Here is a 93,120-nt window from a genome sequence, read left to right as displayed (position 1 = left end):
TTACTCAAAAAGCGGATTACACGGATTTAAAAATTCAACCCCGACCCATCGGGGCCGGATTCAAGGTTAAAAAGTTGAAAGTTGGGAAAACACGGATTGCACAGATTACTCAAAAAGCGGATTACACGGATTTAAAAATTCAACCCCGACCCATCGGGGCCGGATTCAAGGTTAAAAAGTTGAAAGTTGGAAAGTTGGAAAGTTGGAAAATTGCAAAGTTGCAAAGTTGGAAAGTTCAAGGTGAATTTCATAGTTTTAAGAAAAACACCAAACACTAAACACTAAACACTAAACACTAAACGCTGAAAGCTAAACGCTGAACGCTATACGCTAAACGCTGAACGCTATACGCTGAACGCTATACGCTGAACGCTATACGCTGAACGCTATACGCTGAACGCTATACGCTGAACGCTATACGCTGAACGCTATACGCTGAACGCTATACGCTGAACGCTAAACGCTAAACACTAAACGCTAAACGGAAAACGGAAAACGGAAAACGAGAAATTGGCTAAATAATTTTGGGATAGATGCGCTAAGTTTTTTTATCTTAGAATCATGAAAAATATCGACAGTTTTATCCGTGAAATAACTGATTTTCCTAAACCCGGAATCAATTATAAAGACATTACCCCACTGCTTCAGGATCCTGCAGCGCTTCGGGAAACCGTAGCCAGGTTGATGGATTTAATTGGAGATCTTAAAATTGATAAAGTGGTTGGTATTGAATCCCGCGGATTTCTTTTAGGACCTATTTTAGCCGAAAAACTCAACGCTGGTTTTGTTCCTGTGAGAAAATCGGGGAAACTTCCTTATAAAACCTATGCCGAGGTTTATGATTTGGAATATGGAAAGGATATTCTTGAAATTCATCAGGATGCTATCAAAAAGGGGGATTCTGTCTTATTGCACGATGATGTGCTGGCCACCGGGGGAACTGCCAGAACTGCCTGCAACCTTATCGAAAAAATGGGAGGTAAGATCGTGCAGTGTAATTTCCTTATCGAACTTACTTATTTAAATGGAGAATTGAAATTACGGGATTACGATGTTAGATCACTTATAGGTTATTAACGAGGCGAAAGAATGTAGATGTTAGAGAAGAAAATAAAGAATAGAAAAAAGAAAAGAGACAAAATTATTCTTTACGAGCTAAGACCTCTCATATCTCAATACTCACATCTCAATACTTCATATCTCAATACTTTTTAAAGAATTTAAGATTGATTTAAGGCCTTTTTTGTCACCCAAAGCTTCCAGCCGATAATAGCTTTTTGAAGATTTGTGGCTTTTTGAAGATCCAGTTGCTGTTTTGAATAACTGGGAAGCACTTTTTTGTTGACTTTTGAAATGAATTTAAAAATTTTCTTTTGCATAATTTGGCCGGTTTCTATCAAAGATATTGAAAAATGCCTTGGCAGGATATAACTTTTACCGATCCAAATGAAACCAAGCAAAAAGGCCGCTTTTTTACAGCGTTTTTTCGAAAATGCCAGGAACTCTAAAAAGTGAAGGAGAACCAATTTTAGATCAAATACGAAGGTTAAGGACTTGGCAAAAATATTGGTCAATTTGAAAAGAAGAATATTTTTTCTCCACTCCCTGGTAATTCAAAAAAAACCCAATTTAAGGTTCTTATTATTTTATATATAAAAGCAATATCCTACACGCTGTTGTTTTCTAGTACACGAGATATTACGCCCCTTCAGGGCTTTGATATCAAGCTTGTTTTCTTTTATCCCGCTTCACGGGATGTTGATATATTACGCCCTGTCAGGGCTTTGACGTTGTAACTGTGCTATTTCATCCCGATTAACGGGATGTTAGCAAAGTATTTTATTTTAGGTCAAGCCTTCTCCGTATGGCAGTATTATCGAAGGATGCGGCTCAATGTTGAAATATCTTGATGTCTTGGACGGGTAATAATTAAGCCCCAAAGGGGGCGGAATATAGCAACGATGGGTGCAGCCCATCGTTAAAAAAGCGAACCTATATAATTAGCCATGAAGGGGCGTAATATACCTATCCTGGGACAATCACTGGTTAAAAATCATATACACCTCGTTTTTAGCACAAAACAACTTCAAACATTCATAATCCAGCCATGGAAGGTGAACCCTGTTGAGGACTTAAAATTTTAATTCCTCTACAACTTTTGAGAATGACCCCCAATTTTTTCAATCGGTTCTCTTAAAATTTGGGTTATTCAGCATTTTTTCCAGGAAGCTGTTATTTTAAAGGACTTGAAGTAACTATAACTCCTCCGTCCTTTTTCTCGCCAACGTAAATTGTGGGAACCCCATCTTCTACCTTGTAACTGGCGGAAGCTTTTTGGCCTTTCCCATTTAGCGATACATCAATAGCACTTATTAGTCCGGCGCTGTTTCTTTTTATGTTTTTAAAGTTAAGTTTAAAATTGGTTTGTTGTTTTGCAGCCTCTTTAAGTGAGTCCAGCTGCGCATCGCTGAAAGAGGATTTTATCTCAAATATTTTGGAACTGTTTTCAAAATCTACCTTTTTGGTGGTTAGCTCAATCACTCCATTTTCGGCATCTTTCCCATATTTTTTTACCGCATTTTCCCCTTTTAAAACAGTCACGGAAGCTATTTCATCAGTTTTTATAGAATTCAGTTCGAATTCTGCCTCCTTTATTTCTCCGTCAACTACCAAAAGAGGTTTTCCCTCCTGTAGATAAAAATTCATGCTCGCCGGATTGCTTTTTGTGCTATTTTGATATGCATAAATATCATCACTATCTCTCGCCAATATTGTTCCTATTCCTGGTTTGTCTGCTTCAAAACGAGCTCCAGTGCCAATCACCATCTTTATTCCATTCTTATTCGTATTCAAGGTGTCCTTTTTATCTTCCTTTTCCTGTTTTTCATCCTTTTCTGAACTTTTATTCTTGTTCGTTTGGGATTTTTCGAGATTTTTTTGGTTTTTCTTTACGGTTATAAAGGTGGGTTTATTTCCTTCATCAATTTGAAGATAATTTAAAGTGGTTTTCTTATTTTCATGATCTAGCTTTTTCATTTCTTCAGAAAAATCAGCGATGATTTCACCTTCGGCAACAAGGATAATTCCATCCTGCGCTTTAGTTCCATATTTCTTGATCTCTTCAGCTTCATTCGGCGAGATAAAAACAAACCCGCTTTTTAAGTGGATGGATTTCCCGTAAAGTTGCGCTGCCTGATATTCCTTTTTATTAATAATGAAAAGGGGATTTAATCCAATTTCAGCTAAAACCTTGTCTGTGGAGGTTTTTATTTCATTTGAAAAAACCGGTGCATCTGCAACTCCTGTTTCTCCGTTCTTATTCACAAAAATCACAAAAGAGCCTATTCCATCAGGATCATTTTTGCTGACGCTCCCCGAGTTATTATTGATTTTATTGAGAAAGTTGACGGTAATGGAGGTTAAAAGCCCTTCCGGAGTCCTACTTATATCTTCATATTCCAGCACAAGGTTTTGTTTCAGCATAAAATTCTTTGCAAAATCGAGATCTTCCGGACTGCTGTTCTCTGAGATGGAGGCCGAAAATTTTTCAGTCCTTGTGAGCTCAGTTTTTGCTTCGGAAGGTATGACCTGAGCCACGGTTTTTACATTAAAAACAAGCAGAAAAGCGAGCACGAGCGGAAGGACCGCAGTCATCTTCCATAAATTATTCGATGTAGATTTTTTGTGAAGCATAAGGATTCGTTTTTTGATAAATGATTGATAAAATGAATTGGAAAGTGCCGGCTGTCAATTCGCCAGGCATACTTTAAGAAGTGTTTCCTGATACCGTTTCCGGGAGATGTTTTTTGCAATTGTTTCTTTATCGGCTATAAACTCAAGATTCTGAAGGATGTTTTTCCTATAAAACCAAACCAACGGATTAAACCAAAGCACTGCAGTGGTTAGATTTGCTAAAAGCACATCGGCAGAATGATTTTGTGCAGCGTGAATTTTTTCGTGCTGCAGGATTATTTCCAATTCTTGCGGGCTATGCAATTTAGGGTTGAGAATGATGTATTTGAAAAATGAAAATGGCGGAATAGCCTCTTCGGTATGGAGGATGGTAATTCCCGCTTCCTTTAATTTTGGTTGGTTCCTAATGATATTTAAAAGTGAAATAAGCTGAAACCCAAACCGGATTAGAAAAAAGCTTAAACCTAAAAAATAAATAAATCCTGCGATTTGCCATCCGTTTAAAGGCTCTTCCTGAGGAAGGATGGAAATTTCCCCTGTAAAACCTTCGGTTATAATGAAATTTTCTGCTGCAAGCTCCTGGCTTTCTACCCGTATAGTTTTTGTGAATACTGCCGCAGGTACTATAAAAGCAGCAATAATTCCAAGGATCAGGAATTTTCGGTTTAACTGAAAGGAAGTATCATTTTTAAGCAACAGGATATAAACCAAATAGAAAAGGCTTAATAATCCAGCACTTTTTAGAATGTAGATCGAGATAGCTTCCATGTTATTTCTTTTTTTCGATGATGTCCAGAATTTCCCTCAACTCTGCAGCGCTAATCTTTTCTTCTTTGGCAAAAAAGGAGACCATGCTTTTATAAGAGTTGTCGAAGAATTTTTTTGTGGCGGTATTCATGAATTGTTTCCGGTAGACCTCTTTGGAAACCACCGGGAAATATTGATGGGTTTTACCATAAGCTTTATGAGACACATAACCTTTTTCCTCCATATTTCTAATAATAGTGGATACGGTGTTATAATGAAGATTTTCTTCAGTGATCTCTGCCAGCACTTCTTTTACAAAAGCTTTCTCCAGCTTCCATAAGATGTGCATGATCTCTTCTTCTTTATTGGTGAGTTTTTCCATGATTTATTTTTTTAAACGCAGTACTAGAAACATAGTTTTCAAATATAACGATAAAAATAGTTCATAACCTAATTTTGTAGTTTGAAATAGGAAGATGGATATTCATGTTTAGTTTCTTTATCTTCGCCAAAAAAAAATAATGAGCATTTTGTTTATACTTATTGGTCTGGCTTTGCTGGTAGTGGGAGGAGAGTTCCTTGTACGGGCGGCGGTTGCTTTATCTTTTAAATTCAACATTTCTAAAATGGTGATTGGGTTAACGGTTGTCTCTTTTGCAACCTCTGCCCCGGAATTACTGGTAAGTTTACAGGCTGCTCTTGGCGGTTTTTCTGATATTTCCCTTGGGAATGTTATAGGCTCCAATATTGCCAATTTAGGATTGGTGCTTGGAATAACAGCTATTATCTCCCCACTTACTATCGATCGCGATTTTTACAGGTTTAACTGGCCTGTAATGATGGTGTTCTCCATTGCTCTATTCTTTTTTTTAAGCAGTGGCGGACATTTATCAAGACTGGAAGGCGGAGTGTTCCTTGTGGCCATACTTTTATACTTGTTCCTTTTAATTCGAAGAGCGCGAAAAATTCATGTAGAAGTTGAAGGAATAGATGAATCCCTGAAAGTAACTTCTGGTTTTAAAACCATCATTTGGCTTGTAATAGGCGGGGTTGCCCTTTGGGGAGGATCGGAATTGCTGGTTAATGGGGCCGTAGATTTGGCCGGAATGCTAGGAGTAAGCGAGCGGGTAATTTCTGTAACCATTATCGCGATAGGGACCAGTGTTCCGGAACTGGCAGCTTCGGTTATTGCCGCGCTAAAACAGGAGAAAGCGCTTTCCCTTGGGAATTTAATAGGCTCGAATATCTTTAATATCGCTTCGGTTTTAGGAATAACTGCTTTAATTCAACCCATCTATTTACAATCTGAACAAATCCTTACAAGCGATATCTTCTGGATGCTGGGATTTGCTTTTATCTTGATCCCACTGGCATTTCTTCCGAGGAAATTTATCTTCGGAAGGTATAAAGGCTTAATCCTTTTTGTGAGTTATGTTATTTTTATTGGAATGGCCTTTATAGACTAATTTTAGGGGGTTTCGAAATTAAATAGCATAAATTTAAAAATTTAACCCTAAAATTTATAGGGTATGTTGCATAAATATGTATTTTTGTCGGCGTTAACCCTTAAAAATATACCTTTATATGTCTACCTTAAGATTTCAAGCTTTAAAAGAAACCTTTAACCGGAAACCGGTAAAGATAAAAGAGACCAAAAGGCGATCGGAACTTTTTGGCAACAATGTTTTCAATGAGACCGTTATGCGTCAGTTTCTTACAAAAGAGGCTTACCAAAATATTATTGATGCAAATAAATCTGGTTTAAAGATAAGCCGGGTTGTAGCCGACCACATTTCCACGGGGATGAAAGAATGGGCAATTTCTAAAGGAGTTACTCATTACACGCATTGGTTTCAGCCTTTAACAGGTTCTACCGCTGAAAAACATGATGCTTTTTTTGAAACTATAGGAGATGGACTTGCCATAGAGAAATTTGGCGGAACTCAACTTGTACAGCAGGAACCAGATGCTTCCAGTTTTCCTCACGGGGGAATACGCAATACCTTTGAAGCCAGAGGTTATACCGCATGGGATCCAACTTCTCCGGCCTTTATTTATGGAACGACTTTGTGTATTCCAACGGTTTATGTTTCTTATACAGGAGAAGCCCTGGATTATAAAACTCCCTTACTTCGTGCGTTGCAATCTGTTGATCAAGCTGCAACTGCCGTTGCAAAATATTTTGATAAAAATGTAAATAAGGTAAATGTAACCCTTGGATGGGAACAGGAATATTTCCTTATAGATTCCGCTTTGTATTTATCAAGGCCGGATCTTCAACTTTCCGGACGTACTCTTTTAGGTCATTCCCCCGCAAAAGGACAACAACTGGACGATCATTATTTTGGTTCCATTCCATCCCGAGCTTTAGCTTATATGAGAGATCTGGAAATTGAATGTATGTTGTTGGGAATTCCGGTAAAAACCCGTCATAACGAGGTGGCACCAAACCAATTTGAACTGGCTCCTATTTTTGAAGAATGCAATCTTGCGGTAGATCATAACTCGCTGCTGATGGATTTAATGGATAAGGTGGCAGAACGCCATAACTTTAAGGTCTTGTTCCACGAAAAACCTTTCGCCGGAATTAATGGAAGCGGAAAACACAACAACTGGTCATTGAGTACCAATACTGGAATAAATCTTTTAAGTCCCGGTACCACCCCAATGAAGAATTTGCAATTTCTTACCTTCTTTATAAATACAATAAAAGCCTTGCATGATAACGAGGAACTTGTTCGTGCAACCATTGCAAGCGCCTCGAACGACCATAGATTGGGTGCAAATGAAGCGCCACCGGCCATTATTTCAGCCTTTATAGGAAGTCAGTTAACAGAAGTCTTAAATGAACTGGAAAAAGTAACCGACGGGAAATTATCACCTCAGGAAAAAACCGACCTCAAATTGAACGTGGTAGGTAAAATACCAGAGATCTTATTGGATAATACAGACAGGAACCGTACTTCTCCATTTGCTTTTACCGGTAATAAATTTGAATTCAGGGCGGTAGGTTCTACTGCAAACTGTGCCGATCCGATGATGGTTTTAAATACCATAGTAGCCAAGCAACTTACCGATTTCAAAAAGAGCGTTGATGCATTGGTGAAAGACAAGAACATGAAAAAGGATGATGCCATTTTCAATATTTTGAGGGACTACATCAAAAAATCCAAAAAAATCAGGTTTGAAGGGGATGGTTATTCCGATGCATGGCAGGATGAAGCAAAAAAACGCGGCTTGAGTAATAATAAAACTACCCCGGGAGCTTTAAAAGCCCAGGTTTCTAAAAAAACCATCGCACTTTATGAAGAAATGGGTGTGATGAATAAAAGGGAAATTGAAGCACGTCATGAAATAGAACTGGAGGATTACTCTATGAGGATACAGATTGAAGGACGTGTTTTGGGGGATATTGCGCGTAACCACGTTATCCCAACCGCAATACGTTATCAAAATATCCTGATTGAGAATGTGCGGGGCTTAAAAGAAATTTTTACCACAGATTTTGAAAATCATTCCAAGGAACAATTGAAGATCATTAAAGAGATTTCTGAACATATCGAGCATATTCATTTTGATATCAATGCGATGATCGAAGAGCGCAAAAAAGCAAATATAATAGAGGATTCTGAAAAACGGGCTTTTGCTTATTGTGAGAAGGTGAAACCTTATTTTGAGACCATCAGATATCATTGCGATAAACTGGAGTTAGTAGTAGATGATGAGCTTTGGCCATTGACCAAATACAGGGAATTATTGTTTACGCGATAATATTCATTTAATATCAATCAACCAGACCTCACAGTTTTAAAACCTGTGAGGTCTTTTTTTTGCGCGAAATTAAGTTGCCTCTTTTTGCTTTTACACCCTTGATGAAAAATCTAAACCATGTATCTTTGAGATCTCATAAAAGAAAGCATTCCATGAGTCAGGAAATAAGTAAACGATATGCCGGAAGAGGGGTATCTGCAGGAAAAGAAGATGTACACAAGGCGATAAAAAATGTGGATAAAGGGCTTTTTCCGAAGGCTTTTTGCAAAATTGTTCCCGATCATCTCACGGGAGATGAGGATTATTGCCTGATCATGCATGCCGATGGTGCTGGTACAAAATCATCGCTGGCATATATGTACTGGAAGGAAACCGGAGACGTTTCGGTTTGGAAAGGTATCGCTCAGGATGCGCTTATTATGAATATAGACGACCTGCTTTGTGTAGGCGCTACAGATAACATTCTTCTTTCTTCTACCATAGGCCGTAATAAGAACCTTATTACCGGAGAAGTTATCTCCCAGATCATCAATGGCACCGAGGAACTTTTGAAGGATCTCAAGGAACACGGAGTGGTAATTCATTCCACCGGAGGAGAAACGGCAGATGTTGGCGATCTTGTGAGAACCATCATTGTAGATTCTACAGTTACCGCCAGGATGAAAAAAAGTGATGTTATCGATAATTCCAATATAAAACCCGGAAATGTGATTGTAGGATTAGCTTCGTTTGGAAAAGCTACCTATGAAAAGGAATATAACGGCGGAATGGGGAGCAATGGCCTGACGTCAGCCCGTCACGATGTGTTTTCTAAAGTTTTAGCCGAAAAATATCCGGAAAGTTTTGATAACAGCATTCCCGAAGATTTGATTTATTCCGGCAGTAAAAAACTCACCGATAAAGTTGAAAATTCCCCTTTGAATGCTGGTAAACTTGTGCTTTCTCCAACCAGAACCTATGCTCCAATTATCAAAAAAATCCTGAAGAGATTCAGCAATAAAGAGATTAGCGGAATGGTGCATTGCAGCGGGGGAGCGCAAACAAAGATCCTTCATTTTATAGATAACCTCCATATTATTAAAGATGATCTTTTTGAGGTGCCACCGCTCTTTAAATTAATTCAGGAAGAAAGTAAAACCGACTGGAAAGAAATGTACCAGGTATTCAATATGGGACACCGGATGGAACTGTATGTGGATGAAAATATCGCCGATGAAATTATAAATATTTCAAAATCCTTTGAAGTAGATGCCAAAATAATAGGCCGCGTGGAAGCTTCAGAAACTAAAAAACTCACCATTAAAAGCGAGTTCGGGGAATTTGAGTATTCATAATCAAGATTTGAAATCTGAGTAATGAGTATTGAGAAAAAAAATTCGTGTATTCGTGGCTAAAAACCATGGAAGATTGATTTCTGCGAAAATCTGCGAGATCAGCGGGAGAAATGAGTATTGAGTATTGAGAAATGAGTAAAGAAACTTGAACCCTGAAACAAGCCCTTTTTAGTACGAGCTTAGAATTAAAAATCATGAATGATCTATCTTACCTCTCATATCTCACATCTCAATACTTTTTTACCAAATTCCGGTAATTCTAAATCCAAGGAATTATTGTAAATTTGTTCCGAAAAATTTTGTGAAAATTTATGATTGAGAAGCTGAATATAGTGAAGCAACGCTTTGATGAGGTGAATGATCTTATCATTCAACCGGATGTGATTTCCGATCAGAAGCGGTACATAGAACTTAATAAAGAATACAAGGATCTTAAAGCGCTCATGGATGTGCGCGAGCGATATATAGAACTTACAGATAATATTGAGGAAGCCCAGGAAATGATCTCCGATGGCAGTGATCCTGAAATGACTGAAATGGCAAAACATCAGTTAGAGGATTCCAAGAATGAACTTGCCAAACTGGAGGATAAAATAAGGATCATGTTGGTTCCCAAGGATCCTGAAGATGCAAAGAATGTTGTCATGGAGATTCGTGCAGGTACTGGTGGGGATGAAGCCAGTATTTTTGCGGGAGATCTTTATAAAATGTACACCAAATATGTGGAGAGCAAAGGCTGGAAGGCCACCATTGTAGATTATAATGAGGGTACAAGTGGCGGTTTCAAGGAAATGATCTTTGAAGTTACCGGAGAAGATGTGTACGGGACTCTTAAATTTGAAGCCGGTGTTCACCGGGTACAACGGGTGCCGCAAACAGAAACCCAGGGAAGAGTACATACCTCTGCCGCAACGGTGATGGTACTTCCTGAAGCGGAGGAATTTGATGTTGAAATAAACCCCAAAGACGTGAGGATAGATTATTTCTGTTCTTCAGGTCCCGGAGGACAATCGGTAAACACCACCTATTCAGCAGTGCGGTTAACGCACGTTCCAACAGGATTGGTCGCTCAATGTCAGGATCAGAAATCCCAGCATAAAAACAAGGAAAAAGCTTTTAGGGTTTTGAGATCCAGGTTGTATGAGCAGGAACTTGCCAAGCAAATGGAACTGGATTCTGCAAAGCGGAACTCTATGGTTTCCAGCGGAGATCGAAGCGCAAAGATACGCACCTACAATTATTCCCAGGGCAGGGTTACAGATCACCGTATTAATCTTACGCTCTATGATTTGTCCAACATTATCAATGGGGATATTCAAAGAATTATAGATGAGTTGGCATTGGTTGAAAACACACGGAAACTCAGAGAAAACAGCGATGTGTTTTAAAATTGTGTTTCAGTTTCATTCATTTTCCCTATAATAAATCCCCCAAAACATGACCACACAAGCGCTTCTTGAACAAATACACAGGAAAAAATCATTTTTATGTATTGGTCTGGATACCGATCTTGATAAAATGCCAACGTATCTACTTTCTGAGGAGGACCCTATGTTTGCCTTTAATAAGGATATCATAGATGCTACACATCAATTTGCGGTGGCATACAAGATCAATACGGCATTTTATGAGGCACAGGGTAAAAAAGGATGGAAAGCCCTTAATAAAACCATTGAATATCTAAACAGTGAATATCCAGACCTTTTCACTATTGCCGATGCAAAAAGAGGGGATATCGGCAATACTTCTGCTATGTATGCAAAGGCTTTTCTTCAGGAAATGGCTTTTGATTCTGTAACGGTTGCACCTTATATGGGAAAGGATTCTGTGGAACCTTTTCTTGCAATCCGCGATAAACACACCATATTACTCGCACTCACATCAAATGAAGGAGCTTTTGATTTCCAAACCCTGAAAACAGATGGGGTAGAATTATATAAAAAAGTGATCGAAACTTCCAAAACCTGGGAAAATTCAGAAAGCTTGATGTATGTGGTGGGAGCCACTAAAGCCGAACACCTGGCAGAGATCAGGAAGTTGATTCCGGATAGTTTCCTGCTGGTTCCCGGAGTGGGAGCTCAGGGAGGATCGCTTGAGGATGTTTGTAAATACGGGATGAGCAAAAATGTAGGACTTCTGGTAAATTCTTCCCGCGGAATTATATATGCTTCTGAATCTTCAAATTTTGCTGAAATTGCCGCCGCTAAAGCAGAAGTTATGCAACGGGAAATGGCAGCGCAACTTTCGAAATTACACCTGTAATTTTTATGGGTTTAATCGGACTTATTCTTTTAGTGAAGTCCCTAAGAATTTAATATTTATTTTTTTCACCATAGTTTATAAAAGAAACCAGCTAAAAAATAGCTGCATTAATAATATGAAATGAGCATATCGAAAACATGATGCAAAAATCGACCTAGATATGCGAATTGCTCCCGAAAGCTATCGGGAGACCAATAAAAAAGAATAAATATCCCAATATGAAAGACCAGTTAAACAGGGAGATCCATCTGGAAAAGGTGCCTCAAAAAATAGTTTCTTTAGTTCCCAGTCAAACGGAATTGCTCTCTTACCTTGGTCTTGAGGACAAAATTGCAGGTGTGACTAAATTTTGTGTGTATCCTGCCCGTATTCGGAAAGAAAAGAAAGTGGTTGGCGGAACAAAAACGGTTCAATTTGATACGATACGGAATTTAAACCCCGATATTATTCTGTGTAATAAGGAGGAGAATACCCAGGAAATGGTTCGGGAATTGAAAAAAATTGCCCCTGTACATATTTCTGAAATAAACAATTTTGAAGATTCCCTGGAGCTTATCGCGATGTATGGGGAACTTTTTCAATGTGCTGAAAAAGCAGAAGAATTGATTGAAGATTTGAAAAATGAAAAGGAAAAATTTCAGGCTCAAATTCCTGAAAAAGGACTCAAAGTAGCTTATTTGATATGGAAAAACCCATGGATGGCAGCCGGCGGTAATACCTTTATCAATTCCATGTTGAAGTTAAACGGATTAAAGAATGTATTTGAAACCAATCCTGAACGTTATCCGCAAACAACACTTAGGAAGTTAAAGCTTTTAAAGCCTGATCTTATTTTCCTGTCTTCTGAGCCTTACCCGTTTAAGCGAGCTCATATTAAGGAAATTCAGGAGGTTTGTGATGTGCCGATAATATTGGTAAATGGTGAATTCTTTAGCTGGTATGGCTCGAGATCACTGCCTGCATTTCATTATTTTGAAGATTTTCAGAAACAGGTGTCTAAATCTTTATAATTTAGGGCTCTTAATTCTTCCAGAACCTCCTTTGCACGTGCATTAAGTTCGTCACTTCTGTCTTTATTTGTAAGGGCAGCTTGAAATGCACGATTCATTAGGCTGGAATATTTCTGACATAATCGTTCTTCTTTACTCTTAAAAAAAATATTTCCCAACATATTTATTGCTAATTTCTTGTAAAATTAAATATTCTTGGATTTAAATTGTATTAAGCTGAGGTTAAAATAATTGTAAAGTTCTGTTTATTTTAATCCTGTAAGGCAAAAACCCTTTTCAATATTTGGGTTGTTCTGGCAGCGAGATTTGTCCTTATTTCCTGTTCCTCAATGGCAATCATTGTATAAACTCCATCCAAAGCTTCCCGGGTTACATAATCCGGTAAATCCGGATTGACTTTGGCTGTTAATGGCAGGGCGTTGTACCGGTCAATTATATTGGTCCACACTTGTGTTGCTCCCACACGATCCAGTGAGTTGGTGATTACCGGATTGAATTTTGAATATAGTTGCTGCTCTGTTTTTTGATTTAAATAGGTTGTGGCGGCAGTATTGTTTCCCAATAGAATATTTCTTGCATCGGTAAATGTGATTTCCTTTACTGCATTTACGAAAATTGGCGTAGCTTCCTTTACAGCATCTTCAGCAGCACGGTTTAAAACTTTAAGACCTTCATCTGCAAGGGAGCTAAGTCCAACATCTCTAAGGGTTTTGTCTACCTTTTGCAATTCCGGAGGTAAATTTATCCTTACCAGCTCATTTTTGAAGAAACCATCTTCCTGAGTTAATTTTGTAACCTGTTTGTCAATTCCCTGATCAAGCGCCTGTTGCAAACCGGCAGCAATTTCAGTATTTGAGATTCCGTATCCGCCATTAGGCATCTGGTTGGCAATATCCTGAAGTTCAGCACAACCGGTCATTAAAGGAATAAGTACGAGAAGTAATAATTTTTTCATCTGAAATAATTTTTGTTTTGTTTTTGTTTTAGGGAATTGTAGAAAGCTGCTTTTTTTAACCACAAAGGGCGCAAAGTTTTCACAAAGGTCACAAAGTCTTGCTATTTCAAACGACAAGGCTGTTTCAAAAGTATTAATAAAAAACGTGCCAGCTTATAGAATTTCCTGTTATAGTTATATTAAAATAGTAATGTCCGGTAAAGAGTCAAGATCGTTGCTGAAACATAAGATTTGAGATGTGAGTCTTGAGAAAAGAAACATGAACTTAGAAAAAAATAATAGAGAATAGAAAAAATAATAGAAAAATTAATCTTGTATTTATTGCGAAATGAAGATTGATCTCTGCGAAAATCAGCGGGATCAGCGGGATATAGAAAATAAGTAACATTGAAAATTAATGTTTAAAACCGGTCTACACTAATCAGGGAAGTTCACACATCTCATATCTCACATCTCATATCTCAATACTATTTTGAAGAATCCTTAAAAATTCTTCAGACATGAGAAATTCCTTGTATAATTCGTAAATTGCGGCAATCAAAAATTTCGTGGATTTAAACCCGCAAAGAGGAATTAAAAAAATTGAATAAAAATGGAAGTACAAGCCCCTTATAAACCCATAAATAAAGTAAGAATAGTAACCGCAGCCTCTCTTTTTGACGGGCACGATGCCGCAATAAATATTATGCGCCGCATTATCCAGTCAACCGGGGTGGAGGTAATTCATCTTGGCCATGACCGAAGTGTGGAAGAAGTTGTGAATTGTGCGATTCAGGAAGATGCCAATGCAATAGCTATGACTTCGTACCAGGGAGGGCATAACGAGTATTTTAAATATATGTATGACCTGCTTCAGGAAAAAGGCGCAGGTCATATCAAAATTTTTGGTGGCGGCGGCGGAGTGATACTGCCGGAGGAGATCAAAGAATTGATGGATTATGGGATTACCCGTATCTATGCGCCAGATGATGGCAGAGAAATGGGATTGCAGGGAATGATCAATGATCTTGTGAAAATTGCCGATACGCCAACCCCACCTTTAAAAAATGAAAATGAGGTTGAAAAGCTCCTTAAAAATAAAGATGTAAATACCATAGCAAGACTTATTTCCCTGGCCGAAAACAGGAATGAAGATTTCCAGAGAGTTTTTAAGACTGATAAATCTAACTCCTCTTCTTCAGGGCGGTCGGGAGGGGTTTCCACTCCTGTTTTAGGTATTACAGGTACTGGCGGATCGGGGAAATCTTCATTGGTAGATGAGCTGGTAAGAAGATTTTTGGTTGATTTTCCTGAAAAAACCATCGGAATAATTTCTGTAGATCCTTCAAAAAGAAAAACCGGAGGTGCCCTTTTGGGAGACCGGATTCGAATGAACGCGATCAATGATTCCCGGGTATATATGCGCTCTCTGGCAACCCGCCAGTCTAACCTTGCCTTGTCCAAATATGTTGCTGAAGCCGTGGAAGTTTTAAAAGCCGCAGGTTACGATTTAATTCTTTTGGAAACCTCCGGAATTGGCCAGTCTGATACCGAGATCATAGAACATTCTGATGCTTCCTTATATGTGATGACGCCCGAATTTGGTGCTGCCACGCAATTGGAGAAGATCGATATGCTGGATTTTGCAGATGTGGTCGCGATCAATAAATTTGACAAACGCGGGGCCCTGGATGCCTTGCGGGATGTGAAAAAACAATATCAGCGTAACCATGGATTATGGCATGACGATCCGGAAAGCCTTCCGGTTTATGGAACCATTGCCTCTCAGTTTAACGACCCAGGAATGAATACACTGTACCGGAAACTGATTAATAAAATCGATGAGCGAACAAATTCTGCATTGAATTCCACGTTTCTCACCAATGAAGATACAAGCGAAAAGATCTATATAATTCCACCCAGTCGGGTTCGGTATTTATCTGAAATTTCTGAAAATAACAGGAGTTATGATGAAAAAGCTGTTACCCAGGCTGAAGTTGCCCAAAAGCTATATGGGGTTTATAAAACAATGGAATCTGTTACCAACGTTAAACTGAGCCTTTCGAAGTTTGGCATTGATGATGATTTCATGAATGAGGTGGTTGAAGAGCAAAAACAATTCAGCAAATTGCTGTTAGCTGAATTTGACCGTGTGAAGATGGATCTTGATCCTTACAACTGGGAAGTTATAACCGGATGGAAAGATACCGTCAATAAATATAAAGAGCCTGTTTATACTTTTAAAGTCAGGGATAAGGAGATCAAGGTTGAAACCCATACAGAGTCTTTGTCACATTCACAGATCCCGAAAATAGCCTTGCCAAAATATGAAGCCTGGGGCGATATTTTGCGTTGGTGTTTACAGGAAAATGTTCCGGGGGAATTTCCATATACCGCCGGATTATATCCATTTAAAAGAGCCGGAGAAGATCCAACAAGAATGTTCGCCGGAGAAGGCGGACCGGAACGTACCAACCGAAGGTTTCATTATGTGAGTATGGGACTTCCCGCAAAAAGACTTTCCACGGCTTTTGATTCTGTTACCTTATACGGAAATGATCCCGATCACAGACCCGATATTTACGGAAAAATAGGGAATGCCGGGGTTTCTATTTGCTGCCTGGATGATGCTAAAAAACTGTATTCCGGTTTCGATCTTGCCGATGCTATGACTTCGGTAAGTATGACCATCAATGGTCCGGCCCCGATGCTGCTTGGGTTCTTTATGAATGCAGCCATCGATCAGCAATGTGAAAAGTACATCGCTGAAAACGGGCTGGAGAAGGAAGTTGAAGATAAGATCAAAAAAATATATAAGGACAAAAAGGTTGACCGCCCGGAATACCAGGGAGAACTTCCTGAAGGGAATAATGGGCTAGGCCTTATGCTTTTGGGTGTTACAGGAGATATGGTTTTACCGGCAGATGTTTATGCTTCGATCAAAAAAAATACCCTGAATGTTGTGAGGGGTACTGTTCAGGCAGATATATTAAAAGAAGATCAGGCGCAAAACACCTGTATTTTCTCTACAGAATTTGCCCTGCGTTTGATGGGAGATGTTCAGGAATATTTTATCGAAGAACAGGTAAGGAACTTTTATTCGGTATCGATTTCCGGATATCATATCGCTGAAGCAGGAGCTAATCCTGTAACCCAACTGGCACTTACCCTGGCCAATGGATTCACTTATGTGGAATATTACCTTAGCCGTGGAATGGATATCGATAAATTTGGTCCAAACCTTTCTTTCTTTTTCTCCAACGGAGTAGATCCGGAATACGCAGTGATAGGAAGAGTAGCCAGAAAAATATGGGCAAAAGCATTGAAATATAAATATGGTGCAAATCCAAGGGCTCAAATGTTGAAATATCACATCCAGACCTCCGGACGTTCCCTGCATGCGCAGGAAATAGATTTTAATGATATCAGAACTACCTTGCAGGCGCTATATGCTATTTATGACAACTGTAATTCCCTTCATACAAACGCATACGATGAGGCGATTACAACACCCACAGAAGCTTCTGTGAGAAGAGCGATGGCAATCCAGCTAATAATCAACAAGGAATTAGGACTTACCAAAAACGAAAATCCAATCCAGGGTGCGTTTATCATTGAGGAATTAACCGATCTTGTTGAAGAAGCAGTGTTGCTGGAATTTGACCGGATCACCGAAAGAGGAGGAGTTCTGGGAGCCATGGAAACCATGTATCAGCGAAGTAAAATTCAGGAAGAAAGCCTTTATTATGAAACCTTAAAGCATAATGGGGAATTCCCAATTATAGGAGTAAATACCTTCCTTAGTTCCACAGGTTCCCCTACGGTAACTCCGGGAGAAGTGATACGAGCTACAGAAGAAGAAAAACAATATCAAATCACCACCTTAAAAAACCTTCATAAAGCTAAGGAGGATAGTGCGGAAACCGCGCTTGAAAAGATCAGAAAAGCGGCTATTGAAAACGAAAATCTTTTTGAGGTTCTTATGGAAGCCACGAAGGTTTGCTCCCTCGGCCAGATCACCAATGCGATGTTTGAGGTCGGCGGGCAGTATAGGAGGAATATGTAAGCAGACTCTTGCCCTCGCGCAGCGAGGGCTTAGAGGTCGCTTATCCCGTGGAACGCAGCGAACACGGGATCTCTTTTAAGAAGGCTCTTTTAATGGAGAGATATCTCTGAGAATAAGGAAAATATTTACAGACTCTTGCCCTCGCGCAGCGAGGGCTTAGAGGTCGCTTATCCCGTGGAGCGCAGCGAACACGGGATCTCTTTTAAGAAGGCTCTTTTAATGGAGGGATATCTCTGAGAATAAGGAAAATATTTACAGACTCTTGTCCTCGCGCAGCGAGGGCTTAGAGGTTGCTTATCCCGTGGAGCTCAGCGAGGAGGGATTATATTAGCCTGATATTACATGCTTATATATTTTGCCCCTTCAGGGCTAATATTTATGTTCGCTTTTTATACGATGGGCTGCACCCATCGTTGTTTTATTTCGCCCCTTTAGGGCTTAACTGCCGTCCGGAAAAAATCAAAATTTCAAAGCCCTGAAGTGGCGTAATACACTAACATCCCGTGAAGCGGGATGAAGGAGCACAACCACGATATCAAAGTCCCGAAGGGGCGAAATATCTCATCATTAATATGTTGAGCAAAAACAATAGCGCGTGCTTTTTTATATGAATTTTGAGAGCGTTAAAATAGGGGGCTTTTTTGAGAGGAATCTCTATTGATACAAGGTATGTTGCGATAATTATCGGGAGGAAAATTCTTTTAAAAACAAGACAATCCCACCTGAATGATTCGGGCAGGCCTGGTATGATTTAATCCTAAAACAGTGTCAAACTTGCTATGAATTAAAACAAGATAATATCCAAAAATATTTTCCGGGGAATAAAATTAAAACTATATCTTCGCGGCTTGTAAAAAATCAGTTTCAATGGAAAATTTATGGTTGTTTGCCATAGGTACATTTACCGCTTTCTTCGCGATTAACAGTCCGCCGGGGAACATACCTATATTTCTAAGCCTCACCAAGGCTGCAGACGCAAAAACCAAGAAAAAAATTTCCAGAAAAGCCACTTTTACCGCTTTTATAATCGTTTCCGGGTTTATTATAATTGGGAAGTATGTTTTCGATCTTTTTGGAATTACCATTCCAGCTTTTAAGATTACCGGAGGGATACTGATATTTTTTGTAGGATTTGAAATGATTCGGGCACAGGAATCCAGTATTGATAATCAATCGGAGATTAACTTTAATGAAGGGATTTCGATTTCACCATTGGCAATCCCAATTCTGGCAGGTCCCGGAACCATAGTTACAGCAATGAACTATACCACAAATGCAGGATATGCAGAGCTTCTTATCATCATAGTGATGTTCGCACTTATTATGTATTTAAACCACCTGGCATTTATTTCCAGTGATTATTTGGTGCGCTATATTGGGAAAAATAAAATCGTGGTAATCGAGAAAATAATGGGACTTATTATTGCAATTATTGGGACTAATATGTTTATTGAAGGTGTGAATCTTGCATTTTTAACCCCAACTTTGATCTCTAATTAACTTTTTTATCCATAGGAAGACTATAGATCCACTCTGCGAAAATTCTATTAAATTGTTGTATTTCTGATTTAAGCAGCGATAAAAATTCCTTTTCTTTTACTCCGTTGAATTCCAGTTTTCTGCATTTCAGTAAGATGCCGCTGGCAGATTTCTGTATTTCTCTGGCTCTTTTTAGTCGAAGGGAATGGCTGGAGGTGTTTTGCACAACTGCCAGTTCCGGGACAAGTGCCAGCGCATCGGTTACGAGCTCTCCGGCGAACCTGTGATTGAGTTCTTCTGAAATCTCCATTTCCAAAATATTTCTGTTATCGCTAATACTGCACGCGATCGCCCTGGAAACTCTAAAAATTTCAAGTGCTTTTTTATAAACAGGAAGGTTTGAAAATTCAATAGGTTGCATAATCTTTTTATAAATTCTTTTCTTCAGGGAATGTAAATTTACACTGAATTCAGCAAAGTAATCTTTCATTTTTAAGGTCGAATCATAGATTTACTTTAAATTTATACATTATAATTTACTTAAAGATTAAATATGCCTTTAGATCGATTAAACTGGTTAATATTGGAATCCCTTCAGAAGAATGCCCGGCAATCATTTTCAGAAATAGGTCGTAACGTAGGACTTACCTCCCCTGCTGTTGCCGACAGGGTGAAGAAGATGGAAGACAGTGGAGTTATTAAAGGCTATAAAGCGGAGGTTTCCTACCATAAAACCGGCCATCAGCTTAAAGCTGTGATCACGCTTAGGGCATTTATGGGAAGATTAAAACCTTTTCTGGAAAAAGTAAAGGAGTTTAAGGAAGTGATCAACTGTTACCGGATCACGGGAAATGAAAATATTATCATGGAGGTGGTGCTTTATGATCAATCCCATCTGGAGGAATTTATCGATAAACTAATCACCTACGGGGAAACCAAAACCCACATAATCCTCTCCAGTGTAGTGGAGCACGGTCCTATAAAAAGAAGGGGGTAAGATGTGAGATTTGAGTATTGAGAAAACATTTAGCATGGACATCTTTTCAACCTTGAACCTTGAACTTTTTAACTTTGAACTTTCCAACTTAAATGAAAGATTAGCTCCCAATCTGATCATCGTCACTTTTTTTTATTGGTTGTGTGCTTATCTTTGCCCGGAATAAAAATTCGATGAGCGAAATTTCAAGCTGTTTTCATTGCGGAGATCCCTGTGAAGCTGAAACAATTGTTTTTGATGAAAAAAACTTTTGTTGCAACGGCTGTAAAGTCGTCTATGAAATTTTTTCTGAAAATGATCTTACCGGATACTACGATCTTCAACATGCACCCGGAGCCAGTCCTAATGAAACAGAGGGGAAATACGATTTTCTTGACAACACTTCTATCGCTGAAAAACTTTTGGAATTCAATGATGAGGGTACCCAAATAATCACGCTTTACATTCCTCATATTCATTGCAGTTCCTGCATCTGGATTTTAGAGAACCTGAATAAACTCAACAAAAACATTAAAGCCTCACAGGTTGATTTTCCGAAGAAAACCGTGCGTGTTACTTTTAATTCTGAAAGAATCTCTTTAAAGGAACTGGCGGTTTTGCTGGGCAGAATAGGCTATGCACCTTATATAAGCCTGGATGATTATGAAACCGAAAAGAAACACAAAGATCGCTCGATAATTTACAAACTGGGTATTGCTGGCTTTGCATTTGGCAATGTGATGTTCCTTTCTTTTCCTGAATATTTCGATGTTGGGGAATTCTGGCTGGAACAGTATAAAAGCACTTTTAGGTGGCTGATGTTTGCTTTTTCACTTCCGGTTTTTTTCTATTCGGCCTCGGGATATTTTATCTCAGCATACAAAGGGCTAAGAGCAAAAGTGCTGAATATTGATGTTCCGCTGGCTTTGGGAATCCTTGTTTTATTTGTGCGCAGTACCATCGAAATAAGTTTTGATCTTGGAAGCGGTTTTTTTGACAGTTTAACCGGACTGGTATTTTTCCTGTTGCTTGGGAAATTCTTTCAGCAAAAAACATACAGCTTTCTTTCATTTGAACGGGATTATAAATCCTATTTTCCCATTGCTGTTACCAGGATAAATTCGAACGGTTCAGAAGAAAATGTTCAGGTAAACAAGATAGCAAAAGGGGACAGGGTTTTAATACGCAACGATGAATTGATTCCTGTGGATGCTATTTTAATGAAAGGAAAAGCGCTTATAGATTACAGTTTTGTAACCGGGGAAATCGAGCCTGTTGAAAAAGAATTGGGAAATAAGATCTATGCCGGCGGGAAACAGGTTTCCGGAAGCATAGAAATTGAAACCCTAAAACCCGTTTCCCAAAGTTATCTTACACAGCTTTGGAGCAACCAGGTTTTTGATTCTGAAAAAGAGAATTCCTTTAGCTCGCTTACCAATACCATCAGTAAATATTTCACCATAACTATCCTTATTATCGCTTTTGTTTCAACCTCTTATTGGCTTATGGTGGAGCCAAGCCTGGCGATGAATGTTTTTACCGCAATCCTTATTATAGCATGCCCCTGTGCCCTGGCGATGAGCGCTCCATTTGCGTTGGGGAATATGCTCAGGATCTTTGGAAAACTTAAGTTTTATCTTAAAAATGCCCCGGCCATAGAACGCCTGGCAAAAATAGAAACCGTGATTTTCGATAAAACCGGCACTATCACAACCAATACCAAGAATTTAATAACCTATACAGGAACTTCTTTAAGTATTCCTGAAGAATCGATGCTGAAATCGGCATTGCGATCTTCCGGACATCCGTTGAGCCGATCCTTATACAAACATTTAAATGGCCGGGAACTGGTAAAAGTGCGGGAATTTGAGGAGATCACAGGTCAGGGAATGCAGGCGAATTTTGAAGCTAATCATATAAAAATAGGAAGTGCATCTTTTGTAAGTGCAGGAGAAATGCATAACGGTTTGCAAACGGCTGTGCACGTTAAACTGAACGAAGAATATAAAGGCAGCTTTTTATTTCAGAATGAATACCGGCCCGGACTTTCGGCATTGTTTAAAAATTTTGCTTCGGAATATGACCTGGTGATACTTTCCGGAGATAATAACGGCGAAGCTGCTGTGTTGAAGGAGATACTTCCTTCAAAAACCAAATTTTTCTTCAACCAAAAACCTGAAGAGAAATTGAATTACATCCGAAGCCAACAGGATTTAGGGCATAAAGTTATGATGGTGGGTGATGGATTGAATGATGCCGGAGCTTTAAGGCAAAGCGATGTGGGTATAGCGATCTCAGAAAATGTAAATGTGTTTTCTCCTGCCTGTGATGCCATTCTGGATGCCTCAAAATTTAAGGAATTGTATTCCTATATCCGGGCGGCAAAGGGAACCCGCGACATCATAAAAATGAGTATTGGGCTTTCATTTTTGTATAATATCGTTGGCTTGTATTTCGCAATTACCGGACAGTTATTGCCTGTAGTTGCGGCAATTCTTATGCCTTTGAGCTCTATAAGCGTGGTGGTATTTACCACCTTAATGACAAATATTTTGTCACGGAAATTAAAATAACCATTGTCCCAAATATGATGAAGGTCATTTTTTGAAAACACTTGCTAATTTACTTTTGACCGATAAACCAGACTATTATGAGTGTAATTTATATACTGCTGATTATAAGTATTGTAGTGGCAGTTTTATTCTTCATCCTTTTTATTCTTTCTGTTAGGAGCGGACAGTTTGATGATACCTATACGCCATCTGTAAGGATGCTGTTTGAAGATGAAATGGTGAAAGAAGACCCCTCTGTAAAAAAATCAACCACTAAAAATAAAGAAGATTAAGTATGGAAATTGAGCAGTTTTATTACGATAATAAGATCGTAAAGAAGTTTACGTACGCCACCATTTTCTGGGGTATTGTTGGGATGTCGGTAGGCCTGCTGCTTGCCTTTTTGTTTTTGTTTCCAAATCTAACCGATGGTGTTTCCTGGTTGAGTTTTGGTAGATTAAGGCCTTTGCATACCAATGCAGTGATTTTTGCTTTTGTAGGAAATGCGATTTTTGCCGGGATCTATTACTCCCTGCAACGATTGCTGAAAGCCAGGATGTTTTCAGATGCATTGAGCAATATCAATTTCTGGGGCTGGCAGTTGATTATTGTGGCTGCAGCAATAAGCCTTCCGCTGGGATACACATCTTCTAAGGAATATGCAGAGCTTGAATGGCCAATCGATATTGCAATTGCCTTGGTCTGGATCGCATTCGGTGTAAATATGATAGGTACCATTATAAAAAGAAGGCAACGGCATCTTTATGTGGCCATCTGGTTTTACCTTGCAACTTTTGTTACGGTTGCGGTACTTCATATATTCAACAGTTTAGCGCTTCCGGTTGGTTTTCTAAAGAGTTATTCGGTTTATGCCGGAGTCCAGGATGCCTTGGTGCAATGGTGGTACGGCCATAATGCAGTTGCATTCTTCCTTACCACTCCTTTTTTAGGATTGATGTATTATTTCATTCCTAAAATGGCTAACAGGCCGGTTTATTCCTATAAACTATCTATTATTCACTTTTGGTCCCTCATTTTCATCTATATATGGGCCGGACCACATCACTTATTATATTCCTCATTACCGGATTGGGCCCAAAACCTTGGGGTAGCTTTTTCAATTATGTTATTATTTCCATCCTGGGGTGGAATGATCAACGGACTATTGACCTTGCGTGGCGCCTGGGATAAAGTGCGTACAGATCCCACCTTGAAATTTATGGTGGTGGCCCTAACCGGCTATGGAATGGCAACTTTTGAAGGCCCTATGTTATCGCTTAAAAACGTGAATGCAATTGGTCACTTTACCGACTGGATTATTGCGCACGTTCACGTAGGTGCGCTTGCCTGGAATGGATTCCTTGCTTTCGGTATGATTTACTGGATGCTTCCAAGATTATTTAAAACAAAATTATTCTCTATTGGTCTGGCAAATTTCCACTTCTGGATAGGAACCCTGGGAATAATTCTTTATGCGCTGCCAATGTATGTTGCCGGTTTTGTTCAGGCTTCCATGTGGAAACAGTTCAATCCGGATGGAACCCTGGTTTATGGAAACTTTCTGGAAACGGTTTCTGAAATTATCCCTATGTACTGGATGCGGGCAATAGGAGGTTCCCTTTATATTGTTGGTGCATTTGTGATGTTGTATAACCTTATTCAAACCATACGATCCGGAAGCGCAGTTACCGATGAACTTGCTGAATCTGCTCCGCTTGAAAAAGTGCCAAAAAGAAGACTTGCGGGAGAAGCATTCCATAACTGGTTGGAGCGAAGACCGGTTCAGCTTACCCTGCTTGCAACTGTTGCAATTTTAATTGGGGGGATTGTCCAGATAGTGCCAACTATTATGGTGAAATCCAATATCCCAACCATTTCCAGTGTAATGCCTTATACTCCTCTGGAACTGGAAGGTCGTGATATTTATATACGGGAGGGTTGTGTTGGCTGTCATTCACAAATGATCCGTCCTTTTAGGAGTGAGGTAGAACGTTACGGGGAATATTCAAAAGCCGGGGAATATGTTTATGATCATCCGTTCCTATGGGGAAGTAAACGCACCGGACCCGATTTAATGCGGATTGGCGGTAAATATTCCGACAGCTGGCACCTTAACCACTTTTATGATCCCCAAAGTACTTCATCAGGATCCATCATGCCTAACTATAAATGGATAATTCAGGATGAATTGGATAAATCGGATACCGAAACAAAAATGGAAGTAATGGTTCAATTAGGGGTTCCTTATTCTCCTGAGGATATCAAGAATGCACAAGCCTGGATGCTGGAACAAGGAATTGCAATAGAGGAAAACCTTTACAGCGATCCCGATTTCGCCAAATCCTATGATGCTGATAAAGCCTATGCCAGGGAGAACGGAAACGACTTTGTTGAGATGAGAAACCGGGAAGTTATAGCGCTTATCGCTTACATTCAAAGACTTGGAACCGATATTAAAATCACCACTAACGAACAATAAAAACAGTCTGTTATGCTAAAATTTGTAAAAGGCCATATGGAGAGTATTGAAGGAATAGAGATCTATCCTATTATTTCACTTCTTATATTTTTCATTTTCTTCGTGGTTTTATTTTTATGGGTATTCACAGCCAAAAAGGACTACATAGAAAATGTAAGTCAAATTCCATTAGATAACTCAAACGATTCTGAATTATGAAATTATTGATATCTGTCTTAAGAGTAACTGCGCTGGTGGTTATAGCGTTCCTGCTTATAGAATATTTGCTTCCTGTAGAAGATGGTTTAGCGGTGATGAAATACCCTGTTTTACTGGGTATCCTTGCAGTGGTGCTTATCGCAGCGCTGGCTATTGAGATCGCGATAGCTGCTTTGGGAAATGTTCTTTTTAAATCGCTTAAAGAAGATGCACGGGAAAAGTACCTGCAGGAGGAACTGTTAAAAAAAGAGAAGTTTAGGAACTGGTTTAAAAAGCTTAGATCTAATTTAACAAAAACAAAACCTATAGAAGAGGAGGGTACGATAATCATGGATCACGATTATGATGGGATTAGGGAGCTGGATAACAAGTTGCCGCCCTGGTGGTTATATGGGTTTTATGCAACTATCATCTACGCTTTTGGTTATATGGCCTATTATCACATATTTGACGGTGCTACCCAGGCAGAGGAATATCAGGCTGAAGTTGCCCAGGCAAGAGTTGAAATTGAAGAATACAAGAAAAATGCACCAGATCTAATAGATGCAAGCACCGTCGCCCTTTTAACAGATGAAGCCGATCTAAGCGCCGGAAGCAAAATCTATAATGTGAATTGTGTCGCCTGTCACCGTGCCGATGGGGGTGGAGGAATAGGACCAAATTTAACCGATGATTATTGGATTATTGATGGTGATATTGCAGGGGTTTATACCGTGATTTCTGAAGGAGGAAGGCCCGGAAAAGGTATGATTTCCTGGAAACAGGATCTTAAACCATTGGAAATGGCCCAGGTAGCGAGTTATATTTTGAGTTTGCACGGTTCAAACCCGCCCGATCCAAAAGAGGCTGAAGGGGAATTATTTGTAGTTGGGCAGGAATAGATTTTAAATGATATTTTAAGAAGAGTACATGCAGGCCAACGAGAATTTTAGAGATACAATAGGAACACTGGATGATGAAGGAAAGCGCAAATGGGTATTTCCTAAAAAACCTAGTGGCACGCTTTATAAATACCGAAAATGGGTAAGCTATTTCCTTCTTGTTTTCTTGTTCGCGGCTCCTTTTATAAAGGTAAATGGTAATCAGTTTTTGTTATTTGACGTTCTGGAACGCAAATTTAATATTTTTGGATTTCCGTTCTGGCCTCAGGATTTTTATCTTTTTGTGATCTCCATGATCATTGGTGTGGTATTTATCACCCTTTTTACTGTGGCCTTCGGAAGGATATTCTGCGGTTGGATTTGCCCGCAAACCATCTTTATGGAAATGGTTTTTAGAAGAATAGAATATGCCATTGAAGGAGACAGGGGAAAACAGATAAGACTCGAGAAAATGCCCTGGAACAAAGAGAAGATCACTAAACGCGGTTTAAAGTGGTCTATATTTTTTATTATTTCCTTTCTTATTGCCAATGTTTTTTTAGCCTATTTCATAGGAGGTGATGAACTGCTGAAATTTATTGCAGAAGGCCCGTTCGAAAATGTAAGCACCCTTATTTCTCTTCTGATATTTACCGGAGTATTCTATTTTATTTTTGCCTGGTTCCGGGAACAGGTTTGTATTATTGCCTGTCCTTATGGAAGGCTTCAGGGGGTTTTGCTGGATAATAAATCTATTGTAGTAGCCTACGATCATAAAAGAGGAGAAGCTGAACATGGCAGAAAATTATTCAGAAAAGGAGAAGATCGTAAAGAAAAAGGATACGGAGACTGTATTGATTGTTTTCAATGCGTGAATGTGTGTCCTACAGGAATTGATATAAGGAATGGAACTCAATTGGAGTGCGTTAACTGTACAGCTTGTATCGACGAATGCGATTCCATCATGGAAAAAGTAGACTTGCCCAAGGGCCTCATTCGTTTTGCCAGTGAAGATGAAATCGTCAAAAAAGAAAAGTTCAAATTCACACCCAGGTTAAAGGGCTATGCGGCGGTGCTTTTCATACTTATGGGAGTATTGACAGGGATGCTTTTTCTTCGGAATGATGTTCAGGCCAATGTGTTAAGGCTTCCGGGGCAATTATATGACACCACACAAAATGACCTGATAAGCAATGTATACACCTATAAAATAATAAATAAGACTTCAATAGATATAGACTCAGTGCAATTTAAACTATTATCTCATACAGGGAGCATAGCTCTGGTAGGTCATCAGGATTTATCGATCCCGGCACAAGGTCTTTCTAAGGGAACTTTATTTATAGAGATAAACCCTTCGGCGCTGGAAGGTGAAAAAGAGAGAGTGAAAATTGGGATTTACAGTAATAATGAACTTATTGAAACTACCACCACCACTTTTTTGGGGCCAAGAAGTTATAATTAAAAAAATAAAGATGAAATGAGCATAACGGAAATTCGATGCAAACACCGATGAAAATATGCGAATTACATATGTCTGATGAAAAACAATAAGAATCTACATATGAAATGAGCATAACGGAAATTCGATACAAACACCTATTAAGGTATGCGAATTACTCCCGATAGCTATCGGGAAACCATTAAAAAAAACACATATGAAAATTAATTGGGGAGTTGGAGTTGTTATTGCTTTTGTTGCATTTATCACATTTATTTTAAGTTTTGTGTATTTGATGTTTACAGATGAGAAATACGAATACGATTTGGTTGTTGAAGAATACTATAAACAGGAAGTGGGTTTCCAGGATGAGTTAAATGCTGAAAAAGACGCAAATGCACTTGCTGAAAATGTGGTAATTACCTCAACCAAGGATGGCGTGCTTATTCATTTCCCTGTGGAAGAAGGAACATTAAAAATCGGTGGACTTGTAACGTTCTACAGACCATCAGGCAAAGGCCTGGATTTCACCAGAAAAATTCTTATAAATGACAGGGAGATGTTTATTTCTAAGGAGTTTTTAGTTCAGGGCAGGTGGGATGTTAGTGTACGGTGGGAATACGATGGAAAAAACTATATCACCAAAAAGAAAATCACTTTTTAAAAGTATTTTCCAATTAATACTGTGGGCTTGCCCGGAGGTTTTTGATTCTTAAAACCATTAGATATATGCTTTTTTCAGCTTTAATATTGGGACTTTTAGGTAGCCTGCATTGTATTGGAATGTGTGGTCCCATTGCATTTATGTTGCCGGTGGACAGGAGTAATAACTTTAAAAAAGCCCTTCAAATAAGCAGTTATCATTTTGGCAGGATTTTTACTTATGGGATCATTGGAATGGTATTCGGTTTTATGGGGAAAGGTTTTTCCCTCTTCGGATTACAGCAACAACTCTCAATAGCAGTTGGCGTTCTTATGATTCTATTAATCCTGCTTCCCACAAAGACTTTTCAGAAATACAATTTATCCAAATATTTTTATTCAGCTGTAGGGAAGGTGAAAAGTGCACTCGGAAAATCGCTGAAAAAGAAATCGGCCGATACTTTTTTTACCATTGGGTTTCTCAATGGATTTTTACCCTGCGGACTTATATATATAGCTGTTTTTGCTGCCGTGGCATCTGGAGGAATTTTGGAGAGCAGTTTGTATATGATGGTTTTTGGATTAGGGACTGTTCCTTTAATGACCACAAGTATTTACTTTATGTCCTTCATAAAAGATAAAGCCCGCCAAAAAGTTAGAAAGCTAATTCCTGTTTTTGTGGTGATTACAGGGCTTTTGTTTATTGTCCGCGGGCTTGGTCTCGGGATTCCGTATATTTCACCAAAACCAGCTGTGGAACTGGTTTCTTCCAATATAGAATGTCATTAAGAATCAAGATTGTTCCGTTTTTGGCGTAACTGTAAGAATCAAGACCAAGACTTAATTTTAATTAACTGAAACATTTAGTTATAATTCCTATTTTTTTAGAACACCTTAATCTCTCATTGAGGCTTGCCCCAAATTTTTAAAAGTATTTTCTAATTCTTACCTCGTGGGCCTACGCCGGGTTTTTTTAATTATCAGGATAATTAAAAGATTTATAAAAGCAAGATCTGTATCTAAAAATCATATTGGAATGCCCAATGAAGATGTGGTTATAGCTTTAATAAAAATGTTTACCGGACAACAATGATGCTAAAAAAGGATAAAAACCCCTGAATTATCACTTAATCCCACTTACAAGATACATCATAGAACCACCACCTGCGTGGTACTGTTCCCTTTGTAATGCACCCATTACATGTTCGTCCCTTCGGGCATATTTTCCCTGATACTCAAAGTAAAAAGGCATATATTTTTCTCCTGCTGCGCTGAAGTAATCAATGTCTTTACGATTTCCCGAAGTCCAGGAGCTGCCTTTCATCCATTGTTCTATAGTCGCCATTTGTTCCTCATTATCGTAAGGAGGGTACATCGCTATCGCTTTGTCTGAGAGTCGTACTTCGATACTTTTAAAGTCCTCCATAGCGAACATTCCGGGTAAAAGATCTCCAATGGAATTATCTCCCTGACCTAAATTTCGCTTCCCTTTTTCAATAATAAGCCGGTATTTTATATGATCCAGCGTCTCCTCGATGGAATCATTTTTGGTGAGTGAAGTTTTGGTGAGGCTTTGAACTATATTGTTGGGTTCCACACAAAGCAGTGTGCCTCCGGGTTTCAGGACCCGTTTCATTTCTTCCAGGGCTTTCTGGGGATCGGAAACGTGGATCAATACTGTTTGGCAAGTCACAAAATCGAAGCTGTTATCCTGAAAAGGGAGGTCCTGTGCATCTGCTTTTTTTAAGCTGAATGGCATTCCCACATTCCTGAAATAATTTTCGAGTTCCGGGTTTTCAGAATACCACCGCGGATCGCTGTCTACCGCGGTGATTTCTGAATTTTTATTTAAATATGGAGCAAGAATGCGGGTCCAGTGTCCCTGGCCACAACCTACATCCAGCATCGAGGTATATTTTTGAAGCTCGAGCCGCTTAGCCGTGAGATCCAGGAAGGCTTTATTCCACCAGAAATCACGGTAATCGCCAAAATAATTTACAGAATGTCCCTTATTTGTTTCCTGATCGCCCAAAATTACTACGGTTTGATGTTTTTCCGGTATTTGATCTTGAGGTGTTGGATTTTTTAGAAGGGTTTCTGGCCGGTCTTCTGCCCTGAGGTTTTTTCTCCGGAATTTCAAAATATTGCATAGGATATTCATGTCCATCAACAACAGGTATTTTTTGATCCATCAGTTTCTGAATGTCCTTTATATATGCTTTTTCCTCGAAATCACTGAAGGAGATGGCTTTTCCGCTGGCTCCTGCACGACCTGTACGTCCAATCCGGTGAATATAGGTTTCAGCAATGTTGGGAACCTCAAAATTGATAACCAATGCAAGATCGTCGATATCTATTCCACGGGCGGCAATATCAGTTGCAACCAGGACACGGGTGGTTTTATCTTTAAAATTCTTTAAGGCCTTTTGTCGGGCATTCTGGGTTTTGTTTCCGTGAATAGCTTCCGATTTAATTCCGGCGCTAATAAGGTCTTTCACCACTTTATTCGCTCCGTGTTTGGTCCTTGTAAATACCAAAACTCTGTCGGCATCGGAATCTTTCAGCAAGTCGATCAATAATTTCTTTTTATTGGTCTTGTCTATAAGATATAATTCCTGCTGAATCAATTCTGCCGTAGATGCCACCGGAGTAACTTCTACTTTTAAAGGATTGGTAAGTATGCTGTTGGCCAAATCCATAATCGCATCCGGCATGGTTGCCGAGAAAAATAAGGTTTGTCTTTTTACCGGGATCTTTTTGATCACTTTTTTAACATCGTGCACAAATCCCATATCCAGCATCCTGTCGGCCTCATCTAAAGTGAAAATTTCCAATTGGGACAGGGAGATATAGCCTTGATCCATAAGGTCCAAAAGTCTTCCCGGAGTTGCAACCAAAATATCCACACCGTTTTTTAATGCCTGGACCTGTGAATGTTGAGAAACTCCGCCAAAAATCACCAGGTGCTTGAGCTGGCTAAAATGGCCGTAATCTGAAAGGCTTTCACCTATTTGAATAGCCAGTTCCCGGGTAGGAGTAAGGATCAAACTCTTAATGTTTACCTTTCTTCCGTTTTTGCTTAAATTACTTCTATTCAATAATTGAATGGTGGGAATGGAGAAAGCTGCTGTTTTTCCTGTTCCTGTTTGTGCGCAACCTAAAATATCCCGGCCGCTTAATATGGCGGGAATAGATCGTTGTTGTATGGGGGTAGGGCTTGTATATCCTACTTTTTGAACCGCTTTTTGCAATGGTTCAGTTAATTCTAAATCGTTAAATGTCATGTATTAAATGTAAATGCTGCGCCGTTTTGAATATTTCACGGGCAGGCTAAGTGTAAAATTGTTGCCTTGTTGGAGAAGATGGCAACCGGCTGCAAAGATAGTGCTTTATTATTTAACCTTAAATACGGGTTTATTCTCCCGGCATTTCATTTAAATTTTGTTGTTTTTTCTTTAAAGTACCCCCTGAAATTACTGGGGGTAATCGATTATTTATTTTTAAAAAATAAAATTTTAGTTAAATTTTAATCAATTGTAATTTGTTTAGTAATTGTACGACTAGTATGTAACTATCTTTGACAAAAAATAAAATTACGATGAAAAAATATATGTTAGTTTTCCTAATAATGACAGTGGTGACGGGAATATTAGGCTTTGCAGGAATGACTTATTATGGGATTACAGCAGTAAGAGTGCTATTCCTGATATTTGCAGATTTACTTATAGTCTCCCTAATCTCTAAATTCTTTTTCCCTGGTCTGGATAAAATGAGGTTGATAAAAGTTAAAAAATAGCCCAACATCTATATTTATTGAAACGATCAAGACCTCTATCTATATAGGGGTCTTTTTTATTTAAGGCTAATAACCTAACTTTATATGGTTATTTAAACTTTTAAAAATGCTGAGATATATTTCTTTTTTACTGCTATTTTTCACCTTGAATGGTGCTGCTCAGGAACTCACTTTAAAAAAAGGAATAGTGGTAGACAGCCTGAAAGTGAACGATAGTATTTCTGAAACTTTTTCTCTCTTTCTGCCAAAATCTTATTCCAACGATACTATCTGGCCGGTTGTATTTGTTTTTGAGCCGCAGGGTAGAGGAAAGTCTGCAGCACAACTTTTCAGCCATGGTGCCGAAGAGCAGGGATATATAATAATAGCATCCAATAATATTGTAGCGAAGGATTCCCTTCTGAAAAATCTGGAAGTGGCTAATAGAATGATGATTACTGCATTCAATTTTTTTCCTTTAGATCAAAATAGAATTTATACCGCTGGTTATGCTGAAGGTGCTGAAGTCGCAAGCGCGATCCCGGCAGTTGTATCAAATGTTCAGGGCGTAATGGCAGCAGGGGGGTCCTGGTTGAATCGCGATTTGTTAAAAAAAGTTAACCGGTTTTCCTTTATTGGGATTTCCGGATATAATGATTTTCGTATTTATAATTTAGAAGAAGCAGTTGAATTTTTCAGAAGAAATAATCATCCTGCTTCCTTATATACATTTAACGGATTTCACGAATGGCCCGGTACTCAATTGATATCAAGAGCCCTGGGGAGTTTCACGCTTCAGGCAATAGAAAGGGGATTTAAACCGGGAAATCCTGAGTTGGTGGAATCATTATACCAGGCTGAACTTGAAGAAGCCGAACGCTTACGTAGAACTATGCAGTTTTATAAGTCGTACGAGATGCTGGAGTTTATGGAAGATAAATATGCACTTTATAACAAAAAGGATGAGTTAAAAAGTTTGCAAAAGGAACTTCGCAGGAATACCCTTTACCGCCAGCAAAAAAAGGAATATAATAATGCTTTGGTTTTAGAGAATTGGAAAAAAGAAGAATATTCCTATTATTTTGAAGAAGATGTAGCTTTAGCAAATTTCGAAAACATTCCCTGGTGGAGTCAGCAACTGGTTGAATTAAAAAAATACCAGGATGGTAAAAATATGGCCGAAGCTGAAATGGCTTACCGCCTGCAGGGTTTTCTTGCATCCCTTACCAGTAGTTATTATGCTTCCTTATCACAGGCTGGAGCATCCATAGATCCATTGATCTTTACCGCTGTTTTACAAACTATTTTTGATAAACAAAATCCCGAAGGATATAAAAATATCATATCATTAAGTGCCCGGGATGGGGATTATGAAATGGCGATGCTATACCTTGAAGATTTGTTGAAAACCGGGTATAAGGAAATGGAAGCATTATATGATATTCCCGGAACCTTAGATCTTAAGTTAAGCCCCGAATATAATTCCCTTATTAAAAAATATCTTGGGGAATCTAAATTCTATGATCTTTAAGCGTAGGTGCTTAAGGCCTTTTCCTTCTTTTTATATAGGTTTGAAATATTCTATGGATCTTATAAAAATCAGTAATTTACGGTAAAGAGCCAAGATCGTTCAGCCTTCGGTGTAACTGCAAGAACCAAGAAAAAAGACTCGATTTTAATTAGCTGATAAACATTGAGTTATATTTTTTGTTTATCAAAACACTTTAATTTTCTATATAAAAGAAAAATTCAAAAAAGTAAGGTTTGTTTATTGTATATCCTTTAAGAGACCCAAAAGGCAAAATTGAACTAAAAGTGTCACGTCTAAAGGAGCGGAGTCGAGACGTTTTGTATGACCCTTCGACAAAGACTGTCTAGATTTCTAAACGGATAAGCATTTTGTTTATTGCAAATACCAATGGAATGCCCAATGAATAAGTTCTTTCAGCTTTCACATAAATGTTTTCCGGACAACAATGTAAAAAAATTAAAGCTAGCCAAAATCAGATGAATTTTGGCTAGCTTTAATTTTGAGATGAAATTCACAAAATTTCTTAAGGGTTAAATCCCGCTGTGGTTTTTTTTCCTTTTCATACCGAAATTAGAAAGCATAAACTGCAGCCAGAATAAATGAAGAAAGCTTGTTTGTTGGCAGCAGATTGGTGTTTACAAAAACATCTTCAGAAACGCTGTCCAGTCTTAGTTCCGGTTTTATGCTAAGACTGCCAACCGTGTAATTTCCTGTAAGGGTGAAGTCATAGGTTTTTACACCTGCACCGTAAACCGGACCACCATCTTTCATTTCCTCAAAATATTCAGCTCTAAGTCCAAGAGCAAAATTTTCAGAGGTTTTAAACTGTGGATATAATGCCGCGCCGTAAAAACCTTCGCCATTGGAAGAATAAGTTGTATTCAGGCCAAGGTAAAATACAGTTGTTATATCCCATCCCGTAGTAAGATCTATTTGAAATGTGGCAGAAGTATTGGGAGCCTGTTCCCCGTAAAGTACATTTAAAAATGCGCTTCCGGAATCCGTTGAATACCCTAGTTGTCCACCAAAAGAGTATAGTCCAAAAGGATCAAATTCTGTCCAGTCTGTGGGGTTCATAATCGCCAGCATTCCGCTCCAGTTATCAGAGAATGAAAAATCGGCTTTCAAACCCGTATGTGAGAAAGGGCCGTAAGAGAACATATAGGAAGTGGAATAATTGAAATTTCCAACAGGGGAGATAACTTCATATCCAAGAAAAGTATTAAAATTTCCCAGGGTCAGGGTTAGTTTTTCACTTACATTATAGTATACATAAAGTTGGTTTACCAGGTTTGTGGAAGGTCCTGAAAGAAAAACGGCGTCTTCACCTCGTGGCCCTATAACCAGATCGGCTACAAAACCAACTTTTTCCCCTTCATAGCCTAAGATCACATTAGCCATTCCCAGGGCAAATCCGGGATCATTCGCAAAAGAGGTGGCAGGAGCCTGTGGTGAACCTATGATGTTTTCATTCTCATCATATTCAAATTTATTGAGGCCGTTGAAATTTGTTCTAAAATAGGTGTCTACAGAGCCCTGAATACTGAATTTCGAAATAAATCCTGCTATTCCTTCAGATTCTTGTGCCAATAGAGGATTAATTGAAAATCCGAGGCACAGAATAATTAAAATTTTTCGGATATTTGTAGTGGTGATTTTAATCATGATAAAAGCTGTGTTTAATTAATTGAAAAGAGTTGAACTGGTCTTTGATTGATAAGAATTACTTTATAGGAGCGCTCCGCCAAGCGCTCCTTTTTTATTCCTTTGAATGCATTCGTAAATTACTTTTCCTGGATTACCCCAAATTCTGCATAGGCATCCATTCCATGTTCATGAAGATCCAGGCCTTCGGTTTCGCTTAGGCCATCCATTCTCAGGCCTAAAGTTGACTTGATCGTATAAAAAATAAGAAGGGCTGAAATACAACAGAAAGCACCAATTACTCCAACGCCCGCCAGCTGCTTGAAAAATTGATCCCATCCTGCCAGGTTACCAAAAATCCCTACTGCCAGGGTTCCCCAGATTCCGCATATAAGGTGTACCGGAACAGCTCCCACAGGATCGTCCAGTTTTAACTTATCTATAAGCGCAACCCCCAGAACGATTATTACCCCTGACACCAAGCCTATCAATACCGCATCGGTTGGTGACATTTGATCGGCTCCTGCGGTAATACCTACCAGTCCTCCTAAAATTCCATTTAAAAACATGGTAAGATCATAATTTTTATATCGGAAGGTAGAGAACAGGAATGCCGAAATTCCACCAGCTGCTGCTGCAAGACAGGTTGTAACCAGCGTGATAGAGGTTAAGGATGGATCGGCAGAGAGGACAGAACCTCCATTAAATCCAAACCAACCAAGCCATAGAATAAATACACCGGCAGTTGCAAGGGGAATGTTGTGACCTGGAATTGCCTGAGAAATCCCATTTTTGTCAAATTTGCCAAGCCGTGCTCCCAACAGATAAATTCCTATCAGGGCTGCCCAACCACCTACAGAGTGAACAAGTGTTGAGCCTGCGAAATCATAAAATCCTAATTCATCTAAAAAGCCACCTCCCCATTTCCAGGATCCGGCAATAGGATAAACGATAGCAAGGTATACCATCGCAAAAATCATAAAACTGCTAAGTTTAATTCTTTCCGCCACCGCTCCGGAAACTATAGTAGCCGCCGTTGCAGCAAACATTCCCTGGAAAAGAAAATCGGTATAAAAGGTGTAGCCTTCATTATAGGTGAGATCCAAAAACCCCTCTACCATAGGAGCCTGTATGCCAAAAAGGCCTAAAAAATAATCGGGGATAATCCCATAAAGAAAAGATGCAGGGTACATGAGGTTAAACCCTATCAAACTGTAGATCAAAAGACCGCTACAGATTATAAATACATTTTTGAACAGGATGTTTATCGCATTTTTTTGACGTGTGAGGCCAACTTCCAAAAGAGAAAATCCAAGGTGCATAAAGAATACCAATGCAGTGCATAACATCATCCACACATTGTTAATTGTAAGTACTTCCATTTTAATTGGTTTTAGTTGAGTTTAATAATTTTAGTTTAAGGAGTCTGTTCCACCTTCCTGGGTTCGTATCCTGTAGGCTTCTTCTATGGTTGAAATAAATATCTTGCCATCTCCCACCGCTCCTGTGTAAGCGGTTTTAAAAATTACCTGCAGTGTTTTATCCAGAAAATCGTCAGATATAACTATGGAGACCAATCTTCGTTGTATATCGGTTGTGCTGTAGGAAACTCCACGATATACATGTCCCTGTTTTTCATTACCAACTCCGGTAACATCCCAGTAGCTGAAAAAATTGACACCAATGTCATGGAGCCCCTTTTTTACTTCTTCAAATTTTGACTTTCTGATAATAGCCTCAATTTTTTTCATAATATTTTGAGTTTTCGATTTTGGTAAATATATAAAATTATCATTACAGGGGTATAAAAATAGGGGGTAAGTAGTGAAATATATCAATTTTAAAAAATTAACCCCTAATTTTTTAGGGGTTGATTTTTGAAAACGATGTATTTTTATTATAATGTAAAAAATTAGCTGATTTTTTAATTCCTGAAAATTGAAATGAGGGATATTGCAGCCAATTTTTATTGAAACTGGTTGAAAAAAAGCTGGAAAAAGAAATTAAGGAGGTTTTTCAGAAAAAAAAGGCTGGGTTTTCAGGTTGAAAAAAGCAGTTGTTTTCCTTCGGAAAGAGATGAAAAAAGGATAGTGGAATATTTAAATTTACGAAGTGAGATTAAAAAAAATTAAACCAATTTAGAGAAATATAGTCCGACGAAAATAGCCGAAAAACCCAGGATAAGTGTTCCTAAAGTATAAATGGCAAAATGAAGATAATCGCCAGATTTAAGCAATTCCTGATTTTCAAAAGCAAAAGCAGAAAAAGTAGTGAAGCCTCCGCAAAAACCGGTTGCAAGAAAAAGTAAAGCATTGCCGGAAAGCGAATTATTTTTAAGTGCAAGGCCAAGGATAAGACCCAGCAGCAAACTTCCCACGAAGTTCACGGTAAATGTTCCAAGTGGAATTGCAATAGAACTGGAATAGGAGGCCTCATTCAAATATTTTGAAATCAGGTATCTCAAGCTGCTTCCAAGTCCCCCTCCCAAAAAAACCATCAATAAAACTTTCATAATCTAATTCTGTTCCATTTCCCCGGCTAAAGGGATGTAGATCTCGGTTATCCAGTTCGCAGGGTTTGGATTGTCCTCAGGTCCTATTTTATAAAATTCAAAGGCCTGTCCGGTTTCCGAGGCTTGTAAATTGTTTTCTGCAATATAATTACCTGCACGATCCCAGGCTCCCCTTAGATACTTATAATCTCCAATCAATGTGGTTTTTACAACTTTTTGAACCGGCATCATCCCATTAAGAACACTGCTGTCATTGGGAGTGATCACCAGGCTGGGTGTAAAAACCCCTACCGAATAGATCGCAGAATTATTTGCTTCATCCCATTGATTGTAAAGAACAAAGGGTTTTCCTAAAATACTGATGTTATTGGATTCCATATAATTGCGAACCTGGATATACATTTTTTGCATTTTCTCCGGAATCTGATCGATTTTTGAAGCTGTGGTAGTATACATATAAAAACCACCGCCATGTGTTGTAATTCCATCTACATTGATAGAGTAAACATCCAATTTATTTTTCACCTCTCTTTTCAGGTTTTCAAGACCTTCCTGAAACATTGGCCGCATTAATTCTGAAAAAGATTGATCCATAAAGTTAAATGCGAGTTTTTCCATAAAACTTTGCTCTCCCTGCATTCCCCAGGTAACTTTTGTCCCTTCCTCCAATTCTTCGAATTCCCAGTTAATCTTACTATGAGTTTCTCCGTATTTCGAAATAAAGGTGAGATCCTGTTCTAAAGCGGAATTTGGAGTTATCGCTGTTGTTTTTATTTCCCCATCTCCCTCTTTCTCACTTTTCCAGGAATAGGCAGCGTCTTTTCCTCTGGTAATATCGGAATAGGTGAGGATCATATCATCGGTATCATCTGCCCAGGGACCCCAGTTTTCCCAGTTTTGAAAATTATTTACCTCTTCAAAAACAACCGGTACCGGCGCTTCAATAATAATGCTTTCTTCAATTTGATACTTTCCGTCCTTGGTGGCAATATAAATGGCACCTGCAATAATTACAATTAAAATTAGAAAGAATAAATATTTTAAAATTTTCATCAAAACGGGGGTTTTAAGATTCCTTTGGCTAATATAGGTATTTTACAGGATGCTAATTAGTACATTTGCGGTAAAATAAATATACCGAATATGAAACTCAATTCATTATGGATGCTGCTATTGGCATCAACCCTTCTGTTTTCATGCAAGGATGAAAATAAAGACACATCTGCTGAAGAAGCTGTTGTTGAATCGGAATTCAACTACAATGTGGAAGAATTTGCAGATATCAAGATCCTGCGATACCAAATTCCGGGTTGGGAAGATCTTACCTTAAAAGAACAAAAACTTGTTTATTACCTGGTACAGGCCGGACTTGCCGGACGTGATATTATGTGGGACCAGAATTACAGGCATAACCTTGCCATAAGGGGTGCTTTGGAAAATATCTATCAGAATTATGAAGGCGATAAAAATTCTGAAGACTGGAAAAATTTTGAGATCTATTTAAAAAGAGTATGGTTCTCTAATGGAATTCATCATCATTATTCGAATGCCAAATTAAAACCAGAATTCAGCAAAGAGTATTTTGAAACGCTTTTATCTGAAACAGGGACTGAACTTTCCGGAGAAGCTTTTGAGGTTATCTTTAATGATAAAGATGCCAAAAAGGTAAATCTGGATGAATCTTTAGGACTTCTTGAAGGATCGGCCATCAATTTTTACGGAGAAGATGTTACGGCTGCTGAAGCTGCAGCATTCTATAAAACGAAAACTTCCCCGGATCCGCTAAAACCACTTTCTTTCGGACTTAATTCCAAGTTGGTAAAAGAAAATGGCAAGTTGGTGGAAAAAGTATGGAAAAGTGGCGGAATGTACGGTGCTGCAATAGATGAGATCATCAAATGGCTTGAAAAAGCTGAAACGGTGACTGAAAATGAGCAACAAGGAAAAGCGCTGGGCCTGCTTATTGAATATTATAAAACCGGAGATCTTAAAACCTGGGATGATTATAACGTGGCCTGGGTAGAAGCAACCGAAGGCAATATAGATTACATAAACAGTTTTATTGAAGTCTACAATGATCCTTTAGGATACAGAGGTTCCTATGAAAATATAGTGCAGATAAAGGATTTTGAAATGTCTGAAAAAATGAGCGTTCTGGAAGACAATGTTCAGTGGTTTGAAGACAATGCTCCTTTGATGGAAGAACACAAAAAGGATTCGGTTGTAGGGGTAACCTATAAAACCGTGATCGTTGCCGGGGAAGCCGGAGATGCATCTCCAAGTACTCCAATTGGGGTGAACCTTCCTAACTCAAACTGGATACGCCAGGCTCATGGAAGTAAATCTGTTTCCCTTGGAAATATCATTGAAGCTTATGATAATGCAGGGAGCAGCGGAGTCCTGGAAGAATTTGCGCACGATGAAGAGGAAATTAAATTAGAGAAGGAATATGGAAAGGAAGGCGATAAACTTCATACAGCACTTCACGAAGTGGTTGGCCATGCTTCCGGAAAAATCAATCCCGGTGTTGGAGAGACCAAAGAAACCTTAAAAAGTTATGCTTCTACCATGGAAGAAGGAAGAGCCGATCTTGTTGGACTTTATTACCTGATGGATCCAAAAATTCAGGAATTAGGATTGACCGATGATTGGAAGAAAACCGGAATGGCCGCTTATGACGGGTATATTAGAAACGGGTTGATGACCCAGCTAAGAAGACTGGAATTGGGTGATAATGTTGAAGAATCTCATATGCGAAACCGCCAGTGGGTTAGTGCCTGGGTTTTTGAAATAGGAACTGAGGAAGGGGTTATCAAAAAGGTTTCCAGAGATGGAAAAACCTATTACGACATTAAAAACTATGACAGGTTACGTGAATTGTTCGGGGAATTGTTGAAAGAAACTCAGCGAATAAAATCTGAAGGGGATTATGATGCTGCACAAAACCTGGTAGAGAATTACGGGGTGAAAGTAGATCAGGCGATTCACAAGGAAGTTCTGGAAAGAAATGCACAATTTAAATCACCGCCTTACAGCGGTTTTGTAAATCCGGAATTGGTTCCTGAAATGGATGATCAGGGAGAGATTATTTCCATCAACATTGAACATCCAAAGGATTTTGCAACTCAAATGCTGCAATATACTAATCGGTTTAACTTTTTACTTATAGAAGAACCGGCAATGTCCAATAACTAGACGGAGCTGTTATTTATTTAAAAAGCCTTATCGATTCGATAAGGTTTTTTTTATGCCGACTTAAAACTTGGTATCGCAATCTATACCAGTTGGCAAATCACTTATAAAACTGAGTAATTATTCCTTCAGATAAGCTTTTATTACAAACAGCAGCGCTATAAAAACAAGGAATCCTGCCAGCACAAATAAACTGCCTTTGTAATATTTTTTATGAAGTGCGAGATCCTTTCGGTAACTAAATATTATTACGATTACAAAAGTCAGGAAAAATAATGCGGCAAAGATTAATTGTCCGGTGCTAAACATTTTAAATATTTTCTTGCAAAGTTATACTTTTCCGAAGCATTTAACCGAAAGAAATACGAATATAGAACCGGAAAGAATGCAAATTGGGTTGGATTAAAATTTCTCGAGTGCAGCCACTATGCTTTGATGAATTTTCTCCAATTCCTTATTGGAAATTACGAAAGGCGCTAAAATATAAATCGTGTTTCCCAAAGGCCGCAAAAATACTCCGGAATCCATAAAATGTTTAAATAGCTGATTGCGAACTTCGCCATAACGCTCCATTTCCACATCGAGTTCGAACGCAAGGATCACTCCCAGCTGACGAATATTTTTCACTTTAGGATGCGTTTCAAGCTTGTTTTTGAATTCCTGATGTGATTTGGTCACCCGCCTGATATTCTGTTGAATTTCTTCAGAAATCAATAATTCTATTCCCGCCAAAGCAGCAACGCAAGCAAGCGGATTGGCAGAATAGGTATGCCCATGAAAAAGTCCTTTTGCGATCTCATCAGAATAAAAAGCATCGTAGACTTGCTGTGAACAGGTAGTGATTGCCATTGCCAATAATCCGGCAGTTAAAGCTTTAGAGAGGCAAATAATATCTGGCGGGGTTTTTAAATAATCGGAAGCAAAATGCTTACCTGTCTTTCCAAATCCTGTCATCACTTCGTCTGCCACACAAATAATATCATTTGCTTTGCAAACTTTCAGCAGTTCATTTAAACCATTGGCATCGTGCATTTTCATTCCGGCAGCTCCCTGCACCAAAGGTTCATAGATAAATCCGGCGATGTTGTGTTTTAAGATTAGATCCTTGAGAATACTTACAACTTCAGAAGTGTTTTCTTCCTTTGGAACCGGGATTCTTACCACTTCGATAAAATGCTCTTCAAAAGCACCATTATAAACCGATAATCCTGAAACCGACATCGCCCCAAAAGTATCTCCATGAAAACCTTCCTCAAAAGCCAGCATTACCTTCCGGTCGTTTCCAAGATTATGATGGTATTGCAAGGCCATCTTGATCCCTATTTCGGTTGCGGTGGAGCCATTGTCGCTAAAAAACAGTTTTTGCTGATTGGAAGGAAGAATTTTAATTAAAGCTTCCGATAATTCTATTGCAGGTTTGTGGGTAAAGCCGCTAAAAACAACCTGATCGAGCTGCAGCATTTGTTCTGCCACCTTTGCCGTGATATGCGTATTGCAATGCCCATACATACTGGTATACCAGGAAGCGATCCCGTCTATATATTCCTTTCCGTCTTCATCATATAAAACACTTCCTTTTGCCTTTACAATAGCAAGCATCTCACCGGATAATTTATGCTGGGTAAGTGGGTGCCAAAGGTGTTTCTGGTCACGTTGAGACAGGGTTTTTCCTTCGTTATCTCCTTCATTTGAATGTTTTACAGACTTTTTTGTATTCTTATTTATTTCTGACATAGTTGTTTTTCAGTAACTCTCAAATCCCAAATTTGATTCAGGATTAAAGAAGTTCTTTAAATTTCATTTTAAACTCTTCGGCGTATTCTTTTATGACATTTCTATCAAAATATGGCTCATCCTCAATCCTTCCTAAACAATGCACCCCCGTCATTTTCATAATTATATCTTCTGAAGTTTCATTTTTTTGGCCGTTAAAAATAATTCCGAAGCATAGCAATCCGCGTGATTCCAGGGCTTCAATACTCAGTAAAGTATGATTGATACTTCCCAGGTAATGCCTGGAAACGAGGATCACCTTATCCACCGGGCGAATGAGATCTATGATGGTCTCTTTGTTGTTTAATGGAACCAGCAGTCCGCCGGCACCTTCAATTACCAGATTATTGGTGGTTTTTGGAGGTTTAATTTTTGCTGAAGTAATCTTGATCTCATCAATTTCGGCAGCTGCGTGCGGGCTCATAGGTGTTTTTAAAGCAAAGCTGTTGGGGTGAAAAACCGTTTTTTTGTTAGTGATTAGTCGTTCAACTTTGTGAGTGTCGGAATTTTCCAGATCTCCCGCCTGAATTGGTTTCCAGTAATCGGCTTCCAGGGCTTCGGTGATGATAGCGGAAACGATGGTTTTACCAACATCGGTTCCTATCCCGGTAATAAAATAGGTGTTCTTCATTCCAAATCGAATTTTTGTTTACAGGTATTGCAGCGGTATTCGTGGCGGGTATTAATTGGAGGGGAATTACTTAAAAATGAGAAAATGTAAGCCAGAAAAGATTTCACATCCTTTACAGTTGTAGCAAGCTCCACTTTTGTGCTTCCACAAATGGGACATTCAATTTCCTGTCCGTCATCATCGAGTGAATATTCACTGATGGATTTGAGAATATGTAAGGCCTTTGCTTCATCCTCTGCCCACACTTTTAGCTTAATTCCACCAATAGCATTGCTTACCAAAGGATCTGTATCTATCGTGAACTGATCAAATAAAAAAACCTCAACCCCTTCTGCCTCCAATCGGGATTTAATTATTTGTGCTTCCGAAGAATATTGAAATACAGCGATTTTGGAAAAAGTTTCTTGCATAAATACCTGTTTTCTATACCGGTCAGAGTCTTTGTTGGTGATTAGGTCGATTTTTCATCTTCCTCATTTCATTTTATAAAAGTAGCCAATAGTTTTACAAGATTTTGAATATCCTCCTTCGTATTAAAACTGTGCAAACAAATCCTTAACCGCTCTTTTCCTTTGGGAACTGTAGGCGAGCGTATAGGTTTTACATCGAAACCTTCAATCTGAATTTTATGCGCCAGCTTTTTCACGGTATCATTTCCCGGGATTATGCAGCAATGTATGGCAGAATCACTTTTTATGAAATAAGGTTTCAACCCCTTTTTAAGGATTTCCTTCTGAAAGGAGCGAATATTCTGCTGAAGTTTTACCACTTCTGAATTTGTGCTTTCTGAAGTTTCAAGAGAGTTATATGCTTCCAGAATACAGGCAACCGAATGTGGCGGCAATGCGGTAGTATAAATAAAGCTACGTGAGAAATTGATCAAGTATTCCTTTAATTCCCTGCTTCCCAAAATTGCGGCGCCATGGCAGCCAAGGGCTTTGCCAAAAGTAACGATACGCGCAAATATCCTATCCTGAATTTCCAGTTCCTGAACAAGTCCCTGGCCTTTTTCACCAAAAACCCCGCTGGCGTGTGCTTCATCTACGATAAGGAAGCAATTATATTCTTCGGCTAAATTTGATAATGCAACCAGGTCCGGGAAATCGCCGTCCATGGAAAATACAGACTCTGTAACGATGTAAATTGCTGCAGCATTGAAGTCTTCCCTTTTTCGAAGTATTTTATTTCGCAGATCTTCCAAATCGTTATGAAGGAATTTATAAGCCTTTGCATTGCTCATTTTTATTCCGTCACGTATGGAAGCATGCGCAAGTTCATCATATAAAATGAGATCCTCTTTTTGGGGGACGCAGGAAAAAAAGCCAATATTGGCATCGTATCCGGAGTTAAAGATTAGTGCTGCTTCGGTTTGGTGAAATCCGGCTATCAAGGCTTCAGCTGGTTTAAATAATTCGTGGTTTCCGGAAAGCAACCTAGAACCGGTAGCGCCGTTTTTAAGTAATTTTTTTTCGGATAAAGTCTGATAGCTTTTGCTGAAAAGCGCTTCAGAAGAAGCAAACCCAAGATAATCATTGGAAGAAAAATCGGTTAATTTTAGCGTATTTCCTAAATCCCGAAAGCTATTCTCCTGGATTCGTTGCTCAATTCTTTTTACTAAATTTATGGGTAGCTTTTGCATAATGCTAAAATACAATTTATAGAAATGCGATAATTATGGATTTGACAGATTTTAGTTTAAGGATAAGCCTTGCCGCCTTAGCGGGGATTTTCATAGGCCTGGAGCGGGAATTTAGGGGCAAAGATGCAGGATTAAAGACAAATGCCCTTGTGGCTCTTGGAGCTTGTGTTTTTGTATTGATATCTCTTGAATTCAGGGGGGAAGAATTTGTGGATACTACAAGGGTAATAGGTCAGGTGGTTGCAGGAATTGGGTTTATTGGAGCAGGTACCATTTTGCAACAGAGGGGAAAAATTGAAGGTTTAACCAGTGCGGCAACCATTTGGTGTAGTGCAGCTGCAGGGTGCCTTGCTGCTATGGCGATGTTCTGGGAACTTGGGATAATAAGCTTACTGGTGCTTTTTATCAACTTCATTTTCACAATAATTGAAAATAAACTGATACGGAACAGGAAACAAAAAAATGAAAAAAGAAACCAAGACTAGTTTTCCGGCTTGTTTTTTATTTCCTCTTCTTGCTCTCCACTGTTAAGAGTATTAGTAGAACTATTATATTTTCCTTCCAGATCGTCCATAACAGAATCCTTCCAAAGTTTTACTCCGGAGAAATAGGAAGTACGGCCAATTAAATGGGCGCTAACAGGTGCTGTAAGCAATATAAAAAGAATAATAACAAGCACCTTGGCAGTTATTGCTATATCGTAGGAATGGATTGCGGCAGCTAATAAAAGCAGTCCTATTCCCAGGGTTGCAGCCTTGGTGGTTACAGAAATTCTCAAATAAGTATCTGGCATGCGAATCATCCCCACTGCTGCAAAAAGAACGAACAAGGTTCCCAAAAATGCTAAAATTCCAACAATTACTTCTGTGATCATTTATTTATCTTTTTTTTGCTGAATATAATAGGTAAATGCTACAGTTCCCAAAAAGGCAATCAGCGCCATGATCATTGCCACGTCCAGAAAAGCCGGTTGATTAAAAAGGATGCTGTATGCTGCAATAAAACCAATTCCCGCAGTAACAATTAAATCCAATGCGATTATACGGTCTACCATATGAGGGCCAATAACGAACCTTATAAAGATCAATATAACCGAGATTGATAATAACGGAAGTACGAAATAATATATAAAATCGAGTAATGTCATCTTAAAATTTCCAATAAGCGTTTTTCAAAACCATTTTTAATCCCTGCAATAAAACTGTCTCTATCCTGGATATACATGGAATGAACGTATAATACCTTTTTATCTGTTGAAACATCCAGGCTTAAAGTACCTGGTGTAAGCGAAATAAGATTGGCAAGGAAAGATATCTCTATATCTGTGGATGCATCCAAAGGTACTTTTACAATGCCGGGTGTCATATGATGTTTAGGCGTCATAACCTCATAAGCTACCTGCAAATTTGATTTCAACAATTCATATAAAAAGAAAAATATGAAACCAATTACCTTAGGAACGATCCTGAAATATTTGGCATCTTTTCTGCCGCTTGTAATAATTCGCAGGATAAAAAAACCAACAGCGAAGCCAAAAATGTAATTTGGCAATTGAAAATTACCTGTAAGAGCTACCCATAGAAAGGTTAAAAGTATATTTGATAGGAACCTGTTTTTCATCTGTAGATATCTATTGTTTTTTTAATGGACATATGTTATTCGCATATCTTCATGGGTGTTTGTATCGTGTTTCCGTTATGCTCATTTCATGGTTTCAAATTTTGGCCGGTTTTAAAAACCGCATCTATATACTGCTGATTGTCCATCAATTCACCAGCAACTCTTGTTGATAATTGTTGCACATGTTCTGCTCCAAAACCAATATATAATGAAATAATAGATAGGAAAACAATTGGTGCTACCAATTGGATTTTCCTGGTTTTATTTAAATTTTCGAAATATCTAAAGTTAAGTCTTTTTGGCAATTCAACTTTATCTTTCCAAATTACATTTGACCAAACCTTTGCTATAATTACTAAAGTGATTAAACTGGCAAAAAGGATTGCTCCAATAGCCCACCAGCTTTGATCGTTAAAGCCTGCAGTTAGGAGTGATAATTTTGGCCAGAATCCTGAAAGCGGAGGGATCCCTACCAGGGAAAATAAAGGAATTGCGAAAAGTAAACTCAACCTGGGGTATTCTGCGTAAAGTCCGCCTAAAGATTTTATATTATTCGTCCCTTTTATTCTGTAGATTAAACCACCTACCATAAACAAGTTTGTTTTTACCACAATGTCGTGTATAAGATAAAAGATAGTTCCGGCTATTGCAACTTCCGTATACATTCCCAAACCTATGATCATATAACCTATATGACAAATAATTAAATAGGAGAAAACTTTACGCAGGTTGGTTTGAATAAGCGCTCCCAATCCGCCACTTATAAGAGTTAGAATAGCCATTATGAGGATGGTATCCTGCATAAAGACATCGCCCACAAAAATAAGGGTGAAAACTCTTATTAAAGCATACACCCCAACCTTGGTCAATAAACCTCCGAATATGGCAGAAACAGCCGATGGTGGTGTATGATAGGACGCTGGCAGCCAAAAATACAAAGGAAAAACAGCAGCCTTTATTCCAAAAGCCACTAAAAAGAGAATAGCAGTAATTTCAACCAATCCTCGATTTTCGATGGCAGCCACTTTAATAGATAGATCTGCCATATTGAGGGAGCCTGTTAATCCATACAATACAGCTATTGCCGTAAGAAAGATCATAGAAGCCAGAATGTTTAAGGTGAAATATTTCACAGCTCCTTCCAATTGGGCTTTCTCTCCTCCCAAAGTTATAAGCACAAAAGAACTTATAATAATAATTTCAAACCAAACATAAAGGTTAAAGATATCACCTGTTAAAAAAGCACCTATAAGGCCCAGTAACAAGAAATGGAAAATAGGAAAATAGCCAAATTTTAATCGGGCGGGAATAATAGAGGAAGCAGAAAAAGCTGAGACAGCCACCCCGGAAATCGAGGTCAGCAACACCAGGGTAACCGCTAAAGTATCGGCAACAAAAGTAATTCCGAATGGGGCTTCCCAGTTACCCGCCTGTACGGTTTGAGTTCCGTTTTCCCAAATATATGCAAACAGCCAGATGGAAACACCTAAATTTAGAATTCCACCCAAAATACTTATCACCCTTTGCCAGCTAATCCTCTTCCAGGAAAACATTAAAATAATGCTCAAAAACAATTGAAGCAACAGGGGGTATAGAACTAATTGTTGTGTCATGAATCTTGGTCTATTGCGTTCATTTCATCTAAATCGTCTGTTTTCACTACTTTGTATGCTCGTTTAATTAAAATTATAGCAAAAGATTGCAGGCCAAAACTTATAACGATTGCAGTTAATATCAATGCCTGTGGAATTGGATCGGCATAAGCCGCTTGAAAGACTTTAAGGTCTCCCGGAATAATAGGAGGACTGCCTTTAGTAATTCTTCCCAGTAAAAAGATCAGAAGATTTGCTCCATTCCCAAGAATAATGATTCCCAGAATAAGCTTTACAAGGCTGCGCCTCAGGATCATGTAGATCCCCGCAGCATAAAGTATCCCTATCATTACCGCCAATACTATCTCCATAACTTAAATGGTATCTGCAATTGTGAAAATTATTGTTAAGGTTACCCCAATTACCACCAGGTAAACCCCAATATCAAAAAAGAGTGCGGAACCTAAAGACCCAATTACGGGTATCGCCTCAGGATACCAAAGTCCGGTCATAAATGGCAAATTAAAAATGAGCGGCGCCATACCGCTCAAAAATGCTAAAGCAAGTCCAACAGGCATTAAAAAGCCAGGATGAAATCTTATTAAAGTCTTTGTATTCGATAAGCCATTTGCAAATGCATGGAGCACAAATGCAATTGAAGCCATTAAGCCACCTACAAAGCCACCTCCGGGAAGGTAATGTCCTCGTAAAAGTATGAATACTGAAAATAACAACAATACCGGTAAAAGATAAGAGGAAGCTGTTTTTAATATTATTGTTCTCATTGTTCGTCTATTAACGTTGATCTGTTTTTTTAAGCCTTAATTTTAATAAGCCGAAAACTCCAATGGCCGCAATTGCCAGAACCGAAATTTCCATGAAAGTATCAGATCCTCTGAAATCTACCAGAATAACATTTACAACATTTTTACCATGCGCAAGCAAATAGGCATTTTGGGCATAGTATTCACTAATTTCCATATGTACCGGTTGTGCAAGTACTTCCAGGATCAATATTGTGATAATAGATCCAAATGCAATTGCAAGGACCCCGTCTTTTATTCGGGTTTTATAATCTGAAAGCTTCAAATATCGAGGTAATTTATATAACACCAATACAAAAAGGATCACGGTAAGCGTATCTATTGAGAATTGCGTCATTGCAAGATCCGGGGCACTATAGAAAACAAATACCAAACAAATGGCCAGTCCCATTACGCCCATGGAAGCTACCGCAGCAAGTCTGGACCTGGTAAACACCGTAAAAAACACTGCTATTAATAAAATGGCCACGACCGCAATCTCATAGACTGTTATTCCTGATAAACTCGAAAGATCGATTGAAAAAGTTGCAGTATTATATAATGTATATCCAGATAAACCTATTAGGAACACCATGATCGTTGAAACATAATTCCGAAGATATCCATTTTGAAAAATCCTGGTCCATAAGGAGGAAAACTTATTGAACAGGCTCCAAAATCCTGAAATAATAGATTCCGGAGAAATGTATTCAACCCGTTCAGCCATGTTTACCAATTTTTGGGAAGGCTTAACTGTAAAATACAAAACGGTACCAATTACAATAGTAGCAACACTTAGCCACAATACCGTATTAAATCCATGCCAAAGCTGAAGGTGCTGATCTCCCGCATCCTGCCCCATAGCGGCTACAACCGGCTTTATGAGTGATCCTTCAATTATACCCGGAAAAACTCCAAATACGATTCCGGCAACCGAAAGAATAATTGGTGGTACCCATAACAGGAACCCGGGTTTTCTTGTTTTTGCAAACCTTTCAGGAAGCTTTCCTATAAAAGGACTTATTCCGGCAACAAAACCTGCGTGTAGCAATAAAATCTTAGTGATTAATATCAATGCAATCCACAACAACGGAGTGCTTACCAGAGCAAGTGTAGATTCATACGTGAGTTCTTTACCAAGGAAACCTATTGTTGGTGGGATCCCTGCACTGGAAATAGCAGCAAGAAATCCGGCAATGGCAACTGGCAGCATTACCTTTCTAAGTCCGCGTAAAACAGTAACATCACGGGAAAGGGTTTGATGATCTATAATACCTGTAACAAGAAAAAGAGTTGCTTTATACAAAGCGTGTACCACGATAAAAACAGCAGCAGCAAGCAAAGCCGCTTCGGTTCCCTGCCCGATTAAAAACACAAGAATCCCAAGCGCCGATATGGTTGAATATGCCAGAATCCCTTTAAGATCTTTTCTAAAAAGCGTATGAACAGCAGCATATACCATAGTTATTGCCCCTACTATAATCAAAGTTGAATTCCAAAATTCCTGATTTCCCAAAACAGGGGTCATTCGCATAAGCAAATATATCCCGGCTTTCACCATAGTAGCAGAATGCAAATACGTTGAAACCGGCGTAGGAGCCTTCATCGCTCCCGGTAACCAGAAATGAAACGGAAATTGTGCCGACTTTGTAAAGGCGGCCCCAAAAATAAGAATCGCAATAAGAATATAATATGGGCTTGCAGCGATTTCACCGCTGGAATTCAAAAGTTCATTAATACTATAACTTCCACCTACCGAACCCAAAACCAAAGCGCCGGCAAGAAGCGATAATCCACCAAAACCGGTGATGGCAAGCGCAGTAATGGCCGATTTTCTCGATTCAGGATTGGAATTATTAAAACCTATCAGGAAAAAAGAGCTAATACTTGTTAATTCCCAGAAAACAAAAAGAGTTATTAAATTATCTGAAAGCACCAAACCAAGCATCGCAGCCATGAAAATACTGAGATAACCATAGAACCTGTCCAAATATTTATGATTCTTAAGGTATGCAGCGGTATAAATAAAAACCAAAAATCCTATTCCTGTTATCATTAAAGAGAAAAGCAGGGATAGCCCATCTAAAGTGAAATCAAGATTGACTCCAAAGGAAGGAACCCAGGAATAACTATGAACGATAGTTCCACCATCAGCAATTTCTGGAATAAACTGAAGAAAATAGCCAAATAAAACCAAAGGTATAAGTGACGATACGATGCCGCCTTTTCCCTGGAAAAATTTCCCGGTAAAAACCAATAACAATGAAAACAGAAAACCTAATAGTATAGCTATAAGCATGCGCGACTTAAATTCGGTTATTCGCAAATATAACAGTAATTATTGAAGTAATAAGTGAAGAAATTCACTTAAGTAGTAGGAAACAGCGGGCATTAATAGTATTAACCTATATATAAACAAATCTTAAATAATCCTCAGTAACAATCTTAAAAATGTACTTATTACGCATATAAGAGGCAGGTAAAAACCGCTGGGTACGGTGGTTTATTTTTTAAAAAAATTAAAGGTTTTTAGCTTTAATTTTCATCCAACTGAAAATCAAAGATTTAAGTTTTGTTAAAAAAAAGAATAAGCCCTTCAAAAAAAGTATAGTTTTTTCATTTCGGGTTTATAAATAGTCCAATCTTTTTGCGGGTTTTACTAAAATTAGTATGTTTATTTAAAAATCACTTCGGAAGAATAAAATATCTTCAGAACAAAATTCAGACTAATCAGACTAAAAAGAATATCCATTAAATAAAAATAATTCTATGCAAAAGAGAATCGCAGCAGTTCACGAATTTCACTCGGCGTTTGGACTGGGAATCAAAAACAGCCCGGAAGCCCATCTTGGTGAGGCCAGAAATTTACTCAGGTTTAACCTTATGAAGGAGGAAAATGAAGAATATCTTGAAGCTGCCAATAATAATGATCTTACGGAAGTTGCAGATGCCCTGGGCGATATGCTGTATATTTTATGCGGAACCATTATTGAACACGGGATGCAGCATAAAATTGAGGAGGTTTTCGAGGAAATTCAGCGCAGTAATATGAGCAAGCTGGGGGAAGATGGAAAGCCTGTTTTTCGGGAGGACGGCAAGGTCCTCAAAGGGCCAGGTTATTTCCCCCCGGATATAGCTTCAATTCTCAAAAAATAAAATTCAGGAATCTGTAAGAATTAATCCTGACATTCTTTTCTATAAAAAAGACCTCCAATTTGGAGGCCTTTTTTATAGTTGTAAGATTAAAGAACCTGATCTATTGTTTTACTTCATGTCTCCAACCGAATTTATCTTCTTCCAGGTTATACTGAATTTTCATCAGTTTGTCTTTTAGGAATGTTGCATAAGATTCGGCGAGTTTCGGTAATTCATATTTTTCGCCTTTGTAACCAAATCCATTAATTGGGTTGATTACAGCTGCGGTTCCGGCGCCAAAGATCTCTTTAAGCGAACCATCTTTTGCAGCTTCCACGATTTCTTTCACAGAGATTTGTCTAACTTCCACCGGGATGTTATAAACTTCTGCCATGGCGATCAAACTTTTTCTGGTAATTCCATCCAGGATTCTGTCGCTTATGGGCGCGGTTAGCAATGTATCGTTCACCCTGAAAAAGATATTCATAGTTCCTGCTTCCTCGAGGAATTCATGAGAATTTGCGTCGGTCCAGATAATTTGCTGGAAACCTTCTTCTTTTGCCAGACTGGTGGGGTAGAATTGGGCTCCGTAATTTCCGGCAGCTTTCGCAAAACCTACACCTCCATCGGCAGCACGGCTAAATTCTTCCGAGAATTTCACCCTCACTTCCCCTGTATAGTAGGATTGCGCAGGAGAACAAATGATCATGAATTTATAGTTTTTCCCGGGAGATGCTGAAACTCCGGGTTCTGTAGCAATTACAAAAGGTCGTATGTATAATGAATTTCCAAAGCCTTTTTTAATCCAGTCTTTGTCAATGTTTAACAAAGCCTCTAAACCTTTGAAAAAATGTTCCTTTGGAAATTCCGGGATGGCCAATCTTTTAGCCGATTTATTGATCCGGTTAAAATTTTCCTCGGGACGAAACATCCATATCTTGTCATTTTCATCCCTAAAGGCTTTCATGCCTTCAAACACGGCCTGTCCATAATGAAACACTTTAGCCGAAGGTTCAAGTTCAATAGGACCATAAGGCCTTATTTTTGGTTGTTGCCATTCGCCGTTCTCATAATCACAAACCATCATATGATCTGTAAATGTATTCCCGAAGATTAAATTTTCAAAATCTACTGATTTTATTTTAGAACTGGGGGCTTTTACAATATCTATGTTGGTAATAGTGTCGTTTTTCATTAGGTCAATTTTAGAATAGCAAATTTACCGAAATATAAATAGAATCAAAATCGAAAGTTTTGGTAAATTTGACAGGTTATCAGGTTTTTACCCTAAAAATGAAAAAATTATGAGAAATATATGGATTTTTACTATTTTCTGTACGCTGTTGTTCAGCTCCTGTAAAAATGTAAACCCAGAGGAGACTTCTGCTGAAAACGAACAGGTACTGGCGTATGATTCCTTTGGGGAACAAATCTCAGCTCAAAACGCCCTTTCTCCTGAAGAAATGATGGCAAAGTATAAAAATTTAAAACCGGGAGATACCCTTGAGTTGAGTTTTGAAGGAAAAGTAAATACAGTCTGCAAGAGCAAGGGCTGCTGGATGGAGTTGGACCTTCCGGAAGAAGAAAATGTAATGGTGAAATTTAGAGACTACGGATTTTTTGTTCCAAAGGATATTGAAGAACAAAAAGTTGTGATCCACGGGAAGGCGTTTGTAGCCGAAGTTTCTGTGGAAGAACAGCGTCATTATGCAGAAGACAATGGGAAATCGGAAGCTGAAATTACCGTGCCTAAACGTACTTTGTCGTTTCTTGCAGATGGCGTACTAATTAAAAAAACCGAATAATTGAAAAGAGAAATTATTGAAACAGCAGATGGTTCGAGCACTATTTATCTCCCTGAGCTGAATGAGCATTATCATTCTAAACACGGAGCTATTCAGGAGGCGCAACATGTTTTTATAAAAATGGGACTTTTGGAGGTGATATCCCGCAAGAATCCTTCTGAAATTTCCATACTTGAAATAGGATTTGGAACCGGATTAAATGCCCTGGTTACCTGGCAGCAAATTCTGAATAAAAACATTTCTTTAAAGTATACCGGAGTGGAAGCCTATCCCATTTTAAAGGAGGAGGTTGCAAGCCTTAATTTTCCTGAAGAACTCAGTGATATAAATGCAGGCTCATTCTTTAAAAAATTGCACGCAGGAAGTTGGGAAGAAACCCATAAACTTTCGGAAAATTTCACCCTTACCAAACAAAAGAAATTTTTCCACGAGATCGATGATAAATTAAAATATGATCTTATCTATTTTGATGCTTTTGGAGCCCGTGTTCAACCCGATCTATGGACGGTGGATATTTTTAAGAAAATGTATGATTCCCTTATCCCGGGAGGAATTTTGGTTACTTATGCTGCTAAAGGTTCCGTGCGAAGGGCTATGCTGGAAGTTGGGTTCCTTGTGGAGAGACTGCCCGGACCTCCGGGAAAACGCGAAATGCTAAGAGCGACCAAAAAATAGAAAATCTACCTGTTAAATCAGTAATAAAATTAAGACTGCCCTTAGCCTGATTTACTATATTGTAAGAAAAAAATATGCGAATATTAATTTCAGGAGCTACAGGCCTTGTTGGATCCCATATCACTCAACTTTGCAAGGAAAAAGGAATTTCAGTTAATTATCTCACTACGAGTAAAGAAAAGATTAAGGACCAGCCGGAAAACCAGGGTTTTTTTTGGAATCCTGCATCAGAAGAGATCGATGAGGCTTGCTTTAAAGGTGTAGATGCCATCATTCATTTGGCAGGTGCAAGCGTAGCCAAACGCTGGACAAGCAGTTATAAAAAAGAAATTATAGAAAGCAGGGTGAAGTCTGCAGCCTTGCTTCACAAGTCTATCCAGAATTTAAATTTTAAAATACTACACTTCATATCTGCCAGTGCAATAGGAGTTTATGCAAGTTCCTACGAATTATTATATTTTGAGGAAGATAAAGCTGTAGATGATTCCTTTTTAGGAGAAGTTGTGGTTCGTTGGGAAAAAGCCGCTGATGAGTTTAAAGACCTTGGAATGGAGGTTTCTAAAATTAGGATTGGGCTGGTGCTTGCAAAAGAAGGTGGAGCCTTACCAAAAATGAAAGAACCTGTTTCCTTAAATTTAGGAACTGCCTTTGGAAGTGGCAGGCAATGGCAATCATGGATCCACGTGGATGATCTCGCCGGAATTTTCATTCATGTGCTGGAAAATAAGCTGGCGGGAGTGTATAATGGAGTTGCGCCAAATCCCGTAACCAATAAGGAATTGATGGACGAAATAGCAGGACGTCTAAATAAATCTATATGGTTGCCAAATGTTCCGGCATTTGCTTTAAAGTTGTCTTTGGGGGAAATGTCCAGAGCCTTGCTGGCAAGCCAGCGTGTGAGCTCAGATAAGATTGAAAGGACAGGCTTTGAGTTTAAATATAAAAATTTACCCAAAGCCCTCGAGGATCTTGTGTAAAAAAAAAGAGGCTGCAATTTTTTGCAGCCTCTTTTTTTAAATTTTTAATTCTATTAAGCTTTTTTCGCTTTCAAATTAAGTGTAAGAATGATATCATCATTGATGAATTTATCGCCAAGCCCGTCAAATACAGATTTAGATCCGTAATTCACATTCCATTCTGTACGATCAATTGTGAAAGGCTCACTTGTTAGTTCGATTGCATCTTCAGATTGATTAATAGTAACAGGAAATTCAATGTTTTTGGTTTCTTCCTTCATAGTAAGATTTCCCTGTAACATTGTTTGTCCGTTCACTTGGTTTACACCAGTTACCTCAAAAGTTGCTTCCGGAAATTGGTTTACATTAAAAAAGTCACCTTCTTTACCTTCAACAGTTCCTTTTAAATGGCTTTCCAGGTCGTTTTTATCATCGCCCTCAAGATCTGTAACATTGATTGAAGTCATAGAAATAACAAAAGTTCCACTTTCAATAATGCTGTCATTTGCTTTGAAGGTTCCGTTTTTCAACTGAATGGTTCCTGTGTGAGTTCCGGTTGGTTTGTTCCCTTTCCACTCAATTACGGAAGCAGTAGTATCTACAGCATATTCCATAGCTTCTTCATTTGCAGTTGCTACTTCTTTAGCATCTTCTGAAGTTTTATCATTTTTACAACCTACGGTTGCCATTGCAATACCTGCAATCATAAAAACGTTTAAAATTGTTTTTTTCATCTTAATTTAATTTTAAATTTTGAATAAGCGGCAAAAGTACCATATCTGTTCGTAGAAAACCCTTAAACATATATTAATTCTTCTATGGTGACATTTTGACATTTTTATATAATTGGCAGTAATTTTGACCTGTGTGAATCACATCAAATCTTGAAAAGAAATGAATAAAAATAAAGATAATAATCCTACTGAAAATAATAACGAACCAAATCAGGATCCTTCAATAAAAGATCAGGTAGAGGAACTTTTGGATGATGCTATTGAGGAAGTAGAGGAGCAGGATGAGGAAGGAACCCTTTCAGAAGCAGAGCAATTGAAGAATGATCTTGAAAAAGAAAAGGATAAATTCCTGAGGTTGTTCGCAGAATTTGAAAATTATAAGAGACGGACTTCCAAGGAAAGACTGGAATTGTTTAAAACCGCTAATCAGGAGGTAATGACAGCAATGTTGCCTGTATTGGATGATTTTGACAGAGCTCTTGTTGAAATAAATAAGGCTAAGGATAAAAACCTGTTGAAAGGGGTGGAGCTTATTCACAATAAATTCAGGGAAACTTTGAAAAACAAAGGCTTGGAAGCCATGAATACTGAAAAGGGTGAGACCTTTGATGCTGATATTCACGAGGCTATAACTCAAATTCCTGCGCCTTCCGAAAAACTTAAAGGCAAGATAGTTGATGTCGTTGAGCGTGGTTACAAACTTGGCGAGAGAATTATTCGCTTTCCTAAAGTGGTGATTGGGCAGTAAGCCTGAGGGAAAACACTTAGAACATACAAAACAAAGAAATGAAACAGGATTATTACGAAATATTAGGCATAAGCAAAGGCGCAACAACAGCTGAAATCAAGAAAGCATATCGCAAGAAAGCTATTGAGTTTCACCCCGATAAGAATGAAGGAGATGCTCACGCTGAAGAAATGTTTAAGAAAGCAGCCGAGGCTTACGAAATCTTGGGTAATGAAGAAAAGCGTGCCAAATATGATCGTTTTGGTCATCAGGCCTTTGAAGGTGGTGGCTTTGGCGGTGGCGGAATGAACATGGATGATATCTTCAGTCAATTTGGGGATATTTTTGGCGGTGGCTTTAGCGGCGGCGGCGGAGGGTTCTCCGGTTTTGGTGGCGGATTTGGTGGCGGTCAACGCAGGGTTAAGGGAAGCAATTTAAGGATTAGGGTTAGTTTAACCCTGGAAGAAATTGCCAATGGAACCGAAAAGAAAATCAAGGTCAAAAGAAAGATAAGAGCAGAAGGAACAACCTATAAAACCTGTACTACCTGTAATGGTAGTGGCCAGGTTACAAGGATTACAAATACAATTTTAGGAAGAATGCAAACCGCTTCTCCCTGTACTGCCTGTGGAGGTGCCGGTCAAATTATAGATAAAAAACCAGCCGATGCCGATGCCCAGGGACTTAAAGTTCAGGAAGAAACCGTTTCAATCAAAATTCCAGCGGGAGTAGAAGACGGAATGCAACTTAAAGTTACCGGAAAAGGAAATGATGCGCCCGGAAACGGAGTTCCCGGAGATTTACTGGTAGCTATTGAAGAGAAAGCACATGCAAGCCTTCAAAGAGAAGGAGATAACCTGCATTATGATCTCTATATCAGTTATTCAGAAGCCGCTCTTGGCGCTTCCAGGGAAATTGACACCGTTACCGGAAAAGTTAGGATTAAAGTTGATGAAGGCGTGCAATCCGGTAAGATATTACGCTTGCGCGGAAAAGGTATCAGCAACTTGAATGGATACGGAAAGGGAGATCTTTTGGTCCATGTAAATGTATGGACACCAAAAACACTGAATAAAGAACAACGCGATTTCTTTGAAAGAATGGCCACCGATGAGAATTTTATTCCGAATCCTGAAAAAGGTGACAAATCATTTTTTGAAAAGGTGAAAGATATGTTTTCTTAATTTTGAGAATCATGTTATATAATTTTTATATATTTGGGTATCACTAAAAGCTTTAGTGATAATTTTTCTTTTTCATAGCAATTTTTTTTCCCATCCTCGATTTATTTTGGGGATGGGTTTTTGTTTTAATTCAGTCATTGCGGGTTTAACCCGTGGGCTTGCCCTGAGGTTTTGATTAAACAAACCTTACTTTTTTGAGTTTTTCAACTATACTCATACTTAAAGTATTCTGAAAAAATAGAAATCATACCTAAATTTTTTTTAGTTAATTAAAATCAAGTCTTGGTTCTTGATTCTTGCAGTTACGCCAAAGGCGGAACGATCTTTACTCTTTACCGGACATTACTGTTTTTAACTAAAATGATGAAACCTGGTTGACTTAAAAATAGAAAAAACAACCAAAAAAAAAGCTGATTTAGGCCTATTTCAATATATTTACGAAATAATTTTATTTTATGGATAACCTTTTGGTGGCAGAAAACATTTCGAAACAATTCGGCGATTTTACCGCCCTCAATAATGTTTCCATCACAATTCCCAAAGGCAGTATTTTTGGCCTGTTAGGTCCGAATGGTGCCGGGAAAACCACTTTTATCCGGATTATAAATCAAATTACCATGCCAGATAGTGGCAGGGTGATTTTAGACGGAAGCCCCCTTCATCCCGATGATGTTAGGAAAATTGGTTATTTGCCGGAAGAACGTGGATTGTACAAATCCATGAAAGTTGGAGAGCAGGCATTATACCTTGCAAGGCTTAAAGGATTAAGCAAGGCAGAAGCTAAAGAGCAACTAAATTACTGGTTTAATAAGCTTGGAATGACAGGTTGGTGGGACAAGAAAATACAGGAACTTTCCAAGGGAATGGCCCAGAAGGTTCAGTTTGTAATTACGGTGCTCCATAGGCCTAAATTGCTCATTTTTGATGAACCCTTCAGCGGATTTGATCCAGTAAATGCAGATATTATTAAAAATGAGATCCTTCAGCTTAGAGAGGAAGGGGCTACGATCCTGTTTTCTACGCACCGTATGGAAAGTGTGGAAGAACTTTGTGATTATATGGCATTAATCCACCAATCGAATAAATTGCTGGATGGCAAAGTAGACGATATTAAGCGGAAGTATAAATCCAATACTTTTGAAGTGGGCTTAACTACGGTTGATGAAAACCTGCTTTTAAACGAATTAAAGGCGAAATTCAAAATAGGAAAAGCGAATTTTAAAAGTATCACCGATGATTTAAAAGTTAGTATTCAGCTAAAACCAGAGGAATCTGCAAATGACCTGTTGCAGTATTTAATCTCTAAAGCACAGGTGAATCACTTTGTGGAAGTGATTCCTTCAGTAAATGATATCTTCATTAAAACAGTTACCAAAAATGCGTAATCTTAAATTGATTATCCACAGGGAATATCTTGCCAGGGTGCGAAATAAAACCTTTGTGGTAATGACTTTCTTAAGTCCGTTGATCCTTGTGGGAATGATCTTTTTGGTGGCTTACCTAAGTAGCCTTAACACCAGCGCAATTCATACGATTGCCGTCAATGACCAGAGTAAATTATTTGAAAATGAATTTAAGGATTCCAAAACGCTTCGTTTTATAAACCTTTCGGGAATACCCCTGGAAGATGCGAAGCTTATAGTGGAGGAAAAGGAATATTCCGGTTTGTTGTTCATCCCGGAAAAGGATACCAATGTTGAAATGGCAAAATCTGTTATGTTTTATGGAAAGGAATCTCCGGCCTTGGGGATTTTACAGGAAATAGAACGCGTTATTACAGATAAACTAACCAAAAGAGAGCTCATTTCACGTGGAGTGGATATTTCACAAATAGAATCGGCAGAAACACAGGTGAGCATACAGATCCAAAATTTTGAAGGACAACGCACTTCCAAAATGTCCAATTACATCAAGATGTTTTTTGGAGGTGCTGCAGGCTATCTTTTAATGATGTTTATAATCATTTACGGAAATATGGTGATGCGCAGTGTTATTGAGGAAAAAACAAACAGGATTATAGAAATTATAATTTCCTCGGTAAAACCAATGCAGTTAATGCTGGGGAAGATTCTGGGAACTTCCCTGGCAGGACTTACTCAATTTGCGATTTGGGTTGTGCTGGGTGGAATCTTTATAACTGTTGCGGCATCTGTTTCTGGTTTGAATTTGGCTTCGCCGCCACCAATGGCTCAGGAAGGTGTGGATCAAATGTTAAGCGGTGAAATACAGCAACTTATCGTTGATGTCACCAATTTACCAATGGGAACTTTATTGGTCTCATTTCTTATCTATTTTATTGGAGGGTATTTTCTTTATAGTGCCATATATGCAGCTATAGGTGCAGCGGTAGATTCTGAAACCGATACCCAACAATTTATGATCCCTATTATTCTTCCACTGATGTTGGGGATCTATGTTGGTTTTTTCTCGGTGATAGAAAATCCACACGGCTCGGTTTCCACTATATTTTCCATGGTCCCGTTAACTTCGCCAATCGTGATGCTTATGCGTATTCCTTTTGGAGTGCCATGGTGGGAACTGGCTGCGTCCATTATTTTGTTAATTATTACCAATGCAGGAGTTTTATGGCTGGCAGCAAAAATATACAGGGTTGGAATTTTAATGTACGGAAAAAAGCCCTCTTACAGGGAACTTTATAAATGGCTTAAATATTAAAGGATGCAAAGCGGAGTAGAACAGGTTAAGGAAATAATTGAAGAAAGTATTTGGGAAAATATTCTCGAATTTTTCAGGATTACTCTTTTGAGTTTTGAAAATGGTGATTCTGTTATAAAAATTACAGTGGGACTTGTTCTTCTGGTAATAGCTGTATTTTTTATAACCAGTATTGTTTTGAGGGGAACACGAATGCTTCTCACCCGAAACATGGAAGGTGCAGATAAACATAAATTTATAAGCATCTTTAAATTCATAAAATACCTCACTTATCTTATTGTTGTAATTATCACTATAAGTTCTGCAGGCATCGATATTACAATACTTTTAACAGCCTCGGCAGCATTATTTGTTGGTTTAGGTTTAGCTTTGCAGGATCTTTTTAAGGATATTATTGGAGGATTATATATAATCGTAGATAAAACTTTATTGATTGATGATATTGTAGAAATAGAGGGGAGAGTAGGGAGAGTGATTGAAATAAAATTGCGAACCGCAAGAATTTTAACAAGGGATGACAAAGTGATGGTTGTTCCAAATCATAAATTCATAACAGATATTGTTTTTAATTACACCCAAAATCATCAATCGACCAGGGAATTTGTAAAAGTGGGAGTGGCATATGGAAGCGATACATTGAAGGTGAAAACTATATTACAAGAATGTGCCATGGAGCAAAGGGGAATTGTAAAAAAACCAGATCCCTTTGTGCTTTTTGAAGACTTTGGGGATTCTGCTTTGATCTTTGCGCTTCATTTTTTTGTAACCGATAGTTTTGTGGATCCTAAAATAAAAAGTCAGCTTCGGTTTAAGATCGATGAAAAATTCAGATTGAATAATATCAGCATTCCATTTCCACAAAGAGATGTACATATGTTTTACCCTAACAACCCTAACAACCCTAATAAAATTAAATCGGCAGATGAATAGATTGTTTTCCGTGTTTTTTGTGTTCTTCTGTTTGGGAACCGGTATATTATCTTATGGTCAAAGTACAGACCTTGCAAGAATCGAATACACCTACTTTCCACAGTCAAATTCAGATAATTCCTTTAGAAGATTTCGCAGTTTTGTGAATTTTCCAATTAAGTTGAACGAGAAAGACGCCTATTTGGTTCCTGGAATTGAATATGAAAACATCAATTTAAAATATGAAGATCCGGCTCTGTTTGCAAGAAATGAACTGGAACGTTTCCAGTCCTTTACGTTTAGCCTGGGATATACATTTAAAATAAATGAAAAATGGCGTTTTGGGACAAATGCAGGTGTGAAAGTGGCTTCGAATTTTGAAAGAAATGATGTTATTGCAGATGATTTGATTTATACAGGAGGAGTTTATTTCATAAATACAAAGGAAGATGATCGGTATATGGAACCTGTACGCCTTATTCTGGGGTTGCACTATTCTACGACTTCCGGGATTCCTTTTCCCTTGCCGGTTATAAACTATTACAAACGATTTCAGCCAAATTGGGCCTATGCGTTTGGTGTGCCAAAGACCAGTTTAAAATATTTTATCAATGAAAAAAACACGATTCAGGGATTTACCAGTTTGGATGGATTTTTCGCAAATGTTCAAAATAATTTTGATGTAAATCCTACCAATACTTCCGCAAAAGATATTGCTGAAAATATTTCAATGACTATATTGCTTGCCGGAATTGGGTATGAACATAAAATCACAGATAATCTGTCATTTTTTATGTATGCAGGACATACTTTAATTAACAATATCAGGTTAAGGGACGATGAGCTTGAAAAGGTATATATCATTAACGAGGCAAATTCATTTTGTGGCCGTGGAGGTTTAAAATTTAGCATATTATAATGGCAAAAATATTAGTAATAGAAGATGAGGCATCAATACGCCGCGTACTTATAAAAATTCTTTCTGAAGAAAACAGTTCTTACTATGTCGATGAAGCAGAAGATGGATTGGCAGGAATAGAAAAATTAAAAGAGGAGGATTTTGATCTCATTCTTTGTGATATAAAAATGCCGAAAATGGATGGTATTGAAGTATTGGAAGCGATCAAGAAAATAAAACCTGAAATTCCCGTGGTGATGATTTCCGGGCATGGAGACCTGGATACCGCAGTAAACACCATGAAACTGGGTGCTTTTGATTATATCTCAAAACCACCGGATTTAAACAGGTTGCTCAACACAGTGCGCAATGCACTGGATAGAAAAGAGCTTGTGGTTGAAAATACCCGCCTTAAAAAGAAAGTGAGTAAAAATTATGAGATGATAGGTAATTCCACCGAGATCACCAGGATCAAGGAGATCATCGAAAAAGTTGCACCTACAGATGCCCGTGTTCTCATCATGGGGCCAAATGGAACGGGAAAAGAACTTGTTGCGCACTGGATACATCAAAAAAGCCAACGATCTAATGGGCCAATGGTAGAGGTGAACTGTGCAGCAATCCCTTCAGAATTGATAGAAAGTGAATTGTTTGGCCACGTGAAAGGAGCCTTTACCTCCGCGGTGAAAGACCGGGCAGGGAAATTTGAAGCCGCAAATGGGGGAACAATTTTTCTGGATGAAATTGGGGATATGAGCCTCTCTGCACAGGCAAAAGTTTTACGTGCCCTGCAGGAGAATAAAGTTTCCAGAGTGGGAAGCGATAAAGACATCAAAGTAGATGTTCGTGTGATTGCTGCTACCAATAAGGATCTTAAAAAAGAAATTGAGGAAAAGAAGTTCAGGGAAGATCTTTTTCACAGGCTCGCGGTAATTTTAATTCAGGTGCCGCCTTTAAATGAACGCAGGGAAGATATCCCTTTGCTGGTTGAGTTTTTTGCACAGAAGATCGCAGAAGAGCAAGGCACCAATAAAAAAGAGTTCACCCAGAATGCTATCAGTCTTTTAAAAGAATATGACTGGACCGGAAATATCCGCGAATTGCGGAACGTTGTGGAACGTCTTATTATTTTGGGCGGTAATAAAGTTACCGAAGAGGATGTGAAACTCTTTGCCAGCAAAGCCTAAATATTAGGTTTCAAAAGATATGTTCTACATTAGGTATTACTCTTACTTCTTGAGCACCGGCGGGATATATCTCAGGAAATACATTGTATCTCCACTGGGATGTTGCCATTTATTGAAAAGTTCAAATCCAAATCTTTGATATACAAGGGCATTTTGTCTCATTCGTGTTTCAGCATATAACGGAAGGTTGTATTCCACAGCCTGACGGTAAAATTCATCTTTCATCTCCTTTCCCGTCTGGGTATCTGCTCCCCTTGCATCTGCCAAAATTCCCCAGAACCAGCAATATAAATACTCTCCTTCTTTAGGTCGCTGATTTTTAATGTATTTCTGGCTTTTTAAAATATTCATAGCCTTTTTAAAACCAGTAACATTAATTAAAAGACCGAGTTGTTCGGGAATTTCTGCCCAAAAATTATCATCCTTCCTGCTTGTTTTAAACAAGATAGCGATCCCTTTTTGGTTTTTAGAAATTATTAGTGCGTCTTTTTTCAGGGCCTTTTCTACCATATGTGTGGCCAGGTAATGAAAGCGTTTGTCTTTTTTAGAGTCGTCTTTAACGATCTCCATGGAAGTAGGGATTTCTTTCAATAAAAGTGCTACCTTCTCTATAACTTCTTCTTTTTTCAAGCTGATTTGATTTAACTGCGAATATAAAAAATTATATCTTTTTAAGTTGTGTATCTTTAGGATCAAAAGGTTTTATAAGAAATAACCAGCCCGGAAAATGGCTCAACCTGAATAAAATTAAGGTAATTTCTTTAGATAAGAACTAGAAAATATTAAAAATTAAAACTTGATCCCCGATGAAAAAACCGAATTCAAAACAATTTTTAGCTTCCGGAAAAATAAATCTAAAGGATTTTCCAACCTCGTTCTCGCTTGGTGTAAAGGAGAAAACAATCGAGAAAAAACTTGCGAAAATCAGGGTGGAACTTGCCGATTGGCAGGATGTTATGTACGCTCATGGTAAATATTCGGTTTTGATATGTTTACAGGGAATGGATACCGCCGGAAAAGATAGCCTCATACGTGAGGTCTTTAAGGATTTAAATGCCCGTGGAGTCGTGGTGCATAGCTTTAAAGTTCCCTCTTCATTGGAGTTGAAGCACGACTTCTTATGGAGACATTACATCGCCTTGCCGGCAAGGGGGAAATTTGGTGTTTTTAACCGGACACATTATGAAAATGTGCTCGTTACCCGGGTGCGCCCCGAATATATTCTTAATGAAAACTTGCCTGATATAAATAAAGTCGAGGATATAACCGAGGATTTCTGGGAAAAGCGATTTGAAGACATCAGGAATTTTGAAAAACATATCTCCCGGAATGGAACTATTATTTTTAAGTTCTTTTTGAATATTTCAAAAGAGGAACAACGCCAACGCTTGTTACGTCGGCTTGATAAAGCAGATAAAAATTGGAAATTTTCCCCTGGTGATCTTAAAGAACGGAAATTATGGGATGATTACCAGGGGTATTATGAGGATGCAATTTCCCGGACTTCCTTTTCTCATGCTCCCTGGTATATAATCCCTTCCAATGATAAGGCCACTGCCAGATATCTAACAGCAAAGATCATTCTGGAAGAACTTGTTAAATATAAAGACGTTCAGGAACCGGAGTTGTCTCCCGATATTTTAAAAAACCTTTCGGAATACAGAGAGCAACTTCAAAAGGAATATAAACCCTGATAGATTGCTTTAATCCCTCATTGAGGATTTAACTTTTTGGCTTGCCCCAAGACTCTTGATTCCTGTTAAATTTGTAATTTATCTTTTACATTTAAATCCCCATTTTCCGATGAAAATAATATCACTTCTTTTTTTATTTATTGGTTTTTCCTTTTCTTCAATCGCTCAGTCTACTCAAAATGCTGAAGATTCACTAAATATTCGAACCGTATATGATATGGCATTGCTTAATGGGCAGGCTTATAGCTGGCTGGATCATTTGTCAAATGAAATAGGGCACAGGCTTTCAGGCTCAACGGGTGCTCAGCGGGCTGTGGAATACACTAAAAAGGAATTGGAAAAACTAGGCCTCGATAGCGTTTGGCTGCAACCTGTAATGGTTCCAAAATGGGTTAGGGGGGCTAAGGAATATGCTTATGTGGAATCAGCTCCGGGCAGCACAAGAGATGTCAATATTACCGCTTTGGGAGGATCTGTGGCTACTTCAAAGGAAGGTACAAAGGCAGAGGTGCTGGAAGTGCAGGGTATTGAAGATCTTGCAAGGTACGGAGAGGGCCAGATAAAAGGAAAGATCGTTTTTTATAACCGCCCAATGAGAGCAGATATAATCAATACTTTTGAAGCCTATGGGGGTTGTGTAGATCAGCGCTATTCCGGAGCCGCAGAAGCTGCAAAATATGGTGCGGTAGGGGTGATAGTACGATCTGTAAACCTTCGACTGGATGATTTTCCACATACCGGAACTATGAGTTATGGGGAGCTTCCTGTTTCTGAAAGGATTCCTGCTGCAGCAATAAGCACAAATGATGCTGAATATTTAAGCGGACTTTTAAAGATCCAAAAAGATATAAAACTATATTTTAAATTGAATTCGGAGCAATTTCCGGATGTTGAATCTTATAATGTGATTGGAGAAATTACAGGAAGTGAATTTCCTGAAGAGATTATTATGGTAGGAGGACATCTTGATTCCTGGGACATGGGAGATGGTTCCCATGATGATGGTGCCGGAGTGGTACAATCCATGGAGGTGCTACGCCTCTTAAAAGAAATGGGAATTAAGCCAAAACGCAGTATTCGGGTGGTATTATTTATGAATGAGGAAAACGGCCTTCGCGGCGGAAATAAATATGCTGAGGTGGCAAAAGAAAAGAATGAAAATCACATTTTTGCTTTGGAAAGCGATTCCGGTGGATTCACTCCCAGGGGTTTTTCCTTTGAAGCAGATAATGCCCAATATGCACAAATAACCAGCTGGAATGAGCTGTTTAGGCCATATCTTATTCATCAGTTCGACAGGGGCGGAAGCGGTGCCGATATCGGTCCATTGCGCGGAGGATCAACCGTTTTGGCAGGATTGCGCCCAGATTCGCAACGGTATTTCGATCATCACCATTCAGATAATGATACTTTTGAACATATTAACAAAAGGGAATTGGAACTTGGTGCGGCTACCATGACTTCGCTCATTTACCTGGTAGATAAATATGGGATAAAAGAGTAGTGAGTAGTAAAATTTGAGATATGAGAGGAATTTACGGGGATTAATGTTGATTGGTAGGGATTCTTCCTCGCCCAAAAGCTCGTTCAGATGACAAAAAAACCACCTTGGCATTCATTCTGAACTCAGTGAAGAATCCCGCGCACTTAGGGAGCAAATTAAAACCGATTTCAATTTCCGGCCTGTCAAATCCTGTTATCTTTGCAGCTTAAAAATTAAGAATTGCAATTAGCAGCCTACACAAGAGAATTTCAGAAAAATCTTCACATAGCCTTCCCCGTCATGATGGGGCAACTGGGTCATGTGCTGGTTAGCCTGGTAGATAATTTAATGATAGGTCAATTGGGAGCTGCACCCCTGGCTGCAGTATCCCTGGGGAATAGTCTTGTTTTTATTGCGCTTTCCCTGGGAATAGGATTTTCCTTTGCAATCACCCCGCTTATTGCCGAGGCGGATGGTGCCGGAGATATTGAAAAGGGAAGAAGCTATTTTCATCACGGTATTATGATGTGCGCCGTGAGTGGAATCTTTTTATTTTTGATATTGTTACTGGCGAAACCTATTTTATATCATTTAAACCAGCCGCCGGAAGTGGTGGCTCTCGCGATCCCATATCTTGAAATTGTGGCTTTTTCAATGATCCCGCTTATGATATTTCAGGCATATAAGCAATTTGCCGACGGACTGTCACAAACCAAATATTCCATGTACGCCATCCTGATCTCCAATGTGGTGAATGTGGTATTTAATTATCTGCTCATATACGGAATCTGGATTTTTCCAAGGCTGGAACTTCGGGGAGCGGCAATAGGGACCCTAATTTCACGATTTTTTATGTTGTGGTTCATTTGGGAGATCCTTCGCAGAAAGAAAAAATTCAGAAATTATTTTATCTGGAGCAAAAAGGAGCTTCTTAAGATTTCTATTTTTAAGCACCTTCTCGCACTTGGGTTTCCTACCGCTTTACAAATGTTTTTCGAGGTAGCGATCTTTGCCGGAACCATCCTTCTGGCAGGAACCCTGGGTACCAATCCGCAGGCGGCAAATCAAATAGCGCTTAACCTGGCTTCTATGACCTACATGATCGCGGTAGGATTGGGAGTTACTGCAACAATACGGGTTGGAAATCAAAAGGGCTTGAAAAATTATAAGGATTTAAGGCGAATTGCACTTTCAACATTCTTATTGGTATTTTTGATCGAGGCCCTGTTTGCACTTGGATTTATTTTATTGAAAGACTGGTTGCCCACCCTATATATAGACAATAGCGAAGTGATCATTCTGGCGGCTCAATTATTGATTATCGCAGCATTATTTCAGTTAAGCGATGGGTTACAGGTCGTGATCCTGGGAGCTTTAAGAGGCCTGCAGGATGTGAAGATCCCAACACTTATTTGTTTTATCGCCTATTGGATCATAGGATTTCCGGTTTCAATTTATTTTGGAAAAGCAGATCAACTCGGGAGCATGGGAATTTGGTTGGGATTGTTGGTTGGATTGTCTGCTTCAGCGATATTATTGTATTTTAGGTTTAATTATTTAAGCAGAAAATTAATTCTGAAGGAAGAGCTGGTTTTTTCAGCGGCTACTTCAGGAACTGAAAAATAAAGCAAAGTAGGCTACAACGGTATTTCCAGCCTTTCAAAAAAAATTCAGAAACGATTATAATTAATAAGTATTACTATTAAATTTACCAAATAAACAATAAGAAATTATGGATTTCCCGAAATTCCTTTTAGGTGATAACACCGATTATCCCGATGCTATTTTTGTTATACACACAGAATATCCCCGTTTTATAATCAATCTTGAAAATGATGATGTAGAGTGGCTGGAAGACTTTGATCAAAGTGATGAAAAAGAATTGGCAACTCTTGCTGAGGATTTGATCACTGAAGCCAGTGAGTTTTATGACAGGGAAGTTTCCCGTTATGAGGATTAAAGAATGATTGAAAAAATCCTTGAATTAGACGCGAAGTTATACCTGTATTTAAATAATCTTGGAAATCCTGCCTGGGACTGGTTCTGGTTATTGATCACAGATAAATGGACGGCAATTCCCCTTTATGTGCTGTTATTGTACCTTATTTTTAGAAGATACGGGGTGAAAGGAACCGCGATTTCATTGGTTATGATCGCTTTGCTAATCACCTGTACAGATCAACTTGCGAATGTTTTTAAAGACGGATTCGAGCGCCTAAGGCCTTGCAGGCAGGAAGGCATAATGGAATATGCAAGATATATCGCGGTACGCTGCGGGCGGTTTGGATATTTTTCGGCCCATGCCGCCAGTTCTTTTGCATTGGCGATCTTTGTAGGGTTGATCTTGAAAAAAGCCTATCCCAAGTTGATCTATATGATGCTTTTCTGGGCGCTGGTGGTAAGTTACAGTCGCATCTATGTAGGGGTTCACTATCCACTCGATGTGATTACCGGGATGCTTATTGGTGCTTTTTTAGGATATCTGTTCTATCTGCTACAGGTTTATTTGATTCGGAAATTTAAGGTTGTTTTTTCCTAACGATATAAAAATCCCTCATCAATCTTGAATTGCTTCCTTTGGAAATAGTTGGATTGAGATCCAGGGTTCCTTGAAATTCCAGAATGCAGTTTTTAAATGCTTCTTGCTGGTCTTTATCACCATGAGCTATCAGTACCCCGAATTTTTCTTCTGACTTGGATATGTCTTCCGGGCTGGCTATTACAGGGATAGGCTTTCCATATTCCCAGATCAATTCCGGGAGCATCCCAACGGCATCATATAACACCAGGTTTTCTTCCTCCATGAGGTCTTTTAGATTGGAGATGTTAGGGGTATTTCTGTCCGGATCTATGAGTTTTGTCAGGGGAAAGCCAAGGAGGATAATGAAAAGAATCATGGTTGCCTGTAAACTGAAAAGCAGTTTTATCCTGGATTTTATCATTCCGAAGATAAACAGGGCACCAAGAGCGATCATACCAAGGCTAAAACCAACATAAACAAAGCTTTTTTCCAGGACTACCGCTCCCAATGCATAATAAAGTATTGCCGGAGCAGCAAAAGCGATGAGTGTAAGGAGTATGAAATTTAAATAGACAGGAAAGCGTTCTGTTTTACTGAAGTTATGCCTGAAATTCTTTATAACAACTTCCACGTAAAAGGCCGTAGTAACAGCCAGGGGAATTAATACCGGCAACAAATAGCGGCTTTTCTTTTCAGGAATAATGGATAGTAGAACCACAGAGATAAGGGTCCATAAAAGGTAAAATTGATAGGCTTTTAAATTGGATACTTTGCCTTTTAAATACCAATAAAATAACCCAAGCAATGCCGGAATTGTCCAGATGCCGCTTTGGGTGAAAAAACTCCAGTAATACCAAATTGGCCGAACGTTATAATTAAACCAGCGGGAACTTTCCTGGGTGGCGATTTCGGCAAATGCCGCAGGATCATAATAATGAACGTAAACCGTCCACCAGGAGCCGGAAATAAGGCCGGTAAGAATAAAAATCAGGTATAATTTCCAATTTTTTCCGGGCTGTTTAAATTTATAAATCACCCCATAACTTATAAGAAAAGGAAGAAATAGAGCATAGAGCGAAACCGGCCCTTTGCTCATAAGAGAGGCGCCAAAGAATAAACCTGCAACAAATGCATACAGAATGTTCTTTTTTTCTGAAGTGAGCATCAGGACAAAAAAGTAGCAACAAGCTACCATAAAGCTGTGTGTGAAAATATCCCATTGCCCGTCCCTTCCGGAAAATACAATATAAAAGGAAGTCATCAATATCACACTCGCTCCAAAGGCAAATGATTTTTTGATATTGAGCCTTAATTGAAATTTGTAAAAAATGACTACCAGGAATATCGATGTTAAAGCGGCTGGTAATCTGTAAGCAAACAGGTTTTCCAATCCGAATAATCCTGCTGAAATTGCAGTTAACCAGGTGGGAAGCGGTGGTTTTTCATAACGTGGCAGCTCATTCATCGTGGTAAAGATCCAGTTTCCGTGAGTGAGCATTTCCCGCGCCGCAATAAAATTACGGGCTTCCATGATATTTACAAACAAAGCATCGAGATTTACTAAAAACAGCAATAACCCCAATAAGATAAGAAGGGGTAAATATGGTAAATTTCTGGAATTATATTTTGACATATTTTTGACTTATAATAATATTTCTGATATAGATAAAACTTCCCATAATATGACCTATAAATAAAACCGGATCTCTTCGGAAAACAGCATATATAAGAATAAGCAAGGATCCTATAATGCTTAGAATCCAAAAACCCAATGGAAGGACAGATTCCTTAATTTTTTCTGAATAGATCCATTGATAAATAAAGCGAAAATTGAAAATTATCTGCGCTGTGATACCCAGGATCAATAACCAAAATGGAATCATTTCATTAAAAAAAAGATTTTGAAGGTCGTAGGTGTTGTTATTGTAAGAATATATGACGATTAATATTGGGAACAGATATAAAAATATTCGAAATATTTTAGGAAGCCTTTTCCATTCTCCCTGTAATTGCAGATTGCGAATATAAATAAAGTAGGTAAGTGCCTGGCCAAGCATAATAGAAAAATCATCCCTTAAATAGCCGTAAACAAAAAGAAGGAACGAAGCGATTAGACTAAGTTTCCAAAACATGGATGGGGTTAATACCTTCTTATGTTTTTCGGAAATAAACCATTGCAGGATTAGCCTGCTGGAAAACAATAGTTGAGCCGCAAATCCTATGCTGTAAATTTGCCAGCTACTCATCTTTTTGTATCACTTTAAAGTTAAAACAGGTTTTTAACATCCATAGAAGCGGAAAACAAATTCCGAATGGATTTTTAAAATGAACAGACTTCAGGGTATTGAATTGCAGCAACTTTAATAGAGTTTTTTTTCTTTGATGTTATAGCGGATATAGGTTTTTTTCATCCAAATATATCCGAAGCAATCTATAAGGGGGCCCAGGAATCTGTTTTTAAATGAGTACTTGGAAACGCCTTCCAGCCTTGGATAGTGGGGTATGGGTACTTCCTTGATCTTTCCATGCTGCAAAAGTATCATGGCAGGAATAAATCGCTGAAGTCCGGAAAACATCGGGATTTGCTTGGCGTAATGACTGTCCATGACCTTTAGCGGGCATCCGGAATCGTGAATTTGATCCTGGATTAAAAGTCCGCGTATCCCATTTCCTATCAGGGAAGAGATCTTCTTTATCCCGGTATCTTTTCGGTCTTTTCGCCAGCCGGTTACGAGTTGATAATCCTTTGTAAACGGGAGCAATTTTTCAAAATCTTCGGGATGGGTCTGTAAATCGGCATCCATATAACCAACGAGTGGAGATTTTACCGCTTCAAAGCCTGCCTTAAGGGCGGCGCCTTTTCCGGAGTTTTCAGAAAATATTATTGAATAGATATGTTCATTCCGGTTAGAAATTTCCTGGATTAGCTCTGTACTTCCATCGGAAGATCCGTCATCCACTAAAATAGCGCAGGTTTTTAGGGATGCATCTTGAAAATAAGCGTTCAAAAGTTGCTCTAACCTATTCAAATTGCCCAATTCATTGTACACCGGAACAATTATGGTAAAATCATAATTCATTATGCAAGTTTAGTAAAAGTTTAGCTGCTGCAAAGGGAGTGGTTTCATTATTTTCAATCGCAGTTAATTGTTCTTTTAGAGTTTTTTTAATATGTGGATCCTGATAAAATCGCTGCTTTAAATGTTCGTTGATGGTTTGCAATAACCAGAATTTATTTTGTTTCTGCCGGTTCTTTTCAAAGAACTCATTCTTTTTTGTAAGCTTCAGATATTCACTTATCATCTCCCATACATCGGTTATGCCGGTATTTTCTATCGCACTGCAAAGGGAAACTTTGGGTTGCCAGGTGCTTTCTTTAGGCGGATATAAATGAAGTGCCCTGTTAAATTCAAGCCGGGCTTCCCGGGCAGCTTTCAGGTTCTCACCATCGGCTTTGTTGATCACGATGGCATCGGCCATTTCAATAATTCCGCGTTTTATTCCCTGCAATTCATCTCCGGCTCCGGCTAATTTCAGAAGAAGGAAAAAATCGGTCATACTATGGACGGTAGTTTCGCTTTGACCAACTCCAACGGTTTCTATCAAAATAACATCAAAACCTGCCGCTTCACATAGAATTATGCTTTCGCGGGTTTTTCTTGCAACCCCGCCCAAAGAATCTCCTGATGGGGATGGGCGGATAAAGGCATTTTCCTCGGTAACCAGGTTTTCCATCCTGGTTTTATCTCCCATAATACTTCCATGAGAAACCGAGCTGCTTGGGTCTACGGCCAAAACCGCTACTTTTTTGCCTGATTTTACCAGGAAGCTTCCAAAGGCTTCAATGAAAGTGCTCTTTCCAACCCCGGGAACTCCTGTGATACCAATCCTAATAGATTTGTGTGCATAAGGAAGGCAGGATTCTATAAGTTTTTCTGCTTTTTGCTGATGTGTGGGCAGATTGCTTTCCACAAGCGTGATCCCTCTTCCAAGCGCTGTTTTATTCCCGGAAATCAACAAATCTTTGAGCTCTTCACCTGAAAATTGCTTTTTTCGGGAAGCTTTGATCTTCTGAATAGAACCTGCGTTCACATGCGGGAAAGCAGGAGTGCTTTCTGATTGATTAAGGGCAGATTTACTGGAGGACTTGGTCAAAAGTGATTCTTTATTTTAGGACAAATTTATGAATAGTTGTGCTGATAGCCTCTTCTTAAGATAGTATATTTCAAAACTATATAAAGTTAAACAAAAATTAGTAAGATGAAGACATTGTACAAAGCTAAGGTTACCACAGAAGGAGGAAGGGAAGGTCATTTGAAAAGTGATGATGGCATTCTTGATATGAAACTAAGTTTGCCTAAAAGTATGGGTGGAAAAGGAGAGAAACTCACCAATCCAGAGCAACTTTTTGCAGCCGGATATTCTGCCTGTTATGGAAGTGCTTTACAGGTAGTGGCTAAAAAACATAAAGTAGATCTTGGAGATTTTAATGTAACCGCAACGGTTGGGATTGGGAAAACAGAGGAAGATGATCTGCAATTATCAGTAATTTTGGATACCTATATCCCGAATATAGATATTGAAACCGGAGAAAAACTGGTAAATGAGGCGCATGAGATTTGCCCTTACTCAAGAGCAACCAGGGATAATATAGATGTTACCCTTAACCTGATGCTGGACGAGGAGTAATAATAAATTTAAAAAATTATTTTGAAAAAAGAAGCGCGCTTTGTGCTTCTTTTTTTGTTTTAATAGGTACTTCAATTTTGGTGGTGTCCCAGGCAATTTTCAGGAAAACAAGCTCATTGTATTTTTCAAAATAGATACTAAACTGTTCCAGGGTATCTTTAAGTTTTAAGGTTGGAGCCTCCAGGATTAAAACGTCAAATTGAGGATCCCGGTATGCTTTTCCATCCAGATCGATCCCCCAGGGATACATTTGGGAATTGAAGATCACTTTCCAGGAATCTTCCATAGGGATTGTCCATAAGGTGTATTTTCCCGCCTTTAAAACAGAGCCGTCCACCAAAAGTTCTTCATTGGTTAAAAATGTAGTGGCCTCATTGGCACCCGTTCTCCAAACTTCTCCATAAGGAACCAATCCCCCAAAAATTTCCCGCTCTTTCTTGGAAGGCCTGTTGTAAAAAACCTCAAGTTCCAGGGATTCATCCTGGTAGACAACCGTTTCCTCCGGACTATGAGCTTTAACAGCATATTCCTTAAAAAATAAACCGCCCATAATTATTACTAGAATAATCCCGGCGATCTTTAATATCAATTTATATCTTTTACTCATTTTCTTAAGCTTATTTCAGCAATCATTTAATTCCCAAAAGTATGCCAAATCTTTCAGGATCAAAGATATCGTATCTGATATTAATTAAACTTCAGATAGTCTGATATTCAATATTTTATATCGCAGAATATGTGGAGGAAACCCCGGGTTTCAGAAAGCCAGTTAATTCAATTGGTGCTCCACGTCAGACCCACTATTTATTTATAAAAACCTCAGGACGACACTTTTTAAATTTATCAAATCAAAATAATTTGAGTGATTTTTGCAACAGAAGGATATTTTTATCGTCTTTTAATTAACCAGCTAACCAAAAGCTTATTTTCCAATGGATCTGATTATAGAAAAATGCCGGGGCAATGACAGGAGAGCACAATTGGAACTCTATAACCGCTACAGTGAAGGAATGTTCATAGTTGCCCTTAGATTTTTGAAAGATCCTTTTGAAGCTGAAGATGCGATGCAGGAAGCATTTATAAAAACCTTCCTGAAACTGCATCAGTACAATGGAGAAGTGGCTTTTGGAGCCTGGCTAAAGCGGATTGTAATCAATAAATGTATAGATAAGCTGAAATCCAAGAAAATGGAGCTCGTGGCTTTAAATGAACACATAATAGGAACGGTTGAAGAAGATGAGGATTGGCAGGTGGAAGACGGAATTAGTCTTCAGGAAGTAAAACAATGCATAGAATCATTGTCGGAGCGGTATAAATATCCGTTGATTTTATATCTAACAGAAGGATATGATCACGAAGAGATCTCAGAGATTTTATCTATAACTCAGGTGGCTTCACGTACACTGATACATAGGGGAAAAAGAAAATTACAGGACGAATTAAAAAAATTGAAAAATGGCACAGGATATTAGGGAACTGTTTAAAAACGATAATTTCCAACCAACCGAGAAATTGAGCAAGGGTCACCAAAAACGTTTTGAGTCTAAGCTGGATAAAGCATTGCCTCCTGCCAAAGGGAGTTTTTATTTTTACCGGAAGATCGCTGTGGTACTCATAGTTGCTTTAGGAGTCGGGTTTTTCCTCTGGAATACTTCAGGAAATTCTGGAAATGAAATTCAACTCGTTGATACTTTGAAAGAAGAAGATACCCTGAGGGTAACTCAGGAAAAAAGATTTCAGTTAAGTGATGTTTCCCCGGAATTTAAGAAGATCGAAAATTATTATCTGGCCGGAATCAATTTAGAACTGGCAAATCTTGGGATCAATAACGACAATAAAGCGCTTATAGATGCTTTTATGCTGGAGCTGGAAGAACTCGATAAGGAATATCAACGACTTAATACAGAGTTGAATGAAACCGGCCCCAATGAGCAAACCATTGAAGCTATGCTGTCCAACTTACAACTTAGACTTGACTTGTTACGTAGGTTAAAAATCAAATTAAACGAAATCAAAAAATCTAAAACCGATAGTTATGAAAACCTTAAGGCATAATTCCTTCATTATCTTGTTGCTCCTTGCGTGTACAACGACATTTTCTCAATCCAAAAAACTTGAAAATACCTATAACACCAATAAAGATGTAAAGGTAAATATCGACTCCCGGCATACAAGGGTTATTATAGAACATTGGAATAAAGATCAGGTTTCAATAGAAGCCCTGCTGGATTCAAAAAACCTTAATCCGGAGGAAGCCAAAATACAACTGGAATCCTGGAATTTGGAAACTTCCGGAGATCTTCGCGAAGTGAACATTACTTCAGGCGGTGGTGTTTCCTGGAGCAAAGAAATGGATATGGCCGGTTTTGGAGAAGCTATGGGGAGTCTACAACTATTGATCGCTCCCATAATGACCGAAATGGTCGCTCCAATGATGGAAAATCTTGCAGAAAATCCACCACTCCCTCCAGATTTTGCTTCCAAAATGGGAAATCTTAATTTCGATTATGAAGCCTATCAAAAGGATGGAGAAAAGTATATGAAAAAATGGGAGAAGCAGGTGGAAAACAATTTCGGAAAGGACTTTGAAAAGTCCATGGAAAAATGGGCAGCGCAGTTTGAAAAGAATGCAGCAGTCTGGGAGAAAAATATAGAAAAGAAAATGGCCTTGAATGAAGGGAAATTCGAAGCGCAAATGGAACAATGGGCCGAGAATTTTGGTTCGAAAATGGAACAATTAGGAGAAAGAATAGCAAATGATATGGAGTTGAAAGAAAATTCTGTGGCTCCAAAAAGCCCAAATTCCGGAAAGCCAAGGACTACTGTGCGCACGCTCAGGATCAAGGTTCCTGCCAATGCCAGGTTAAATTTGGAAGTGCGTCATGGGGAAGTTAAAATTGGACAACGCACAAATAACCTGAAAGCCAATATTTCCCACAGTAAATTTTCAGCAAATATAATAGATGGCGAAAATACGGAGGTAAAAGTATCTTATTCCCCAATTACTGTTTCCCAATGGAATTACGGGGTTTTGAATACCAGTTATGTTCAGGATGTTGTGATTGATAAAGCGAAAAGTATTAAACTCACCTCTAACTCAAGCGATGTGAACATAGGGGAGATAACAGAAATAGCTATCTTATCGGGTACTTTTGGAGAACTAAGTATAGGGAAGCTTCATCCGGATTTTAAAAATCTTGATGTTACGCTTAAAAACAGCGATTTAAGGTTTTCTTTGCCCGATGCTGCCCTGAATTTTAACTACAACGGAACTCAAAGCAGCATAGAGTATCCTAAAGTTGGCACTGTAAAAGCAACCAAATCTTATGACAAGCAAATGTTGAACGGTTTTTATAAAGCTACCAGCGGAAAAAGAAGTATTTCCATTAACGCAAGTTTTAGTAAAATTGAAATAAAATAAGTTATTTTTGAAAAAAAGAACTTATGCCTAATACCAGATTTACCGATTTTATAAAAGAATGTACCTCAGACTTTACACCTGTATTAGATACTAAATTTAAGCAGAAGGATTATGCGCATATTGACTTGTCTGAAGTAAGCGAGGAATTAAAGAACATTGAAATCCCTTCCTCTGGCGAAATTCAAAAAGGCATAGATTCTTTTTTATCCAAAAAGAAGGCAAAAGTTGCCTATGGCGGATATAATGAAAAAAGAAATTTTTACGAGCGGAGTTTTATTTTTAACGACGAAAAAACAGAATCGCCCAGAAATATCCATATTGGGTTAGATTTTTGGATTGAAGCCGGAACCGCTGTTTTAGCACCTCTGGATGGAACAGTTCATAGTTTTCATGATAATGAGGGTATGGGGAATTACGGACCTACTATTATTTTAGAACATTTGATAGGGGAACGAATGTTTTATACGCTCTATGGGCACTTAAGCCGGAAATGTATTAAAAATCTCTGTTTTGGGCAAATTGTGGAAGCTGGGGATAAAATAGGGGACCTGGGTTCTACAAAAGTGAACGGAGATTATGCGCCGCATCTTCATTTTCAAATAATTCACGATTTACAGGGTTTTAATGGGGATTATCCCGGAGTGGTAGCCAAGCAAGATCTTGAATTGTACCTTGAAAATTGTCCGGATCCGAATTTATTACTGAAGATTAGTTAGATTTTCTTAAAATATTTTCCTTCGGATAATTCGGGACATACCTTGTGGCCTGCCACGGGGTTTTTGATTTATAATTTCCAGTCTTCAGTTTTTGGCTGAATACCTGGAAAGCAAAATATACATTTCACTATCCATTTTATAACATTTAACTTAAACTATTCCTTTTTAGTACGTATTATCCAGGCTACAATGGCTGAGGTTACTACTCCCATTACCAGCGCCCAGGAAGTTCCCTGGATCATGTAAGATGTTAAACCAAATAAAGCTTCTGCATCATTGCGGTTCATCCTGTTATTTTCAACACTATACTCGATGATGTTGCTGAAATATTCCGGACTTATAACTTCGTGTGTTATATAAAGTGAAAGCGGCGTAAGCAAAGTTATGATAACGGTGACCAGTATTCCCGAAACAAATCCCTGACGCCAGGTGATCAATCCGTCATAGAAATTTTTTCTTTTATCCCTCAGTGCCAGAAAATAGATCAGGATAGCCAAAATTCCGAAGAGATTGGTGTAAAGTGGATGTTTATCTATGTTCTCTGAATGCCATCCCATTGCTTTTTCAAAAACCATCCACAATAAGCCGATGACTATAAAAATTATGGCCCATTTAATTTCGATTCGGTAATTTTTCATGGAGGATGCAATTTGTTTAGCAGCTAAATTAAGTTATAATTCAACAATTCCTATCACCAAAAGAAAAATCCCGAAGGTTCGCTTCGGGATTTTTTAAATATGTTTTTAAAACTATTATTCGGTTCCTGTTAAAACCCAATCACCTTTTTCAATGAGCGGAATAGCCTGTTTGTATTTCATGGACTTGTTTTCCCCAGTCATTACATTTTTTACGGTAACCCTATCATTTCTGCCAATTTTAGCATGTTCTCTTACAATGGTTTCGGTTACCTGCGGACGTTGCTGCTGGCGTTGTCCTGCAGCACGGCTTTGTGCGGCGCGCTCATCCAAATTCTGGATCTCTTCCTTGTTGGTTTCTACTTTCTCCCTTTGTTTGGGCTGCCGTGCTTCCTGGATATTTGGAGTGGTCCCTTCAGGGATTTCACCCTTGAATAAAAAGGAGATCACATCCCTGTTCACCTTATCCAGCATCACTTTAAATAATTCAAAAGCTTCAAATTTATAGATCAATAATGGATCTTTTTGCTCGTGAACGGCCAGCTGTACGCTTTGTTTTAATTCATCCATCTTACGCAAATGCGTTTTCCAGGATTCGTCAATGATAGCAAGGGTTATATTTTTCTCAAAATCTTTTGTGAGCTGTTTTCCTTCGGTTTCATATGCCTTTTCAAGATTTGTAACTACCTGAAGGCTCTTGTTTCCATCGGTAAAAGGAACTGCGATCCTTTCAAAGTTATTGGATGAATCTTCATAAACCTGCTTGATAATAGGAAAAGCAAGTTTGGAAGTGCGCTCCATTTTTTGCTGATAATGCTCGTAAGCTGCCTTGTAAACTTTTGCGGCGATAGCCTGAACACTCATTTTCTCGAATTCTTCTTCGGAAACAGGGGAACTCATTGAAAAATAACGGATGAGTTCAAACTCAAAATTCTTATAATCTGTACCAACCTTGTTGTTTTCTGTGATCACTTCAGAAGTGTCATAGATCATATTGGCGATATCCACTTTCAGTCTATCTCCAAATAATGCATGGTAGCGACGTTTGTAGATCACCTCTCTTTGGGCGTTCATCACATCATCATATTCCAGCAAACGCTTACGAACACCAAAGTTGTTTTCTTCCACTTTTTTCTGAGCCCGTTCAATAGACTTGGAGATCATGGAATGTTGAATCACTTCTCCTTCTTCAAGTCCCATACGGTCCATGAGCTTGGCAATCCTTTCCGAACCGAATAAACGCATCAGGTTGTCTTCCAGAGACACAAAGAACTGGGAACTTCCCGGATCTCCCTGACGACCGGCCCTACCACGTAACTGTCTGTCCACACGTCTGGAATCGTGACGTTCTGTACCAACAATGGCCAAACCACCGGCTTCCTTAACTTCTTTGCTTAATTTAATATCTGTACCCCGACCTGCCATGTTGGTGGCGATGGTAACGATCCCCGATTGTCCTGCCTGGGCAACGATATCGGCTTCTTTTTTATGCAATTTTGCGTTCAATACGTTGTGAGGAACATTTCGAAGCTTAAGCATTCTGCTCAGCAATTCTGAAATTTCCACGGACGTTGTACCTATAAGAACCGGTCTTCCGGCATTTGAAAGTTCTGTAACCTGTTCGATTACCGCGTTGAATTTTTCACGTTTTGTTTTATAAACCAGATCTTCCTTATCCTCTCTTGCGATAGGGCGGTTGGTGGGAATTTCTACCACATCCAGTTTATAGATCTCCCAAAGTTCACCGGCTTCAGTTACCGCAGTACCCGTCATTCCTGAAAGTTTTCGGTACATTCTGAAATAATTCTGAAGGGTAACCGTGGCAAAAGTTTGAGTGGCATCCTCGATCTTTACACTTTCTTTCGCCTCGATAGCCTGGTGCAGTCCGTCGCTGTAACGACGGCCTTCCATGATACGTCCGGTTTGCTCATCTACGATCTTTACCTTGTTCTCGATGACCACATATTCGGTATCTTTTTCAAAAAGCGTATAGGCTTTTAAAAGTTGTCTCATAGTGTGAATACGTTCGCTTTTTACGCTGTATTCACGAAATAACTCTTCTTTTTCCTCGGCCTCTTCTTCTTTGCCAAGACCTTTTTTTTCAATTTTGGCGATTTCCATCCCAATTTCCGGCATCACAAAGAAATCCGGGTCTTCTTTTCCGGAAAGGAATTCAATTCCCTTATCGGTAAGATCTATTTGATTGTTTTTTTCTTCAATTACAAAATACAGCTCCTCATCAACCGTTGGCATTTCCCGGTTGTTGTCTGCCATATAATGATTTTCAGTTTTTTGAAGCAGTTGTTTTATTCCGTCTTCACTCAGGAACTTTATAAGTGCTTTGTTTTTTGGCAAACCTCTGAATACTCTCAACAACTGTAATCCACCTTCCTTGGTGTTTCCGGCTGCGATTAGTTTCTTGGCTTCCGCTAAAATTTTTGTAAGATGTTGGCGCTGAACTTCAACAATATTTGCAATTGCAGGTTTCAGGACTTCAAACTCGTGAATGTCTCCTTTTGGAATTGGACCGGAAATAATCAACGGGGTACGTGCATCATCCACCAAAACCGAATCCACCTCATCTACAATAGCATAATTATGTGGTCGTTGTACAAGATCATCTGGTGCGTGGGACATATTATCCCTCAAATAATCAAATCCAAATTCGTTATTTGTACCATAGGTGATATCTGCATTATAAGCTTTTCTTCGGGCAGCAGAGTTTGGCCTGTGGTAATCGATACAATCTACGGTAAGTCCATGAAATTGAAAAATAGGCGCCATCCAGGCACTATCCCTTTTTGCAAGGTAATCGTTCACCGTTACAAGGTGAACACCTTTCCCGCTTAGTGCGTTAAGGTACATGGGTAATGTTGCAACCAAAGTTTTACCTTCCCCTGTTTGCATCTCCGCGATTTTTCCCTGGTGCATTGCCACGCCACCAATAAGCTGAACATCGTAATGTATCATATCCCAGGTGATGGGTTTTCCGGCGGCATCCCAGGAATTATTCCAGATTGCGTGATCTCCGTCAAGGTTAACATAATCTTTCTCTGCTGAAATTTCGCGGTCGAAAGCACTTGCAGTTACTTTTAGCTGTGGATTATGAAAGAATCGTTTAGCGGTTTCTTTAACCGTTGCAAATGCAGCTGGCAGGATCTCATTGAGAATAGCTTCAGAAATGCCATACATTTTTTCTTTTAAAGAATCAATTTCAGCATAGATATCCTCGTTCCGGGTGATGTCATTAGAAGCATCGGCCTCTTTGGTAAGGCTTTCAATTTGCTCTTTTATTTCCCGTGTAGCATCCGTGATCTTATTCTTGAAGAAGGCTGTTTTTTCGCGGAGTTCGTCAAGGCTAAGCGCTTCATATTCCTTTTCAAGTGCTTTGATTTTTTCAACGATGGGTTGTAATTCACTGACGTCTTTTTTGGATTTATCGCCAACAAATACTTTTAATACAGAATCTAAAAAACTCATAGTTTTTTGTGTTTTATAAAGTTCAAATGTAAGCAAAAAAAAGGCCTCAATTTTGAGACCTTTTAATATTTGCTTTGTGCTTTTTTAATATTCATCCTCGTTCCAAAGATAATCTTCATCAGTAGGATAATCGGGCCAAATTTCTTCAATTGAATCATATGAATCACCTTCATCTTCAATAGACTGAAGGTTTTCCACTACTTCCAGCGGAGCTCCTGTCCGGATGGCATAGTCAATCAATTCATCTTTTGTTGCCGGCCAGGGGGCATCACTAAGGTAGGATGCAAGTTCTAAAGTCCAATACATTGATTAATCAGGTTTTATTTTTTGCAAAAATAATTTTTTTATGCTAATAGGCAAGTAAAAAATCTATTATTTCACTAATAATTTTAAGAACATAATCTAAATTGTTAAAATCATATTAATTATAGCCAATCCAGAGTCTGCAAAAAGGTCTTTATATTCCTTTTTCAGGAATCCATTCTACCTCATTTGCGTTTAAATCTTTGGACAATTTCCGTGCCAGCACAAACAGGTAATCGCTTAAACGATTCAGATATTTTAATACCAGTTCGCTAAAAGGGCTTATTTCATAAAGCGCTGTAGCCATACGTTCTGAGCGTCGGCAAACGCAGCGGGCTATGTGACAAATTGACACTGCCTGATGTCCTCCCGGCAATACGAAATGAGTCATTTCAGGTAAAACTTCATTCATTTTATCGATTTCATTTTCCAAAAGTAAAATATCTTCTTCGGTAATTCCTGGAATGTTAAGGCGTGGTTTTCCACTTTTTAAGGTCGCTTTTTCGGGTTCGGTGGCCAAAGTAGATCCTATGGTGAATAAACGGTCCTGTATCCTGTTCAGGATTTCACGGGTTTCCGGTTGTACTTCCTGGTCTTTAACCAAGCCTATATGGGAGTTGAGTTCATCTACGGTTCCGTAGCTCTCTATCCGGATATGATGTTTGGAAACGCGGGTTCCGCCAAAAAGGGAAGTTGTGCCTTTATCACCGGTTTTTGTATATATTTTCATATTTGTTATTATTGTTTTAGAGCTCATATGCATCAGCCATAATAAGTATTATTCTGTGCATGAATAGCTCGTTATGAATGCTTCATCTGTTTATATTGATTTTGCTGCTTCTTTTGCTCAAAGATAGAAAATAGCCGGCAGATATAGGGTTCATAAACTTATGCTTTTCCGTGCAGGGAAAAAGCATATTGCCCACCTTTAAAGAAAACTACGGCACGAAGAAAATTCAGGCTGTCTTTCCTTGTGAAAATTTAATATTAAAAGTGAATATTGTTTCTGAATTACTGCTTAACAGACTTGTACTAAGAAATTGATTTTCAAAGAGATTGTTTTAAAGAATCCAATTAAAGATGTTTTCTTTGCTTAAACTGAAGAAGTCGTTGGAATCTCAGATGTTTGCTCATTAGTTACTCGTTTCTTTGACCCCGTTTTTGGAGAGGGTCTTTAGTTCGCTTTCGCTCCAGGTAACGTTTTCTGAAATTCTCATTTTTGCGGTCTTTTCTATTTTGTTTTATTCGGCTGCTGTTCCAAATAAAATAAATTACGGCAATAGCGATAAGGGCTAAATAGATCCAGGTTTCCTGATCAAAATCTATCATTGTGAGATGAATTTTAACCAAGATAAGAAAAGTTTACCGAATTCCCCTAAATGGTTATTATTGAAAGGCGATTGGTAATTAATTTAAAATGTTTCGTAAACTGCTATCAGCGATTTATAATTTCCTTTTTTTCATCACTTTCAATAACACCATCCCTTAATCGAATAATGCGGTGTGCGTGCATTGCAACTTCTTCCTCATGAGTTACCACTATCACGGTATTTCCGGCTGCGTGGATCTCATCGAACAAATGCATGATTTCTAAAGAGGTAATGGAATCCAGGTTTCCGGTAGGTTCATCGGCAAGAATGATGGAAGGTTTGTTAACCAGGGCTCGGCCAACCGCAACCCTTTGCCGCTGACCTCCGGAAAGCTGATTGGGTTTATGATCCATCCTGTCTGCAAGACCAACGTTTGTCAAAACTTCTTTAGCGCGTTCGGTACGGGCAGATTTGGATGCTCCGGCATACACCATTGGTAAAGCCACATTTTCCAAAGCGGTTGTTCGGGGCAGGAGGTTGAAAGTTTGGAATACAAAACCAATCTCCTTATTCCTGATCTCGGCCAGCTCATCATCGCTCATTTTGCTTACATCATTTCCATTCAGGATATAGCTTCCTGAAGTTGGGGTGTCCAGGCAACCAAGTAAATTCATCAGCGTAGATTTTCCTGAACCCGAAGGTCCCATAAAAGCAACATATTCCCCACGTTCAATATCCAAATTAATTCCCTTTAAAACTTTGATGATCTCGTGCCCAAGTGGAAAATCCCTGGTGATATTTCGTAATTCAATAACCTTGCTCATATCCTGATTCTGATTTTTTGTAGTGTTTATATGACGTGGTTTTAGATCATTTGTTACAACCTTAGTGTAAAATGCTCTTTTTCCTGTTCTTCCCTGAAGAAAACCAGTCCCCAGAAAAATGAATCTATACTAACACTTACTCTTGGATGTGCTTTAATCTCTTCCCAGGCTTCTTCCATTCCTTTTGACCAGTGAATATCGTCGAATATAAAAACCGAATCGTTATGGGCGAGCGGAAGTAGCTGGTTGAAATAGTTTAAAGTGGCATCTTTTTGGTGATTTCCGTCAAAATAAATGAGATCCAGAGCATTTTGTTTTTTCTGATGTTCCGGCGCAGGTGTTGCATCCATAATTTCCTCGCTCCAATATTCTGCGGAAAGGAGTTCATCAAAATTTCCCACTTTTAAGGAAATGCTCTTCAATCCAAACTTTTTAAAATACTCCCGGGCAATATTGGCAGTTTCGGGACAGCCTTCCAGGGTGGCGAGTTTCACCTGATTTCCGGCTGTTATCGCGGTAGAGGAGATTCCTAACGAAGTTCCCAGTTCCAAAGCGGTTTTAATGTTCAGGTAGGAGGTAAGTCGGTTTAACAAAAGAGCTCTTTTTGTGGAAATTGCAGCGTTTTTGGCGATATCGGAAACTTTTCGCTCATTCGATCTAAAAACCCTGCTTCCGGCCCCAAAATCCTTTACAGAAATGATCCTGTTATCCAACCGAACAGCTTTTATAAAAGAACGAATCGTTTTAAAAGACGGTTTTCCCTCTTTTTTGTATAGGGATTCGGTAAGCAGGTTATATACAAACGGGGAGTGCACCCCATGCTGATTGGTGGATTTCAGGAGGAATTTTATGTAAGCGATTATTTGATACATCGTTTTTTTAAAAGGAATGCCCGGGTAGGGCATCTTTATTTATCCGTCCTTTCGTTTTACTCCACTTTTGCTCCCAACTCAAACCAGCGTTCGGTTTTTGTCTCGATCTCATCTATCACTTTTTGAAGTTCCAGGGAAGCTTCATCGATTTGTTTCCCGCTGAGGTTTTCCAGGAATTTCTGTTGTAGTTTTTCCTTTCTCTTTTCAAGATTCAGGATCTCTTTCTCCAGTTTTCCAAATTCTTTTTTCTCATTGTAAGTAAGTCCCGAGGAAGCGTCGGTTGAGTTTTTTGTTTTCTCTGCAGGAACTTCAGCTTTTGGTGCAGCATTGATCTCCGCGGTTTGAATTGCTTCATATTCCCTGTAATCGGAATAATTTCCCGGGAAATCCTGAACTTCAGAATTGCCTTTAAAAACAAAGAGATGATCTACGATCTTGTCCATAAAATACCGGTCGTGAGAAACCACTACCAGGCAACCGGGGAAGTCTAAAAGGAAATTCTCCAGTACGTTCAGGGTTACAATATCAAGATCGTTGGTAGGTTCATCAAGGATAAGGAAATTGGGATTCTGGATAAGCACGGTGCACAAATACAAGCGTTTGCGTTCACCACCGCTTAATTTCTCAACAAAATCATATTGCTTTTTGCGATCGAATAAAAAGCGTTCCAGCAATTGCCCTGCAGAAATTTGTCTTCCTTTGGCAAGCGGAATGTACTCCCCAAACTCCTTGATAACATCAATCACCTTCTGTCCTGGTTTAGCCTGTATTCCTCCCTGGGTATAGTATCCAAATTTGATGGTGTCACCTACGATAACTTTTCCGGAATCGGGTTTTGTCTTTCCGGTTAATATATTTAGAAAGGTAGATTTTCCTGTTCCGTTCTTGCCTATAATCCCAATTCGTTCTCCCTTTTGGAAGTTGTATTCAAAACCATCCAGAAGTTGTTTGTCTTCATATCTCTTGGAGATTTTATGCAGTTCCACGATCTTGCTTCCCACACGCTCCATATTTATTTCCAGTTGCACCTGGTGGTCATTCCGGCGTTTGGAGGCCCGGTCCTTGATCTCGTGAAAATCATCGATCCGGGATTTAGACTTGGTTGTCCTTGCTTTTGGCTGGCGCCGCATCCAGTCCAGTTCTTTTTTAAACAGTTGCTTCGCTTTATCGGTATTGGTTTGATCCAGTTCTATGCGTGCATCTTTTTTATCGAGGTAGTAGGAGTAATTTCCTTTGTAGGTGTAAAGCTGTCCGTCTTCCAGTTCTACGATCTCATTACAAACACGCTCCAGGAAATACCTGTCGTGCGTGACCATGAAAATCGTGAAATTTTCTTTTCTGAAATATTCCTCCAGCCACTCGATCATATCCAAATCCAGGTGGTTGGTAGGTTCATCCATGATTATAAAATCGGGTTTGTGCAGCAACATATTGGCAAGGGCCAAACGTTTCTTTTGTCCGCCGGAAAGTTCTCCAACCAATTTATCAAGTTCCTCCAGTTTTAGTTTGAAAAGGATCTGTTTATACTGGGTTTCAAAATCCCAGGCCTGTAACATATCCATTTCCTCGAATGCTCTTTGATAAGCATCCGCATTATCTGGATTTTCCAGCGCTTTTTCATAACGGGCAATCACTTTCAGGGTTTCATTCTCTCCAGCAAAAATTGTTTCTTCAACGGTGAGTTTTGGATCCAGATCCGGTTCCTGGGCCAGAAAGGCAGAGGTGATGTCTTTTCGGTAAACCACCCGGCCATTATCGGGAGCTTCAGTGCCGGCAAGGATATGAAGCAGGGTTGTCTTTCCCGTACCGTTCTTGGCGACGAAACCAACTTTTTGGCCTTCATTTATTCCGAAGGAGATATTTGAGAACAACTGAAGTTCTCCAAAAGATTTAGCAATATTTTCAACCGATAGGTAATTCACAGAATAATTTTTTGCAAAAATAGACAGATTTTTCCGGGATAAAAGTAGAATAGTTTTATTATTAGGTTACAACACTTATATTTGTTTTGCTTAGAGTACTTTTAAGGCGGAATATAGCCCCGCCGGAACTCTGTAAATCAACCGGAAACCGGGATTTTGATCGCAGTAGCGCAGGCTTTGAAACAGGAAGTTTTAATTGTATTGCGCAAATATTTGTAAGCTTAATAGTGAGCCCCCTTTATGAAATATAAATCCATAGTTTGCGTTTTACTGGTAATATTTAGTTTTGCCTCCTGTATTCCTACTAAAAAAATCACCTATTTACAGGCGAATGAAGCTGCTGTGGACAGTATTATCTCCATTCAGCGACTTCAAAAACCCTATCGAATCCAGGTAAACGACCTTTTGAGCATTCGCGTAAAAGCATTGGATCAGGAATTGGTTGGAATGTTCAATCCTATCAATGACGCCAATGCCAATGCTACCGGCGAAGAACGGATGTATTACGACGGATTTACGGTAGATCTCCACGGAAATATCCGTGTGCCAACTTTGGGGGAAATCAATGTACTTGGATTTACCGTGCAGGAAGTGAGGGAAAAGGTAGAGCAGGAACTGCTGGATCAATATTTTAAAGATGAAGCAAATATTTTTGTAACCGTAAAACTGGCGGGGATAAGATATACCACCTTAGGAGAGATAGGTTCCGGAAGCCAGGTGATCTATAAGGAGCAGGTAAGTATCATGGAAGCGGTAGCCAATGCCGGGGGAATTACAGAATTTGGTGATATGACCGATATTAAGATAATCCGCCAATATCCCGGGGCCAGAGAGGAGATCCATAATATAGATTTAACAAATATCAATGCGACCAAAAGTCCGTATTATTATATTCAGCCCAATGACCTTATCCTGGTGAATCCATTACCTCAAAAATCATTAGGTCTTGGGACAACAGGAATTGAATCTTTTAGAACCATAGTTTCTATTGTTACATTATTGACCACAAGCATTCTAATATTTACTCGCTAAAATGGCAAATGAAGATGATCACATATCCGATGTAGGTTCCACTTTCGACTTTAAGGGCTTTGTGCTCAAGGTCATTAGTTACTGGCAGCTTATTTTGGTTTCGGTAGGCATAAGTCTGGCGGTTGCCTATTATAACAACGTGCGCAAACTTCCGGTTTATCAGCTGGGGAATTCCATTTCCATCAAGGATGATCAAAATCCGTTTTTCACTTCTAATACCAGCCTAACCTTTAACTGGGGAGGAACTTCAGATAAGGTGAATACCGCGATCACGATTTTGCGTTCCCGCTCTCATAATGAAGAGGTGGTAGAGCGGTTGCAATACTATATTAGTTATATGCAGGACGGGGAATACCAGCGTGTGAATGCTTATGGGTTCACCCCCTTTGTTGTGGAAGCAGATACCGCAAGCGCACAGTCGCAAGGCCTGCCAATTACCATCACTTTTAAAGACGAAGAAACCTTTAACCTTAAAGCTTCGGTTCCGGCCACAATAAACACCTTCAACTACGGTACAAAAGAGAGGGGGAGCACAAGTCTTGAACCACAGGATTTCAGCAGGGATTTTAAAGTTGGGGAACCAATTAACCTTCCGTTTTTCCAGGGAGTGGTGAACAGGTCTAATCAGGCACTGCAGCCAGGAAAGCCTTTTTATATATCCTTTCAAAATTTTGATGGGATTGCAGCACGATACAAGGGGATTTCGGTTTCCCCGGAATCTCAGAATTCTTCGGTTTTAAAACTGAGTTTAACCGGGGATAACAAGGCTCAAATCGTAGATTATTTAAACGGAACTGTTGCGGTTTTAAGTCAGAATATGCTGGAGCGAAAAAACCTGTTTGCCACCAAGACCATTCGGTTTATAGACAGCAGTCTTAATGTTAAATCCAAGGAATTACAGCTGGTGGAAGATGAACTGAATCTCTTCAGAAATAAAAATTCCATCCTTGATATCTCTGCTGAAAGTTCCGAAATTTCAGGAAAACTTTCCACTCTGGATGTAAGAAAAGAGGATATCCGAAGGCAACTCGCGTATTACAGCACCCTGGAAGCTTACCTGCAAACCCGAAATGATTACAGCAGTGTGCCAGCGCCTTCTGTGGCGGGAATCGCCGAGGGGAGCATCGTTAGCGGGGTTGGCCGTATCCTGGCTTTAGCTGAAGAGCGCAGCAAATATCAATATTCCTTAAAAGAAAACTCTCCGGTTTTTGCTGATATAGACAGGCAAATTAATTCGGTTAAATCGGTATTGCTGGAAAACATAACTTCTTCCACAGGATTGTTAAGGCGTGAATTGGGAGATATTAATAGCCAGATAGCGCAGGCAGAAATTGAAATCAGGAAACTTCCGCAGGAGGAACAGGATTTATTAAAGATTCAGCGTAAATACAGCATTAGTGAGAAAACCTATAACATGTTTCTTGAGAAACGCAGTGAGGCGGGACTGGTGAAAGCGGCTAATGTGAGTGATGTAATGGTGATAGACAACGCCAAGGATACCGGCGGCGGACAAATTGGACCCAATACGCAACTTAATTACGTCATGGCCTTAATGGTGGGAGGAGTGATTCCGCTCACGTTTGTATTTCTGCTTGTATTTTTAAACACCAATATTCACAATGCCCAGGAAGTTACCAGGTTATCGCCTATTCCAATTCTGGGACTTATAGGGAAGAATAAATCTGAAAACAACCTGGTGGTTTTCACCAAGCAAAAGTCGGCAATCGCCGAGAGTTTCCGGGGACTGCGGAGTAGTTTGCAGTTCATGTATAAAAAACAGGGAGTTACCGGCTCTAAAACCGTGTTGATTACCTCCTCGGTTTCTGGAGAGGGAAAAACTTTTTGTGCGATGAACCTCGCAACAGTATTTGCCCTGAGTGAGCGCAAAACCGTTCTGGTAGGTCTGGATTTACGTAAACCCAAGATATTTGATGATTTCGAACTTGAAAATGAAGCCGGAGTCGTGAATTACCTGATAGGTAATAATACTTTGGATGGGATCATCCAGAAGAGCAAGATCCCGCATCTTGATGTGATCACGGCGGGACCTATTCCCCCAAATCCTTCCGAACTGCTTATGACAGATCAAATGGAAGTGTTAATGGAAGAATTGAAACAAAAATACGATTATATCATTCTGGATACCCCGCCAATTGGAATTGTAGCCGATGCTATGAACCTTGTGAAATATGCCGATGCCACCCTATATCTTGTCCGTCAGGATTACACCAAACGCGGAATGCTGGAAAGTATCAACGAGAAATATGATAAAGGCGAGATAAAGAATATCAGCTTTGTACTTAACTACTTTGTCCACCGCGCTAAATACGGTTATGGCTATGGTTATGGTTACGGCTATGGTTACGGTTATGGCTATGCCTATAACCGCTACACCAAAGGCTATAATGATAATGTAAGCCCGCTTTATAAATTGAAGGCTTGGTGGAAGAAAGCGATGAGGAATTTTGAATAGATTGACCAATAAAATCCAAGTTTTCAAAAGTAAGGACTAAAAAAATTAATGCCTAATTGCCCTTTTTTACTAAAATGAACGAAGCAAATAATTCCGACTGGCTATATGAAATAACACCTAAGCGGAAGCTTATCGATCTTAATTTCAAGGAAATTTGGCGCTATAAGGATTTATTGATCCTGTTCGTAAAACGAAATATAGTTACTGTTTACAAACAAACCATTCTTGGGCCGCTGTGGTATTTTATCCAGCCTATGTTCACGGCGATAACCTTTACGCTTGTATTTAACAACATTGCAAATATCCCTACGGGTGATGTTCCTCCTTTTTTATTCAACCTGGCAGGGATCACGGCCTGGAATTATTTCAGTCAATGTCTTACGGGGACTTCAGACACTTTCAGGGCAAATGCCGGATTATTTGGTAAGGTATATTTCCCCAGGGTGATAATGCCGCTCTCCAATGTGATAACCAATTTGTTTAAATTCGGGATTCAGTTTGGGGTATTGGTGATTACCTATTTATACGTGGTATGGAGCGGGGTGGACATTAGTCCGAATCTTAATTTGCTGCTTCTTCCGGTATATGTGCTTATGATGGCCTTGATAGGACTGGGGCTGGGAATGATCATATCTGCTTTTACCACCAAGTACCGGGATCTTACGGTGCTGGTTGGTTTCGCCACATCTCTGCTCCTTTATTTTTCTGCAGTACCCTATCCTTTGAAAGAGGTGAAAAACAAAATGCCGGATTATGCCTGGATCGTGGAGTACAATCCGTTGACCCATATAATTGAAGGTTTCAGATATATGGTACTGGATACAGGGACGTTTACCTGGTTCGGGTTTTCGTATACGCTGGTTACTGCAATTCTTTTATTCCTGATAGGCCTGATCGTTTTTAACAGGACCGAGAAGAATTTTATTGATACCGTGTAGTTATTAGTTGGGTTGTTTTAAAGCTATTCCCTGAAAACCAGTGCAACATTGATCAATTGCCAGATGTGAAAGCTGGATTCATTATCTCCATTTTTGTAGGCTTTCCATTCTTTTTCAATTTCAGAAAAATTAAACCAGGCTGCAACAGGGGAAAGTTTCAGCTTATTTAAATTTTCTTCGGTGAAGACTATAAGTTCATTTGCCAGCCATTCCCGCTGGGGTGTTTGGAGCGCGCGTTTGGGGGCATAAGAAATATCAGCTGGTACCAGAGGTTTTAAAATCTCCCTTAACATATATTTTCCAGCTCCGTTCTGGATTTTAAATTCCGAAGGCATTGTAAAGGCAAATTCCACCAGCTTATGATCGAGAAAAGGTTCGCGTAATTCGATTCCATAAGCCATCGATAACCTGTCGTTAAAACGGAGTGCGCGTGGGATTTTAGTGAAGAAAAGATCCCGGTACTGCATGTTTTGCAGTTTATTGTCAAAAGGTTTAGGGTAGGAAGGTTTTTCAGCCAGGGCTGCGAAATCAGCGGCAAGGACATTTTTTCTGAATGGACTACCGGAACCTGTTCCCTGAATAGTTGAACCGGAATCCATATTCTCTAAATAATAATCGTATCCGGCCCACTGTTCATCCATTCCCTGCCCATCGAGAAGGACTTTTATTCCATCTTTTTGAGCCCGCTTAAAAATCCCTGAGTATGCCAGAGTTGGGATCCCTCCAAAAGGTTCATCCTGAGCTTTACTCATGAATTTTGAGCTT

At 38.9% G+C, this 93,120-nt stretch carries 90 protein-coding genes (1 of these 90 cut by a window edge); 47 read left to right on the top strand and 43 right to left on the bottom strand.

Going from position 1 to position 93,120, the window contains the following annotated elements:
• Both ACKGJN_RS09460 and ACKGJN_RS09455 read left to right on the top strand, forming a co-directional pair.
• Window positions 1–278, top strand: a 278-nt coding sequence (locus ACKGJN_RS09460; protein ID WP_409539244.1) for a hypothetical protein, incomplete at its 5' end; no start/stop codon positions are given.
• A 283-nt stretch (window positions 279–561) separates the two neighbouring features.
• Window positions 562–1,077 carry an adenine phosphoribosyltransferase gene (locus ACKGJN_RS09455; protein ID WP_409539243.1) on the top strand — a complete coding sequence of 172 codons (516 nt, stop codon included), beginning with the start codon at window positions 562–564 and terminating at the stop codon, window positions 1,075–1,077.
• A 143-nt stretch (window positions 1,078–1,220) separates the two neighbouring features.
• Here ACKGJN_RS09455 and ACKGJN_RS09450 read toward each other — a convergent pair whose 3' ends face one another.
• From ACKGJN_RS09450 to ACKGJN_RS09435, 4 genes are all read right to left on the bottom strand, one after another.
• On the bottom strand, window positions 1,221–1,379 hold the full coding sequence (locus tag ACKGJN_RS09450) for an SsrA-binding protein (RefSeq protein ID WP_409539242.1): 159 nt from the start codon (window positions 1,377–1,379) through the stop codon (window positions 1,221–1,223).
• Between the two features lie 853 nt (window positions 1,380–2,232).
• Window positions 2,233–3,693 (bottom strand): hypothetical protein, encoded by a 1,461-nt coding sequence (locus ACKGJN_RS09445; RefSeq protein WP_409539241.1) that lies wholly within the window; start codon window positions 3,691–3,693, stop codon window positions 2,233–2,235.
• Between the two features lie 54 nt (window positions 3,694–3,747).
• Entirely contained in the window at window positions 3,748–4,461 is a 714-nt protein-coding gene (locus ACKGJN_RS09440; protein WP_409539240.1) for a M56 family metallopeptidase, read from the bottom strand.
• A gap of 1 nt (window position 4,462) precedes the next feature.
• A complete protein-coding gene (locus ACKGJN_RS09435; protein WP_409539239.1) occupies window positions 4,463–4,822 on the bottom strand; it encodes a BlaI/MecI/CopY family transcriptional regulator in 360 nt (119 codons plus the stop codon).
• Between the two features lie 139 nt (window positions 4,823–4,961).
• Here ACKGJN_RS09435 and ACKGJN_RS09430 point away from each other — a divergent pair, with 139 nt between their 5' ends.
• The 6 genes from ACKGJN_RS09430 to ACKGJN_RS09405 all read left to right on the top strand — a co-directional run bounded on the left by ACKGJN_RS09430 (window position 4,962) and on the right by ACKGJN_RS09405 (window position 12,817).
• Window positions 4,962–5,906: a calcium/sodium antiporter gene (locus ACKGJN_RS09430; RefSeq protein WP_409539238.1), complete on the top strand. Its 945-nt coding sequence runs from the start codon at window positions 4,962–4,964 to the stop codon at window positions 5,904–5,906.
• Window positions 5,907–6,024: 118 nt separating this feature from the next.
• Complete coding sequence (locus ACKGJN_RS09425; RefSeq protein ID WP_409539237.1) at window positions 6,025–8,211, top strand: glutamine synthetase III family protein; 2,187 nt, start codon at window positions 6,025–6,027, stop codon at window positions 8,209–8,211.
• Window positions 8,212–8,363: 152 nt separating this feature from the next.
• Window positions 8,364–9,545, top strand: coding sequence for an AIR synthase related protein (locus tag ACKGJN_RS09420; RefSeq protein WP_409539246.1), 1,182 nt, complete (start codon window positions 8,364–8,366; stop codon window positions 9,543–9,545).
• Window positions 9,546–9,856: 311 nt separating this feature from the next.
• Window positions 9,857–10,933, top strand: coding sequence for a peptide chain release factor 1 (gene prfA, locus ACKGJN_RS09415; RefSeq protein WP_409539236.1), 1,077 nt, complete (start codon window positions 9,857–9,859; stop codon window positions 10,931–10,933).
• 49 nt (window positions 10,934–10,982) lie between these two features.
• On the top strand, window positions 10,983–11,807 hold the full coding sequence (pyrF, locus tag ACKGJN_RS09410) for an orotidine-5'-phosphate decarboxylase (RefSeq protein WP_409539235.1): 825 nt from the start codon (window positions 10,983–10,985) through the stop codon (window positions 11,805–11,807).
• Between the two features lie 218 nt (window positions 11,808–12,025).
• Complete coding sequence (locus tag ACKGJN_RS09405; protein WP_409539234.1) at window positions 12,026–12,817, top strand: ABC transporter substrate-binding protein; 792 nt, start codon at window positions 12,026–12,028, stop codon at window positions 12,815–12,817.
• Here ACKGJN_RS09405 and ACKGJN_RS09400 read toward each other — a convergent pair.
• Entirely contained in the window at window positions 12,790–12,978 is a 189-nt protein-coding gene (locus tag ACKGJN_RS09400) for a Lacal_2735 family protein (protein ID WP_409539233.1), read from the bottom strand. The genes ACKGJN_RS09405 and ACKGJN_RS09400 overlap by 28 nt on opposite strands.
• Before the next feature lie 89 nt (window positions 12,979–13,067).
• Window positions 13,068–13,772, bottom strand: coding sequence for a DUF4197 domain-containing protein (locus ACKGJN_RS09395; protein WP_409539232.1), 705 nt, complete (start codon window positions 13,770–13,772; stop codon window positions 13,068–13,070).
• A 592-nt stretch (window positions 13,773–14,364) separates the two neighbouring features.
• Here ACKGJN_RS09395 and ACKGJN_RS09390 point away from each other — a divergent pair.
• A complete protein-coding gene (locus ACKGJN_RS09390) occupies window positions 14,365–17,817 on the top strand; it encodes a methylmalonyl-CoA mutase family protein (RefSeq protein WP_409539231.1) in 3,453 nt (1,150 codons plus the stop codon).
• Window positions 17,818–18,684: 867 nt separating this feature from the next.
• Window positions 18,685–19,317: a MarC family protein gene (locus tag ACKGJN_RS09385; protein WP_409539230.1), complete on the top strand. Its 633-nt coding sequence runs from the start codon at window positions 18,685–18,687 to the stop codon at window positions 19,315–19,317.
• On the opposite strand, the gene ACKGJN_RS09380 is transcribed toward ACKGJN_RS09385, so the two are convergent.
• On the bottom strand, window positions 19,310–19,786 hold the full coding sequence (locus tag ACKGJN_RS09380; RefSeq protein ID WP_409539229.1) for a hypothetical protein: 477 nt from the start codon (window positions 19,784–19,786) through the stop codon (window positions 19,310–19,312). The two genes, ACKGJN_RS09385 and ACKGJN_RS09380, sit on opposite strands and share 8 nt — an antisense overlap.
• A gap of 63 nt (window positions 19,787–19,849) precedes the next feature.
• On the opposite strand from ACKGJN_RS09380, the gene ACKGJN_RS09375 reads away from it, so the two are divergent.
• The 9 genes from ACKGJN_RS09375 to ACKGJN_RS09335 all read left to right on the top strand — a co-directional run bounded on the left by ACKGJN_RS09375 (window position 19,850) and on the right by ACKGJN_RS09335 (window position 29,233).
• Window positions 19,850–20,293: an Lrp/AsnC family transcriptional regulator gene (locus ACKGJN_RS09375; RefSeq protein ID WP_006989895.1), complete on the top strand. Its 444-nt coding sequence runs from the start codon at window positions 19,850–19,852 to the stop codon at window positions 20,291–20,293.
• Between the two features lie 173 nt (window positions 20,294–20,466).
• The gene (locus ACKGJN_RS09370; RefSeq protein WP_409539228.1) at window positions 20,467–22,845 is read left to right on the top strand and encodes a heavy metal translocating P-type ATPase; all 2,379 of its coding nucleotides are present in this window, start codon (window positions 20,467–20,469) and stop codon (window positions 22,843–22,845) included.
• A 77-nt stretch (window positions 22,846–22,922) separates the two neighbouring features.
• Window positions 22,923–23,117 carry a cbb3-type cytochrome oxidase assembly protein CcoS gene (ccoS, locus tag ACKGJN_RS09365; RefSeq protein ID WP_409539227.1) on the top strand — a complete coding sequence of 65 codons (195 nt, stop codon included), beginning with the start codon at window positions 22,923–22,925 and terminating at the stop codon, window positions 23,115–23,117.
• Window positions 23,118–23,119: 2 nt separating this feature from the next.
• The gene (ccoN, locus tag ACKGJN_RS09360; RefSeq protein ID WP_409539226.1) at window positions 23,120–25,303 is read left to right on the top strand and encodes a cytochrome-c oxidase, cbb3-type subunit I; all 2,184 of its coding nucleotides are present in this window, start codon (window positions 23,120–23,122) and stop codon (window positions 25,301–25,303) included.
• 12 nt (window positions 25,304–25,315) lie between these two features.
• Window positions 25,316–25,501, top strand: coding sequence for a CcoQ/FixQ family Cbb3-type cytochrome c oxidase assembly chaperone (locus ACKGJN_RS09355; protein WP_409539225.1), 186 nt, complete (start codon window positions 25,316–25,318; stop codon window positions 25,499–25,501).
• Complete coding sequence (locus ACKGJN_RS09350) at window positions 25,498–26,382, top strand: cbb3-type cytochrome c oxidase N-terminal domain-containing protein (protein ID WP_409539224.1); 885 nt, start codon at window positions 25,498–25,500, stop codon at window positions 26,380–26,382. Before ACKGJN_RS09355 ends, ACKGJN_RS09350 begins: the two co-directional genes overlap by 4 nt.
• Before the next feature lie 28 nt (window positions 26,383–26,410).
• The gene (ccoG, locus tag ACKGJN_RS09345) at window positions 26,411–27,826 is read left to right on the top strand and encodes a cytochrome c oxidase accessory protein CcoG (RefSeq protein ID WP_409539223.1); all 1,416 of its coding nucleotides are present in this window, start codon (window positions 26,411–26,413) and stop codon (window positions 27,824–27,826) included.
• A gap of 193 nt (window positions 27,827–28,019) precedes the next feature.
• Window positions 28,020–28,466, top strand: a complete 447-nt coding sequence (locus ACKGJN_RS09340; protein WP_409539222.1) for a FixH family protein — start codon at window positions 28,020–28,022, stop codon at window positions 28,464–28,466.
• Between the two features lie 65 nt (window positions 28,467–28,531).
• On the top strand, window positions 28,532–29,233 hold the full coding sequence (locus ACKGJN_RS09335) for a sulfite exporter TauE/SafE family protein (protein ID WP_409539221.1): 702 nt from the start codon (window positions 28,532–28,534) through the stop codon (window positions 29,231–29,233).
• 334 nt (window positions 29,234–29,567) lie between these two features.
• Here the strand turns inward: ACKGJN_RS09335 and ACKGJN_RS09330 are convergent, their stop codons facing one another.
• Window positions 29,568–30,476, bottom strand: a complete 909-nt coding sequence (locus ACKGJN_RS09330) for a class I SAM-dependent methyltransferase (RefSeq protein WP_409539220.1) — start codon at window positions 30,474–30,476, stop codon at window positions 29,568–29,570.
• Window positions 30,454–31,728 carry a DEAD/DEAH box helicase gene (locus ACKGJN_RS09325; protein ID WP_409539219.1) on the bottom strand — a complete coding sequence of 425 codons (1,275 nt, stop codon included), beginning with the start codon at window positions 31,726–31,728 and terminating at the stop codon, window positions 30,454–30,456. Before ACKGJN_RS09325 ends, ACKGJN_RS09330 begins: the two co-directional genes overlap by 23 nt.
• Before the next feature lie 314 nt (window positions 31,729–32,042).
• On the opposite strand from ACKGJN_RS09325, the gene ACKGJN_RS09320 reads away from it, so the two are divergent.
• A complete protein-coding gene (locus tag ACKGJN_RS09320) occupies window positions 32,043–32,240 on the top strand; it encodes a DUF1328 domain-containing protein (protein ID WP_409539218.1) in 198 nt (65 codons plus the stop codon).
• Between the two features lie 106 nt (window positions 32,241–32,346).
• Window positions 32,347–33,750, top strand: coding sequence for a hypothetical protein (locus ACKGJN_RS09315; protein WP_409539217.1), 1,404 nt, complete (start codon window positions 32,347–32,349; stop codon window positions 33,748–33,750).
• 570 nt (window positions 33,751–34,320) lie between these two features.
• Here ACKGJN_RS09315 and ACKGJN_RS09310 read toward each other — a convergent pair.
• From ACKGJN_RS09310 to ACKGJN_RS09290, 5 genes are all read right to left on the bottom strand, one after another.
• Window positions 34,321–35,415 carry a porin gene (locus ACKGJN_RS09310; RefSeq protein ID WP_409539216.1) on the bottom strand — a complete coding sequence of 365 codons (1,095 nt, stop codon included), beginning with the start codon at window positions 35,413–35,415 and terminating at the stop codon, window positions 34,321–34,323.
• Between the two features lie 119 nt (window positions 35,416–35,534).
• Entirely contained in the window at window positions 35,535–36,776 is a 1,242-nt protein-coding gene (locus tag ACKGJN_RS09305; RefSeq protein ID WP_409539215.1) for an ammonium transporter, read from the bottom strand.
• A gap of 30 nt (window positions 36,777–36,806) precedes the next feature.
• Complete coding sequence (locus ACKGJN_RS09300) at window positions 36,807–37,145, bottom strand: P-II family nitrogen regulator (RefSeq protein WP_409539214.1); 339 nt, start codon at window positions 37,143–37,145, stop codon at window positions 36,807–36,809.
• Window positions 37,146–37,522: 377 nt separating this feature from the next.
• Entirely contained in the window at window positions 37,523–37,906 is a 384-nt protein-coding gene (crcB, locus tag ACKGJN_RS09295) for a fluoride efflux transporter CrcB (protein WP_409539213.1), read from the bottom strand.
• A gap of 3 nt (window positions 37,907–37,909) precedes the next feature.
• Window positions 37,910–38,959: an SRPBCC family protein gene (locus ACKGJN_RS09290; RefSeq protein WP_409539212.1), complete on the bottom strand. Its 1,050-nt coding sequence runs from the start codon at window positions 38,957–38,959 to the stop codon at window positions 37,910–37,912.
• A 90-nt stretch (window positions 38,960–39,049) separates the two neighbouring features.
• Here ACKGJN_RS09290 and ACKGJN_RS09285 point away from each other — a divergent pair, with 90 nt between their 5' ends.
• The gene (locus tag ACKGJN_RS09285) at window positions 39,050–41,101 is read left to right on the top strand and encodes a dipeptidyl-peptidase 3 family protein (protein WP_409539211.1); all 2,052 of its coding nucleotides are present in this window, start codon (window positions 39,050–39,052) and stop codon (window positions 41,099–41,101) included.
• 117 nt (window positions 41,102–41,218) lie between these two features.
• Here ACKGJN_RS09285 and ACKGJN_RS09280 read toward each other — a convergent pair whose 3' ends face one another.
• From ACKGJN_RS09280 to ACKGJN_RS09260, 5 genes are all read right to left on the bottom strand, one after another.
• On the bottom strand, window positions 41,219–41,407 hold the full coding sequence (locus tag ACKGJN_RS09280; RefSeq protein WP_409539210.1) for a hypothetical protein: 189 nt from the start codon (window positions 41,405–41,407) through the stop codon (window positions 41,219–41,221).
• 93 nt (window positions 41,408–41,500) lie between these two features.
• Window positions 41,501–42,832, bottom strand: coding sequence for an adenosylmethionine--8-amino-7-oxononanoate transaminase (gene bioA / locus ACKGJN_RS09275; protein WP_409539209.1), 1,332 nt, complete (start codon window positions 42,830–42,832; stop codon window positions 41,501–41,503).
• A gap of 43 nt (window positions 42,833–42,875) precedes the next feature.
• Entirely contained in the window at window positions 42,876–43,502 is a 627-nt protein-coding gene (bioD, locus tag ACKGJN_RS09270; RefSeq protein WP_409539208.1) for a dethiobiotin synthase, read from the bottom strand.
• Window positions 43,499–43,912: a putative signal transducing protein gene (locus tag ACKGJN_RS09265; protein ID WP_409539207.1), complete on the bottom strand. Its 414-nt coding sequence runs from the start codon at window positions 43,910–43,912 to the stop codon at window positions 43,499–43,501. The genes bioD and ACKGJN_RS09265 overlap by 4 nt, the downstream gene beginning before the upstream one ends.
• A 68-nt stretch (window positions 43,913–43,980) precedes the next feature.
• Complete coding sequence (locus ACKGJN_RS09260) at window positions 43,981–45,141, bottom strand: aminotransferase class I/II-fold pyridoxal phosphate-dependent enzyme (RefSeq protein ID WP_409539206.1); 1,161 nt, start codon at window positions 45,139–45,141, stop codon at window positions 43,981–43,983.
• Between the two features lie 35 nt (window positions 45,142–45,176).
• Between ACKGJN_RS09260 and ACKGJN_RS09255 the strand changes: the two genes are divergently transcribed.
• Window positions 45,177–45,626, top strand: coding sequence for an MgtC/SapB family protein (locus ACKGJN_RS09255; protein ID WP_409539205.1), 450 nt, complete (start codon window positions 45,177–45,179; stop codon window positions 45,624–45,626).
• Here ACKGJN_RS09255 and mnhG read toward each other — a convergent pair.
• The 7 genes from mnhG to ACKGJN_RS09220 form a co-directional block, all read right to left on the bottom strand.
• A complete protein-coding gene (mnhG, locus tag ACKGJN_RS09250; RefSeq protein ID WP_409539204.1) occupies window positions 45,623–46,015 on the bottom strand; it encodes a monovalent cation/H(+) antiporter subunit G in 393 nt (130 codons plus the stop codon). The two genes, ACKGJN_RS09255 and mnhG, sit on opposite strands and share 4 nt — an antisense overlap.
• A complete protein-coding gene (locus ACKGJN_RS09245) occupies window positions 46,016–46,288 on the bottom strand; it encodes a monovalent cation/H+ antiporter complex subunit F (RefSeq protein ID WP_409539203.1) in 273 nt (90 codons plus the stop codon).
• Window positions 46,285–46,761: a Na+/H+ antiporter subunit E gene (locus ACKGJN_RS09240; protein WP_409539202.1), complete on the bottom strand. Its 477-nt coding sequence runs from the start codon at window positions 46,759–46,761 to the stop codon at window positions 46,285–46,287. Before ACKGJN_RS09240 ends, ACKGJN_RS09245 begins: the two co-directional genes overlap by 4 nt.
• Window positions 46,762–46,847: 86 nt before the next feature.
• Window positions 46,848–48,374, bottom strand: coding sequence for a proton-conducting transporter transmembrane domain-containing protein (locus tag ACKGJN_RS09235; RefSeq protein WP_409539201.1), 1,527 nt, complete (start codon window positions 48,372–48,374; stop codon window positions 46,848–46,850).
• Complete coding sequence (locus tag ACKGJN_RS09230; RefSeq protein ID WP_409539200.1) at window positions 48,371–48,724, bottom strand: Na+/H+ antiporter subunit C; 354 nt, start codon at window positions 48,722–48,724, stop codon at window positions 48,371–48,373. Before ACKGJN_RS09230 ends, ACKGJN_RS09235 begins: the two co-directional genes overlap by 4 nt.
• Before the next feature lie 3 nt (window positions 48,725–48,727).
• A complete protein-coding gene (locus ACKGJN_RS09225) occupies window positions 48,728–49,138 on the bottom strand; it encodes a Na+/H+ antiporter subunit B (protein WP_409539199.1) in 411 nt (136 codons plus the stop codon).
• A 10-nt stretch (window positions 49,139–49,148) separates the two neighbouring features.
• Entirely contained in the window at window positions 49,149–51,455 is a 2,307-nt protein-coding gene (locus ACKGJN_RS09220; RefSeq protein ID WP_409539198.1) for a putative monovalent cation/H+ antiporter subunit A, read from the bottom strand.
• A 470-nt stretch (window positions 51,456–51,925) separates the two neighbouring features.
• Between ACKGJN_RS09220 and ACKGJN_RS09215 the strand changes: the two genes are divergently transcribed.
• On the top strand, window positions 51,926–52,312 hold the full coding sequence (locus tag ACKGJN_RS09215; protein ID WP_409539197.1) for a pyrophosphohydrolase domain-containing protein: 387 nt from the start codon (window positions 51,926–51,928) through the stop codon (window positions 52,310–52,312).
• A 100-nt stretch (window positions 52,313–52,412) separates the two neighbouring features.
• On the opposite strand, the gene ACKGJN_RS09210 is transcribed toward ACKGJN_RS09215, so the two are convergent.
• Window positions 52,413–53,486 carry a branched-chain amino acid aminotransferase gene (locus ACKGJN_RS09210; protein WP_409539196.1) on the bottom strand — a complete coding sequence of 358 codons (1,074 nt, stop codon included), beginning with the start codon at window positions 53,484–53,486 and terminating at the stop codon, window positions 52,413–52,415.
• 109 nt (window positions 53,487–53,595) lie between these two features.
• Between ACKGJN_RS09210 and ACKGJN_RS09205 the strand changes: the two genes are divergently transcribed.
• From ACKGJN_RS09205 to ACKGJN_RS09195, 3 genes are all read left to right on the top strand, one after another.
• Entirely contained in the window at window positions 53,596–54,096 is a 501-nt protein-coding gene (locus ACKGJN_RS09205) for a DUF4920 domain-containing protein (RefSeq protein WP_409539195.1), read from the top strand.
• Complete coding sequence (gene mnmD / locus ACKGJN_RS09200) at window positions 54,097–54,771, top strand: tRNA (5-methylaminomethyl-2-thiouridine)(34)-methyltransferase MnmD (protein ID WP_409539194.1); 675 nt, start codon at window positions 54,097–54,099, stop codon at window positions 54,769–54,771.
• Between the two features lie 74 nt (window positions 54,772–54,845).
• Window positions 54,846–55,748, top strand: coding sequence for a TIGR01777 family oxidoreductase (locus tag ACKGJN_RS09195; protein WP_409539193.1), 903 nt, complete (start codon window positions 54,846–54,848; stop codon window positions 55,746–55,748).
• Window positions 55,749–55,801: 53 nt separating this feature from the next.
• Here ACKGJN_RS09195 and ACKGJN_RS09190 read toward each other — a convergent pair whose 3' ends face one another.
• Window positions 55,802–56,461: a YceI family protein gene (locus ACKGJN_RS09190; protein ID WP_409539192.1), complete on the bottom strand. Its 660-nt coding sequence runs from the start codon at window positions 56,459–56,461 to the stop codon at window positions 55,802–55,804.
• Between the two features lie 160 nt (window positions 56,462–56,621).
• Here ACKGJN_RS09190 and ACKGJN_RS09185 point away from each other — a divergent pair, with 160 nt between their 5' ends.
• The 7 genes from ACKGJN_RS09185 (at window position 56,622) to ACKGJN_RS09155 (ending at window position 64,042) form a co-directional block, all read left to right on the top strand.
• Entirely contained in the window at window positions 56,622–57,209 is a 588-nt protein-coding gene (locus tag ACKGJN_RS09185; protein ID WP_409539191.1) for a nucleotide exchange factor GrpE, read from the top strand.
• Between the two features lie 38 nt (window positions 57,210–57,247).
• Entirely contained in the window at window positions 57,248–58,372 is a 1,125-nt protein-coding gene (dnaJ, locus tag ACKGJN_RS09180) for a molecular chaperone DnaJ (protein ID WP_409539190.1), read from the top strand.
• Between the two features lie 455 nt (window positions 58,373–58,827).
• On the top strand, window positions 58,828–59,757 hold the full coding sequence (locus tag ACKGJN_RS09175) for an ABC transporter ATP-binding protein (protein WP_409539189.1): 930 nt from the start codon (window positions 58,828–58,830) through the stop codon (window positions 59,755–59,757).
• Window positions 59,750–61,048 carry an ABC transporter permease gene (locus ACKGJN_RS09170; RefSeq protein WP_409539188.1) on the top strand — a complete coding sequence of 433 codons (1,299 nt, stop codon included), beginning with the start codon at window positions 59,750–59,752 and terminating at the stop codon, window positions 61,046–61,048. The genes ACKGJN_RS09175 and ACKGJN_RS09170 overlap by 8 nt, the downstream gene beginning before the upstream one ends.
• Before the next feature lie 3 nt (window positions 61,049–61,051).
• Entirely contained in the window at window positions 61,052–61,978 is a 927-nt protein-coding gene (locus ACKGJN_RS09165) for a mechanosensitive ion channel family protein (RefSeq protein ID WP_409539187.1), read from the top strand.
• On the top strand, window positions 61,971–62,876 hold the full coding sequence (locus ACKGJN_RS09160) for a DUF6268 family outer membrane beta-barrel protein (protein ID WP_409539186.1): 906 nt from the start codon (window positions 61,971–61,973) through the stop codon (window positions 62,874–62,876). Before ACKGJN_RS09165 ends, ACKGJN_RS09160 begins: the two co-directional genes overlap by 8 nt.
• The gene (locus ACKGJN_RS09155; protein WP_409539185.1) at window positions 62,876–64,042 is read left to right on the top strand and encodes a sigma-54-dependent transcriptional regulator; all 1,167 of its coding nucleotides are present in this window, start codon (window positions 62,876–62,878) and stop codon (window positions 64,040–64,042) included. Before ACKGJN_RS09160 ends, ACKGJN_RS09155 begins: the two co-directional genes overlap by 1 nt.
• Window positions 64,043–64,084: 42 nt before the next feature.
• Here the strand turns inward: ACKGJN_RS09155 and ACKGJN_RS09150 are convergent, their stop codons facing one another.
• Window positions 64,085–64,672, bottom strand: a complete 588-nt coding sequence (locus tag ACKGJN_RS09150; RefSeq protein ID WP_409539184.1) for a hypothetical protein — start codon at window positions 64,670–64,672, stop codon at window positions 64,085–64,087.
• 176 nt (window positions 64,673–64,848) lie between these two features.
• Between ACKGJN_RS09150 and ACKGJN_RS09145 the strand changes: the two genes are divergently transcribed.
• The 5 genes from ACKGJN_RS09145 to ACKGJN_RS09125 all read left to right on the top strand — a co-directional run bounded on the left by ACKGJN_RS09145 (window position 64,849) and on the right by ACKGJN_RS09125 (window position 69,758).
• Window positions 64,849–65,736, top strand: coding sequence for a PPK2 family polyphosphate kinase (locus ACKGJN_RS09145; protein WP_409539183.1), 888 nt, complete (start codon window positions 64,849–64,851; stop codon window positions 65,734–65,736).
• A 109-nt stretch (window positions 65,737–65,845) separates the two neighbouring features.
• Window positions 65,846–67,240 (top strand): M20/M25/M40 family metallo-hydrolase, encoded by a 1,395-nt coding sequence (locus tag ACKGJN_RS09140; RefSeq protein ID WP_409539182.1) that lies wholly within the window; start codon window positions 65,846–65,848, stop codon window positions 67,238–67,240.
• Between the two features lie 219 nt (window positions 67,241–67,459).
• Window positions 67,460–68,845: an MATE family efflux transporter gene (locus tag ACKGJN_RS09135; RefSeq protein WP_409539181.1), complete on the top strand. Its 1,386-nt coding sequence runs from the start codon at window positions 67,460–67,462 to the stop codon at window positions 68,843–68,845.
• A 106-nt stretch (window positions 68,846–68,951) separates the two neighbouring features.
• Window positions 68,952–69,179, top strand: coding sequence for a hypothetical protein (locus ACKGJN_RS09130; protein ID WP_409539180.1), 228 nt, complete (start codon window positions 68,952–68,954; stop codon window positions 69,177–69,179).
• A 3-nt stretch (window positions 69,180–69,182) separates the two neighbouring features.
• Window positions 69,183–69,758, top strand: coding sequence for a phosphatase PAP2 family protein (locus tag ACKGJN_RS09125; protein WP_409539179.1), 576 nt, complete (start codon window positions 69,183–69,185; stop codon window positions 69,756–69,758).
• Here the strand turns inward: ACKGJN_RS09125 and ACKGJN_RS09120 are convergent.
• The 4 genes from ACKGJN_RS09120 to meaB form a co-directional block, all read right to left on the bottom strand.
• Entirely contained in the window at window positions 69,739–71,373 is a 1,635-nt protein-coding gene (locus ACKGJN_RS09120) for an ArnT family glycosyltransferase (protein ID WP_409539178.1), read from the bottom strand. The genes ACKGJN_RS09125 and ACKGJN_RS09120 overlap by 20 nt on opposite strands.
• Window positions 71,360–71,986: a lipid-A-disaccharide synthase N-terminal domain-containing protein gene (locus ACKGJN_RS09115; RefSeq protein ID WP_409539177.1), complete on the bottom strand. Its 627-nt coding sequence runs from the start codon at window positions 71,984–71,986 to the stop codon at window positions 71,360–71,362. The genes ACKGJN_RS09120 and ACKGJN_RS09115 overlap by 14 nt, the downstream gene beginning before the upstream one ends.
• Before the next feature lie 114 nt (window positions 71,987–72,100).
• Entirely contained in the window at window positions 72,101–72,820 is a 720-nt protein-coding gene (locus tag ACKGJN_RS09110) for a glycosyltransferase (protein ID WP_409539176.1), read from the bottom strand.
• Window positions 72,810–73,895: a methylmalonyl Co-A mutase-associated GTPase MeaB gene (meaB, locus tag ACKGJN_RS09105; protein ID WP_409539175.1), complete on the bottom strand. Its 1,086-nt coding sequence runs from the start codon at window positions 73,893–73,895 to the stop codon at window positions 72,810–72,812. The genes ACKGJN_RS09110 and meaB overlap by 11 nt, the downstream gene beginning before the upstream one ends.
• A gap of 105 nt (window positions 73,896–74,000) precedes the next feature.
• Here meaB and ACKGJN_RS09100 point away from each other — a divergent pair, with 105 nt between their 5' ends.
• On the top strand, window positions 74,001–74,429 hold the full coding sequence (locus tag ACKGJN_RS09100; protein ID WP_409539174.1) for an organic hydroperoxide resistance protein: 429 nt from the start codon (window positions 74,001–74,003) through the stop codon (window positions 74,427–74,429).
• Window positions 74,430–74,445: 16 nt separating this feature from the next.
• On the opposite strand, the gene ACKGJN_RS09095 is transcribed toward ACKGJN_RS09100, so the two are convergent.
• Window positions 74,446–75,036 carry a DUF2911 domain-containing protein gene (locus ACKGJN_RS09095; protein WP_409539173.1) on the bottom strand — a complete coding sequence of 197 codons (591 nt, stop codon included), beginning with the start codon at window positions 75,034–75,036 and terminating at the stop codon, window positions 74,446–74,448.
• Window positions 75,037–75,361: 325 nt separating this feature from the next.
• Here ACKGJN_RS09095 and ACKGJN_RS09090 point away from each other — a divergent pair, with 325 nt between their 5' ends.
• From ACKGJN_RS09090 to ACKGJN_RS09075, 4 genes are read left to right on the top strand one after another with little or no spacing between them, the layout of a single operon-like run.
• Complete coding sequence (locus ACKGJN_RS09090) at window positions 75,362–75,901, top strand: RNA polymerase sigma factor (protein ID WP_409539172.1); 540 nt, start codon at window positions 75,362–75,364, stop codon at window positions 75,899–75,901.
• On the top strand, window positions 75,885–76,484 hold the full coding sequence (locus ACKGJN_RS09085; RefSeq protein WP_409539171.1) for a hypothetical protein: 600 nt from the start codon (window positions 75,885–75,887) through the stop codon (window positions 76,482–76,484). The genes ACKGJN_RS09090 and ACKGJN_RS09085 overlap by 17 nt, the downstream gene beginning before the upstream one ends.
• Window positions 76,465–77,850: a hypothetical protein gene (locus tag ACKGJN_RS09080; protein WP_409539170.1), complete on the top strand. Its 1,386-nt coding sequence runs from the start codon at window positions 76,465–76,467 to the stop codon at window positions 77,848–77,850. The genes ACKGJN_RS09085 and ACKGJN_RS09080 overlap by 20 nt, the downstream gene beginning before the upstream one ends.
• 23 nt (window positions 77,851–77,873) lie before the next feature.
• Complete coding sequence (locus ACKGJN_RS09075; RefSeq protein WP_409539169.1) at window positions 77,874–78,566, top strand: peptidoglycan DD-metalloendopeptidase family protein; 693 nt, start codon at window positions 77,874–77,876, stop codon at window positions 78,564–78,566.
• 155 nt (window positions 78,567–78,721) lie between these two features.
• Here the strand turns inward: ACKGJN_RS09075 and ACKGJN_RS09070 are convergent, their stop codons facing one another.
• The 8 genes from ACKGJN_RS09070 to ACKGJN_RS09035 all read right to left on the bottom strand — a co-directional run bounded on the left by ACKGJN_RS09070 (window position 78,722) and on the right by ACKGJN_RS09035 (window position 87,912).
• Window positions 78,722–79,204, bottom strand: a complete 483-nt coding sequence (locus ACKGJN_RS09070; protein WP_409539168.1) for a DUF4199 domain-containing protein — start codon at window positions 79,202–79,204, stop codon at window positions 78,722–78,724.
• A gap of 114 nt (window positions 79,205–79,318) precedes the next feature.
• Window positions 79,319–82,681: a preprotein translocase subunit SecA gene (secA, locus tag ACKGJN_RS09065; RefSeq protein ID WP_409539167.1), complete on the bottom strand. Its 3,363-nt coding sequence runs from the start codon at window positions 82,679–82,681 to the stop codon at window positions 79,319–79,321.
• A gap of 84 nt (window positions 82,682–82,765) precedes the next feature.
• Window positions 82,766–82,987 carry a DUF2795 domain-containing protein gene (locus ACKGJN_RS09060; RefSeq protein WP_006989959.1) on the bottom strand — a complete coding sequence of 74 codons (222 nt, stop codon included), beginning with the start codon at window positions 82,985–82,987 and terminating at the stop codon, window positions 82,766–82,768.
• A 151-nt stretch (window positions 82,988–83,138) separates the two neighbouring features.
• On the bottom strand, window positions 83,139–83,714 hold the full coding sequence (locus ACKGJN_RS09055) for a cob(I)yrinic acid a,c-diamide adenosyltransferase (RefSeq protein ID WP_409539166.1): 576 nt from the start codon (window positions 83,712–83,714) through the stop codon (window positions 83,139–83,141).
• Between the two features lie 407 nt (window positions 83,715–84,121).
• Window positions 84,122–84,313: a hypothetical protein gene (locus ACKGJN_RS09050; protein ID WP_409539165.1), complete on the bottom strand. Its 192-nt coding sequence runs from the start codon at window positions 84,311–84,313 to the stop codon at window positions 84,122–84,124.
• A gap of 106 nt (window positions 84,314–84,419) precedes the next feature.
• A complete protein-coding gene (locus tag ACKGJN_RS09045) occupies window positions 84,420–85,118 on the bottom strand; it encodes an ABC transporter ATP-binding protein (protein ID WP_409539164.1) in 699 nt (232 codons plus the stop codon).
• A gap of 53 nt (window positions 85,119–85,171) precedes the next feature.
• On the bottom strand, window positions 85,172–85,990 hold the full coding sequence (locus ACKGJN_RS09040; protein WP_409539163.1) for an O-methyltransferase: 819 nt from the start codon (window positions 85,988–85,990) through the stop codon (window positions 85,172–85,174).
• A 56-nt stretch (window positions 85,991–86,046) separates the two neighbouring features.
• Complete coding sequence (locus ACKGJN_RS09035; protein WP_409539162.1) at window positions 86,047–87,912, bottom strand: ABC-F family ATP-binding cassette domain-containing protein; 1,866 nt, start codon at window positions 87,910–87,912, stop codon at window positions 86,047–86,049.
• Window positions 87,913–88,152: 240 nt separating this feature from the next.
• Here ACKGJN_RS09035 and ACKGJN_RS09030 point away from each other — a divergent pair, with 240 nt between their 5' ends.
• The 3 genes from ACKGJN_RS09030 (at window position 88,153) to ACKGJN_RS09020 (ending at window position 92,355) form a co-directional block, all read left to right on the top strand.
• A complete protein-coding gene (locus tag ACKGJN_RS09030) occupies window positions 88,153–88,944 on the top strand; it encodes a polysaccharide biosynthesis/export family protein (protein WP_409539161.1) in 792 nt (263 codons plus the stop codon).
• A gap of 1 nt (window position 88,945) precedes the next feature.
• Complete coding sequence (locus tag ACKGJN_RS09025) at window positions 88,946–91,417, top strand: exopolysaccharide transport family protein (protein WP_409539160.1); 2,472 nt, start codon at window positions 88,946–88,948, stop codon at window positions 91,415–91,417.
• Between the two features lie 74 nt (window positions 91,418–91,491).
• Window positions 91,492–92,355: an ABC transporter permease gene (locus ACKGJN_RS09020; protein ID WP_409539159.1), complete on the top strand. Its 864-nt coding sequence runs from the start codon at window positions 91,492–91,494 to the stop codon at window positions 92,353–92,355.
• Window positions 92,356–92,378: 23 nt separating this feature from the next.
• On the opposite strand, the gene asnB is transcribed toward ACKGJN_RS09020, so the two are convergent.
• On the bottom strand, window positions 92,379–93,120 hold the 3' portion of the coding sequence (gene asnB / locus ACKGJN_RS09015) for an asparagine synthase (glutamine-hydrolyzing) (RefSeq protein WP_409539158.1). Its footprint extends 974 nt past the window's final position; 742 of the gene's 1,716 nt are visible here — the last part of the coding sequence; its start codon lies beyond the right edge, outside the window; the stop codon is at window positions 92,379–92,381.

Source organism: Gillisia xinjiangensis, from assembly GCF_046298265.1.
GTDB lineage: Bacteria > Bacteroidota > Bacteroidia > Flavobacteriales > Flavobacteriaceae > Gillisia > Gillisia xinjiangensis.
This window is presented reverse-complemented; position numbering and strand designations above follow the sequence as displayed.

Bases quoted from the DNA above. Each gene is read 5' to 3' on its own strand.
- ACKGJN_RS09085 (WP_409539171.1), top strand. From the start codon at position 75,885: ATGGCACAGGATATTAGGGAACTGTTTAAAAACGATAATTTCCAACCA.
- ACKGJN_RS09110 (WP_409539176.1), bottom strand. From the start codon at position 72,820: ATGAATTATGATTTTACCATAATTGTTCCGGTGTACAATGAATTGGGC.
- ACKGJN_RS09230 (WP_409539200.1), bottom strand. From the start codon at position 48,724: ATGGAGATAGTATTGGCGGTAATGATAGGGATACTTTATGCTGCGGGG.
- ACKGJN_RS09165 (WP_409539187.1), top strand. From the start codon at position 61,052: ATGCAAAGCGGAGTAGAACAGGTTAAGGAAATAATTGAAGAAAGTATT.
- ACKGJN_RS09380 (WP_409539229.1), bottom strand. From the start codon at position 19,786: ATGAAAGATTACTTTGCTGAATTCAGTGTAAATTTACATTCCCTGAAG.
- ACKGJN_RS09155 (WP_409539185.1), top strand. From the start codon at position 62,876: ATGGCAAAAATATTAGTAATAGAAGATGAGGCATCAATACGCCGCGTA.
- ACKGJN_RS09175 (WP_409539189.1), top strand. From the start codon at position 58,828: ATGGATAACCTTTTGGTGGCAGAAAACATTTCGAAACAATTCGGCGAT.
- ACKGJN_RS09430 (WP_409539238.1), top strand. From the start codon at position 4,962: ATGAGCATTTTGTTTATACTTATTGGTCTGGCTTTGCTGGTAGTGGGA.
- ACKGJN_RS09255 (WP_409539205.1), top strand. From the start codon at position 45,177: ATGGATTTGACAGATTTTAGTTTAAGGATAAGCCTTGCCGCCTTAGCG.
- ACKGJN_RS09285 (WP_409539211.1), top strand. From the start codon at position 39,050: ATGAAACTCAATTCATTATGGATGCTGCTATTGGCATCAACCCTTCTG.
- ACKGJN_RS09245 (WP_409539203.1), bottom strand. From the start codon at position 46,288: ATGACATTACTCGATTTTATATATTATTTCGTACTTCCGTTATTATCA.
- ACKGJN_RS09420 (WP_409539246.1), top strand. From the start codon at position 8,364: ATGAGTCAGGAAATAAGTAAACGATATGCCGGAAGAGGGGTATCTGCA.
- secA (WP_409539167.1), bottom strand. From the start codon at position 82,681: ATGAGTTTTTTAGATTCTGTATTAAAAGTATTTGTTGGCGATAAATCC.
- ACKGJN_RS09405 (WP_409539234.1), top strand. From the start codon at position 12,026: ATGAAAGACCAGTTAAACAGGGAGATCCATCTGGAAAAGGTGCCTCAA.
- ACKGJN_RS09030 (WP_409539161.1), top strand. From the start codon at position 88,153: ATGAAATATAAATCCATAGTTTGCGTTTTACTGGTAATATTTAGTTTT.
- ACKGJN_RS09060 (WP_006989959.1), bottom strand. From the start codon at position 82,987: ATGTATTGGACTTTAGAACTTGCATCCTACCTTAGTGATGCCCCCTGG.
- ACKGJN_RS09280 (WP_409539210.1), bottom strand. From the start codon at position 41,407: ATGTTTAGCACCGGACAATTAATCTTTGCCGCATTATTTTTCCTGACT.
- ACKGJN_RS09425 (WP_409539237.1), top strand. From the start codon at position 6,025: ATGTCTACCTTAAGATTTCAAGCTTTAAAAGAAACCTTTAACCGGAAA.
- ACKGJN_RS09390 (WP_409539231.1), top strand. From the start codon at position 14,365: ATGGAAGTACAAGCCCCTTATAAACCCATAAATAAAGTAAGAATAGTA.
- ACKGJN_RS09190 (WP_409539192.1), bottom strand. From the start codon at position 56,461: ATGAAAAAAACAATTTTAAACGTTTTTATGATTGCAGGTATTGCAATG.
- ACKGJN_RS09305 (WP_409539215.1), bottom strand. From the start codon at position 36,776: ATGGAAGTACTTACAATTAACAATGTGTGGATGATGTTATGCACTGCA.
- ACKGJN_RS09235 (WP_409539201.1), bottom strand. From the start codon at position 48,374: ATGACACAACAATTAGTTCTATACCCCCTGTTGCTTCAATTGTTTTTG.
- ACKGJN_RS09385 (WP_409539230.1), top strand. From the start codon at position 18,685: ATGGAAAATTTATGGTTGTTTGCCATAGGTACATTTACCGCTTTCTTC.
- ACKGJN_RS09055 (WP_409539166.1), bottom strand. From the start codon at position 83,714: ATGAAAATATATACAAAAACCGGTGATAAAGGCACAACTTCCCTTTTT.
- ACKGJN_RS09080 (WP_409539170.1), top strand. From the start codon at position 76,465: ATGAAAACCTTAAGGCATAATTCCTTCATTATCTTGTTGCTCCTTGCG.
- ACKGJN_RS09300 (WP_409539214.1), bottom strand. From the start codon at position 37,145: ATGAAAAAAATTGAGGCTATTATCAGAAAGTCAAAATTTGAAGAAGTA.
- ACKGJN_RS09290 (WP_409539212.1), bottom strand. From the start codon at position 38,959: ATGAAAATTTTAAAATATTTATTCTTTCTAATTTTAATTGTAATTATT.
- ACKGJN_RS09375 (WP_006989895.1), top strand. From the start codon at position 19,850: ATGCCTTTAGATCGATTAAACTGGTTAATATTGGAATCCCTTCAGAAG.
- ACKGJN_RS09225 (WP_409539199.1), bottom strand. From the start codon at position 49,138: ATGAGAACAATAATATTAAAAACAGCTTCCTCTTATCTTTTACCGGTA.
- ccoN (WP_409539226.1), top strand. From the start codon at position 23,120: ATGGAAATTGAGCAGTTTTATTACGATAATAAGATCGTAAAGAAGTTT.
- pyrF (WP_409539235.1), top strand. From the start codon at position 10,983: ATGACCACACAAGCGCTTCTTGAACAAATACACAGGAAAAAATCATTT.
- mnhG (WP_409539204.1), bottom strand. From the start codon at position 46,015: ATGATCACAGAAGTAATTGTTGGAATTTTAGCATTTTTGGGAACCTTG.
- ACKGJN_RS09020 (WP_409539159.1), top strand. From the start codon at position 91,492: ATGAACGAAGCAAATAATTCCGACTGGCTATATGAAATAACACCTAAG.
- ACKGJN_RS09325 (WP_409539219.1), bottom strand. From the start codon at position 31,728: ATGACATTTAACGATTTAGAATTAACTGAACCATTGCAAAAAGCGGTT.
- ACKGJN_RS09120 (WP_409539178.1), bottom strand. From the start codon at position 71,373: ATGTCAAAATATAATTCCAGAAATTTACCATATTTACCCCTTCTTATC.
- ACKGJN_RS09340 (WP_409539222.1), top strand. From the start codon at position 28,020: ATGAAAATTAATTGGGGAGTTGGAGTTGTTATTGCTTTTGTTGCATTT.
- ACKGJN_RS09370 (WP_409539228.1), top strand. From the start codon at position 20,467: ATGAGCGAAATTTCAAGCTGTTTTCATTGCGGAGATCCCTGTGAAGCT.
- ccoS (WP_409539227.1), top strand. From the start codon at position 22,923: ATGAGTGTAATTTATATACTGCTGATTATAAGTATTGTAGTGGCAGTT.
- ACKGJN_RS09335 (WP_409539221.1), top strand. From the start codon at position 28,532: ATGCTTTTTTCAGCTTTAATATTGGGACTTTTAGGTAGCCTGCATTGT.
- ccoG (WP_409539223.1), top strand. From the start codon at position 26,411: ATGCAGGCCAACGAGAATTTTAGAGATACAATAGGAACACTGGATGAT.
- ACKGJN_RS09090 (WP_409539172.1), top strand. From the start codon at position 75,362: ATGGATCTGATTATAGAAAAATGCCGGGGCAATGACAGGAGAGCACAA.
- ACKGJN_RS09040 (WP_409539163.1), bottom strand. From the start codon at position 85,990: ATGTATCAAATAATCGCTTACATAAAATTCCTCCTGAAATCCACCAAT.
- ACKGJN_RS09125 (WP_409539179.1), top strand. From the start codon at position 69,183: ATGATTGAAAAAATCCTTGAATTAGACGCGAAGTTATACCTGTATTTA.
- ACKGJN_RS09435 (WP_409539239.1), bottom strand. From the start codon at position 4,822: ATGGAAAAACTCACCAATAAAGAAGAAGAGATCATGCACATCTTATGG.
- bioA (WP_409539209.1), bottom strand. From the start codon at position 42,832: ATGTCAGAAATAAATAAGAATACAAAAAAGTCTGTAAAACATTCAAAT.
- ACKGJN_RS09220 (WP_409539198.1), bottom strand. From the start codon at position 51,455: ATGCTTATAGCTATACTATTAGGTTTTCTGTTTTCATTGTTATTGGTT.
- ACKGJN_RS09145 (WP_409539183.1), top strand. From the start codon at position 64,849: ATGAAAAAACCGAATTCAAAACAATTTTTAGCTTCCGGAAAAATAAAT.
- ACKGJN_RS09070 (WP_409539168.1), bottom strand. From the start codon at position 79,204: ATGAAAAATTACCGAATCGAAATTAAATGGGCCATAATTTTTATAGTC.
- ACKGJN_RS09355 (WP_409539225.1), top strand. From the start codon at position 25,316: ATGCTAAAATTTGTAAAAGGCCATATGGAGAGTATTGAAGGAATAGAG.
- ACKGJN_RS09075 (WP_409539169.1), top strand. From the start codon at position 77,874: ATGCCTAATACCAGATTTACCGATTTTATAAAAGAATGTACCTCAGAC.
- dnaJ (WP_409539190.1), top strand. From the start codon at position 57,248: ATGAAACAGGATTATTACGAAATATTAGGCATAAGCAAAGGCGCAACA.
- ACKGJN_RS09400 (WP_409539233.1), bottom strand. From the start codon at position 12,978: ATGTTGGGAAATATTTTTTTTAAGAGTAAAGAAGAACGATTATGTCAG.
- ACKGJN_RS09215 (WP_409539197.1), top strand. From the start codon at position 51,926: ATGCAAAAGAGAATCGCAGCAGTTCACGAATTTCACTCGGCGTTTGGA.
- ACKGJN_RS09045 (WP_409539164.1), bottom strand. From the start codon at position 85,118: ATGAGCAAGGTTATTGAATTACGAAATATCACCAGGGATTTTCCACTT.
- ACKGJN_RS09450 (WP_409539242.1), bottom strand. From the start codon at position 1,379: ATGCAAAAGAAAATTTTTAAATTCATTTCAAAAGTCAACAAAAAAGTG.
- ACKGJN_RS09195 (WP_409539193.1), top strand. From the start codon at position 54,846: ATGCGAATATTAATTTCAGGAGCTACAGGCCTTGTTGGATCCCATATC.
- ACKGJN_RS09210 (WP_409539196.1), bottom strand. From the start codon at position 53,486: ATGAAAAACGACACTATTACCAACATAGATATTGTAAAAGCCCCCAGT.
- ACKGJN_RS09095 (WP_409539173.1), bottom strand. From the start codon at position 75,036: ATGAGTAAAAGATATAAATTGATATTAAAGATCGCCGGGATTATTCTA.
- ACKGJN_RS09115 (WP_409539177.1), bottom strand. From the start codon at position 71,986: ATGAGTAGCTGGCAAATTTACAGCATAGGATTTGCGGCTCAACTATTG.
- ACKGJN_RS09445 (WP_409539241.1), bottom strand. From the start codon at position 3,693: ATGCTTCACAAAAAATCTACATCGAATAATTTATGGAAGATGACTGCG.
- ACKGJN_RS09050 (WP_409539165.1), bottom strand. From the start codon at position 84,313: ATGATAGATTTTGATCAGGAAACCTGGATCTATTTAGCCCTTATCGCT.
- ACKGJN_RS09185 (WP_409539191.1), top strand. From the start codon at position 56,622: ATGAATAAAAATAAAGATAATAATCCTACTGAAAATAATAACGAACCA.
- ACKGJN_RS09350 (WP_409539224.1), top strand. From the start codon at position 25,498: ATGAAATTATTGATATCTGTCTTAAGAGTAACTGCGCTGGTGGTTATA.
- bioD (WP_409539208.1), bottom strand. From the start codon at position 43,502: ATGAAGAACACCTATTTTATTACCGGGATAGGAACCGATGTTGGTAAA.
- ACKGJN_RS09160 (WP_409539186.1), top strand. From the start codon at position 61,971: ATGAATAGATTGTTTTCCGTGTTTTTTGTGTTCTTCTGTTTGGGAACC.
- ACKGJN_RS09310 (WP_409539216.1), bottom strand. From the start codon at position 35,415: ATGATTAAAATCACCACTACAAATATCCGAAAAATTTTAATTATTCTG.
- ACKGJN_RS09395 (WP_409539232.1), bottom strand. From the start codon at position 13,772: ATGAAAAAATTATTACTTCTCGTACTTATTCCTTTAATGACCGGTTGT.
- ACKGJN_RS09100 (WP_409539174.1), top strand. From the start codon at position 74,001: ATGAAGACATTGTACAAAGCTAAGGTTACCACAGAAGGAGGAAGGGAA.
- ACKGJN_RS09140 (WP_409539182.1), top strand. From the start codon at position 65,846: ATGAAAATAATATCACTTCTTTTTTTATTTATTGGTTTTTCCTTTTCT.
- ACKGJN_RS09455 (WP_409539243.1), top strand. From the start codon at position 562: ATGAAAAATATCGACAGTTTTATCCGTGAAATAACTGATTTTCCTAAA.
- ACKGJN_RS09320 (WP_409539218.1), top strand. From the start codon at position 32,043: ATGAAAAAATATATGTTAGTTTTCCTAATAATGACAGTGGTGACGGGA.
- ACKGJN_RS09130 (WP_409539180.1), top strand. From the start codon at position 68,952: ATGGATTTCCCGAAATTCCTTTTAGGTGATAACACCGATTATCCCGAT.
- ACKGJN_RS09205 (WP_409539195.1), top strand. From the start codon at position 53,596: ATGAGAAATATATGGATTTTTACTATTTTCTGTACGCTGTTGTTCAGC.
- prfA (WP_409539236.1), top strand. From the start codon at position 9,857: ATGATTGAGAAGCTGAATATAGTGAAGCAACGCTTTGATGAGGTGAAT.
- ACKGJN_RS09240 (WP_409539202.1), bottom strand. From the start codon at position 46,761: ATGAAAAACAGGTTCCTATCAAATATACTTTTAACCTTTCTATGGGTA.
- ACKGJN_RS09315 (WP_409539217.1), top strand. From the start codon at position 32,347: ATGCTGAGATATATTTCTTTTTTACTGCTATTTTTCACCTTGAATGGT.
- ACKGJN_RS09260 (WP_409539206.1), bottom strand. From the start codon at position 45,141: ATGCAAAAGCTACCCATAAATTTAGTAAAAAGAATTGAGCAACGAATC.
- ACKGJN_RS09025 (WP_409539160.1), top strand. From the start codon at position 88,946: ATGGCAAATGAAGATGATCACATATCCGATGTAGGTTCCACTTTCGAC.
- ACKGJN_RS09170 (WP_409539188.1), top strand. From the start codon at position 59,750: ATGCGTAATCTTAAATTGATTATCCACAGGGAATATCTTGCCAGGGTG.
- ACKGJN_RS09265 (WP_409539207.1), bottom strand. From the start codon at position 43,912: ATGCAAGAAACTTTTTCCAAAATCGCTGTATTTCAATATTCTTCGGAA.
- crcB (WP_409539213.1), bottom strand. From the start codon at position 37,906: ATGAAAGTTTTATTGATGGTTTTTTTGGGAGGGGGACTTGGAAGCAGC.
- ACKGJN_RS09440 (WP_409539240.1), bottom strand. From the start codon at position 4,461: ATGGAAGCTATCTCGATCTACATTCTAAAAAGTGCTGGATTATTAAGC.